This window comes from Parabacteroides sp. AT13 (assembly GCF_002272965.1).
GTDB classification, from domain to species: domain Bacteria; phylum Bacteroidota; class Bacteroidia; order Bacteroidales; family Tannerellaceae; genus Parabacteroides; species Parabacteroides distasonis.
Window position 1 is genome coordinate 2,212,672 of record NZ_NQMH01000001.1, and the last position, 115,343, is coordinate 2,328,014.

The window sequence follows — 115,343 nt, forward strand, 5'->3', positions numbered from 1 at the left end:
TAAAAAGTCATTTTGGATACTAATAGATGTTAAGGTTGGCCTATTTCTCTTGATTCCGGTTGTAGAGACGGGGCATGCCCCGTCTCTACACCGTCTACTTATACTATTTAATCTTATTTATCCCAAGAAGGAAATCAATACGCCGGCAGCTACCGCCGAGCCGATCACTCCCGATATATTACTGGCCATGCAATATTGCAAGACATGGTTCTTCGGATCATATTGCAACGCGATCTCATTCGCCACACGAGAGGCCATTGGCACGGCGCTTAAACCCGTGGCTCCGATAAGCGGATTGATTTTCTTCTTAGTGAACAAATTGAAAATCTTAACGAAGAAGATACCTCCGGCGATAGACAAGGCGAATGCCAAGAAACCGCCGATTACGATACCGATTGTTGTCAGGTTCAAGAACGCTTCCGTGGTCATGGTTGCCCCGACGGATAATCCGAGGAAGATCGTGGCTGCGTTCATGATGCTGTTGGAAGCGGCATCGAACAGACGGAACGTATTGGTTCCGATCTCTTTTACAAGATTACCGAACATCAACATACCGATCAAAGGAACGGAGCTGGGAACAAACAGGGCGACTACGGTAGTTACCACGATCGGGAAGATAATCTTCAATACACGCAAATTCTTGATCTCCATGTTAGAAGGGTGTTTCTTCTCTTGTTCCTTCATGTTGATCTGTAATTCTTTCTTAGAACACAGTAGCTTAACGACCAACGGGATGATAACCGGTACCAAAGCCATGTAAGAATAAGCAGCGATAGCGATCGGGCCTAGCAAATGCGGAGCCAATTTAATGGTCGTGAAGATAGCCGTCGGGCCATCGGCGCCACCGATAATACCTAAAGACGCTGCCTCTTTTGGTGTGAATCCCATCAAGATCGCTACCAAAAGCACCGTGAAGATTCCCAATTGAGCTGCGGCGCCGAAAATGGATAGGCGAAGGTTACGGAGCATCGGTCCGAAGTCGGTCAACGCACCGACACCCATGAAGATAATCGGCGGCAAGAAGCCCGTCTTGATCAACATATAATAGATGAAGTTCATCAAGCCAAGTTCGTGTGCGATATCATGCAGCGGCATTTCCCAGATGTTTCTCATCACGCCGTGTACATTAACCAACCCATTCTCATCCGCTTGAATCACTCCCATATCGCCTCCGGGGAAATTGGCGAGCAATACGCCGAACGCGATAGGCACGAGCAATAGCGGCTCGTATTGTTTCTTGATACCGAGGTAGAGCAATACGAACGCTATGGCATACATGATCAAGAACTGCGGTTCAGCAATGATATTGCTGAACGCAGTCATCTCATATAAGTTTTGAAATATCTCGTTCATTATTGAATCGTCATTAATACATCATCCTCAGATACGGCATCACCGGAAGACAGGCAGATCGCCGTGATCGTTCCCCCGAACTCTGCACGTACGGCATTGTATGTTTTCATGGCCTCCACGTAGCAAAGGACATCTCCTTCTTTCACTACGTCGCCCACCTTCACCGGAGTATCGGAAGCATTCTTTACTAGGAAGAATTTACCTTCCAGCGGAGAAAGCACCTCTTTTCCAGTGCCTGCGGGAGCGTTTGTTGTCTCCGGGGCTGTCGGGGCGGGAGCCGCTGTTGGTTTAACTTCCGGAGTCGCGCTGTTGGTATCACCAAAAGCGACGGTCACACGGTAAGCTTGCCCGTTTACATCTACGGTCATGACTTGCGGAGTAGTCGGCATTGTTAATGTAGCGGCAGGTGCCGGAGCCGGTGCGGCTGGAGTGGCGGGTACCGTCGGTTTACCGGCGTTCGCTTTCTCTGCCTTACGTTTTGCCACGTCTGCCTTAAACTCGACCTTGGCCTTTCCGGAGCGATATGCCTCGTATTGAGCGGGGTGCATGGCGTATTCGAAGAGTTCTTCCTCATCCTCGCCAACTTCCCATTGCTTCTCGTTCATCAACTTTCGATACTTATCCAATGCGTCCGGATAATTGTCTTGAGGATTGCCCTCGAAGAACTGGCGGCCTTCGGCCTTCGCCTTCTCGACGATCTCGGGAGCCAACGGGCCCGGAAGACGTCCGGCCTTTCCGAGGATCATATCCCAAATATCGTCGGCGATCATGCTCCAGCGGGCTTTCCCCTTCTCCATCTGCATGACGTTCATCAAAGCTAGGTTCTTCACGTATTGGCTGAATGGAGTTACCAATGGAGGATAACCGACACGTGGCCATACGTAAGCTACCTCGTCGAACAACTTGATCAATAACTGGTCTTGAGACATCAGCGGTTTGTTGTTCTTTATATTGCTCTTGTTGATCGTCTCTAGGTTCTTCTCAAGGTCTGCCATCAAGCTACCCATCATACCGCCCGGAAGTCCCGGTCCGATTAGCAAGGAATTCATCAACCGGTTCTTCGGGCTGATATACAATCCCAAGAAATCATCCATGAATTCTTGAACCAAGGCACGAACCTTCATATAAGCCTCCATATTGATCTCGGGCACCTTATAACCGGCGTCCTTCAACATAGCCTGTACGGTCAGCAAGTCCGCGTGCCCTGTACCCCAAGAAAGCGGCTCCATACCTACGTCGATATAGTCGCAACCCGCGTTACAAACCTCCATGATGGAAGCTACGTTAAAGCCGGGACCGGCATGGCTATGATATTGGATAGGGATCTCTGGATATTTTTCCTTGATATTGGCTACGATACGGCCTAATGTGTACGGACGTCCGATACCGGCCATATCCTTGATACAAATCTCATCCGCTCCGAGTTCGATCAACTCGAATGCCATCTTGGTATAATACTCAACCGTATGTACCGGAGAATGCGTGATACACAAGGAACATTGTGAGATCATACCGGCCTCTTTTGCGTATTTAATAGATGGGGCGATATTCCGTACGTCGTTCAGGCCGCAGAACGTGCGGGCGATATCCGTTCCTTGCGCTTTCTTTACCTTATAAAATAGCTGACGTACATCGTCGGGTACCGGGCTCATGCGAAGGCCGTTTAACGCACGGTCCAACATATGCGTCTGAATGCCTGCCGCATGGAAAGGTTTTGTCCATTCACGGACCGCTTTATTAGGATTCTCGCCGAATAATAAGTTGACTTGTTCAAATCCTCCGCCATTCGTTTCCACCCGGGCGAAACAGCCCATCTCGATAATTGCCGGAGCGACTCTGGTTAGTTGGTCTACGGTCGGGACATACTTTCCGGCGGATTGCCACATGTCTCTGAAGACCAAACTGAATTTGATTTCTCTTTTCATGATATTAATATGTATTATTTATACTTTCTCAATTTTGATAACTTTCCCCTGTCCACGGGTCACGGCACTGATTGCCGATACGATGGCGGCTGTCTCCTGTCCGGAAAGGCTACCGATCGCGGTGGTTTGCGTTGGAGTGGCCGTTTGTACCCGAACGGCTGCCGCTACTGGTTTCTTCGCTATGATCTCTTCCGGCGCGTATTTATTCACCAAGACGATAAGTCCTTTCCCCAGATAGATAACGATCAAAAGGATAGCAAATACGGTGGTCATTCCAACTACCATTAACAAAAGTCCTGTCTCTATATTCTCCATATTCTATATTTGTGGCTAGCTTAAAAGGTTTCTACAAAGGATTGAGCAACTTTCAGCCAAATTAAAAAACAATCGCAAAATTATAAAATACTGGAAAACGATCTGTTACATTTTAATTAAAAAAATGAAAATAAATAAGCGAAACGGCCTTTTCGGTGAATGATTGTCAGCTTGAAAAAACACGTACGTGTTTTTTCCGATGCTTGTACGGCTGAAAATTCAAATATATTACCGTAACTTTGCGGTGGAACTCTAATAATGTAGAACTATAATAATTAAGGAATAAGACCATGGGAAATTTCTTTACATCTTTATTCTCTTCTTCCAAACCGGCCGAGGCGACGGAGGATAAGGCGAAGAACGAGCAGAAGAACTTTGATATCTTGAAATACGACGGCGTGCGTGCCCAGAAGATGGGAAAACTTGCTTATGCGATCAAATGCTTTACGGAGGCACTGAATATACAGGAGGATTTTGAGACGATGAGCTATCTCGTCTCCGCTTATACGATGGCGAACGATCTAGGGAAAGCCGAGGACGTGTTGAACCGGATGGTTGAGATGGAGCCGGATCATATCGCTACCCGCTTGACTCGTGTTAACTTATTGTTTATGTTGGATAAGGATGCGGAGGTCATAACCGATTGTTTGCACGTGATCGAGCTAGAGCCTTCTAATCATGTCGCTTATTTCATGATGGCAAAAGCGAAGAAAGCGACGAATGACGTATTTGGCGCTATCGCCGACCTAACGAGATCGATTTCCTTGAAGGAGGATTTCGCCGATGCTTATTTATCGCGTGCAGAGATTCTTTTAGGACTGGGACAAGCTAAAGAGGCGCTGCCCGATGTGGAGAAAGCGATCGAGATCGTGCCGGAGGAGGAAAGTTCTTATTTATTGAGAGGACGTATTCATATGGCTTTAGGGGATATCGAGGCTGCGAATTCTGATTTCCAGCAGGTCCTAGATCTAAATCCGTTTAATGAGGATGCTTGTATCTTATCTGGTCAGTTATTGATCGAGCAAAAGAAATATGACGAGGCGATCGCTTTCTTTGACGAGGCGATCGAGACGAATCCGTCTTTTGCCAAGGCTTATAGTGAGCGTGGGCGAGCCAAGAATCTGAAAGGAGATAAGACCGGTGCGTTCGAGGACTTGAAGAAATCTTTGGAACTGAATCCAGAAGGCGAAGAGGCCCAGAAGATGAACGGACAGCATTCGAATTTCGATAATATGTATAAAGGGGGAATCTTTTGATCAAGGTAACCACATTTTCAATCCCATTGGATACCTCTAGTTGTAGAGACGTAGCGTACTACGTCTCATCCCTTCAAAATGGTAACTTAAAGTAAGGACATACTACATTCCAAGACAAATTCCATACAATAAGTATATGAATGACATGGCTCTGTAAGTTATTGGACATTAGTGTCTTAAAAATACGATTGTGTTTTTCGCAAAAGACGTACGTGTTTTTTTGAAAAGTCGTAAATGTTTTTCGAGAAACACGTACGACTTTTTACCGAATCATTCGATAGAGAACAAGAGCATACATAGAAATATACGATAAGCCTCCCTTATCACTGGATCTTCTCGTATGAAACAGTACATCAAAAAATCTCTGGAAACAAGTTTATATTTTTTCTCAGCGTAGGTATCTCTATCGAAATGATAGGATTCTCTATCGTTTATTTCAGCAAGCCTCAAATTGCTAGTTTTACCCCTTAAAGTTGAAAGTTCCGCCTATTCCCTACATTAATGTATCCATCTAATTTTGTCCGTGTAAAAAGTTCACAAGCTTGATTTTGGAAACTTAGTCCCGATAGGACTAATTAATCTAGCCCTATTATTAAATCCTTATATTATAATCTCTTATATAAATCCATCCCCTTTAGAGAAGAACTATGAAAATCATCCTTACCTGTTTTCTTGTAGGGTAAAGAGTTGATACTTTCTTGTATATCCTCTTTACTTAAGCCTGTTTAAAGTATTTAGTCCTATCGGAACTAAAACGATCCTTATATTCTAAACAACGAGGAATAAGTTAAACGAATAAAATATAGGGACATGAAAATAAAGACAATAATCTCAAGTATTTGCTTGATGCTATTAGCAGTCGCTTGCTCGATGGAGGATGACGTGCTGAGGGACATGGAGATAGGAGATTCGGGAAATGTTGAGATAGAGATGGGGGAGGCCGCTTTTGTTCTTAAGACTTCTCTTTCTTCTTTGGAGACAAAATCCTTATCTGATGCTGGAACATTACCTGCTTCTATGGATGAGGCAGAGATTAATAATTGTACGTTGATATTTTTTGAGGGCACACAAGTCAGTTCCATAATGGAAGGGTTGTTTGTGAATAAGGAGAATTATATCGTTAAAACGAAAGACGGAACGAAAGATGATTGGGCTAAAGTGATTTTAAAAGTGAAAAAGCCTAGTCCTTATTCCGTGATGGTAATCGCTAATAGCTCGAAGTCGTTTGCGGGTTGCCAATCGGAAAATAATATAAAGGATATAATACAGGATGATAAGGATGCTTTGGTAAAAGTTGGGAAAATGGATATCAGTTTTGATACTGACTTTGCTGGCTATCCAACAATTGCGGAGGCATTGGGAAAGCCTTTAGAAATAGGCACAATACCTCTTTCTCAACTAACAGCTCGAATAGAACTTGCGGAATTTAATGTTTCAGGTTTTCAAGGAGCATCTGTTAAAGAGAAGGTTACTGTTACAGGAGTGGATCTGTTAAATTTGAATCCTGAGAGTTATACGATAAATGAGCAAACTCATAAAAATGCGACTTATTTGTCTGAGAGTAAAACGTGTAATGTGGAGGTCTATAATGGGGTATCGGATCTTCCGTCAACTTATTCTTTTGTAGATAATAAGAATCTATTGTCTTTTTATTCTTTCCGGAATCTGGCGAAGGCAGAGAGTGATCAAGTAAAAATGCAGGTTCGGTTCAAAATAGGAAATAGCAATGAGGAAAGAACTACGAGGCCGTTTGTGATCAATAAGGAAGGAAATATCTTACATGGCGTTAAATCCGGATATGTTTATCGCTTGGTTGTCAATATGACTATTATTGGAGATAAGGTCGAGACAGAACTGCTTTGCTATACAAGAGATTGGTTGAATAATACCATATCCATTCCTATGGAAGATAATTGTAAACGGGTAAAATAAAAATACAAGATTATGAAAATAAGGAATATATTATCAGTGCTGTTTGTTGGACTGCTTTTCACGAGCTGTAACTCGGAAGAAGAAGTTCAGCGAGGAAATGAGGACGGGCGGGATATCTCATTCTCTATGACTCTTACTTTGGGAGAAGTGACAGCGATGACGAAAGCTGGAGGGGATATCGCTGAAGGGTATACATATTCGACAGAGGATGAGGTAAAAGTGAATAATGTTGTGGTCGCTATATTTAATGAGGCGAATGGAACTGTGGGTGAGTGCTTGGAGTACAAGTCTGTAGCGTTTGACGGGGGAATTCCCAATTCTACCGTAACGATTGATGGAAAAACATTGATTGCTTATAAAATTGATAATATACAAGCAAAGACAGGTAAGGTTCGTATCGTAGCGATTGCGAATTCAACGCATTATGAGGACTTGGCTAGATTGGGAACGACTACTTATGAGAACCTGAAAGGTTTGTCGGAAACCGTTTCAGGTGGAACTTTTGATGCTTCAAATTTGGTAAAGGTCGGGGAGTTGGCTGCGTATGACCTAAATACGGCTGTGACAAGTATACCTGTTCCGATGACACAATTAGCGGCACGCATCGATATGAAGTTTACGGTAGATGAAGAGCCGGAGACTGTGTCTACAACAGATGATACAAAAGTAACCAACCAGTGGTTCTATACTGTAACTAAACTTACGGTCAAGAATATCAATCAGAAATCAGATTTAATATTGCTTGGTCGAGATAATCAATATGATGATACTTACTCTACGGCAAAGGATATTACATTGCAAAATGGCGTTGCGTTACCTTTTTATACCTATGAGAAGTTGAACACGACGTTAACCCCATTGTCTATATATGTAACGGGTGATTTACAAAAGATACAGGTCACGACTACCTTTAATGAGGATATGACTATTCAAAATGTAACGAAGGGAAGTATTATAGAGGAAGAGAAAGATCATTCTTATAAATATGAGGATTTTAATCCTACGACAGCGCTTGAAGGATGTACGACAAATGGTATCATACATGGTAATAGATATGAGCTTACAGGTAAAATATCCATGAAGACACAACGAATCAACTTTACGGTATCTACAACTCCGTGGGAAGGTGTGGAAAAGTTTGTCGTGGATGTGGTTATTGCGGATTTGAAGTATTTGTTCGTGAGGGAGACTAAGGTGGTGATGGCGAATATCACTGAGTATAAGATAGAGTTTGCTTCTAGCTCGAATATTACGATTGATCAACCATCTTATGCGACTTATGAGGAGTATTATTTGTTAAATGGAAAAATAACAAAGAGAGATGGTACGTATTACCCTAATAGTTATTATTACAGTTGGACTAATGATAATAAGCACAAACAAGATCAATATCCTAAGATAAGCGCAGAAGCAGGAAAACAAGGCTCCATTATTATTACGAGTAAATTACCTGTAAATTATTTTCCAAAGCAATTTGTTTTTGGTGTTCATAATGCAGAGGACTTGAAAGTATCAGGAATTATCGTAGATCAATATCCACCTCAATATCTGGAAGGAAAAGTTTCGAAAGATGCTGGTCCAGCAGATTCTCCTGATGGGGATACAAACCCTAATATCTTTACGATAACAGTCAAAGCTGCAGGGAATCTGATAATTGGAGATCCTAGTACTATAAAAAATGGAGTCCGGGTGACTAAAGACGACGCTTTCTCTGCGGAATTAGTATCTCCAAAATTTGTAGTAGCCTCAAGATTTGGTGCTGTAAGTACAGGTACTTATACATATTCCAAAGCGGTAGAACGTTGTAAAAAATATTGGGAGAGGTTAGAGGATGGTACCTATTATGAGGCTGGCACATGGAGGGTTCCTACTTTAGCTGAGTTAGAGTTTATGAATACAGTACAAGACGCTTCTCCTGCGGTAAACTATTTGTTTAATACAAACGGTACTTATTGGTGTGCAATGCCGTATTGGTATTATGACTTTGGGGCAAATAAACGTAATCAGTTTACTAATAATGCCTCTAGTCAAAAAGCTGACGGTATTCGTTGTGTAAGAGATTTATATTAAAGATGTTTATTAATGATTTAAATAGAGATTTTTATGATAAAGAAATTATATAGCCTATTTTCCATATTACTGTTGCTCGCTTCATGTGCGACAGAGGAAATAGAACAAATAGAAATTCAACCGACAGATGGATCAATGGTTTCTCTTTCATTCTCTGTAGATGCTCCGAATGCTCTTGAGATTACGAAAGCGACCGGGGATGTGGAGAAAGGTGTTGAGTCCTTATATCTATATACATTTAATGAGGATGGAGAGTTTATCTCTCCAGTTGTAGAGGCTGTTGTTTCTGGCAATGGATATACGGCTTCTATCTCAAAAGAGACCCGTACCATCCATTTTGTCGCCAATGATGGAACGTTAACCCCTTCCCTAGAAAGCGGAATGGCCTCGTTAGGAACAGATAAGCAAATCTTTTGGGGAAAGAGAACTTTTAGTGAAATTCCTGCGAAAAATATAAGCAATAATCTAGAAGATGCTGGTAACAACAATGTTGAACTACTACGAAACTGGGCCAAAATAACGCTGAATCTCTCATCGGAGGCAGCTGTGAAATTGAAAAATGTTTCTTATCTCATTTATAATGAATCACAGTTGGCATCTATCGGTTATAAAGATGCGGGAAAGTTGAATATTCCAAATCAAGATTTTTATGCGCCCCAGAATGAGCCAGATACTAGTAAATATGCGAAGCCGGGTGAATCTGTGTATACTTTTGAACATTATAATCAAGATAAGAAAGCGACTTTTGTTATTATTAAGGCGCAATTTGATGGTAGCGAGACCTATACATATTATAAGATTGATCTTGCCGTAAAGGATGAGAATGATAAGGTAACTCGTGTTTATGATGTCGTTCGTAATTATGCCTTTAATATAACGGTCAAGAGCGTTTCCAGAAAAGGAGCTACGTGGGCTGAGGTTATAGATGAAAATGTGATAGCGGATAATAATATCACGGCCTCGGCTATTATGGAAAAGTATCCGAATATAACTTATGATGGCGAGGCCTTGAATGTTACAAAGACGACATTCGTTTTTACGGGCTCTTCTAACACATTGTCGATGACTGCGATATATGCGGGAACAGGGCAGTTGAGTGTGGTTCCGGGTGAGGGAATGTCGGATGTCGTAGATGGTAACTTAAGTTATCCTTCTTGGATACCTTCTGGCAATCAGACGATAACGATTACAGCCAATATAAAGCCGGCTCCTGACTCCGGTGAGAAGATAGCGTATTTCTACGTGGTAGGAGGTAATTTGCAGCGTAAGATTAAATTGGTCTTACGTCCCCCTTATGACTTTATGAATCCGAGATTTGAAAACGTGAAGAATGGAACAGGCACAAATGAAATTGCTGCAGGTCAGCAAAAAGATGCTTATCTGAAATTCTCGATACCGGAAGATATTGATGAATCCTTATTCCCCATTGAATATAAGATATATACTAAAAAACTGTATGCGGTAGAACCCGGTGTTCGTTTGGAAACGACCGGAGCGAGCGATTGGTACTACGTCTATACGGATCAGATATTTAGTCCTGAAGAGAAGGTTATTCAATTTAAAACGAATACAGCAAATGATGGTGAAGATGATGTTATTTTAAAGGCTGATTTATTCAATCCTGTTTCTGATTTGAGTTATACTAGACCTGAAAAAGTTAAAGAGACGAAAACTTTCTATTTGCAATGTCGAAGAAATGGAAGCAATGTGGGAAGTAATGTAACGATCACTTATTCCATATCAAGTGGTGGAGGAGCAGCAATTAGAACTAATAGTAGCTCTAGAATAATATTGGATAAAGTATCCGTGTATGCAGATGATGAAATAACGTTTACACACACATATAGGGGAAGTACGTATACTGCGGAAATGTCTGTATCTGATTTGGCGAAAAGTAGTACCAGTAATTATGTGTTTGTGAATATGAGATAATAATAATGGGTTCCCATCCATCATGTGAATGACGGATGCGGGGAGCGTGCAGCATACAATGGATTGAATTTGTTTTACACGTAGACTGCACCTCCTCCCCGGCCCTTTACCTCATATAGCTTTCGTGCTTTATTGATGCCATTCATTCCGTAAGGAGATGGGTGGCATCGCTTTCTTCATTTGCTGATGAAGTTAACTTGCTTTGGTCTGAGATCAAAGGTTCTTGCGTAAAAAATTGCGCAACCCTTTGTTTATTAAAAAAAAGGCTCTATCTTTGCAGCCCGAATAAGTATGCGAATAATAATAAATAATATAGAAAGATGAAAAGAACATTCCAACCTTCCAACAGAAAAAGAAAGAACAAGCATGGCTTCCGTTCTAGAATGGCTACCGCTAATGGCCGTAGAGTATTAGCTTCTCGTCGTGCTAAAGGCAGAGCTAAATTAACGGTATCTGACGAATACAACGGATAATTAGTCACGTTCTAAAGATTTATAAAGAAAGTAGAGGTTTTTTCCTAAAAAGCCTTTACTTTCTTTGTTTTTGTAGTATTGTTCTGGTGGGTATTGGTCTATATGCCGTTTTTTTTCTACTTTTGAACCGCCTACAAATACATACGTGAAATGAGTAACTTTTTTGTAAAACTGATAAAGAATCCGTTTGTCATCAATCTCTTGTTGGTGATAGTCGTGTCGTGCGGCGTTGTTTATGGCGTACTGGCGTGGCTGGATTCTTATACCCGCCATAATCAAGCGGTGGTCGTTCCGGACGTGAAAGGAATGAAGCTAGAGGACGCCGCCGAGTTTTTCGGGAATAATAAGCTACGCTATAACGTGATCGATTCCGTATTCTCGAAAGATGTGGCTCCGGGCTCCATCGTGGAGTTGGTTCCCGGTGTCGGATCGAAGGTGAAAGAGGGGCGGATCGTCTTTGTTACGATTAATGCGTTGACATCCCAGATGGCCGTGATACCGGAGGTGGAAGACTTATCTTTCCGTCAGGCGTATGCCTTGCTGCGGGCCCGTGGCTTCTCATCGGTCGAGATAGAGTATGTGCCGGGCGATTATAAAGATTTGGCGATGGGGGTGGAGTTAAACGGGCGTACCTTGCTCAAAGGGGAACATGTACCGTTGACCGCTCATCTGGTATTGAAAGTAAGCAGTGGCGATCCGAATATGCTTCCCGACTCATTGGCTTTGGATAGTATTCCGGTAGAACCATTGGATAGTGATATAGAAAACTGGTTTTAAGGGAATGGACGAGTTTTTGGACGATATGGATGATGAACAGGTAGACGACCTGTTGATGCCGGAAGAAGACGAAACATCGTCGAGCCAGATGTATGAGCATTTCCGCTTCGTAGCGGACAAGGGGCAATCCCTGCTCCGGGTGGATAAGTTCTTGGTAGACCGTATGATGGGCGCTACCCGTAACCGCATCCAATTGGCGGCTGAGGCGGGTTGCATCTTGGTGAACGATAAGCCGGTGAAAAGTAATTACCGGGTGAAACCTTTGGATGTGGTTTCTATCGTGATGGATCGCCCACGCCGGGAACTGGAGATTATCCCCGAAGATATCCCTTTGAATATAGTATATGAGGACGATGATTTGCTGGTGGTGAATAAGCCGGCAGGCTTGGTCGTACATCCCGGTCACGGTAATTATACTGGTACATTGGTGAATGCCTTGGCTTATTATTTGAAGGATGATCCCTATTATGATCCTTCCGATCCTCGTTTAGGCTTGGTACACCGTATTGATAAGGATACGTCGGGCTTATTGGTGGTGGCTAAACACCCGGAGGCCAAGAGTAACCTGAGCCTGCAGTTCTTCAACAAGACAACCAAACGTAAATACCGTGCCTTGGTATGGGGCATCGTTCAAGAGGATGAGGGGCGTATCGAGGGAAATATCGGTCGTGACCCTCGTGACCGTATGCAAATGACCGTCTTCCCGGAAGGCGATCAAGGCAAGACCGCCGTCACCCATTACACCGTGTTGGAACGCTTGGGCTACGTGAGCTTGGTGGAGTGCCGTCTGGAGACGGGGCGCACGCACCAGATCCGTGTACATATGAAATATATCGGTCATACGCTTTTCAACGATGAGCGGTATGGCGGACATGATATCTTGAAAGGAACAACTTTTACTAAATATAAACAGTTCGTGCAAAACTGTTTCGCTATTTGTCCACGTCAGGCCTTGCATGCTAAGACGTTGGGGTTCGTTCATCCTACTACGGGAGAGGAGATGTTTTTCGATTCTGAGATTCCTTCCGATATGCAGCAGCTGATCGACAGATGGCGTGTATACGCGAACACTAAAGAATTGTAAAAATGAAAAAGAACATCGCTATCGTAGCAGGGGGAGATTCCTCCGAGATCGTTATTTCATTAAAAAGTGCGGACGGAATCTACTCTTTTATTGATAAAGACAAATATAATTTATATATTGCCATCGTTAAGAGGGATGAGTGGGCGGTTATACTTCCTAGCGGGGAACATACACCAATTGATAAGAATGATTTTAGCTTCAAGGAGAATGGCGTGACGAGGCATTTTGACTTCGCTTATATAACGATACATGGTACTCCGGGCGAGGACGGACGTTTGCAAGGATATTTCGATATGATCGGTATGCCTTACTCGTCTTGCGGGATGCTGGTGAGCGCTTTGACATTCAATAAATACGTATGTAATCATTACTTGAAAGACTTTGGTGTAAAAATTGCCGCGTCCATTCATTTATTCAAGGGAGAGACTATTACGGACGAAGAAGTCGTGACTCGTTTGGGTTTGCCTATTTTCGTGAAACCAAACGATGGGGGTAGTAGTTTTGGCGTGACGAAGGTGAAAGAGGTCTCCGCTATCCAGCCCGCTATCGCTAAGGCGTTTGGGGAAGGACGTGAGGTGATTCTCGAGCGCTTTATCGATGGAACGGAAGTGACATGCGGTTGCTATAAGGTGGAGGGTAAAGAGGTTGTCTTCCCTTTGACCGAGGTGGTTACGAATAACGAATTCTTCGATTTCGACGCGAAGTATAACGGACAGGTGGACGAGATCACTCCGGCCCGTATCTCCACCGAGTTGACGGAGTTGATACAGCGCGAGACATCAAGGATCTACGATATATTGGGCGCCAAAGGACTGATTCGTGTGGATTATATTATTCCGGCAGACGGGGAGCCTGTCTTACTGGAAATAAACACGACACCGGGAATGACGGCTACCAGCTTTATCCCACAGCAAGTACGTGCGGCGGGATTGGATATAAAGGATGTCATGACAGACATTATTGAAGACGAACTCAAAAACAGAAAAACAAAATGAATAGATATGGATACAGAAACAGTTTCCCCTAATTTCGACGACATCCGTCCGCTGAACAACAGTGAGGTGAAGGACGCGATTGAAAAATTGGTCGCCAATGAGGATTTCGAGCGGGCTTTACGTTACATAAAGCCGAATTTGAATTGGGAGGAATTCTCAGTTGCCATGCGTGCTTGCAAGACGAAGGAGGAGTTTAAATCTACTCTGGCCTATGACGCTGTAATGACGGTGGCGAAAAATACTACTTTCTCGCTTACTATCTCAGGGCGTAGCCGTCTGCCGAAAGATAAGGCGGCCTGTACGTTTATCTCGAACCATAGGGATATCGTATTGGATGCCTCCTTCTTGAACGTCATGTTATATGATGTGGGGTATGGTATGACGCAGGTCGCTATCGGCGACAATCTTTTAATCCGTCCGTGGATCGAGACGTTGGTGCGCTTGAATAACAGCTTTATCGTGAAGCGTGGCGTTTCTGTTCGTCAGATGTTGGAGGTCAGCAAGACGCTTTCCGCCTATATCCATCATGCGATCAAGAATGTGAACGAGTCTGTATGGATCGCCCAGCGTGAGGGACGTGCTAAGGATTCGGACGATCGTACGCAGGGCAGCGTATTAAAAATGTTGAGTATCGGCGGTGATAAGGATAATCTGTTGTTGAATTTGATGGACTTGAATATCGTACCGGTCGCTATCTCCTACGAGTTTGATCCTTGCGATTTCTTGAAGGCGAAAGAATTCCAGATGAAGCGGGATGATCCGGATTACGTGAAATGTCAGCGGGATGATTTGTTGAGCATGGAAACGGGTATCCTGAATAATAAGGGTCGTGTCCACTTCACGATCACTTCCCCGATCAATGATTCCTTGGCTAAACTAGACAAGGATATGGAGAAGAATGAGCTGGTAAGCGCTATCGCGTCCGTTATCGACCGGGAGATCTATAAGAACTATCGTTTCTATCCTTGTAATTACGTAGCTTATGATTGGCTGAACGGTACTCGCCGTTTCCACGAGCATTACGGACCGAAGGATAAGAAGCAGTTCGAGGAGTATATACAAGGACAGTTGGACAAGATCGTCCTTCCGAATAAGGATGAGGCGTTCTTACGTAAGAAACTATTGGAGATGTACTCCAATCCGTTGAAGAACTATTTGACAACTTTATAAGTTCCAATTGATTTTGATAGAGAGGTGTTGTAAAAGAGCGGAAGAAGCCTTTTACAACACCTTTTTGGTTAACCGACGTATCTACGTTCATAAATACCTGCATGAATGTATGTTTCTTAACATACGCTTTCGGTGACATATTGTAATCCCCTATTTCGTATCTTTGGCATATACGGTAAGAAACGCTTACAGTATGCTAATCATTTAAATCAGTAGCAGTATGAAACCGGAAGATTACATCACCCGTGAGGAGAAGTATGGTGCCCACAACTATCATCCCCTGCCGGTCGTTCTCAGAAGAGGCGAAGGCGTGTTCGTGTGGGACGTGGAAGGAAAACGTTATTTTGATTTCTTGTCCGGATATTCGGCGTTAAGCCAAGGACATTGCCATCCTAAGATCGTAAAGGCCCTGATGGAGCAAGCGGAGAGGCTTACGCTCGTGTCTCGTGCCTTTCATGCTGATATACTTGGTGAATACATGGAATTTACTTGCAAATTCTTCGGCTATGACAAACTTCTGCCGATGAATACGGGAGCCGAGGCGGTAGAGACGGCCTTGAAGCTTTGCCGTCGGTGGGGATATCGTCGGAAAGGGGTTGCCCCGGAACGTGCGAAGATCGTGGTTTGTAGCGAGAATTTCCATGGACGTACGATTACGATTATTTCCATGAGTACGGACCCTAGCTCATACGCCGATTTCGGTCCTTATACACCCGGGTTTATAAAGATACCCTATAATAATGTGGATGCGTTGGCCGAGGCCCTGAAAGATCCTGATGCAGTAGGCTTCTTGGTGGAACCGATCCAAGGTGAGGCTGGGGTAGTGGTGCCCGACGATGGTTATCTGCGGGCTTGCTATGATCTTTGTCATCAAAAGAATGTGTTGTTTATCGCGGACGAGATACAGACGGGTATCGGCCGTACCGGTAAGTTATTGGCTTGCGATTACGAGGGGATTCGTCCGGACATCTTGATCTTGGGAAAGGCGTTGTCCGGTGGGGTCAGTCCGGTCTCGGCGGTATTGGCGGACGATGAGATCATGCTTACGATCGCTCCGGGAGAGCACGGTTCTACGTATGGTGGAAATCCGTTGGCGGCGAAAGTCGCTATCGCAGCCTTGGAGGTGGTACGTGACGAGCATTTGTCGGAGAATGCGTTTAAGATGGGTGAGCTGTTCCGTGGTGAGATGGAGCGGATTAATAATCCTATGATAAAGAAAGTACGGGGTAAGGGCTTGCTGAACGCTGTCGTGACGGAACCTAAAGATGGGAAGACGGCATGGGACATCTGTTTGGCGTTGAAGGAAAACGGTTTGATAGCCAAGCCTACCCACGATCATATCATCCGCTTCACGCCTCCTTTGGTGATTACGGAGGAGCAAATGATGGAAGCGATTGGCATTATACGAGATACGTTCGCTAAATTCTAGTGTATGAAGATAAATGTAATAGGTGTTCCCTTGAATCTGGGATGTGACCGGGCTGGCGTAGAGCGTGCCCCGAACCACCTTCGGGAACGGGGATTGATGGGGGTGATCCGGAAGAACGGGCATAAAGCCTTTGACTTGGGTAATTTGTATGTACCCCCTGTTAGCGAGGCGGATAAGTTCGTACGGGGTAACAGCATGAAATATCTGGATGCGATCGTGGAGGTAAATACGAATCTGGCGGAGTTGGTTTATGATACATTGCGTGGAGGAGCGTTCCCCTTGGTGATTGGCGGGGATCATTCGCTGGGTTTAGGTAGCGCCTCGGGCGTGGGTAAATGTTATGATGATTTCGGTATTATCTGGCTGGACGCTCATGGGGATATCAATACCAGCGAGACTTCTCCCAGTGGTAATATCCACGGGATGCCTTTGAGTGCGTTGATGGGGATGGGAAGCGAGGAACTGGTGAATATCTACGCTCCCGGGAATAAGGTGAATCCGCAGAACGTATTCTTGGTCGGGACCCGCAGTCTGGATGAGGGCGAGTGGGATTTGATCGAGCGGGAGAAGCTGAGTGTCTATACGATGGAGACGATCCATCTGAAAGGCATCGGCTTCGTAGCTGAGGATATCAAGCGGAAATTGAAGGAACGGAAGATCCGCAACGTGCATTTCAGCATAGACGTGGATAGCATAGACCCCCGTTTCGCTCCGGGCACGGGAACCCGTGTGTGTGAGGGACTGATGCCGGATGAGTTTAATAACTTCGTGGATCATATGTTGTCTACGAATCTGGTTAAGTCGATGGATTTGGTAGAGCTGAATCCGGAGCTGGACGTGAACGAGCAGACCACAAACCTTTGTCTGCAGATCATCGATTATATTACCGCCCGTCTATAAGGAATCTAAATTCCATGGTTTATGATAAGAGTGTGAAAAGGAAGTCCCCTTGTTCCGGTTAAGACCGGATACGAGGGGACTTGAAAATACGATATGTCTATTGGTTTATTTCATTCTTCGGATATTGGCGTAATTGAAGCTATCGCTCAAGAAATCGTCCTCGCTGAATTTATAGCCTTGCGGTCCCCAGTTGCCCATAGCGAGCATGGCGATCATCTTCATCGGGTTGAAACCGCTCATATCGCCGCCGGCGGCCGCTAGAGGAACGGACTCCATCAGCTTGCGCATGGAATGTGGATAATTCTCGTTGATCACCATGTTGCGGTATAAGGCAAGGATTCCATCTCCTTGCTCCTTACGGTTCCAAGTCAGTATATATGTACCGTCGTTGGCTTCCGCCTTCGCTTGGAGATCGGGCAGTTTGGCGGAGTTGGCGTCCGCTATGATAAAGGTTACGAAACCTTCCTTGTCCACTTTAGGCATTTCTTTGTCGTAAATAGAGGCATACGAGTAGGTCTCGGCTGACCCGAGGCATATGGACCAGTATCGTACATCGGCGGTGGCGTATTCGCTTACGCTTTTAGGAGCCGTAGGAGGGATGAAACGGAAAGTTGCTACCTCCCCTTCGTTCAGTTTGATGCGGGCGAATAGGTATTCTGCCGGGCTGTTCGGGTACATTAGGCTCAGCGGGGCACGCATGAACGGGAGTTGCGGCAGGTCGGCGGAGAAATCCATCGGCGGCAAGTTCAACGATTCGTGGATGTTGCAGACCTCACGCTTCGGGAAATCTACTTCCTCACCTGTAGTCACGTTGAAAGCTTGGATAGCAGGCATGTCCACGCCGCCATACTCATCGCCGCTATATTGTTTCGCCAAGTAAAGACGCATGAAAATGGAGACCATATTGACATCCTCCGGGAACTCACATACGTTCTTCATCGAGGCACGTGCGCTGGCGGGGGTGTTAGCGGGAATGATGTAAATCGTATAGCCATTTGCTCCGTAGTCATCTGTTTCCTTTACATAAGGGTTGATGGAGCTGTCGTCGGGTTGGATATTTACGTCTTCAATGCTGGATACGTCTATTTGGGTCTCGTCGTTATAAACCGTGAAGTTGAAGAAGCGTGACTTCGGGAACTTTCCAGTCAAACGAAGGCCGATGTTTGGATTATCTTTGTAAGAATAGGTGTATTCCCAATAATCGGCATAGATATCAGGAAAGGCCAGTAGGGTTTGATTGTCGCCTCGAAGCGTCTTGCCCCATTGTTCCTTGGGTTCCGGGTTGTTGATTTGAGGGGTATTCTCATCATCGTCGTCGCAAGCGGTGAACATACCCACAGTAAGGGCTACCAACATTAAGTAAAAAATCTTCTTCATGATTCTGTTCGTTAATTAATCTGTTTGTTATTAAAATGAGAGCACAAAAGTATCTCATTTCCAATTAGGGTTGACCTATTGAAAATGAAATACCTTGGATAAGACCACAGAATCCTAGGAATGGAACAGCTAGAAGGGGTATCCGATAGCGAAGTGGTAACCCATGCCGTCCTTGAATTTCGGGATATTGTAATAGCCTTTCTTTCCGGTATCGTAAGGGAGATGCAGACCGATACCCACGTCGAAACGGATGACGATAAAGGTGAGGTCGTAACGCAGGCCGAAGCCGGTTCCCAAGGCTAGATCCTTGAGGAAGCTACCCCATTTCAGTTGTCCGCCGGGACGATCCGGATCGTTCCGGATCAGCCAGATGTTACCGCTGTCGAGGAAAGTGGCCCCATGCAGGTCGCCAAGGATCGGGAAGCGGTATTCGAGGTTGGCCTCGAATTTAAGATCACCCGTACGGTCGATGTAAGCGTATTTATTGTTATCGCTGTTTTGATAGTAGCGTCCGGGACCGATGCTGCGGATCGTAAAAGCACGGATGCTATTCGCTCCGCCGATGTAGAATTGCTCGTTATAAGGGGAGGTACGGGCGTTGCCGTAGCTATAAATAGCGCCGGCCATTAATCGGCCTACGAGATATTGCTTATGCCCGAGGGCGTAATTATAACGTATCTCGGCGGTTCCCTTGATGAATTGGGCGAAGGGGTTGCCGAGTAATTCCTTATCCTCTTTATTGAATTTCTTCCCGGCTAGCGCATAAATCCCATCCAAGACAAGGCCCGCTTGGGTAACGGATGCCTGCCACCAAAGATGGTTCCGGCGACTGGTAATCGGGGAATCATCATAGGTATAGGTATAGTTCATGGCCGGGATGAATTGATTTTGCAAACTCTTTTTTAGAGCCTTATTCACGTTGGTAATGCTGTCGAACTCGTGCGTGGTATGCTGGAGCAAGTTGAACGTCAGCTTGAAAGGGGTGATGGAATGATGAGACGTGGCAGTAGGCTGGAACTCATACGAGGCGTCACCACCGAATGCCAGCAACTTGAAGAAACGGGCTCGGTTCATCTGGTCCGCATAGAGGCGGAAGGTGGTGCTGGCCGGGAAATTCATGTCCCGTTTGCTGAATGTAGGGAACAATACCCGTGGGAAAGTCAGCGTGGTAGTCAAGCCTAACTCATAACTGTTGATCTTGGAGTTGCTACCATCCAGCTTGTTGCCGGTCTGCCATTCGTAAGAGCCGCGGAGTTTCACGCCGAAGGTCTCGCCCCCTCCGAAGACATTCCGTTTGGTCACGCTGAAAATGGCGCCCGGACCCACTTGGTCGTTGCTCTTGGCGGTAACGTTCAACTCGAGCTCGCCGTCCAATGGAAGATCGTAGACCGTATTGATCCGCAGATCCAGCGTATCTTGACGGCGCATGGTATCACGGGGGGAATATTGCAACTCGGCATAACGGAAGATACCCAAGCGGGACAGGGCGGTTTGCGTCCGTTCCTGCGCCCGCTGGTTGTAAAGTTCCCCCGGCTTGAAATATAAACGGTTGTAAATGACCGAGGGGCGAACCCTTAGCTTGCCCTCATAATGGATCGTAAGGTCCTTATAGCGGATCGAGTCCGTGGGAGTCTCATTCTGGTAACCGTTTAGCCAGACGGATATATCCCCGAGCTTCCAAGGGCGGAGGGCCGAGGGGGGCAGGCTTTCCTTCGGGGCCACCCGTAAGGCCACTTTCCCGGGGTTCAACAAGGTATCCGCTTGATAGGTGATGAAATCGGGACGGAAATAGTAATAGCCGTTGTTACGGAGCAAGGACGAGATGCGTTCCCGCTCGGCTTGCAACTGGACGACATTGAAATTCTCTCCTTTGTGGAGGATACGATCGCCGATCGTGGCATCGATCAATGAGTCGGCACGGTGACGGATATGGACGTATTGGATGCTGTCTAGCGTATACGGATCGTTCATGGTGACGCTATATTCCAGCTTCGCCTTCCGGGGATTCTTGGGATCGGGTACGACCTCGAAAGAGGTCTCTCCATTGAAATAACCGTATTCGTTCAATAGGTTCCGGGCTACCTTGACACGGACTTCCGGGTTCACGGTGGTGATCAGCACCGGTTTCGACGCCAGCTTGTTGAAGATCCACTTGCCGACCTTCCCTTTCTTGTTCACGAAAGCGTTGTAGACCCACAGGCCGAAGGGGAAGGGCACCCGGATCGAGGAGCTTCCCAGCAAGGCGTTGTTGGGGGGATAGGCTAGGGCGGCCTCGACCTCTTCCAAGGCGGCTTCGCCGGGTTTGGTCTTATCCTCGTTCTTCACCTCTATTTTCTTGATACCGGTATATAGGACCGCTCCCTCGGGAAGGTTCTTCGTGGTGGAGCAAGAGGTGAGTAAGAAGGCCAGCAGCCCGAGTAGCGCCAGCGACGATAGGATCGCTCTTTGGGTAGACACCCCCCCTCGCCCTGGGGAAGTATCCTTCCCTGCTTTGGGAAGGCATGTTTCCCTGCTCTGGGAAGGCATGTTTCCCTGCTCTAGGAGGGCATCCTTCCTAAAATATATTAAAACATTTTTCATATTCATTCCTTTTCTGTTTCCTCTTTCACTGGTTTCACTTTCGTTTTCTTGAAGTTGAATAGCTCCCTGAGATGCATCATTTTCTTGCGGAGCACGATACCGGCTCCGGTCTCCGTGATCTCGCCTTCCAGCAGGCTCTCGTAGTTCTTGTCGTGGAAAAGTTTGACGTAACGGGAGCCACTGCTGTCTAACCGATATTCTACGGATACGTTATCGATGAACGGCTGCGCCTGTCCATTGTTAATGTTCTCGCCGGTAGAGATACGGCCGCCTAGAACCACACGGATACGGTCATTATAGAATCGCTTGGCGAAGCGGAAGGAGTAGTCGGTACGGGTACCACCTCCGGCGTCGCCATTATCGTCGTACGTCTCCATGCCGAAGCTGATATCCACGGATTTCAAGGCACTTCCGGCGATGTTGTTGATCTCGCTTTGCAAGAAGCTGGTCAAGGCGTCTCCCATATTTACGTTCACCTTGCCGCCACCACCGCCTCCGCCGAGGTACATACCGGTCACGAGCATGCTGACAGCCAGCTTCGCCCGTTCCTCCGGGCCTTTCGAGGTCAGTTCCTCCTGCATCGCCATGTCTTCCGGGGCGGTGAGGGTAAATTGCAACCCTAGGTTCTCCAGTTGTTGGGTCAGTTCGATGCCTACGTCGAAATTCACCAAGCGGGGCGATGATTGCCCGGTTAGGGTGACGGACGTACGGACTCGCTCGGTAGCCGTAAGGTTCAAGGTCGGGTCCATGGGGTTGCCCGTCCATTGCACGTAGCTACCCTCTTGTACGTTGAACTCCTTCAATGGGATCACCGGGATGGAGTACTTGATGGTTCCCCCGGATAGCGTGTAGCGTCCGTTCAAGAACATATCGCCTTGCGGGGTATACTGGAAGGAAAGATCGCCGCCACCCTCCAGATTGATATGGTTGGACTGGTCGGGACTTAAATCCACGTTCGCTTGTACGGCGGGATCGATGTGGATCGTCATCAGCATGTCCATGCCTCCCATCGGCAACGGGGGTTTACGAGGCATGCGCCGGCGTAAGGTATCCGTGAAAGAGGTGAAGGTTACCATGTCCGACATACGGTCTTGCACGGTCAGCGGGGAGTCTTTCAGCACGTAGGTGATATTCGTCCCGCCCAATAATTGCAAGTCGCCTCGCATGGTCAAGGCATCCAACGGCCCGCGTACGGTAGAATTCAGGTTGACGAACAGCTTTCCGTAGACAAGGCTTTCTTCGTTTTTCTTAACGTTCAGCAGTTGCAAGTTATTCGCCGTTAGTTTAAGATTGGCGGTCATGCGGGATAAATTGTTGAAATCCACTTCTCCGTTGATGATAAACGGATTCTTGTTGTATGCGTAAATACCATATTGGTTGAACAAGATCCGGTTGTTCTTTATTTCTATCTTTTTATCGTCGAAACGGAAGGTAGAACCTGCGGCGCCTACATAAACGGAGGCGGTATCGAGAATCAGATATCCCTCGGCCATGGGTTTATCGCTTTGTCCGCTGATAGCGAGCGTACCATCGAGGTCTCCGCCCATTTTCGCCATATCATCCGGAATGAACGGGTTGGCGATATCCAAGGGGAAGTGCATGAACTCGACAGTACCGCTGATATGGTCGGTCTCGCCCATCTGGTATAAGGCGGTAATGGCACTCACCTCTTTCCGGTCCCGGAAAAGGTGCATATCCACTTGATGGTTCCCCTGCTCTAAAGGTAGATAGACTGCGTTGAACATGAGTTCGCCGACCCGCTCGTTCTCATAATACAGATCATCAATGTTCATATCCGCCACGACCATGAAGGCCGAGTCGGAAGGAGCGTACTGGAAATCGGCGTTCAATATACCTTTCATCGGCGGGATATAGCTGAATGCGTTGGAGATAATCCCAAGGTCGATCTGGTTCAACTCGGCGTGGACTTCCTCCATCTCGTCACTTTCCGCTTGGGAGTGTATCCACAAGGCGGCGTTATTATCTCCGCTGAGTCGCAGGTTCGCCTCGATATCCTTCATGCTGCGTACCACGACGTAATTATCCGGGTTCAGCTTGAAAGGGCGGAACGCTATGATCGGGTCATCGGGGAAGAGATGGAACTTGACCCCGTTCTGTATCTTATCGGCCCGGATTCCGAGCAACAAGCCGGTCTCGCCTTTCCCGTCCTTGAAATAAAGGCGGGCGTCGCCGAAGCCATAACGTATTTGCCCGTCCAGCCCGGCGCTGAAAGGTTGTTGCTGCCTGTATTTATTCTTGATCACTTGGGCGCTATAGAGTAATCCGAGCGAATCTTGGTGCATCTCTGCCCGGATGGTATCGATCTGCATCGTATCCCGTGCCAGATCGTAAATGGAGGCATCCATGCGTATACCCGTTTCCGGTGAGGTATAGGCGTTCATGGCGATGCTCTTGAAATCTACGTAATAGGTTTGGAGATAGTTGTAGATCGGATTGTCCTGTCCTGCCCGTACCTCGAGGTACATATCGGGGAGGAGCGGGCGAAGGATCTCCAGATTGACGGTCGAGTCCCGTTCCAATTGGAGGGTGATATCGTTCGATACCTTTGTCAACTTCTCCGTGATGTGGTGTATGCAATCATTACCCGTGAGGATGATCCCTAAATCCCCGGCGTGGAAAGAGACGCGGGTGGTATCGATATCCGTCCGGGCATGCAAGGTCAGCGTCTTCGGCTTGAAACTTTGTTTCGGGGTGACGACCTCCCAGTTACCCAGCGTAACGTCGATCGTGTTATCTTCATCCAGATTACTTTCCGCCTCGGCGAAGAGCTGGAAGGAGGTGGCGAAGGGATTTGCCATCAGGTGCATGCCGTATAGATCCGCGTTCTCCACGTCCGCTATCAGCATCGCCTTCACCTCGTGCTTGTGGAGGGTCGCGTTTAAGGAGACATCCATTTTCGCCAACGGGTATTTGCTAAGCAGATCCACTTTCAGTAAGTTCTTTTCCAGAGAGCCATCGATGGATACGTCTGATACCGATGAGGCGCCGTAGCGTATATCCGATATCTTACCGTCCAGTTTGGCCCATGTACGTTCAGAGAAAGGGTCTGTGCCCCGGCCTTCCGCCTTAACAGAGGCGGTCAGCCAAAATAGAGAGTCTTTGGGCATGAAATGAGTAGGTTCCAGACTGTCTATCCGTAAATTAGCCTCATAAGCCAGTTGCACCGGATGATAGCGGGCGGTCAGACCTACTTTGCCTTTATCTTGGGTAAGAACAAGCTCGGTGCGGTACTCCTGATTCGCAACTGTAGCTTCCCCCTTCAACTGAATTCCTGCCGGAATGGCAAATTGATCCCGTTGGGAGGCGGGAAGCATCGCCAGCAAAAAGTCCAGATTACCGGATCGAGCCTTTAACTGAATCTCACCGGTTCGCCGGATGCTATCCGTCACGGACTCCATGCTACCCGTGACGTTCATCTGAAACGCTCCCGGCAGCATGATATCGCCTTGTGTGATACGTATACTGGAGAGGTTGCCTTCTACGCCAGCCGTAATGGCGAGAGGCTTGTCCGGGTAGGCTTTCTTGAAATCCTCCGGTAGGGAACCTGCCGCTATCAATAAATCCTCTTTCCCCAACGAGGCGTTTAACAGGGCTTTCATGCTACCTTGCGGATGATCCTCGAGGGAGCTCCAAGGGATAGTCGCTGTCAATCTCACTTCGGAATTTGGTGTCTGGAGAAGTAGGTCCGGTACGTCTATCTGTTCATGGTCACTCCGGACATTTCCTGCCAATGCCGAAACCTTGAGGCCGGAACGTTCTTCCACGAAGAATTCCTTGATGTGGGCGTTTATTTCTTTTCCTTGATAGAAGATGGAATCGATAGAGGTGTTCAGGTTCGTTAAACGGATATGGGAGAAATCGAGTCCTTGCTCGGGTGCCGCGTAATTCCCGTCATAAGCGAATGTGGAATTCGTTATGTCAAAGTTTCTCGCCTTATATTGTTCCGCTCCAAGATCTACGAGGCCGTTATTTAGCCCGGCTTTATTAACGAAAGCCGTAAGGCGTAAGGAATCCGAGGGCATTTGTAGGGCGAAGGCTACCCGGTCCAAACTGATTTTATCCAGCTTGAGTACCCAGTTCAGAGGTGTGGAAGTCGTGTCTTCTTTCGAGGTTGAATCATTTAATAGAAGGGTAATGGCGGTATCGAATAAATCTATGGTATTAAATGTAGCTTTCTCCTCGGACAGGTCTATACGATCGGCGTGCAGGTAAAGCTTTCCCAAGAATCCTTTGATTTCCATACCTTCAATCATAGTCCCGGTGTTAACCTTTACGTTCCGGAGGTCGATCGCCTCTACCAATACTTGCTTCCGCAAAAGAGGAAGGGCACGAACCCGTACCGTCAAGCTCTGTAAACTCAACAAGGTATCGGCGGGAGGATTTACGACCTCGACACCCTTAACCGTAAGGTCTAACGGGAAAGATAGCCTAATCTGCTCGATCCCGATTTGCATACCAGTCGCTTTTCCTGCGTATTCGGTCGCTTTCCGTACCGCGAAGTTTTGGAAAGGAGGTATATATAGTAATATAGAGAGTAACAATACCAATGCGATCGGTATTAGGCATATCACTCCTATCCGTTTAATCCATACTCTCATGTTGATACGTTTCTCTTTTTCTTATTTGTTTATTTGCCTGTTTTTATGACGATCGCTCCGTTTGCGCCTCTTACCCCGTATTCACCGGCGTCTTTCAATACTTTTAATTCCGAGACATCTTCGACGGGAATCGTGTTTAGAACAGATAGGTCCATCGGTATACCGTCTACCACTACTAGCGGGTCACTAGGACTGTTTAGGGAAACACTCGCACGGATGCGTACGGAACCATCGGCGAATGTTATGCCACTCATCCTTCGTAGTAGGCAATAGAGATCCCGGCATCCGGTTTTCTGTATCTCTTCTTTATTCATAACGCTTGAGCTTACTATTTTGTTTCGTTCCCTTTCCATAATTTCTTTCAGGGCCTCATCCGGTTCAAAACTACGCTTTGCGTTGAATGTGCTATTCTCTAAAGTAATGGTTATATAATTGTATCCGTTGACTGGGACTTTGACTACATTTCTTGTTTTCTTAATAGTGACGAACAAGGTATCATTCAGGTTAGCCCCCGGGATGGTGAATACGCCATGTTTGTTCGTTTTCACGGTGATCGGATTCTGACTGCCTAGCGTGACCGGATAGCGTTTGATTATTTTATCGCTGATGTCACGCAATACACCGACTAAAGTATCATTCTGTGCCAAAAGTATTTGACTGCTGAATGATAAGATGATGATTGAAAGATAATGTATTGTTTTCATAGCTCAATCTTTTTAGCTAAACATAACACAAAGATAATATAATATTTCTTAAAGGCAGAGTTTTAGGGCAAATTCGTAATAGGTATTATTTTTACGTTTCTATGTGGTCTCATTTGTCGCTAAAATGAGATTACTATAAATGGAAATCATTACATTTGCCAAAATAAAATGAACGGTATGGAATTAGATTTAGCCTATTTGTGTAAGGAGGTTCGAGAAATAGCTCGTGCTTCTGCGACATTCTTAAAAGAAGAACGCCGAAAGTTTGACCGGAACTTAGTGGAGGAAAAAAGTGCTCATAACTATGTATCTTATGTGGATAAAGAATCGGAACGACAGATCATAGAGGCTTTGTCTACTTTGCTACCCGAGGCCGGTTTTATTGCGGAGGAAGGCTCTGGAAGTTTGACCGATGAGGAATATTGTTGGGTAATTGATCCATTGGACGGTACTTCAAACTATATTCATGATATCGCGCCTTATTGCGTGAGTATCGCTTTAAGAAATCGGAAGGAGTTATTGTTAGGAGTAGTCTATGAGGTGTGTAGGGACGAGTGTTTCTATGCAGTGAAAGGTGGTAAGGCTTACTTGGATGGGAATGAGATACATGTATCGGATGTCTCAGTACTGGATAACGCTTTCATTGCGTTGGGTTTCCCTTATAACTCTGATGCTTATCGTCCGGTAGCCGCTCATTTGGTTGATAGGTTGTATGGTTTTGCGGGAGGTACCCGTTTGATGGGATCTGCCGCCGCTGAACTGTGTTATGTGGCAGCAGGACGTTTTGATGCCCGTATAGAAGCCTATTTAGGCCCTTGGGACGTAGCCGCTGGTGCCTTGATTCTATTGCAGGCCGGAGGAAAAATATCAGATTTCAATGGAGGAGAGAACTGGGCTTCGGGTGAACAGGTAGTTGCCAGCAATGGCAAGGTTCACTCTCTTGTGTTGTCTTTGTTGCCCTAATACTAGAGTAATCCTGCGTATTCTAGTGCTTCTGTGTGTATTTAAAAGGTAAAAGAGTTTAAACTTACTTCTTATTTGCGGGGTGTTTGATCCGTTTTGATTTTCAAAACAGATGGAGGAATACAAATACCCGTAAATCCTTGTATGTGTCTAATTCAGTAAAAATCAAGACTTTTAGGATTAGAGATTTTACTTACATTTGTGGAAAATAAAAATGTTACAGAGTATGAAAAACAATCTATACGTCTTTTTTCTGTTCTTTATTACTGGACTAATGTCATGTAGCCATCACTCAGGTCTATATGAACATGCGGAAAAGATAATGTCCCAACATCCCGATAGCGTTTTAACATTGCTATCAACAATACAAGATGTAAATGATCTTTCAGAAAAGGATCGTGCTATGTACTATCTACTTTTGACAGAAGCTCAAAATAAAACTTATGTCAAACCTACTTCAGATTCATTGATTACAATAGCAGTTGAATTTTTTGATAAAACGGAAGATTGGGAAAGAAAAGCAAAAGCTTGGTATTATAAGGGAAGGGTAAATCAAGACTTAGGTGATGTGCTACATGCGCAAGATTATTATTTAAAAGTATTGCAAGAGGAGGATAAGATTGATGATAATGCTTTGTTAGGGCGTATTAACAATAGCATGGGAATGTTATATACCTACCAAGAGGTTTATGAAAGAGCTATTCCATATCAACAAAAAGCTTTAGAATACTTTGAAATAATGAATGATTCTATTGGACAATCATTTGTGTTAAGGGATATTGGACGTAATTTAACCGCATTAAATAAAATAGATAGTGCCATTATCTATTATGAGAAAGCTCTTTATAAATGTAACTTGAAAAATAAACCTTCAATATATAGGGAATTAGCCAATTTGTATATAGATATTGAAGATTATCCAAGAGGTTTTGATTATATTAAAATGGCATTGAGTTTTCCTCTGAAAAGTCCCTTATTGGAATCTTCTTATTTTGTTTTGGGAAAGTTTTATCAGAAAACGAATCAAATAGATTCTGCATATTACTATTTGAGATGTAGTGCAAAGAGTTCTAGGTTGCAAACACAGGCTGCTTCTTATTATCATTTGGCTCAGTTAGAGTTGTTCAATAGGAATTGGGAACGTTATGCAAGTAATCAAGTGAAATATGAGGCATTACGTGATTCGATAAGTTTAGTGAAGCAAACAGAGTCGATTAGGAGAATGGAAAATCTTTATGACTATCATAAGGCAGAAGCTAAACTTTTACATGCTGATATTTTGTTAAATAGATTAAAAGTTAGGAATTTGTCAATGTATTTGTTTGTGATTGTCTGTATTGTTGCGGTTGTTGTTATATCTATTTTAGGATATGTGCAAATAAAAAGAAAGAAATTACGATTACAAGAACATCGAGATATGTTAATCGCTTTAGAAAAAAAGCATAAAGAGGATCTGACTCGTATTAGTGAAAATGAAAAACTTATTGAGGAATTAGAGCGGTTGCTACAAGAATCATCTGTCGCTTATAATGAAAAAGAAAAAGAACTTATGACTTTGCAAAAACTAAAATTAGAGGTTGAAAATCAAAGTTTGAAATATGTTAAAACTGAAAGCCAATTATTAGTAGATAAGTTTCGGATGTCAGATATCTACTATAAGTTTCATATAAAAGAAGATTGGAGGCCCAAGGATGAAGATTGGAATGAACTGTTTACTGCTTTGGATGAGACTTATGATAAATTTACACGTCGTTTGATGAGTGTGTTTTCAAGGCTGACAACTACAGAATTGCGTGTTTGTTGTTTAGTCAAGGCTAATGTACCTCCTGTTACTATTGCAATGTTGATTGTGACAACCCCAACAAATGTGTCAATGATAAGAAAACGTCTTTATGAGAAAGTATACCCTCAAGAAAAAGGATCTTCTGAAAAGTTTGATCGGTTCATTAGAGAGTATTTATAGCAGTTGTGCATATTTTGTGCAATATGGATGATTGAATTAACGCTGATCTCGTTGTATGTTTGTTGCACAATTAATACACAATGTTATGAGAAATGTGAGTAGATTTACTTTTTGTGCAATTTTATTTGCTTTGTTTTTAATTCAACCAGTGTTGGGCGATATCATTCCAACAGAAGGTGCTTGGGATGATGAATATTATCGTTCCGTTAACACAAACCGTCCTCCAGTTGTATCAATCGAAGGAGACATCCTTTCCTTGAGCTTTGAAGATGCTTTATCAAACTTGACCGTATGTGTCATGAATGATAAAGGAGTGAAAGTCTATGAAGATGTTGTTTCTTCAGAGGCAGGTGGAACTTATTCTTTCTCTTTAGCGGGAGAAGTAAATGGCCAGTATCAGGTTGTGTTGTTACATCGGTTGGGACACTTGACCGGTAACTTTACCTTGGAATAAAAAATTAAGAGGTTTTGTAAGAAGAAAGAGCTGTTAAGTTTCTCGGTAAAATGGGAAGCACAGCTCTTTTTTATTTGGACAACTGTACCATATACGAATCTTTACTTGAATACGTAGCTATGTACATGCTTTACCGCTAAACGTATCATTAATCAGCCGGGAGCCATTCTGTTTATTGTATATTTCTTGAAAATAGGCTTCATTGTAGCCTGCTTTACTATCCATAGAAATAGTGATTAGTATTAATAGAAATTCAAAATACTATGGATACTAATCGGAGCTTGGATAGATACGATTTTATTGTATGTTGATTATTAGGTGTATAGGTAATAGTTTGGAAATATTAGACTTATTGTGCTTTTTAAGAGATCAAATTTGGTGTGGTTGGGCTATTTTTATTTCCAAGTGGTGTTATTTCATGACTATATTATAACTTGAAAAATTCATAGTTATGAAATTCACAACTCATAACTATGTTTTAAAAAAAACATAACTATGAAATTTTATAGGATTTAGCTGTTAAAATCAATATGGATTTCCCCCTTGTCTAAGAAATGACAGGACAATACTATTATATATGCCGTTTATTCTGTATTTTTGCCAGAAAAATTAGCAGACATGGCTGAAAGCAAAGTTGAACACCTATTGGATAGCATTCATTTTCCGGAAGACTTGAGACATTTGTCACAGGATAAGTTGGAGCAGGTATGTGCCGATTTGCGTCAATATATTATCGATGTTTTGTCTGAGAATCCTGGTCACCTAGGTGCAAGCCTTGGTACGGTAGAGCTGACAGTCGCCCTTCATTATGTATTCAATACCCCCTATGACCGTATTGTCTGGGATGTCGGGCATCAAGCTTATGGACATAAAATACTTACAGGAAGGAAAGATATTTTCCATACGCTCCGTAAGTTTAAAGGAATTAGCGGCTTCCCTAATCCGGCGGAAAGCGAGTATGACGCTTTTATCGCCGGACACGCTTCAAATTCAATCTCTGCGGCGATGGGTATGTCGGTAGCCTCGGCCTTGAAGAAGGAACTGGATCGCCATGTGATCGCCGTGATTGGGGATGGCGCTATGACCGGAGGACTCGCCTTCGAGGGGTTGAATAATGCGTCTGCCAACCCTAATAATTTGTTAATTATCCTGAATGATAACGATATGGCGATAGATCATAGCGTAGGTGGTCTTAGCCAGTATTTAGTGGATATAACGACGAGTCAAGCCTATAATAAAATGAGATACGATGTGTATCGAGGCTTAAAGAAGATCAAGCTCATCAATAACGATCGCCGGGAAAACATCTTACGTTTTAACAATAGCCTTAAAGCATTGCTTACCCAGCAACATAATTTATTTGAAGGCTTCAGCATCCGTTACTTTGGTCCGGTGGATGGGCATGATGTAAATTATCTGGTGAAGGTATTGAATGATATAAAAGATATGCAAGGCCCTAAGCTGTTGCACATCAAAACGAAAAAAGGAAAAGGCTTTAAACCTGCGGAAGAGTCCGCTACGGAATGGCATGCTCCCGGAAAGTTCAATAAGGAAACCGGCCAGCGTATTATCGTTCGTAAATTAGATGAGCCTCAATTATATCAAGACGTATTCGGTCATACATTGGTAGAGCTTGCGGAGAATGATGAACGTATTGTAGGCGTAACTCCGGCTATGCCTTCCGGTTGCTCGATGACTTATATGATGAAAGCCTTCCCGGATCGTGCGTTTGACGTGGGAATTGCGGAAGGACATTCCGTAACTTTCTCTGCTGGATTAGCTAAGGAGGGAATGATACCTTTCTGCAACGTGTATTCCTCGTTTATGCAGCGTGCGTATGATATGGTTATCCATGATGTAGCTTTGCAAAAACTACATATGGTGATCTGTCTGGATCGTGCGGGATTAGTGGGAGAGGATGGAGCTACACATCATGGCGTGTTTGATTTAGCATATCTTCGTCCGATACCGAATTTGGTAATCGCTTCCCCATTGAATGAGTTGGATTTACGGAATTTGATGTATACAGGCTATGCCGCTTTTGATGGCCCGTTCGTAATTCGTTACCCTAGAGGTAAGGGGGAGATGAAAGATTGGCGTAACGAGATGCAAGTATTGCCTATAGGAAAAGGGAAAAAGTTGTGTGACGGGGATGATATCGCCGTACTTTCTATCGGACCGATCGGAAACGAGGTGATCAAAGCCATCGAGATGGTGAAAGAAGAGGGGGTATCGATAGCCCATTACGATATGATCTACTTGAAACCGTTGGATGAGGAGCTGTTGCATGAGATCGGGCAGAAATATAACCGTATTATTACGGTAGAGAATGGAGTGATAAAAGGAGGTTTTGGTAGCGCTGTCCTTGAGTTTATGGCAGACAATGGCTATACGCCTCATGTAAAGCGTATCGGAGTGCCGGATGCGTTTATCGAGCATGGTTCTATACCGGAACTGTATCAATTATGTGGTATGGATGCCGAGAGCATCGCGAAACAGTTGAAAAAGGAGAATTGATTATTGTCAATTAATAAAATATGAAAATTGTCATAGCCGGTGCGGGAGAAGTAGGTACACATTTAGCGAAAATGTTATCTCAAGAGAATCAGGACATCATTTTGATGGATCCGAATGAGGAACGGCTGAATTTCTCAAAATCTAGCATGGAGATTCTCCCTATGGTCGGGAATCCGACCTCGCTTAGAGATTTGGAGGAGGCGGGGATCAAGAAAGCGGACTTGTTCGTAAGTGTTACTCCCGAGGAGACTACCAATGTGACGGCTTGTATGTTGGCTCATAATCTAGGAGCGCATCGTACGTTGGCCCGAATCAATAACTACGAATATTTATTACCCAAAAATAAAGAGCTGTTCGAGAAACTGGGAATCAACTCGATGATTTACCCTGAGATGTTGGCGGCTAAGGAGATCGTGACAGCTGTACGCCGTCCGTGGACACGCCAATATTGGGAGCTGTTTGGGGGAGCTTTAATTCTGATAGGTGTTAAAGTTCGGGATAATTCCCGTTTGGTGAACCGGGTATTGGCCGAATTGCTAAATGAGCAGAAGCTATATCATATTGTCGCTATTAAGCGAAAGAACGAGACGATAATCCCCCGTGGTACGGACCGGATAGAGTCTGGTGACATCGTGTTCTTTACGACGACCCGATCTCATATAGAGGATGTACGCTTACTGGCCGGAAAGAAAGATCCGGAAGTAAAGAAGGTTATTATTATGGGAGGAAGCCGTATCGCTATCCGTGCTTGCCAATATTTACCTAATAACATCCGGGTAAAAGTAATTGAGGCTAATAAAGAGAAAAGTCATCGAATCGCTGAGGTTGTTCCTAGTAATGTCTTGATTATAAACGGAGACGGCCGTGATACTGATTTGTTGATGCAAGAAGGCATCAAGGATGCGCAGACTTTTATAGCTTTGACGGAAAATTCCAGCACGAATATATTGGCATGTCTGGCCGCTAAGCGTTTAGGTGTGTTTAAGACAATCGCTAAGATTGAGAATATTGATTATATCCAATTGGCGGAAAGTATGGACATCGGTTCGGTTATCAACAAAAAGCTGATAGCGGCCAGCCATATCTATCAATTTCTTCTGGATGCGGATGTCTCTAACGTGAAATGTTTGACCTTTGCGAATGCGGATGTAGCGGAGTTGGTGGCTCGACCGGATTCAAAGATTACCAAGAAACAAGTCAAGGATCTCCGTCTGCCGAAAGATATGACTCTCGGTGGGTTGATTCGTGACGGTGAACCTATGATGATCAAGGGTGATACTCAGATACAGGCATACGATCATGTTGTCGTATTCTGCTTGGATACGGCTATGCGTAAGCTGGAGGACTACTTTAACTAGTTGATAGTTATGTTGAACGTACGTTTTATAGTGAAGATGCTAGGGGTGATGTTCATCCTTGAGACTTTTTTTATGCTGGCTGCTACTGTCGTAGCCTTCCTTTATCGGGGGAGTGATGTATATCCGCTTCTTATTTCAAGCGGAATCTTATTCGGGACCGGTTTTTTGTTCTACTCTATGGGCTTTAAGGCGAATGAACACTCGGCCGGCCGGCGGGAAGGAATGTTGATCGTGACATTGACATGGATTTTATTCTCTTTATTTGGAATGTTACCATTCTATATAGGAGGATATATAGATAATGTGACCGATGCCTTTTTCGAGACCATGTCCGGATTTACGACTACAGGCTCTACTATTTTAACGAATATAGAAGCGTTGCCTAAAGGTATCTTATTCTGGCGGAGTCTTACACAGTGGCAGGGAGGTATCGGTATGGTCGTATTCACCGTGGCTTTGATGCCTATTTTCGGGGGTGGTGCCTCGCAGATGTTTGATGCCGAAACGCCCGGTATAACCCATGAACGTTTTCGTCCTCGTATTACGCAAGTCGCTAAACGCCTGTGGGGGGTGTATGTTTTTCTGACACTTTTTTTAGTCGGCCTTTTATGGGCTGGTCCGATGAATTTGTATGATGCGGTAAATCATGCGTTCACGGCTATATCTACTGGTGGATATTCAACCAAAAACGCAAGTATCGCTTATTGGAATTCCTCTTATATAGAGTATGTAATAACTATTTTCATGTTTATCGGAGCTACCAATATGACATTGGTTTATTTCTGTTTTAATGGAAATGTGAAGAAATTGATTAAAGATGAGGAGTTTCGCTGGTTTTTCTTTTTTGTTTTAGGCGCTATTATCGTTGTCATGGTGTGGATCTTGTACCTTGGATTCGCCTCGGATGTAGAGAATGCGTTCCGTAAGGCGGCTTTCCAAGTGGTGACCTTGGTTTCTACCTGTGGATTCGCTACGGATGACTATATTCCTTGGGGACCGTTTTTCTGGTTTATCGCATTGATCTTGATGTTTATTTGTGGATGCGCCGGATCTACTTGCGGTGGCTTGAAGATGGGACGCTTCGTTATTTTAACGAAGAATCTCTCCAATGAATTTAAGAAACAGACACATCCCCATGCGGTGATTCCAGTACGAATGAACGGGCATGTCGTATCTGGTGATATCGTACATCGTGTGTTAGCTTTTGTGTTCGCTTATATTACGTTAATCGTGGTGAGCTGTTTGGCTTTATCTTTGGATGGGATGGGATTTTCGGAGGCGATTGGTGCCGCTGTTTCTGCTATAAGTAACGTAGGGCCCGGCTTGGGAACGCTTGGTCCGGTAAGTAATTTTGCGGATGTTCCCACGGTGTCGAAATGGTTTCTGTCTTTTTTGATGTTAACAGGGCGTCTGGAGATATTTACGGTATTAACGATATTAGTCCCCGGTTTTTGGAAACAGTAAAATTATTGAAAATGAAAAGTATACAGGTCATTGCTAGTCTGCTGTGTGGTATTCTGTATTGTGGGATTTCTTTAAATGCCCAGAATGTATTGAAAGCAACAGGTTGGATGCCAGAGCACACATTTACTTCCGGAATAGAAGGTCCGGCTGTAGATAGCGAAGGAAATTTATATGCCGTAAATTATAAGAAAGAAGGGACGATCGGTATTGTACGCCCAGATGGTAGCCATGGCTGTTTTCTCGTTTTGCCGGAAGGATCTACCGGGAATAGTATCCGCTTCGGGAAAGACGGAAATATGTACGTGGCGGATTATACAGGGCATAATATCTTAAAAGTGGATATGAAATCTAAGAAGATCAGCGTATTCGCTCATGAGCCAAAGATGAATCAACCAAACGATATTGTATTTGCCTCCAATGGAAATATCTATGCGAGTGACCCGGATTGGCCGAATCAAAAAGGCCAACTTTGGTTGATTACCCCGGATGCGAAAGTCTCCTTATTGGAGACGAATATGGGAACGACTAATGGCATCGCTGTGAGTGAGGATGGTAAACGCTTGTACATTAATGAATCTGCTCAATTAAAAGTCTGGGTATATGATATATGCCCGGATGGTACTTTAAGGAATAAACGTCTATTTCATACTTTTGAGGGGTACGGTATGGATGGTATGAAGTGTGACGAGAAAGGAAATCTTTATATTTGCCGTTATGATAAGGGTACTATAGCTTTGTTAAATCCGCAAGGAGATTTAGTTGAAGAGATTCAATTGACAGGAAAGCAGCCGTCTAACTTAACATTTGGAGGACCTGATCATCGTCAATGTTATGTGACATTGCAGGATCGGGGTTGTTTTGAAACCTTTAAGGTTCCTTATCCGGGAAAAGAATGGTAACCCGATATACGTTTTTGATTAATTTTGCGTTATAATAGGTACGGAATATTAAAAAGATATATAGATGATAGAATATATAAAGGGTGAAATCGTGGAACTTACACCTACACGTATGATTTTGGAGTGTGGTGGTATAGGCTACGAGCTGAATATATCCTTGAATACATATAGTGCGTTTGGGAGTAAGACTACCGGAAAAATATATATATATGAGGTAATCCGGGAAGATGCTCATTTATTATTTGGCTTTGCCGAGAAAATCGAAAGGGAGTTGTTCCTTTTGCTTACTTCCGTTTCCGGCGTGGGACCGAATACCGCACGCATGATCCTTTCTTCTCTACCGCCATCCGAATTGGTTCAAGTGATCGGTTCGAAGAATGAGGCCGCATTGACTGCCGTGAAAGGGATTGGTTTGAAGACGGCCCAGCGTATCTTGGTAGATTTGAAAAATAAGGTGAAACCTATGGAGAGTATGGCCGGAAACTTGCCGGAGGCATCAGTCTCTAATGGAGCGGTAACCGAGGAGGCCGTAGCCGCATTGGTTATGTTGGGTTTCCAGAAAGCGGCTTCGCAAAAAGCGGTATCCGCTATTTTGAAAGGCTCGCCCACTTTAGCTGTGGAACAAGTAATTAAAACTGCGCTTAGAATGCTTTGATAATTGACAATTGAGGATTAACGATTAACAATTGACAATTAAATGAGAAAATGAGAAAACGAATACTGAAATATTCCATATGGATCGTTGTATTATTGTTTGGTGTCGGCTTGTATTCGCTGAATGCTGATTACCTTGCGTATACATCATCTTTGCCGGAATTGGAGTTGCTGGAAGCTCCGGAGGATACGATTCCTCCCCGTTATCCGGTAGCTAAAACTACACCGGAGGAATATCAAGATATCGTGAAACAATCACCTGCCGATTTGCGTGATCCGGAGAATGTCAAGACTACGATTGAGTATGATTTAAAGACGAATACGTATATTGTCCGTACGAAATTAGGCGATATGGAGATTGGTACGCCGATGAGTTTAACCCCAGCGGAATACCAAGATTATTCTATGCAACAATCACTTCGTTCCTATTTCCGCCAAAAGAACGAGGAAGAATTCCAAAAAGCTACGAATAAACAGTTTAACTTAACCGATATGCAGTTTAATATCGGTGCGGCGGAACGTATTTTCGGCCCCGGTGGAGTACGTGTAAGAACACAAGGTTCGGCCGAGATCACGATGGGATTGAAGACGAATAAGAATAATGATCCTTCTCTTCCGGAGCGTTCCCGTAAACGTACTTTCTTCAATTTTGACGAGAGTGTGCAGTTGAATGTACAAGCCTCGGTGGGTAGCAAGGTGAATTTCGGAATGAATTACAATACCGAGACCTCTTTTGATTTCGATTCCAAAAAATTGAAATTGGCGTATACAGGCGAGGAGGATGAGATTATCAAGTCGTTAGAAGCCGGTAACGTGAGCATGAATACCAGCAATTCCTTGATTAATGGAGGTGCGGCTTTATTTGGTATGAAAGCGGATTTACAATTTGGTAAGTTGCGAGTGAACGCCTTGTTTGCCCAGCAGGAATCTGAATCCAAGACGGTTAGCTCAAAAGGGGGCGTGCAGACGAAGCCCTTTGAGATCAAGGTGGATGAATACGACGAGAACCGTCACTTCTTCTTGGGCCATTATTTCTATGATAACTACGATAAGTTTATGGAGTCTTTGCCTACCGTCACCTCCGGTATCGAGATCTCTAAGATAGAAGTGTGGGTGACCAATAAACGAGGTAATTATGACCAGTCCCGCAATATCGTAGCTTTCACCGATTTGGGAGAAAATGAATCTCGTAATATCGGTAATACTGCGTTGGTGATGCCTTCCGGAACGGACAGACGTCCGAATAATTCCGCAAACAATTTATATACGACTTTAACCACTCAATTTACGGATGCCCGAAAGATAAGTATGGTTAATGATGCGTTGAAAGGCTCCATGGAGGGAGGACGGGATTTTGAAAAAATCGAGAGTGCCCGTTTGCTAGAGTCATCTGAGTATACATTAAACAAGAAATTGGGTTATATTTCTTTGAGGACTCAGTTACAGGCTGATGAGGTATTGGGTGTCGCTTTTAGTTTTATCTATAATGGCAAGACCTATCAAGTCGGTGAGTTCTCTACGGATAATAAAGAGAATACGAGCGACTGTATTTATGTGAAGTTGCTAAAGGGTATCACGATGTCGCCGGATATGATGTTCTGGGACTTGATGATGAAGAACGTATACTCATTGGGTGCTTATTCGGTGCAGAAAGAGAAGTTTAAGTTGAACGTTACCTACCAGAGCGATTCTACCGGTACGTATGTAAACTATCTTCCGGAAGGTAATTGTGCGAATCAAATCTTGATTCGGGTATTAGGGCTGGATCGCTTGGATACCTATGACAATCCGAATCCGGATGGTTTCTTCGATTTTATTGACGGTTATACGATACAGGCGGAGACCGGTAAGATTATATTCCCTTGTGTACAACCTTTCGGCTCGAAATTACGGGAAAAGGTAGGTAATGCCTATGCCAGTAAATATGTATTCCAAGAGTTGTATGACTCGACATTAACCGTTGCCCGCCAGATCGCCGAGAAAAATAAATTTCTTTTAAGTGGTGAGTATAAAGCCTCGTCGGGTTCGGAGATCGACTTGGGAGCTACTAACGTGGCCCGTGGATCCGTACGTGTCACGGCAGGAGGAGCTACACTGACCGAGAATGTGGATTATACGGTAGATTACAGTTTAGGACGTGTGACGATCTTGAATGAGAGCATCATATCGAGTGGGACACCCGTTAGCGTATCTCTGGAGAACCAGTCTACTTTTAATATGCAGCGAAAGACGATGATCGGGTTAGACTTGAATTACCAGTTCAATAAGGACTTCATGGTCGGTGCCACGGTTATGCATATGTCGGAAATGCCTCTTACGGTAAAAACCACTTTGGGAGATGAGTCTATAAAGAATACTTTATGGGGCTTGAATACCTCTTATAAAGCCGAGAGCCAGTGGTTGACAAACGTATTTGATAAGTTACCCTTGTTGACATTGACCAAACCTAGCCAAATCTCATTCAATGCGGAATTCGCTCATTTAATAGCGGGACATTATGAGAATCAATATACGGGTGGTTACTCTTATTTGGATGACTTCGAGTCTACACAAAGTGGTATGGATCTTTTGAACCCGTATGCTTGGAACTTGGCGAGTACCCCCTATGAAGATTCGAATCCTAAATTTCCGGAAGCGGAGAAGGTGAACGATATCGCTTATGGTAAAAACAGAGCTTTGTTGGCTTGGTATACGGTAGACGGAATCTTCACTCGGAAGAGTTCCTCTTCCCGCCCTCGACATCTTACGAATGATGATTTATCGAATCATTACACCCGTGGAGTCAGTTATAAAGAGATCTTCCCGAATAAAGAGTTGGGAACCAATGATAATACGACTTTGCCTGTATTAAACCTCGCTTTTTACCCGAATGAGCGTGGTCCGTATAACCTAGATGCGGAAAATGTAAACTCGGACGGTACGTTGGGTAATCCGGAAAAACGTTGGGGTGGTGTAATGCGCAAGATCGAGCCTAGCGATTTGGAATCTGCCAATTATGAATATATCGAATTCTGGCTTTTAGACCCGTATCTTGAGGACGAGACAGCCGAGGGTGGTGACCTATACTTTAACTTGGGTGAGATTTCCGAGGATATCTTGAAAGATGAGCGGAAATTCTTTGAGAATGGTATGCCCGTGGACGGTGATATGTCGAAAGTTGATACGACTGTTTGGGGTAAGGTGCCTCGCACGCAAAGTACGGGATATGCGTTTGATGCCCAAAATCGTGAGCTGCAAGATGTCGGTTTGAACGGTCTTTCTACGGAGGAAGAGCAAATTTTCCCTACGTATGCGGATTATTTGAATAAATTGAGGGCGAAACTATCCGGCGAGACAATCTCTAAGATGATGGATGATCCGTTTTCTCCTTTTAACGATCCTGCCGGGGATAATTATCACTATTTCCGTGGGGATGATTACGATGCTAAGGAGTTGGATATCCTATCTCGCTATAAACGATATAACGGTACAGAGGGAAACTCACAAGAATCCGATCAAAGATATGCTACAGCCGGAAAGAGTACACCAGATGTGGAAGATATCAATGGCGATAATACGTTGAATGAGACAGAGAAATATTTTGAGTACAAGATCTCTCTCCGTCCAAAAGATTTGCAGGTCGGTGTAAACAACATCGTTGATGAGCGTACTCCGGAAGTAACCTTAATGAATGGTGATAAGGAGAAAGTAAAATGGTATCTATTTAAGATTCCTATTAAAGATTATGAGAAGAGGGTTGGAGCGATCCGGGATTTCAAGACAGTCCGTTTCATGCGTATGTATATGACAGGATTCCGTAAGTCTACGGTTCTGCGTTTCGGTACCTTGGAATTGGTTCGTGGTGATTGGCGTACTTATACGCAGGATTTGTCAAATCCTCTTATTCCGCCAAAGTCTGATGGACAGATCGTCGTATCTTCTGTAAATATAGAGGAGAACGGGCAGCGTCAGCCGGTCAACTATGTGTTGCCTCCGGGTATCAGCCGTATGTTCGATTCCAGTCAGCCTCAGTTGCTTCAACAGAACGAGCAGGCATTGTCTATGAAGATAACGGATTTATCTCCTGCGGATGCACGTGCGGTTTATAAATCTACCGCTTATGACCTTCGCCGGTATAAACGATTACAAATGTTCGCTCATGCGGAAGCGCCGATTGATGAGAGCAAGACTTTGTCGAATGGTGATTTCTCTGTATTTATTCGTTTAGGTTCTGACTATAAGAATAATTATTATGAGTATGAGGTGCCTTTGGATCTGACTCCCCATAGTACTATTCTTTATAATACGAACAATAGTGCGGATCAAGAAAAAGTATGGCCTTTAAATAATACCTTGAATTTTAAACTGGAGACTCTAACCGACTTGAAGTTGGAGCGAAATAAATTGAAACGTCAAGGACAGGGAAATATAAGCTACCAAAAGGTTTATTCGAAAAATGATCCGGATAATACGCGTAATAAAATCAGTATCATCGGTAACCCTAGCTTAGCGGAGGTGAAAGTGATCATGATCGGCGTACGTAATAATACGGGTGATATCAAGAGCGGTGAGGTCTGGGTAAACGAACTTCGTATGACTGATTTCGATGAGAAAGGTGGTTGGGCCGCTAATGCGAATCTGAACGTCGCTTTATCCGATTTGGGTACGGTCAATGTAAGTGGACGAATGGAAACCGCCGGTTTTGGTGCGTTGGATCAGTCGCTGGCCGAACGTCGGATGGATGATTATTCGCAATATAGTGTGGCGACCTCGATTGAGTTGGGTAAGTTGTTCCCTGAGAAAGCAAAGGTTAGCATACCTTTTTACTATGCTTATTCGAAAGAGACTACAACTCCTGAGTATGATCCGTTGAATGAGGATATTAAGCTTTCGGACGCTTTGGATGCGGTAGAGACCCAAGCCGAGAAAGACTCTATCAAGAGTTATTCTTTGGACCAGACCACGATTAAGAGCGTCTCTTTCAATAACGTAAAGGTGGATATCCGTAGTAAGAATCCGATGCCGTATGATCCGGCTAACTTCTCGTTAGGTTACTCTTATAGCCAGAACAGTAAGAAGAATCCGGAGACCGAATATGAGACAACCAAGGATTACCGAGGTAATTTCGCTTATAATTATACGCCTTACGTGAAACCGTTCCGACCCTTCGAGAAGCTGAAGAAGAATAATGGATATACAAAATATATCAAGCAATTCGGACTGAATTACGTCCCGTCGAATATTAGTTTCCAGACGGCGATGATGCGGAATTACTATGAGATTAAGCTAAGGGATTTGACAAGTTCTACGGATGGAGGTAACCAGTTGCTCTCATTCAGTCACAATTTCTTGTGGGACCGTGCCTTCAGTTTGCGTTGGGACTTTACGAATAATCTGAGCATGACGTTTACTTCCGGTACGAATGCCCGCATCGAGGAACCGAATGTTCAAGTGAATAAGAAATTGAATCCGGATGATTATCAGGTATGGAAGGATTCCGTGAAGCAAAGTATCCGTGATTTGGGTACTCCTTTGAAATATGACCAAACGTTTAATGTCACTTGGAATATGCCATTGCAATTCATACCGGCATTGGACTGGGTAAATAGTTCATTGACTTATAATGCCACGTACAACTGGGATCGTGGAGCCAATGTCGCTAGTATTGAGTTGGAACAGGGTAATATAATAAAGAACCAACGTCAATTTGACTGGCAGGGTAGTTTCAATTTGCAGTCATTGTACAATAAGAATAAATATCTGAAGAAGATCAACCAGAAATTTATGGCCTCTTCCCGGGTAAGCGCTCGTCAACCGGAGAAAAAGAAGAAAGAGGTGAAACTAGAGAAAGAGATCCAATTGAGCCCGGATAGTGGAACGATCGTGCAGCATGGAATGTTTACGAAGAAGGTTCGTATCACGGCACGTGGAGCGGACGGGAAGGTCTATTCAATTAAATACAAGCCGATCAATTACGCCCAAGTCATGATCTTGAATAAGGATACGGCCCGTTTGAAGCTGACAATCGTGCCCGGTCCTCAGCCTTTGGAAGGAACCTTGACGAAAGTCGCTGAATATAGTAGCCGTTTCTTGATGATGGTACGTCGGGTAAACATACAATATTCGTTGATAGACGGTATGATGTTGAGTGGTTACGCACCGGAGGTTGGTGATATGTTCGGACAACGGCGTACAGGAACTTTGGCTCCGGGACTCGGTTTTGCTTTTGGAGCGGTAAGAAGGAGCTTTATCGACGAGGCGGACGAGCGGGGCTGGCTGGTAAAGAATGAGAATATGACGACTCCCGCCATGATCAATAGCGCGAAGAATCTTACGATTCGTGCGAATCTAGAACCTATAGCCGGCTTGAAGATTGATTTGAACGCAAACCGGGTAGATACCCGTAGTACCGATATCTATTATATGCAAGACGGTATGCCCGAGCAGATGGGAGGTAGCTTCACGATGACTACGATTGCCTTGGGGAGCGCTTTCGGCGGCAGCGGAAACGCTAATAACGGTTATTCCTCGAAAGCGTTCGATAAATTTATCGCTCATCGTAGCGTGATCGCCCAGCGTTTGATGGATACCTATTCTGGTACGGTTTATCCGAGCTCCGGTTTTATGGCGGGGCATGCTTTAGCGGGAAAACCTTATGATCCAGCCGTAGGGGGAGGCGTAAGCCTGAATTCCATGGAGGTATTGGTACCTGCTTTCTTGGCGGCTTATACGGGTAAGGACCCGAATAAGGTAGGCTTGTCAGCCTTCCCGTCTGTTAAGAGCCTGCTACCGAACTGGCGTGTTACGTATGATGGCTTGATCCGTATACCGGTTATCCGCAAATACTTTAAGAGTATGATGTTAAGTCATCAATATCGTTGTTCCTATAGCGTAGGTGCGTTTTCCTCCTTCTTGGATTGGGTAGATGCCGGGCAGGATGGTTTGGGATATATCCGCGATATCCAGACAGGTAATCCTACGCCGTCGTCTCCTTATGATATAGCGGCCGTGAGTATCACGGAAGGATTCAGCCCGTTGTTTGGTGTGGACGCTACTTTATTGAATAATATAACAGGTAAATTTGAGTTGCGCAAGACTCGTAACTTAAGCTTGAATATTTCCTCTTACCAATTGGTGGAAGCGCTTTCCAACGAATTCGTGATAGGAGTAGGATATAAGTTGACTGAGTTTAACAAGGTGTTGAAAATGAAAAAGACACGCGACTTCAGTAATGATCTTACGATCCGCTTAGATTTCTCTTACCGTAAAATGCAATCGTTGATCCGTAAGATTGAGGATCAGTTTACGCAGGCTACCAGCGGGAATATCGCCAAGACCATCCAGTTCTCTGCGGATTACGGGTTAAGTCGTGCCTTGACATTGAGAGCGTTCTATGATTTACAGATCAATGAGCCGATCGTGTCCACATCTTCTTACCCGACATCGAACTCGAACTATGGTATTAGTTTACGGTTCTCCTTAGCGCAATAAAAAGAGTATAGTCTATTTACAGGACTTCTTGGTCTGTTTTTAAATACCTGTCTAGCGGTATGGAATAAACCTTTATATTTGTGCGAAATATAATTTGGATATGAAGAATACTTACAAATTGATATTATTTCTTCTCTTGATAACCCATGCCTCTTTCGGCCAAGACGTGAAAGGGTATATTAAGGATGCGGAGAGCAAGGAAGCTTTAGCCGGGGTAAACGTTTTTTATAAGGACAAAGGGGGTACGAGAGGAACTGTGTCTGATATAAACGGTTATTATGAGCTGAAAGTGACGGATGGCGACGCTGTATTGACTTTTAGCTATCTGGGATATGAAACGTTGAGCGTTCCCGTGAAAGTAGATCCGGGAGAGTTCTTGACGCATGACGTATCCTTGCGAACAAACTCAAACATGATGGACGAGGTCGTCGTGAGCGTCGGGCGTTATGAGCAAAAGCTAAGCGATATTACCGTCTCTATGGAATTACTGAAAGCGAAAGATATCACTCGTCAGTCTCCGAAAGATTTAACGGACGTATTGAAGAATATCTCCGGTGTGGACGTGACGGACCGGCAACCTTCCGTACGCGGTGGTACGGGATGGACCTATGGCGTGGGTAGCCGTTGCTTGATTCTGGTGGACGGAATGTCGGTGCTAACTCCGGGTTCCGGCGAGATAAACTGGAATATGATCCCGATGGAGAACGTCGATCAAGTAGAGGTACTGAAAGGGGCCTCTTCCGTATTATATGGCTCTTCTGCCTTGAATGGTTTGATTCACGTGAAAACGAAACGCCCCGGATTGGATCCGGTAACACAGGTGAACGTACAAGGAGGATTGTATGGGAAGCCGCGCCAAGACGGGACGCCTTTATATGGAGGCTTGGATCTCTCTCATTCCCGTAGGATCAAGAATTTTGATTTGACAGTGGGGGCTAATACATTCTTGGACGACGGGTATCGGCAGGATAATTACAATCGCCGTGTCCGGGTCGGTGGGAATCTTACGTATCACGATCCCCGGGTACAAGGGTTGAACTATGGCGTGAACGTGAATTATTTGTATAACGATTATACCGGTTTCTTTATCTGGCGTTCTCCGGAGGAGCCCTATATTCAATCTCCGCTGGCGAATATGGGACGCCGTGAGAATACATTTTATATAGATCCCTTCTTGAATTATACGAATTCGGAAAAAGGGACGACTCATCGTTTCAAGGGGCGTTTCTTCCATCGGGGAAGCCGTATCATCACGCATACTACGGATAAGTCTCTTTTTGACATAACGAATAATATGGGTTTTGATATCTCATCCGTCCCGGAGATTATCAATATGGCGCAAAACTGGCAAACCGAGTTATTGCCGACCTTCTTACCGTATTTGCCGGAGGTGATGAACGGGAAGGTGAGCGGATTGATGGGTGAATTGGGCAAGCTGGGAAATCATTTTTTCCCGACAGCTACCTCGGCGGATTATATGGACTTGATTTCTTGGGTGATGGGACGTACTCCGCTACCCGATAAGAATAACGTAGGGGCTTGGTTGGTAGATGCCATGAAACCGATGGAGAAAAAAGCGCCGGAGGCTACGGATCATACCTATTCCTATAATCTGGATTACCAATTCAGCAAGAAGTTCGAACATTCACAACTCACGGTTGGAGGTACTTATGAGCGTATTCATGCGGATTCGAAAGTGACCGGGCAGCATAGTAGCGATAATGTGGCTACCTTCCTGCAATATGATCATAAGTTTATCGATCGTTTGAACGTCTCGGTCGGTGTTCGTCTGGAGTATTACCGGGTCGATGATTTCTACCGGGAAGCGGAGACGAAGATTTTCGGGGCGAAGGTTCCGGTAAAACCTGTTTTCCGTGGAGGCTTGAATTATGAATTGGGTGAGTATAGTTTTATCCGGGCATCTTTCGGACAGGGATACCGTTATCCATCCGTTACGGAGAAGTTTATCCTGAAGGATATCGGAGGTGTGGGAGCTTTCCCGAACGCTGAATTGAAAGCGGAGCAAGGTTATAATGCCGAACTTGGTTTCAAGCAAGGCTATAAGTTCGGCAATTTGAAGGGCTTTATCGATGTGGCCGGCTTTTATACCCGTTACAAGGATATGATCGAGTTCCGTTTCGGCCTGTTTAATAATAAGACCTTCGATTATATCGATGGGCTTTCCAAGTTGTTCAATGCGTTCTCTAGCGGCGACGGCTTAGGAATCGGCGCTCAGTTCACGAACGTAGGCCGGGCGGAGATTTATGGGGTAGACTTGTCTACCTCGGGTGTGTATGAGTTTAACCGTGATACTCGTCTGGCATATACTTTGGGGTATGTTTATACGAATCCGATCGATATGGACGTGGATTCACGGAACGCGGAGGAGGAAGCGAATGATGACTTAATGGCGATGCGTTCGAAATCGAATGACAGCAAGTATTTAAAATATCGCCAGAAACATTCCGTAAAGGGGGTATTTGATCTGGAATGGAAACAGTTTAATATCGGAACGAATATGTCATGGAAAAGCAAGACATTGGCGGTCGATTATTTTATGGTCGATGAGCGTACGAAAGCGGAGCCTAACCTGATGGATTATATGCGCTCGATGCTATTCGGAAACTTACATGATTATTGGGCAGAGAACAATAAAGGATATTTCGTCATGGATATGCGTGTCGGGATGAAAGTGACGAAGAATATCCATGTACAAGGACTGGTGAACAACCTCTTAAACAAGCGCTATAGCGCCCGCCCGATGGATGTCGGCGCACCCCGGACTTTCATTCTGCAAGTAGGAGCCAATTTCTAACAAATTACCTAGTTGTAGAGACGGAGCGTGCTCTGTCTCTACAACATGTGATAGTTTTTCAATTCGCTTCGTAAACGAATCGCTTGATTGTCCGTCACCTTATCCATCAGTTTCCAGAATCTTTCGCTATGGTTCATCTCTATCGTATGGCAAAGCTCATGCAATAATACATAATCCACCAAATGCCAAGGAAGAAGCATTAATGATTGCGAGAGGTTAATGCTCTTCTTCATTGTACAACTTCCCCAATGCGTTTTGCTATTATTGATTTTCACCCCGGTCAACATAAATCCATGTTGTCTAGCCAATAGCGTGATACGTTCCGGCAACAACCGTTTCGCCTCGTGGCGGAGCGCCTTCTCCAGCATGGATTTCAATAAGGATTGCACCTCTTCCTCCTCGAAACGAGTCTCATTCGGACAAGCGATATGCAGTACTCCATCCTCCAATCTCATGTAGAAATTACTTCGCTCGGTGCGGAAGATATGCAAGCGGAATGTCGTAGCCTGTAACTCCGATCTTTCGTCGAGCAGGGGCCGGGCCGGATGCTTCTGGAGCGCTTTTACCAGCCGGGCCTTGTTCTCCATGATAAAAGCGATCATACGTTTCTCGTCTCCCCCGGGTGGCATCGTGGCGGTTATCTTTCCTTTTGATATCTTGAGCGTGTATCGAGTGGCCCGGGGAGTGGTACGGAGCGTTATGACTCCCAAATCCTTGTCTTGTATATTCTTTTCCATTCCTGCCACAAAAGTAATACATTGAGAAAAACAATAATACGATGGAATTGATTATCTTCGCGATCGTAAAGGTTAAAAACATAATCAATATAATAAATTAGCAATCATGAGCAAAAAAGCACTTTTAATTATCTGTGATGGTTGGGGAATTGGTGACAAAGGTAAAGACGACGTGATCTTTAACACGCCGACTCCATATTGGGACGAGTTATTGAAAACTTATCCAGCCTCACAGTTACAGGCTTCTGGCGAGAACGTTGGTTTGCCTGACGGACAAATGGGTAACTCTGAGGTGGGCCACTTGAACATCGGTGCTGGCCGTATCGTTTACCAAGATTTGGTGAAGATCAACATCGCTTGCCGCGAGAATACGATCATGGAGAACCCGGAGATCAAACGTGCTTATAGCTACGCGAAAGAGAATAATAAGCAGATCCACTTCATGGGCTTGGTTTCCGATGGTGGTGTACATAGCTCTTTGGAGCATCTTTTGAAGTTGACGGATATCGCCAAGGAATACGGAATCAGCAAGGCTTATGTACATTGCTTCATGGATGGCCGTGATACGGACCCGAAGAGTGGTAAAGGTTTTATCGAGACGTTGGAGAATCATCTGAAGACTACCGGCGGTAAGATCGCTTCTATCATCGGACGTTATTACGCTATGGACCGCGACAAACGTTGGGAACGTGTGAAAGAGGCTTACGACTTATTGGTCGAAGGTAAGGGTAAGCAAGCCGAGTGCATGGTAAAAGCGATGGAAGAGTCGTACGCCGAGGGTGTAACGGACGAGTTCATCAAGCCGATCGTTCACGTTGAGAACGGAAAGCCGGTTGCTGTTATCGAGGAAGGCGATGTCGTGATCTTCTTCAACTACCGTAACGACCGTGCGAAAGAGCTTACAGTTGTATTGACTCAGCAAGATATGCCGGAGGCCGGTATGCATACGATCCCTGGCTTGCAATATTTCTGTATGACTCCGTATGACGCTAGCTTCAAGGGTGTTCATATCTTGTTCGACAAAGAGAACGTAAATAATACGCTGGGTGAGTTCTTGGCAAACGTAGGTAAGACTCAGTTGCATATCGCCGAGACAGAGAAATACGCTCACGTGACTTTCTTCTTCAACGGTGGCCGTGAGACTCCGTTCGATAGCGAGGAGCGTATCTTGGTCCCTTCTCCTAAAGTGGCTACTTACGACTTAAAACCGGAAATGAGCGCTTTCGAGGTGAAAGATAAATTGGTGGACGCTATCAATACGAAGAAATTCGATTTTATCGTAGTGAACTACGCCAACGGTGATATGGTAGGCCATACGGGTGTCTACAAAGCGATCGAGAAAGCGGTCGTAACGATCGACGCTTGCTTGCACGATACGGTTGAGGCCGCTAAAGCCAACGACTATGAGGTAATCATCATCGCTGACCATGGTAACGCGGATCACGCCTTGAACGAGGATGGCACTCCGAATACGGCTCACTCCTTGAACCCTGTTCCATTCGTTTATGTGACAGCCAACAAGGACGCTAAAGTAGAGGATGGTATTTTGGCCGATGTGGCTCCTTCAATCCTTCACATCTTGGGCTTGAAACAGCCGAAGGAGATGACTGGCAAGTCATTGATTAAATAAGAGCTAGGCGCATCTTATGATCCAGATAGATGACACTTTAGTAAGTCTTGACGTTATCGAGCGTTATTTTTTATGTGATCTTTCCAAATGTAAGGGGGAATGCTGCGTGGAAGGAGATTCCGGCGCTCCATTAGAGGATTCGGAGTTGGCGAAGCTCCAGAAAGTATTGCCCATTATCTGGGATGATTTATCCCCGAAAGCTCAAGAGGTCATTCATAAGCAAGGCGTAGCTTATATCGATGAGGAAGGCGATACGGTTACCTCTATCGTGAACGGCAAAGATTGTGTCTTTACCTGTTACGACGCCGATGGTACTTGTAAATGCGCTATTGAGAAAGCATACCGGGAAGGTAAGACGGATTTCTATAAGCCTGTTTCTTGCCATCTTTACCCGATACGTGTCACTCAGTATCGGGATTTCAAGGCCGTGAACTATCATCGCTGGAGCGTTTGTAAGGCAGCGGAGATCTTAGGAAAGAAAGAGCAATTGCCGGTTTATAAGTTCCTCAAGGAGCCCTTGATCCGTAAGTTCGGCCAGGCTTGGTATAAGGCCTTGGAAGAGTGTGCGGAGGAATGGAAGAAGCAGCGTGAGGAGTAGCTTTTAGATCGTTTATAAATATAAAAAATCCCTTCAGTCTCTCCCTTTGATAACTATACGTTAAAAACGGATGGAGGCTGAAGGGATTTTGTTTTATAGTCGCTCTATTTCCTCAAGGGAAAGGCCGGTGCATTTTTGGATGATAAGAGGGGTTATTCCCTCGGCTTTCATATTACGTGCCGTAGATTCTTTCCCTTTTTGCAGTCCTTCTTGCAATCCTTCTTGTAATCCTTTTTGCAATCCTTTTTCCATGCCTTCTTCCATCCCTTTTTTCATGCCTTTCTCAACGGCGAAGTCCAAGGTGTTATAATAATCATTATACATCTTCCACTCCGCCTCGTACTGCGCTCGTTGTTTGGGGGTGAGGTTCGCCATGGATCCGATGCGTTCCAACCGCTCGAATATGGCCTTGCGTGCCTTGAAAGGCATTCTGTCTAATGTATCCATATGCTTTAGTACATAAATCCAACGTTCAAAATCTGTCTCGCATTCTTCCTCCTCTTTGTTGAATCGAGGAAGCTCAATATAGATCTGGCGGAACTTGGGGTTGAATACCTGTCCGTTCTCCCGATCCGCCAGCACGATGTCCCTTCGGAACTTTCCTTCGTTCCTGTTATTGTTTGGCCTGTTCTCCTCGTCTAGCGTGAAGTTCAAGAAAAAAACACCGTACACAGCCGCCAGCTCATAGTCCCATGTTCCCTTTATCCCCTGTTCCACCACCGAGTGCGAGAGGTAGTATAAGGCCCTGTCCTTGAAGTGGGGCTGTTCCCTGTTCTGCATCTCGATTATGATCCGTTCGCCCTTGTCGGTCTCGCAATGGATATCGAAGATGACCTTCCTTCCTTGCTCTGTCTCGGGCAATCGCTCATTGTTCATGATCCTCAGGTCCATGATAGTATGCTCCCCTTCGAGGAGGTCATTCAGGAACTCGATTAAAATGTCCTTGTCCATTTCCCTGCCGAATATGTGCTTGAAGCCGAAATCGGTGAAGGGGTTGATAAATTTTCCCATAGTGTTTATAGGTTTTAGTGATTAATAGGATATAGATGGCTCTTTTCCATCTTTGGCGATAAAGATACGATTTTTATTATATGGGGCATTCATTTAGGCTTTAAAAAAACACGTACGTCTTTTTTTCGGAAATATCTTGTGTAGTTTGAGTGAAGACGAGATATAGTGAACGCATAAAGGATACAGCCTTAAAGCTAAAGGTGGGTTAATGAGGCTTTCCGCGTCAAATGTAAGCCATAGCTTATTTTAAATGCGGGAAACATGTGCCTGTACAGGCCCTGATAACCAAGAAACGGGCCCTCTCATTGGCTGTTGAAGTGAATAACTGACGGCTTGGGAAGTGAATAACTAATCACTTGGAAAGCCTTTTTATACCGGAACCAACAAGGTCTTCTCAGTGACTTTGGGATGCGGTTCAGTTATCCTGCGGGGCTTTTCTATGTCGATTATTCTGTTGTAGCCCTTGCGGATGGATGGTAAGCGAAGCGGCGATAATCATGACAGTTTGTGCAAAACAAGGCTGTTTGTTTGACATACCTCTTCTTTGGAGAAGTCTAACCAGAGAGAAGAAATAGGTGAAAAGGGCCTTTTTGTCTCTTATTTATAGGTAAAAGGTCGCTTTTCCGGTGAGAAAGGTGGTGTTTGCCCATGCGAATATATGCGTTAGCCGACGCAACCGTATGTTTTAGCCGACGTAACCGTATGTATTAGGTGATACATACGGTAGTAATCCCCATCGCATACGATAGAAATAGCCTTCACATACGGATGAATTACAGGTTTTAGCCTTAAGAATATGAATTAGGATGAATAATTTTCGCCAGAATGAAAGGGCATATTCCGTTATCTTGTTATGGAATAACTACTTGCGAATATTTTTTCTCGTTTTACGGGACTATATGTATAATCTCCCGGAAAATTCGATTCTCAAGGGCTTTAATTTACAAAGTGTCACAATGACAATCCGTAAATTCCGGATGACTTGTTTAATATAATATTAATGTACGCCTGTACATTAATTAATGCTATACTATAAAAGTTGATGAATAATAGATTGAAATGATATCTGGAGTATGGAAACGACTAGTTTAAACGAACGATTCTTTTAGTCATTTGCAAAGGTACGCATTTCTTCGATACTTGCAACCCTTCCGGGCTATTTTTTTACAGCTTATTCTCTTTCTTATCAATAGGATAGGTTATCCTCTACGAAACAAGCGATTCCTTCAACAAACCTTTCTATTTACCCCTTATAAAACGCAAGATTAAAACCTTCGTTTAGACTAGTCGTTTTACAACGGAAAAGCCTACGATACGATGACGTAATGAGCTGATTATCTTAATAAACACTAGTATTAATATTAATTTTAGAATTATGAACAAAAAGTTTTCTACTCTTTTGGCTGGTGCTGCGCTTCTGGGTGCGGTGACGGCTAATGGTGCTGTTAAGCTGAATCAAGGAGCGAATAACGGTCTTTATCAGCTTAAGGCAGGTTCTGCTTTCTTGAGTATTACCGAAAATTCCACGACTCACGAAGATGAAATCAAAATGGTTTCTCACTCTTCCGCAAATTTAGGAGGTACAATGTGGTGTGTAACGGTTGATGCCGAGAATCAAGGACAGAATCCTAAGTATGATTTCACGAACAAGATCGGAAAGTTTTTAGGTCTTGAGATCAGCACGATCAAAGGTAAGGCGGCGGCTCCGTTAGCTGCTGTACCTGCTGTTGTCGGTGGTGATCTTTCCGGTTGGAAATTCTCTCCTGTATTTAAGAATGGTGTGGAGAAATCCGTTCTCTATTCTTATTTCACGAATGACTCTGTAATCGGTTTGAAGGTGAATACTAGTGGCGATGTAGAAATGGTTAAAACTATAGCTACTACAGCTGGTATTACTGCCGCTGGTTTCACTGAATTTGAGTTGGTAGAGGCCGCTTCGATCGTTGTCTCAGGTGCTGATGAATTGAATACGATCTTTGGTACCCAAGATAAGAAAGCTGGTATCACATTGAAGTTTACTCCGGATGTATTAGGAGATGGAGCGGTAAACTACTTTACCGAGAAGAAGTTCACGGTTGAAGCTTCTGGAACTGCTAATTATTTCCATGTATTGAGAGCCGACTCTTCTTACTTGTACGTAGATACTGCTTATACGAATGCTGTGGGTGGAGCTAAGTTCTTGGCTTATAACTGGAGCAACTTAAAGGATACTTATAAGACTGGTACTAAGAATCATGCTACTCCGAAAGATTCTATCAATGCTACAGATTTATCAGACCAATATAAATTTATGTTTACATATTGGCCTTCAAATGACAGCTTGGAGATTCAGGTTAAACAATCTTTGTTAAAAACAAGTGAGACGTATTGGAAAGATGTTACTGCTACTACAGCTATGCAAAATCAGCATATCTCTTTGCAAGAGTTGCTGAAAGACAAGGTTCGTATCTTGACGGTAGATGCGGCTCAAAATACTAAGATTGAGTTAGGTTTCGCAGGTTGCAAAGTTTTGCCTACTACAAAGACAACTGTTGATGATGGTGTTTATGTAATCAGAAATGCTAAGACTGGTAAGTACTATGCTGCTCCGCTTTATAATGAATCTGCATCTAGTAAATACGAGTGGGTGACTTTGGATATTCAAGATGCTACTCATATGCCTGCTTATCAATGGGTTGTGTTGAAGAAGAACGTAACAGATAAGAATAAGGTTTCTGCTGTAGATTTGTATAACCGTGAGTATAATGACGGTACGGCTGCTGATGCGACTCTCCAATTGAATAAAAATGCGGGGGCTACTTATATGTATGCTGCTAGTTTTGGTGACTCTTTGGAATTTATCCCAGTCGCTAAAGAAATCTATACTGATAAGTATGTGGGTTATAAGCATCTGACTAATGATGAGTTGATCACGAACAAATATACTTTCAACTACTGGCATCCGTACGCATCTGATAAATTTATCGGTGTTAAGGATTCTACGATGAATGTGTTAGAGGGTAAGAAAGCGTTCACTCTTAAGTCTTCTTACAAAGAACATGCTTATGGCTATAATCCTTCTGAGGAGGTTTCCGGTAATGCGGACAAGAAGATCACGGGTCGTATCCCTGGCTTGGTGAGACCGGTAAGAACGATGTATATCATTACTAATGGTGAGACTACTTTCCGTAATCATAACGTAGCGGTAGAGTCTAAGTATAAATTGAGTAAGTATTATCCTAATACTACGAATGACTCTGTTTACTTCAAGGAGAACAACCATATTGAGGGTAACCATTACTATGCTATCCTTGAGGCTACTTCCGCAGGTGCTATCAGCACTCATAAAGCAGGTGTTTCCGATTATGATGCTTCCGCTACTTTGAAAGCTCAGGTAATGGGTGAGACTCGTACTTCCGCATTCGCTATCGCTCCGGACGAGACTCCGTTGTATCGTCAATTCAATAATGAACTTCTTGGTGAGAACGTTGATAATTCAGCTGATAGCTTGATGTTCAAGGAAACTATCCGTGGTGAATATTTGATGGATGAGCATAATGGTGCCTTGTTGAACAAGGATGTTGATTACGCTGGTATCTGGAGTGAGGGTAAGGCTGATGGTAAGTTGGCTTTCCGTATTGACACAGCATGGTTAACTCGTGGCGCAGGTAAGGTTAAACCTCAATACTTGGTATCCGCTTATCGTGAGTTGATCGAGGGTGAGAAGATCATTCCTTGTACTGAGACAGGCAAGCATATCACTGCTGATGGTCAAGTTACAGAAGATCCATATCAATGTGTACATGCTGTTCATGTGAAGACTCCGGCATTCATCTATGGTAAGTATTTGGTTAACTACTCAGACTCTGCTGCCGCTGTTGCTGCTCGCAAGGAAGCTCTTAACCCGTACTTGTTCAATACGAAAGCAGTTTCAAACAGTAGCTATACTCGTGTAGGTTTCGTTCCTGCCGTTCAATATGGTGATACCTTGATCGTTTTGACAGGTAAGTACAAAGCTATGACTGCTGATCAATTGAAGAATGAGGGAATCGAGTCTATTATGGCTGTTTATAAGAAAGATTATCCGAAATTCATCAACGTATTGTCTGGAGACAAGCATAAGAACGTAACTTGGTCATTCCGTTATGTAAATCCGGATAAGGCTGCTTTAGCTTATGTAGATGGAAAAGAGGGTGAGAACAACTCATTCTTGATCGAGTCTAACGTATATGCAACAGGAACAGATGGTGATAATCAATATCAGACTATCAAGGGTGATTTGGCAAAAGCTATCGCTCCTAATGAAGCTGCCGCATGGTTGAAGATGCACAATGGCTGCTTGGTATTGACAGATGCTAGCTCTACATTTGGTGCCGCTAAGACTGGTGGTGATGGAGCATTGGTATTCAACGCATATTCTAAGACTGAAGATGATGATATGGTAACATCTAACGATAACATCAACAATGTTGAAGGAGTATCTGTAATCGCTGGTAACGGTACTGTAACTATCCAAGGCGCAGCTGGCAAGTCTGTAGTTATCACTAACATCTTAGGTAAGGTTGTCGCTGAGACAGTTCTTACTTCTGACAACGCTACAATCGCTGTACCGGCTGGTATCGTAGCTGTAGCTGTTGATGGTGAAGAGGCTGTTAAGGTAGTCGTAAAATAAGACTAACCGATGGACTAAACGAATAGAGGCGGGGAGACCCGCCTTTATGTAATATATAATTAAATAACTATGCCGCAATAAAGAAGTATCCCGTGACGGGTGAACACGTGGCATATTAATACTAAAGTAATTAAAAGTTCTTCCGCAGGTATCCTCGTGAGAAGAGAGAGCGGATCAAAAAACAAGCCCCGTGGGATTTATCCTATGGGGCTTTTATTTATCGTATCGCCACCTTGCGTACCGTATCGCCAATGCGGATGATATAATATCCCTTTGCGATATCTACGACATATTCGGCGGTGGACTGCTTGACTTCGATTTCTTTCACCTTGATGCCTACGACACTGTAGATTTCCAAGATACTCCCGACAGGAGCGTTCTCTACCTTGATGCGATTCTCGTAGGCCGTGATTTCGATAGGAGAGGGATCTTCTTGCCTAGAAGCAAATGTCTTGACTCCCGATTTATTAGCTTGCGCGTAAACCGGATAACTTGCGGAGAATGCAAGTGCCAAAGCGATGATATGTATAAGCTTCATTTACTTGTCCCTAAATTCGTACAAATGTAGAAAGTTTTCCGCATATTAGAAAGTAATTAGCTTTATTTCGTAAAACGGATGTATGATTATACGCTAAGCCTCATACCTTCCTCTCCTAAGATCGTGCCGGGAAATATCTTGTCTGCTTCTTTCTTTAACGGTGCCATATCCTCGTAACGAGCCGAGTAATGACCGATAACCAATCGCTTCACTTGGGCTTTATAAGCAATCTCGGCCGCTTGGCGGGCGGTAGAGTGGAAGGTCTCTTTCGCACGTGCGGCGTCACATTCAGCGAAAGTCGCCTCGTGGTATAATAAATCCACCCCTTCAATGATGGGGATTATAGATGGGTGAAAAGCTGTATCCGAGCAATAAGCATACCGTTTGGGAGCGACGGCAGGGCGGGTTAAGCGGGCATTCGGGATTACCTCTCCTTCCGGGGTGACGAAATCAGCGCCCCTTTTGATCTCTTGCATCATACGGACGGGAACTTGATAGAAATCTGTCATCTCCCGGATGATATGCGCTTCTTTGGCTTTCTCGGCGAATAAATAGCCACAACAGGGTATACGGTGCTTTAACGGAATGGAATAAACGCTTAAGGAGCGATCTTCCATAACCAACGAATGAGTTGTCGGGTCGATTAAGTTAAAACGGATCTCATAAGGCAACCCTTTGCAAAAGATATCAAGTACCGGACGCATATAGCTCTCGATCTCTTTCGGCCCATGAATAACAAGTTCTCCATTACGTCCCAGCATACCTAATGTAGAGATCAATCCCGGTAGCCCGAAGCAATGATCTCCGTGTAGGTGGGAGATGAAGATATGATTTAAACGGCTGAATTTTATACGCATACGACGCATTTGCACTTGCGTGCCTTCCCCGCAGTCGATCATGTATAGTTTATCTCGTAAATCTACTATTTGAGAGGTCGCCAGATGGCGTGTCGTGGGCAATGCGGAACCGCATCCCAATATGTTTATATCAAAATCAGCCATTTGTTGTCTATGGGAATAATTGAGTGCAAAGATAATACAAAAGCATTTCTGTTCTGTGAAAAATAACAAAAAAACAAAGTGTAATGTATGCAGGATGAGGTGGATTCCATATATTTGTTTGCTGTCCTTCGGGAAAGCGAATATACAGTCGGTAAATAGACTTAAGATATTTTTTTCTAAGCCTTAACTAACTTTTTCTTTTTGTTTAAAACGGTTAAATGTAGAAACGGCCAAGCGTGAGCTTCGCCGTTTCCTTTTTTTATTGTTAATTTGAAATCTAAATACCTATATCTAATAAATTATGTCATTTAACAATCTACGATTATGAACAAGAATTTTATCTCTGTTTTTCTTCTGATGCTCGCTATGGGCGTATCTGTTATGGCCCAGAGTTATGAGGAAGATTTGGCTTTTTTCAAGGAACGAGTAAAGACTTTAGGCTCGGATGAGTTCGGAGGGCGTAAGCCTTTGACCGAGTATGAGACGAAAACAATCCATTACATTGCTGATGAATTTAAGAAACTAGGTCTTCAGCCTGCTAATGGCGATAGTTATTTCCAGCCGGTGAAGGAAATATCTACTTTTACCCGTCCGGTAAAGAATAAGATCACGGTGAAATGCGCGAAAGGCTCTATGGATTTGAAGTTCTCGGATGATATTGTCGTTTGGACGAACCGGGGGACTGAAAAGGTAGTTATTCCTACTACGGATTATGTGTTCTGTGGGTTTGGTATTAATGCGCCGGAATATGGATGGAACGATTATGCGAATGTAGACGTGAAGGGGAAAATCGTTATCGCTATGGTGAATGATCCCGGTTTTTATGACGCGTCTTTGTTTCGCGGAAAGAACATGACCTATTATGGTCGTTGGACTTATAAGTTCGAGGAGGCGCAACGCCAAGGTGCCGCAGGTTTATTGGTCCTTCATAACGAGGCGGCCGCTTCGTATGGTTGGAAGGTCTGTCAGGCTTCTCACGTGCAAACAAATATCGCTCTTTGCTCGGAGACAATGAATGCGGAAGCTTTGGGCATGAAGGGATGGCTCTCGGAGGAGGCTTGCAAGAAAATGTTCGCCCTTAGCGGATTGAATTTTGATGAGACGATTGCCGCGGCGAAGAAACCGGGTTTCAAGAGTTTTACGATGAAGGCGAAGAGTAAGGTTATATTAAATGTAAAGATGACCGTAGGCGAGTCTCATAACGTGGCGGCTGTTTTACCGGGCACGGACCTGAAAGACGAATACTTGGTTTTTACCGCTCACTGGGATCATTTTGGGATCGGCACGCCGATAGATGGGGACAGTATCTATAATGGCGCTAGCGATAATGCTTCGGGCGTGGCAACCTTAATGTTATTAGCTAAGAAATATCAATCATTGCCTGTTCATCCCCGTCGTTCCATCGTATTCGTGGCGGTGACTTCCGAGGAATGTGGCTTATTAGGTTCTCAGTACTATTGTGAGCATCCTTTGTTCCCTTTATCTAAAACGGCTATTAACTTGAACTTTGACGGCACGGCTCCGCGTGAGCGTACCCATGATATTTCTCTCCGGGCTGCGGGTAAGACGGATACGGATGCCTTGGTGATCGCTATGGCCTCGGCACAAGGACGGACCGTGAAGGTTATTACCGAAGATCCTGCGGGTGGTTATTTCCGTTCCGATCATTTTAATTTCGTGAAAAAAGGCGTACCTACGATTTTAGTTGGTGGCGGTAAGGATTACGTGGATAAAGCACGCCATGAGGCTAAACCGAAAGTTTACCGGTATCACCAACCGAATGATGAGTATGATGAATCTTGGTGGGATTTTGATGGGGCTATGGAAGATATGAACTTAATGTTTAGTATCGGTTTAGTTATCGCCAACAATGATGAGATGCCTAAGTGGACAAAAGAGGCGGACTTCCAAAGGCAATAAATTAATGTGCCAATGTAGCAATATGCCAATATGCTAATCTGTCAATTAAGATACTATCACTTGTATTCTCACTGGACATTGACATATTGGCACATTGGCATATTATTTAATTTGCACATTATTTAATAGGTATGACCTCCTTCTTGCATTTCCTTACTATTGATCTTATGTAGATCAAGCGCTCTCCAAGTATAGAAAATGTAGGCTAATACGAATGGAACGAGAATAGATACATAGCTCATTACTTTCAACGTGAATGGGCTTGAGCAACTATTCTGGATCGTCAATGAACTTTGTAGATCCGCCAAAGATGGGTAGTAAGCCGTATTATTCCATCCTGCGCAAAGTAATAAAGCTAATACGGTCAAGACAGTCCCTGTTCCCGCGAACCAGATGCCTTTTCTCCAAGTCTTCGAGAATATCGTTTTCCCTATGCCGAATAGCACGCCAACCACGCCAATCAATAATACGGCTAACACGATTGGCATCTCGATCAGGTTCATAAAATACTTATACGGTTGCATAAATACTTCTCCGGTATCCGGATTTACGGCAAAACCGTCCACCAACAATAAACGGATCAAGAATGTCAAGAAAAAGACGAGGAACAAGATTGTCTCCGGTATCAATTGTTTCCGGCTTTTAGCGACAATCTCCGGATCATCGATATTGTTGATAAAATAGAGTAGGGCCAGAGCTCGTGCCAAGAAGAAAACTGCCAGTCCTAGGCACAAATTCCAAAATACCAAAGCCGCCTCTAATCCATGCCAAGGATTGGCCCACGTGGAAATGACGGGCATGGCTACATCAGTCAACTGTTCTTTGTTAACAATAAATTCAGCGCCGTTAAAGAAGGTCGCTACAGCGGTTCCGAGTAAGATCGGACCTGCTATACCATTGATCATAAGAAATACTTGATACGTCTTTTTCCCGAGTAGGTTGCCTTTTTTCGCTTGATACTCGTAAGATACAGCTTGTATCACGAAGCAAAGCAAGATCAGCATCCATACCCAATAGGCTCCGCCGAAGCTTGTGGAATAAAATAAAGGGAAAGAGGCGAAGAAAGCACCTCCGAAAGTGACCAACGTAGTGAAAGTAAACTCCCACTTACGCCCGGTCGAGTTCAATAACATTTTTTGCTGTATCTCCGTCTTGCCGATAGTGAAGAGTAGAGATTGGCCTCCTTGTACAAAAAGAAGGAATACTAATAGCGCTCCGAGTAGAGATACCAGAAACCACCAGTAATGTTGTAACAATATATATGTACTATCCATAGGACTTTCTATTTAAGAATTGATATTTGAAAATTGAAAATTAGTGGGCGGCAGCTTCCGGCCCTTTCTTGATGGCCTTAACCATGATTCCAATCTCTGCGATCAGCAGGATCGTAAATAAGATAAGGAACAGGTAGAAAGTGGTCTGTACCGAGGATGGGTTTAACTTGGATATCGAAGCGCTGGTCGGCAAGATATCCTGTATAGCCCAAGGTTGACGTCCTACCTCCGCTACGATCCAACCGGCTTGTCCCGCTATATATCCTAAAGGTATAGACCATAGGCCCACGTATTGCAACCAACGTGTATTAGCGATTTTCCCTTTTTTATCCCATATCAACGTAATAATGAATAGTAAGATGAAGAAACAACCAAGGATCACCATCACACGGAAAGAATAGAATGTCAATCCTACATGCGGGATTAACTCTGCCGGATCCTTAATATAACCATATCCGAAATAGGGGAAATTCTCTTCCAAGGTTACCCTGTATTGTGCGGCTGCTGCGGTATCTTTATCTTTAACCGCTTTGCGATAATCAGCTAACGCTTTGATGGCGGTTTTACCTTTCTCTATTTTTTCTTTGGCGGAGAGCGCTACCGTTCCTTTATTGGTCGTATAACCTCCCTCTATTAAGTTTACGATTCCCGGAACGTATGCGTTCATGTCACGTTCTGCTAAGAAGGAGAGGAGTTTGGGGAACTTAATGTCAAAAATAAATGCGTTCTGGTTATCCAGATAACTCGTCTTTGCCGGATTTAAGATGCCGATACCTACGAGTCCTACTCCGTTGCCACCCTCATAAAGACCTTCCATGGCGGCTAGTTTCATCGGCTGCTTTTGAGCGACTTGGTAAGCGGAGCCATCACCCGTCCAGATAATAAGGATGGAGGCTACCAACCCGAATATAGCGCTGACCTTGATACTTGACAAAGCGAATTCGGTATTCCGTTTCTTTAATAAATACCAGCAGCTGATTCCTAGTACGAACAAGGCGCCTACGATCCAACCGGACAATACCGTATGGAAAAACTTATTAATGGCGACAGGCGATAAGGCTACGGCCCAGAAATCGAACATCTCGTTACGGACCGTATCCGGATTGAAATGCATACCGACCGGATATTGCATCCATGCGTTAGCGATCAAGATCCAGAGAGCGGAAAGAGTAGCGCCGATAATCGTCAGCCAAGTGGAGGCGAGATGGAAGCGTTTGCTAACCTTGTCCCAACCAAAAAACATAACAGCGATAAAGGTAGCTTCCATAAAGAAGGCGAGAATTCCCTCGATAGCCAAAGGTGCCCCGAAGATATCCCCGACAAACCAACTATAGTTAGACCAGTTGGTTCCGAACTCGAACTCGAGGATCAATCCCGTAGCGACACCGATAGCGAAATTGATACCGAATAATTTCATCCAAAATTGGGCGGTCTTTTTCCATGCCTCATTACCTGTCCGATAATAAATCGTCTCCATAATAGCTTGGATAACGCCAAGTCCTAGTGTTAGTGGCACGAAGAGCCAATGATACATGGCAGTAAGGGCAAATTGAGCCCTCGACCAATCGATCAATGAAGTGTCAATGTTTTCAATCATATTTATTAATGTTTTAAGGATTTATTGCCCGTTGTATGAGTTCGTTCGATACGTGGTTCTCCTTCTCACTATCGCTATCGAATTGCCCGAGATAATTAGGAAAGAAGAATAATCTCAGGATAAAAAACATGATAAACAATTTGACTAGAATGATTAGCCAAAGAGTCTTGCCCAGCTTCATCTCCCGGAATCCTTCCAGATAAAAGCGATATATTCGTATGAATGCAGATTCTTTTTTCATATAGTTGTTCTCATTTAAGATAACAGTTGTTAATATGAATATGTTTTCATGTTTTTACAAATATATCCAAACTGCGTTAATAAAATACCCCCAATCCTATAGATAATATTTATGAAATTATAAATAAGATCTATCCTGTCTGTTAAAAAAAACTATTTTAAATAAGAAAGCGGTCTTTTGATCTTGTCAATAATACAGCATTGGCTATATTTGCGACAATTTGTTGCCTGTAAAGGTGTAAAGACACATGAAATATCATTGTTAAGTGCTAATCTATAAAAAATTATTACTATGTCTAACATTTCTAGAAGATCTTTTCTTCAAAAAGGTACGGCTGCCGCAGCAGCTTTGACTATTGTTCCGAGTGCGGTCCTAGGTAAAACCCATGGTCATATCGCTCCAACTGATAAATTGAATATTGCCGGTGTTGGTATCGGAGGTATGGGTAACGCTAACTTAAAGAACATGGAGACTACCGAGAATATCGTAGCTCTTTGTGACATCGACTGGAAGTACTCAAAACCTGTATTCGACCGTCATCCTCAAGCTAAAAAATACTGGGACTATCGTAAGATGTATGATGAGATGGGTAAATCTATTGACGCTGTGTTGGTAGCTACCGCTGACCATACTCATGCGATGATCACAGCTGACGCTATGACGCTTGGCAAACACGTATACACTCAGAAACCGTTGACTCACTCTGTTTATGAGTCCCGTTTGCTTACGAACTTGGCTAAGAAGTATGACGTAGCTACTCAGATGGGTAACCAAGGTTCTTCATTGGCTGAAGGTGTAGATTTGATCTGTGAATGGATTTGGAATGGTGAGATCGGTGAGGTTACTAAAGTAGAATGCGCTACCAACCGTCCTATCTGGCCGCAAGGTTTGAACGCTCCTGAGAAAGTTGATAAGATTCCTTCTACATTGAATTGGGATTTGTTTACGGGTCCTGCTAAATTGAGACCGTTTAATAAGACATATCATCCTTGGAACTGGCGCGGATGGTGGGATTATGGTACAGGTGCGTTGGGTGATATGGCTTGCCACATCTTACATCCGGTATTCAAAGGCTTGAATTTAGGCTATCCGACAAGAGTTCAAGGTTCTTCTACATTGTTATTACAAGACTGTGCTCCTAACGCTCAGCATGTTAAGTTGGTATTCCCGGCTCGTGATAATATGCCAAAGGTAGCTATGCCGGAGGTTGAAGTTCACTGGTATGATGGTGGTATGATGCCGGATCGTCCAGAAGGATTCCCTCAAGGTAAGGAATTGATGGGTGAAGGTGGTGGATTGTGTATCTTCCATGGTACGAAAGATACATTGATCTGTGGTTGCTACGGTGTTAACCCATGGTTGTTATCTGGTCGTAAACCGAACGTTCCTCAAACATTGCGCCGCGTGAAAGACGCTATGAAGGGTGGTCACGAACAAGACTGGATTCGTGCTTGTAAGGAAAGCGCAGGCAGCCGTGTTCAGACGAAGTCTAACTTCTTGGAGGCTGGTCCGTTCAATGAAATGGTTGTAATGGGTGTATTGGCTGTTCGTTTGCAAAGATTGAATAAAGAATTGTTGTGGGATGGCCCTAACATGAGATTTACGAATATCGATCCGAATGAGACAATCAAGATCATCAAGAAAGATACATTCGAGGTTATCGATGGTGACCCGAAATTCAAGACAGAGTGGACGGATCCAATTAATGCTCAAGAATTTGCCGCAGGCTTGATCAAGCACAACTACCGTGAAGGCTGGAAGTTGGTAGATATGCCGAGATAATAGTTTTAACTCAATAAATAAAATGAAAAAGTCAGTATTATTAGCAAGTGCTGCTATCATGATGTGTTATTTCACATCTTGTGGTGGTGGAAAGAAAACAGAAGAAGCTCCTGCAGCTGCTGAGACTACAACAGAAGCCGCAACTCCTGAGTACAAGCTCATGACAGATCTTCCTACTGTAGATATCACGACTTTCCCGAAAGATAAAGAGGGTAGATATGTGATCTTCGATGGTAAGACATTCAATGGCTGGAGAGGTTATGACCGTGCTGACGTTCCGGGTGCTTGGACAATCGAGGACGGAGCGATCAAAATCAATGGCTCTGGTGCTGGTGAGGCTGGTGCTTCCAACGGTGGGGACTTGATCTTCGCTCATAAGTTGGGTAACTTCGAGCTTGAGTTCGAATGGAAAGTAGGTAAAGGATCTAACTCTGGTGTATTCATCATGATTCAAGAGGTAGAGGGACAACCTTCTTACATCTCTGCTCCTGAGTACCAAGTATTGGATAACGAGAACCACCCCGACGCTAAGTTAGGTAAGGATGGCAACCGTAAATCTTCTTCTTTGTATGACATGATTCCTGCTAAACCGCAGAACGCAAAACCGTTCGGTGAGTGGAACAAGGGTAAGATCATGTGCTATAAGGGTACAGTTGTTCACTATTTGAATAGCGATGAACCTGTTGTTGAGTATCACTTGTGGACTCCGCAATGGAAAGAAATGTTGGATAATAGCAAATTTAGCAAAGACAAATGGCCGTTGGCTTATGAGTTGTTGTTGAATTGCGGTGGCGCTAACAAAGAAGGTTTCATCGGATTTCAAGACCACGGGGATGATGTTTGGTTCCGTAACATTACTGTTAAAGTTTTGGATTAATCGTATCAAGCACATTTTAGCATAAATAACGCCCGAGGCCTAAATCTATGATTTTAGCTTCGGGTGTTGTGTTTTTAATAATCGACTTTTTCTAAACCAATTTTTTAGGACCAAGAAATGAAAATAGAACAAGGTTACACGAAAGCGCAGATGACTTGGCTGATGATGCTGCGTCTTTTTATAGGTTGGCACTTTATGTATGAAGGCCTAGTAAAAATCATGAACCCAAAATGGACATCTCTACCCTATCTACTCGATTCAAAGGGTCCCGCTGCTTCATTTTTTATCAAATTGACTCAAGACGACAGTTTGATGACAACCATCAACTTCTTGAATGAGTGGGCTCTGTTATTGATCGGCCTAGGCTTGACTTTAGGCTGTTTGTATCGTTTATCTTCTGTTGGAGGTATGATTCTTCTCGCTCTGTACACGTTATCCCACCCCTCTTTCGTGGGAGCGAGCTATATGATGCCGTTTGAAGGCTCTTATTTATGGATTGACAAGAACCTTGTGGAGTTCGCCGCTTTAGGCTTGATGTGCGTATTCCCTACATCACAAATCATAGGATTCGATCGTGTGTTAGGACGTGTGTGTCCGATATTGCATAAACTTAAATTTATTTGATACCCATGGCAACAGAAGATGCAAAGAATACTCCTTCTCAGGAGCAAATGCCCGATAAAGGACGTCGGGACACATTGAAGACATTGGCTACAGTGCCTATCTTAGGTGCTTTGGCATATGGCGTTTACCAAAAAAGGAAAGACGCTTTAAGAGGCCGTAACATATCAGATGTATTTCAGGTAAGTAACAGACAGGCCTCCTATTTAGAGCCGCAAGGCGATGGCAAGAAGATCCGTATCGGTTTGATAGGCTTCGGTATTCGTGGAAAGCAATTGATGCGTGCCGCAGGTTTCGCTGAGCCTTCTTGGATCGATAAGATGAAAGAGGCTAATAAGTTGAATAAGAAAGACACGCGTTATCAACAATATATGGAGCAAGATGATCTGAATATCGAGATAACCGCTGTTTGTGATATATTTGATGTATATGGTGAAGCCGCAGTGTTGACCGGCTCCAATATCCATCGTGAGGGTAGCGACGGTAAGTTCGGGCCTGCTCCGAAGCGTTACCGGACTTATCAAGAGCTGGTAACGGCTCCGGATGTGGATGCCGTTATTATCGCTGGTCCGGACCACTGGCATAGCACGATCGCTATGGCTGCGGCACGTGCCGGAAAGCATGTATATTGCGAGAAACCGTTATCATGGACGGTTCCTGAGACGTATATGGTTCGCCAAGTGATCAAAGAGACCGGCGTTGTATTTCAGTTAGGTCACCAAGGACGTCAGACCGATTGCTATCAGAAGGCCGAGGAGATTATCGGTAACGGATTATTAGGCCCTGTTAACTTGATCGAGGTTTGTACGAACCGTAACTCTCCAAATGGTGCTTGGGTATATGATATTATCGAAGGCTCTAATCCGAATACGATTGATTGGAAGCAGTTCGAGGGTGATCCTGAGCGTATTAAGGAATATATGGATTATATGACATCCAATAAGCTTGAAAGATATATCGGTCCGGACGAGCGTAGCAAGTTTAGTCTGGAACGTTTCTTCCGCTGGCGTTGCTGGTGGGATTATAGTACAGGTCTTTCCGGTGACTTGTTGACACATGAGTACGACGCTGTCAACCAGATCATGCATGTAGGTATACCTCATTCTGCTACTTCATCCGGTGGTGTTTATTTCTTCAAGGACGGACGTACGGTACCTGATGTATTGCAGACTACTTTCGAGTGGCCGGATCGTGACTTGACGATGTTGTATAGCGCTACATTGGCAAGTAGCCGTAACCGTGGCAAGGTGTTCATGGGGCATGATGCTTCTATGGAGGTTTCCAATATCTTGGCTATTACGGTTGACCAAGATTCCACTCGTTATGCGGATAAGATCAAGGAAGGTATTATTCCTACAGATACCCCGTTCTATACCTATGTACCGGGACAAAATAGCTCGGATTCCGTTACATCTCCTACGGAGTTGTATTTTGCTAAACGTGGTTTGCTGTATACGTATGTAAATGGTAAACGTTATGATACGACTCACTTGCATATCCGTGAGTGGCTAGAATGTATCCGTCAAGGCAAGACTCCTAGTTGTAATATCGACGCCGCTTTTCAAGAGGCTATGACCGCTCATATGGGTACTCGCGCTTATCTGGAAGGACGTACGATGTATTGGGATAAGGACAAAGAAGAGATCGTAAGAGGTGAACTTGCGTAAGTATCTAAAAAGACGATAAATAACTTTCCCAAGAAGCGAACTTCATAAATGGATGGAGTTCGCTTCTTTTATTTGTGCATGTATAAAATTTCTTCTCTTTTTTGTAACCGATTTGTGATTGCTCATGTCTTATTGATAAAAGCGAATAATTTATTAAACCTTTAAAGAATAAAAGATATGAACGAGTTGTGGATTCCTATTTTAGGTGTTATTTGTGCGGTAGGTATGCCGGTATTGTTAGGTATTATCGCTAGTTACATGACCATTAAAAGTAAGCATGAGGAAAAGATGGCGATGATTGAGAAAGGAATTGTGTTGGAAGAGGCTATGCGGCCCGAGAGAAGGCCTAATCGTTATAATACCCTGCGTAACGGTATTTTTATGATCGGTTTGTCATTGGGTGTGATTGTCGGTATGATGGTCGACTCTGCTTTCACTTACGATAGCGATTGGTTCTTTTTGTTAGTTCCGGCTATTACGATTATGTTCGGTGGAGTAGCTTTTATAATTTATTTCTTTCTTTCCCGTTCTTTAATGGAGAAGGAGAGATTGGAGGACGAGAAGAAAATGCGTCTGGAAGAATAAACGATACCGGATGGATGAGCGAAAGTGGATAGAACGTATTTTGGCAGGGGACACGCAAAGTTTCTCCTGCCTTGTCGCGAAGTATGAGAAGATGGCTTATACCATCGCTCTTCGTATCTTGGAAAATCGCGAGGAGGCAGAAGAGGCTGTACAGGATGCGTTCGTGAAGATGTATCGTGCTCTTTCCGATTTTCATTTCGATAGTAAGTTCTCAACATGGTTTTATAGGATCGTGTATCGTACGGCGTTGACGGCCTTGAGACAACAGCGTATGTTCGTGAGTTATGAGGAGGCGGGCCCTGTAGACCTTTCGAATGACGAAGTTGAATCGGCTACGGCTTTATTAGAGCGTGAGGACCGGAAAGAGATGATCGCACGTACGCTGAAAAAGCTTCCGGCTGATGAGGCCTTGTTGCTTACTCTTTATTATTTGGAGGAATGCTCGGTGGAAGAGATCTGTCAGATCACTGAATTGAGCGCTTCTAATGTGAAAGTAAAACTATTCCGTGGGCGGAAACGGTTTTATGAAGTGTTGCAAGATAAAATGAAATTAGAGACAGCTGATTTGTTATGAATATGAATGAGAAAGATATTGATCATTTGACACGTAAGTTGATGAGAGGGACGGCGGAACAACCTTCGGCCTCATTAAACTCCCGTATTATGGCATTGATTATACAAGAGAAGAAGCGGGTATATAAGTACTATATCAAGAAACGGTTTACACCTGTAGGCATTTTTAGCATGTTTGTCGCTTATATGCTTGTGTTAGTAGGCATCTTGTATTTGGTTAAGCTTTCTCCGGGCGGGGCGGAAACGGTTTTAGGTTCTTTGCGAGCCTATTTCCCGATTGTTTTAACGATTGCTTCCGGGATCTCTTGTTTCTTCCTGTTTACACAACTCGATAACTGGTTGAAGAGAGAAGAGATACGCCGGCAAAACACCTCAAAATAAAAATATCCGGTTGTAGAGACGGGGCACGCCCCGTCTCTACAACTGATTAATTGGCCTTGACTTTTAGATTTCCGTAACGATTTCCTTCGAAGTGAATCGTCGGTTGCTTTCCACCATTAATCTCATAGGTGTAATTCTTGTCACGATCCTCATCGTCAAAATGCTTGCGGGTGATATTGAAACCGTTCACGTCGCAGCTTGAATACTTCATGTTCTCCGCTACTATCCGGAAAGAAGTTTTTGCGGGAAGCGCTACCTCTAAATTCCCATAATGGGATTCTACGTTCACCTTCGAGAAAGAGGGAGACAAGTTCCGTATCTTTAAGTTACTATAGCTAAGGCTACTTACATTCAATGCATCCTTAAGGGTCCCGATTTTAGCGTCGCTGTACTTAATCTCCATGTCTAGTCTGCTTACGCTTTCAATGGTGAGATTACCATATTTAATCTCCATGCGTAAAGATTGTATATCCTGTATATCCAGATTGGAATATTTGCTGTCTATCGTTAAATCTTTAGCGTTGCGAATCTTGGCGGTTCCTACGTAGCCCAGATCCAGTTGGGCGTCCTGCAGATTTCCTACCTCGATGTTACCATATTTGGCCTCTATCATTGCGTTGGCTGTGAAATTACCCGCATTCAGGTTGCCGTATTTTACATGGATATCCATGTTGCCGTTATTATCGCTTGGCAAGTTGATGTTTCCGTATTTCTGGTTCAAGTCTGCGGCGAGCTTAGGAGGCATCTGGATATAATAATTGATCGTCATGGACTCATTATTCGAATTGCTATTCATCTCCTTCTTTATCGTAGTGACCGCTGAGACAATACCACCTATCTTCTTGGTCTCGATTTGGATACGGTCCAAGTTCTCTTGAGCACGTTCCTCGCTGCGAGCCTTACATTCTACCTCAACCCGTATAGCTACCGTATTCTGATTCCAGTGGGTAACGGTGATGTTTCCATAACGGTTTTCTACTTGGAGACGATCACCGGCGCTTACGCTGTAGGATTGGGATATCTCTTTTTTCTTGATCTTCTCTTGTGGCCTAGCTATTGCCGATAGATTGCATAGCAGCAATACGAAAGTCAGCAATACGGCGGGACTCAATTTTACGTGTGTCGTGTTCATGATTGATATGTATTAATTGTTATTACTATTTCTGGTTATCCGTGACTTGTTCCATTTGCTTAAGCATCAGCGTGAGGCCCTCCAAGCTATTGCTGTAATGTTGGGTCATGGCGAAAAGACCGTCGTTGGAACAAGGCAAGGTAGGGAGTATCGTTTCCTCGAACATATAATTATCCGTGAGGATCCGTTTGCTCTCTTGCAATAACTCCTCCGCTCCCGGTGTCCGGTCCTGTTTATACAACTTCTTCATTTGCGCCAATACGTCGTTCATTTGCATATTGTAATATAGGCGTAGTTCCTCGATCTCCTCTTGGGTCTCGCAGGTCTGGGCCGTGGTCTTTTGCGCGGGTTCCGGCAGACCGGTCCCTCCCGGCAAGCGGAATAAGAGCAACAAAGCGATAGAGGCAGCTATGGCAAAGACCGAAAGGCTGTATAAGGCCGCACGGTTCTTCCGTGGCTTCGGCAGCTTTTGCTCGAAACGTTCGAAGTGGCCTTCGGGAAGTATCTCATCTTCCTCGAATGCGTCACGGTTCGCGTCTATGAAATTCTTTAGTTTATCCATGTTTAATTGGCTGCTATAATGTCTAACAATTTCCGCTTGGCGCGTAGGTACTGGCTACGGACGCTTGGCGGTTGAATTTTCAGGATAGAGGCGATCTCTTCCATATCATATCCCTCAAAGAGGTAAAGCGAGAGGATTATGCGGTAGCCTGCCGGCAACTTCTTGGTAGCTTCCTTTATCTGTGCCACGGAATATTGGATTTCTTTCTCGTCCGGTCCGTCCGTTTCCGGTTCGGCCAGATTGTCGGAAAGCTCCTCTTGGTCCGGTGCTTGGCGGCGTACATAATCGATGGCCGTATGGATGGCGATGCGATGCATCCATGCCTCAAAGCATTGCCCGTCATGATATTGGTCCAAGCGTGTGAAGATCTTGAGGAACGAGTCCTGCATGGCTTCTTCCGCCTCGGATGAGTTGCCTACGATACGCAAGCAGGCTATATACAATCGCTGTGCGTATTGTTTGTACAACTTCAGTTGCGAGCTCCGGTCTCCCCGGCGGCAACCCTCGATCAGATGTTCGGTTACTTTGTCCATTTGTTTATATAAACGAGAGTGATGCCTTGACCGTTGCATCTTGTAGCGTAAAAATACAAAAAAAAGAAAGGCATCATCTCGACGCCTCTCCTCCTGAACTAAATGATAAAAATAAAAGTTATGTGGGAAGGTTTATTTCATGTCTGTTATATTGGAGATACTATCGTTCGTATAGCCTTGCGAAGTATCCTCCATTTTGGTCTTATCCGAATTATATTTTAATTTATAAGCCTGTTTTCCTTCGGAAGTCCAATAGTTTACGACAAGATCGACCGTCTCTCCTTTGGTATCCGGCAAGGAAGACAAATTGAACGCCACACGTCCGGCCCCGATCGTATATTGGGGATCATCGTAAGCGTTATGCCTAAACTCCAGCGTATAAGGATCATTCTCGGCATCCGGTTGGATCAGGTTGATAAAGTGGGCGGTCTTGCCTCCCCAGAGTGTCTCGAAATAGATATTCAAATATCCGTCTCCGATCCACATATTATTGTTATAAATACTTACCGGGTCCGTACCATAGATAGAATCATTAGCCGCTCCCTCGTTCTTAGCGATGGATTTCGTAAGGATGTTATGGATCGCGTTCACCTTGATATAGTGGGAGAAACCTCCTAGGTTACTTTGGGTGGAATCCGCCAATATCGTGAAGTTAACCAAGGCACGTTGGTTAGGCTTCGGCTGATAGTTCGGATAGTTCGTGGCGGCGGGCCATAGCTTATCCCCGTCATCCAGCCGTAAGTAATATACGTTATTGCCTTCCGGTACTACGGTAGCGACCGCTATCCAGATATCACCTAAAGAATACGAGTTATCGTCATCTAAGCAAGAGGGTAGGGTGAGGGATACTAAAGCGATCCCGATAACCAATAAAAAAGCTCTCAACGTCTTCATTCCTTTTGTTTCTTAAAAAGTTCACATTTCATCGTTCTATGAAGAAAGATGTAAGTTCGGGGTGAAATGCTGCAAAAGACGTTAATAAAAGATGTTAAGAACCAAGGGATTCAACGATTAGCCGTGCCGTACGCTTTGAAGCCCCGGGCATTCCTAGCGTATGGATAATCTTGTCGTATCCGTCTAGCATTCGTTTTCGATAGGCTGGATCTTGTAGGATGCGTCCTAGCTCGTCTTGTATTTGCGATTCGGAGAAGCGGGCTCCGAATAGTTCTTGTACGATCTCCCGTCCCCCGATCAGGTTCACGAGGGATATGTATTTCGTATGGAAGAAATGCTTGAAAATAAAGCTGGCCAACTGTCCGGCTACGACGTAGTAGCAAACGACTTGCGGAACCCGGAACAGGGCGGTTTCCAAGGTTGCCGTGCCGGAGGTTACCAAGGCGGCGGCACTATGTTGTAGCAAGGGATAGGTTTTACCAAACACGATCTTGGCAGGATAAGAGCCTATGTATTCTTGATAGTAGGCAGGATCGATGCCTGGTGCTCCGGCTATTACCGGCTGGTAGTCGGGATATGCGGAGGCTACTTTCAGCATGGTCGGTAAATTATCCTTGATCTCTTGTTTGCGGCTACCGGATAGCAAGGCGAGGATAGGCTTGTTGGCCAATCCTTCCTCTTTGATAAATGTATCTTTGGGGATCGCTTGATGCTCCTTGTAATAGGCTACGGAGTCTACAGAAGGATTTCCTACGTAATCTACCGAATAATTAAGCTTCCGGAAAAACTCGGTCTCGAACGGCAGGATGCAGAACATACGATCTACATAACGCCGGAAGTCCCTGATGCGGTATTGTTTCCAGGCCCATATCTTGGGGGATATATAGTAATATACCGGGAGACCCAATTGGGTTTTCACATATTTGGCGATCTTCAGGTTGAATCCCGGGTAGTCAATTAAGATGACGACATCTGGTTGATAGCGGCGGATATCCTCTTGGCACGTCTTCATGTTATTTAAGATGGTGCGCAAGTTCAGCAATACCGGGATAAAGCCCATGAACGCCATTTCCCGGTAATGTTTGACAAGGGTTCCTCCGACGGCTCTCATCAGATCGCCGCCCAGAAAGCGGAACTCGGCCTTCGGGTCATTCTCTTTCAGGGCTGCCATCAAATTCGAGGCGTGCAGGTCTCCGGAGGCTTCTCCGGCTATCAGGTAATACTTCATGAATTGAAAATTGAGAATTGAGAATTAAAGGATCCAGTTGTTTAGGGTGGCCATGAAGTCGTAGTCCGTAACGTCAATCTTGCAGGGGACTAGGGAGGCGTATCCGCTGTCCAGCGCAAGCATATCATTGTCCGGGTGGATGGGTTTGGCGCTTTCGAAAGCTCCTGTCAACCAGAATACGGGCTCTCCGCTGGCGTTCTCGGAACGCTTGAATTCACGTACCCAACGGCCATCCGCTTGGCGACAAACTTTCAACCCTTTCACTTGCGGTAGCTTCGGCACGTTGAGGTTTAAGTAGGTTCCGTGCGGTAAGCCTTCTTTTAATACCCGGCGTGCCAGCATACGTCCAAGACGGCAGCATTCGGAGAAGTCGGCATCGGCCGCATGGTCCAGTAAGGATACACCCATGGAAGGGACGTTGAAAATACATCCCTCGGCGGCGGCACCCATCGTTCCGGAATAATTTACGCAGATAGCCATATTCCCCCCGTGGTTGATACCGGAGACTAACAGATCGGGCTTGCGCTCCAAAACCTCATTAATCGCTAATTTAACGCAATCAACCGGTGTCCCGGTGCAACTATAGATGGTAAGTCCTTCCTCCTTTTTCAACAAGGTATACTTGATAGGAACTAAAGATGTAATGGCACTACCCATCCCGGAACGAGGTCCATCGGGAGCGAATACCACCAAATCGCCTAGATCTTTCAGGCACTCAATCAATTCGTTAATACCTTTGGCCCATACGCCATCATCATTCGTGATCAGAATCAACGGTCTCTCGTTTGTCATATCGTTTTATCCTTATAGTTGTCGTACAAAGGTAACAATAATTTGCGAACAATGGTTGGGGTGTGAGGGATGGGAGTTGTCCTTTCGCCTAATCAGTTGTTGATCAAGCGAAAGGTCTCAGATTATTATAGTTTCTCTATTTCTTCTATGGAGAGGCCGGTGGCAAAGGCGATTTGCTCTATACTAACTCCTAATTTCTTAAGATTAAGTGCTATGGAGTGTTTCTCTTCCTGTCGTCCTTCTGCTTTTCCTTCTGCTTTTCCTTTTTGCAAACCTTCTTGCAATCCTTTTTCCATCCCTTTTTTCATGCCTTTCTCGACGGCGAAGTCCAAGGTGTTGTAATAATCATTATACATCTTCCACTCCGCCTCGTACTGCGCCCGTTGTTTGGGGGTGAGGTTCGCCATGGATCCGATGCGTTCCAACCGCTCGAATATGGCCTTGCGTGCCTTGAATGGCATTCTGTCTAATGTGTCCATATGCTTTAGTACATAAATCCAACGTTCAAAATCGGTCTCGCATTCTTCCTCCTCTTTGTTGAATCGGGGAAGCTCAATATAGATCTGGCGGAACTTGGGGTTGAATACCTGTCCGTTCTCTCGGTCCGCTAGCACGATGTCCCTTCGGAACTTTCCTTCGTTCCTGTTATTGTTTGGCCTGTTCTCCTCGTCTAGCGGGAAGTTCAAGAAAAAAACACCGTACACGGCCGCCAGCTCATAGTCCCATGTTCCCTTTATCCCCTGTTCCACCACCGAGTGCGAGAGGTAATACAAGGCCCTGTCCTTGAAGTGGGGCTGTTCCCTGTTCTGCATCTCGATTATGATCCGTTCGCCCTTGTCGGTCTCGCAATGAATGTCAAAGATGACTTTCCTTCCTTGCTCTGTCTCGGGCAATCGCTCATTGTTCATGATTCTCAAGTCCATGATCGTATGCTCCCCTTCGAGGAGGTCGTTCAGGAACTCGATTAGTATGTCCTTGTCCATTTCCCTACCGAATATGTGCTTGAAGCCGAAATCGGTGAAGGGATTGATAAATTTTCCCATAGTGTTTATAGGTTTTAGTGATTAATAATGAATAATAGTATAATGAGACGGGGCATCCTGTCTTCCGGTTGTAAAGATACTACTTTTTTAATAGGATAGGCATCGTTTTAGCTTTTAAGAAAACACGTACGAGTTTTTTCGGAAACACGTACATGTTTTTCGAAAAACTCGTACGTGTTTTTTGAGAGGCATAATGTAACTACTTCAAATACCGGATCAGCCGATAAATCGTGGGGATAATTTTCCTGAATGTATATTCCACCAAGGGATAGTATGGCCAGGCACTACATGATCTGATCATTTCACATTCGTGAAGAGATCTTTTCACCTACGTGATACAATCGTTTCGCATAGGTGAAAAGATTGTATCACAACCGTGAAACGATTTCATGGGCAGATAGAGCAAGCTACTGCCGATAATGTTTGTATTAAATAGAAAGGCTCAACGGTAACAACTCTTCGTAGGCATCTCTGCGCTCCCTTTCACATCCTTCACAACATATCACTGACATAAAGCAAGTTGACCGACGTGAAACGTGTGATAAACAAATTAAAGTGTAGATAAAAGTACATTGCGAGATTATCCCCACTATTTATCGGGGGAGCCTGAAAAAGTCGATTCTCCGGGAGTTAAGAATACAAAATGTCAAAGTGTTACTTTGATATAGATATACAATGTACGCATGTACATTAGTATATGATAGTAAAGTTTGTATGATTAGTAAATATTTTTCTAGTATAGAAACGACTAGTTTAAACGATCGATTCTTTTAGTCATTTGCAAAGGTACGCGTTTCTTCGATACTTGCAACCCTTCCAGACGATTTTTTTATCGCTTATTCTCTTTCTTATCAATAGGATAGGTTATCCTTCACGAAACAAGCGATTCCTTCAACGAACCTCCCGTTTCGATGCTCAAAAAACGCAAGATTTAGACGATCGTTTAGACTAGTCGTTTTTAATGGCAAACGACGATTTTCAATTAGTCTAACAGGTTGATTATCTTAATAAACACTAGTATTAATATTAATTTATTTATTATGAACAAAAAGTTTTCTACTCTTTTGGCAGGTGCTGCGCTTGTTGCTGCGGTATCTGCTAATGCGCAGAATCTTGCTGATGTTAAGGACGGAGTGGCTCTTGACATTAACAAAAGTGCACAAGCTTTGCCTACGTATGACAAAGATACCAAGGGCGGCCTTTATCAATTGAGAGATGCGAATGATCAGATCTTGATGATGAAGGAAGTGAATGGCGAATATTCATTGGTCGCAATGAGTGCCAATGATAAGGATTTCGTTTTGAAAAATACGTTATGGTGTGTGACTACTCAGCCGTATAGTCAAGGTCAAGCGGTAAAATTCGATTTCATGAACAAGGGTACTGGCATGATGTTGGATATCGCTATGGGTGATGATCTGAAAAGTGCGGATGGTAAGAAGGGCTATTGGTGGAAGCCTATAATCGGTGGTGAGATCTCTGGTTGGGCCTTCTCTTCTGTATTGAATAAGTTGGAGAAGAATGTTCCTTTGTATTCTCACTTTAGCACAGACTCTGTTATTGGTTTGTTGAACGATAACGGAACTATCAAGGTCGCTAAATATGCCTTGAATGATGTAAAGGTAGATCCTACAGCTGCTACAGACGTTACAGATCTTTCAAACCTTTCAGCTGAAGCGAAGAATACGTTCTCTGGCTTTACTTTGTATCAAGCAGAAGATATCGTATTAGATGCGGATCAATTGAATAAGATTTTCGATTTGCAGGATGCTGATGCGGGTGTTAAATTGAATTTCTCTCCGGATGTTAAGGGTACCAGCTTAAAGAATCCGTTCAACGAGAAGGAATTTATCGCTGAATCTACAGGTGATAACAAGTATTACGATGTGAATGCTAACAGTACTGCGACTTTGACAAATGGCGAATGGCGAATGGCTTTATGTGACACGTAAGAACGATGATAATAAGGACACTTATTTGAAGGTCGATACAGCTTATACAAATGAGACCGGTGCCAAGTTCTTGGCTTATGGCTGGACTGGTCCTAGCAAAACACAAGAGGCTATTGATCGCTTAGGGGATTTACAAGATCAACATAAGTTCTTATTTGTTTATTCTCCTAGCAAAGATGAATTGAAGATCTATGTAAAAAAGATCACTTGGAGAGGTGATGATGATAAGGTAAAATATTGGAAAGAGATTTATCAAAAGACAGACAACCAAAGAAATAACTGGCGTGTGTCTTTGCAAGATTTGATCAAGGATGAGACTCGTATCTTGACCGTTGATTATTCCAAACAGAATACAACCATCAAATTAGGTTATGGTGGTTGCGAGGCTGATCAATCAAAGACCTCTGTTAAGGATGGTGTTTACTACATCATGAACAAGAAGGGTGAGTACTTAGCTTCTCCGATCTATGAGAATGGCGTGATTCGTTGGACTACCGTGAATGCTGATGAGCAAAATGTAGCTCATATGCCAGCCTATCAATGGGTTGTTTTGAAGACAAACGCTAAAGATCAGAATAATCTGTCTTCAGTAATAGCTACTAACCGTGAGTTTGATGATGCGAAAGGAACATTTAGTTTGTATAAGAATGCTGATACGGAATATGTATATACAAAAAGCAATGTAGAATTAACACAAGATGGTGTTTCTTCTAAATTTACAGTAGCAGCGAAGAGTGACTTACGTTTTGTAGAGGTTCCGGCCGAGGCTGTATCTGATTCTTTGTTAGGTTATAAGAACTTAACGAACGATGAGTTGAAGGTTAATAAATATACATTTAATTACTGGCATCCGTATGCGACGGATAAATACATCGCTAAGTCTTCTAAAGACTCAACTTTGACAGTTAATGTTGGTGTATCTGCCTTTAATGTAGATACTGCTAAGAGAAGTGCAAACAGCTCTGTATATGCGGTAGAGAAGTTTGGTTTCAAGGTAGAGAAAGAACATCAAGATCGTATCAAAGGCTTGAAACAACTTTATAGAACGGCTTATGTAGTGAAATTAAATGGTATTGGCTTAGCTATCAATAAAGAGGATAAGTTCAATGTACCTACTCATAACGATTATCGGACTACAGGCGAGAATAAGGTGGTTACTCCGTTCTTCTTCAAGGAGAATAATGAGATCAAAGAAACGGGTAAGTGTTATTATGCGATCTTGTCTACTGAAAAAGACACTAAAGATGTAAACGATGTACATTATTCAATTTCAGATGACAACAAGGCTGGTGTATCTGACTATGATGGCTCTGCTACATTGAAATCTCAAGTATTGAAAGAATCCAGAACATCCGCATTCGCTATCGAACCGGATGAGACTCCACTGTACCGTCGTTTCAATTCTCTTGAGCTTGAAGGTAATGAAGGTGACAAGGCTGATACATTACGTTTCATCGAGAAATATCGTAAAGAGTACTTGCAAGTTGAGAACAACAAGAATTTCATGAATGGTGATATCGATTTCTTAGGTATCTACACTCCGGATAAGACGGAAGATGGCTTGTCATTCATCGTTGATACGGCATGGGTAAATCGTGGCGCTGGTAATATCAAACCTCAGTATTTGATCTCAATCGATCGTAACGACTTCGAGGGTACACCGGGTGTTGCTTGTACATATACTCATAATCACTATGACAATGAAGGTAACAAGGTAGACGCAGCGCACTGTTCACATGCTACTCCGGCTATCCCCGGTTTCGAGAGAGGTAAGTATTTGATCAACTTCCATGATTTCGCTTTGAAACATGATAAGGCTAATACTTCCGATGCGAAGAAAGACGCCGCTTATATGTGGAAGAAATATGATCGTGCCGGTTTCGTAGAGGCTGTTCGTGTAGCTGATACATTGTTCATCTTGAGAGACGAATTCAAGAACTTGAAGAATGAGGAGATCACGATTGAGGCTTTAAATAAGGCTGAGGAAGCAGCTTGGGCTGCCGCTAAGAAGGCTGGTGTAAGCAAGGATAACTTCGTATCTTACAAATATGTTTTATCTGGTGACAACCACAAGTATGTGACTTGGTCAATGCGTTTCGTTAACAGAAATGCTGCCGCTAATGAGGTTGAGGCTGATAGATCATTCTTGTTCGAATCAATGCAGGCAGATGGTCTTGACATCGCTCCTACAAAAGCTGCTTGGTTGAAAATGCAGAATGGTTGCTTGGTATTGTCTGATAAAGATGATTCTAAGTTTGACGAAACTGCTACCGGTGGTGATGACGCTTTAATCTTCAACGTAGAGCAAGGTGACGATATCGCTACAGATAACGAGACAATCGATGCTGTAGAAGGTGTTTCCATCACAACTGATAATGGTACTGTAACTATCCAAGGCGCTGCTGGTAAATCAGTAGTTATCTCTAACATCTTAGGTAAGGTAGTCGCTGAGACAGTTCTTACATCTGATAACGCAACAATTGCCGTACCTGCCGGTATCGTAGCTGTAGCTGTTGATGGTGAGGAAGCTGTTAAAGTGGTTGTTAAATAATTAAACAAATAGATAGGTCAAGAGATGGGAGAATCCCCCATCTCTTCCTTTAAGAAGATATTTATAATTCTGAAATTCCCGTGTGGAGATAGATTCTTCAAGTACACCGCGATGGTAGAACATGCGGGAGTATTAATACTAAAGTAATAAATTAAAAGCTCAGGTCACGAGAACTTCTGTGAAGAAATGTCGTGACCTTTTTTTGTACTCTTAAATCTCGTGCTATGCTTATATCTACTCAAGAAACATTGATCTATAAATCAATTAGTCCGGAAGACATTTATTGTTATACTCCCGGAATCACCGTGACTTCGACGGGACGCTTGGTCGTGACTTTCGACTTGGGCGGCAAGGGGGTAAAAGAAATCTATGCTTCTTCGCAGCTGTATACGGAAAGGACAAGACGGTTAGGTATCGGTAAGATTTTTGTATCGGACGACCAAGGCGCTAGTTGGTGTTTTATCTCGGATTTTAATTTTTGGCATGCCCGCCCTTTTTGTATAGGGGAAAAGATATATATCATAGGAAACGCAGGCGATTTATGTATTATATGCTCGGAAGATGATGGGAATACGTGGAGCGTTCCCTCGTTTCTCTCCCAAGGTGAGAAATGGCATTCTTCTGCCTGTAATGTTCTTTTCGCTAACGAGCGGGTTTACTTGGCGATGGAACAGCGTTTTTATAACTCGGAGATAGAAGGCTGGAATGTGGCGGGTTTGAGCCCTACCTTGCTATCTTGCTCTATTCACGATGATTTACTGGATGCGTCTTCTTGGCGACGTTCCGATCCTTTTGTTTTCAGGGATAAAGTACATTTCCCGGAAGGGGTTGGCATTCCTTTTTACGAGTCATTGACCAATAAGCCGCTAGAATTGGCTCCCGGTCGTTTTAATGCGCCCACTGGATGGCTGGAGGCTCAAGTGGTTCAAATAAAGGATAAACATCATATTTGGTATGATCCGGAGGGGAAAACGTTCCATATGTTTCTTCGTGCGCATACCGGAGGGATTGGATACGCTTGTTTATTAAAAGTGAGGGAAGATAAGAACGGCCAGATGGTAACCGGCTTTCAAGAGACTCCTTCCGGACAGACCTTGCTTTTCTTGCCCTTTCCCGGTGGTCATTTGAAATTCTTTATAGTGTATGATGAGATATCCCGGTTGTATTGGATGGCATCCAATCAATCTTTCGATTCTATGCGGACGATAAGCTCATTACCTGAGACTTCCCGGTATGGACTCCCGAATAATGAGAGGCATCGTTTACAATTATTATTCTCGAAGAATTGTGTGGACTGGTGTATGGCTGGGATGATCGCTTGCCAAGGGAATGAATTATATTCAAGAAATTATCCTTCGTTATGTATCGTAGGTGAGGATATGCACGTGGTTTGCCGTGCGGCGGATGATCATACAAAGGACCCTCAATACTCTGATTGTATTACATATTATAAAATTAAACGGTTTAGAATGTTAATCTATTAAATGAAGTGATTATGGAAAAAGTACTGATTGTAATACCGGCTCGATATGGTTCAAGCCGGTTGCCGGGTAAGCCTTTGGTTAAGATTAAAGGTATAGAGATGATAAAACGGGTCTCGGATATAGCGGATTTTGTATGTCGCAAAAATGAGTCTTGTTCTTATTTGGTAGCTACGGATGATGAGCGCATCGTCTCGTTTTGCGAATCCCGGGAGATTCCGGTGATGATGACTTCCACGAATTGTAAAAGTGGTACGGAACGTTGCTATGAGGCGGCAAGGAAACAGGACACCAATCCCGGACTGATAATAAATCTGCAAGGCGATAATCCCACGTGTCCTCCTTGGATCTTGCAAGATCTGATCGATACATGGAGAAAGGAGAAGGCGGATGTCCTTACCGCCTCGGTCTTGTTGGGATGGAGCGAATACGATCAATTACTGGCGATGAAAAAGGAAACCCCTTATTCTGGCACGACGGTATTGGTGGATCGGCTGGGATATGCCTTAGCTTTCTCGAAACAAACCATACCCGCTATCCGTAAGGAGGATCAGGCTAGGGATCTTTTGCCTAAAAGCCCTGTCAGGCGGCATGTGGGTTTATATGCGTATAGCGGTCGAGCCCTTGAGTCTTATTTCTCATTACCTCCGTCTGTGTATGAACGCTCTTATATAGAAGGATTGGAACAGATGCGTTTCTTAGAGAATGGTATCAAAATGAGGGTCGTAGACGTTGATTATCGGGGACGTGAGACAACAAGCGGGGTTGATTCCCCGGAAGATGTTAAACGGGTTGAGGAAATACTTGAGAAATATGGAGAGTTCGATCTTTCGTGACTTAGATGGAATCGTAGATTCTATTTTATTTCCTTACCATACTTTGGAGGAAGTTCTACCTCCTGGCTGTGAGGCTGGTCCGGTATGGATGGAATTTGCCTGTTGGGTAGACAGCCAAAAGGTGGATATACGGGCATCGGAATCACCCTTATTCTTGAATATATGTGGTATACCCGCATCCGGTAAATCGTATTGGGCGGTGAAATGGCTATCAGAGAATGGACCTTGTTTGCATATCGCTTTCGACGCTATCATGGAGGCATTATCCGGGTATCAAGCGGATTACTCGCTAGATAGGGAGAAAGCGTTCTTACGTTGGGAACTTCCTGCTCGTTTTTTAGGTTACCGTCTTCTTTTGTTGGGATTGAGGAATGGGTGGCCTATTTTATTTGAACATAGTAATGCGTTGAGAGAACATGTGGATTTGTATAAGAAGATAAAGAGTCTTGGATATCGGATTCATATGGTGTGCATCGATGCGACACCAGAAATGGTTATCAAAAGATTGGCTCGGAGGAATCGTTTTTTCCCGGAGGAGCAAGTAAAAAAACGTTGGGATTGCTTGATAGATTTGTTACCTGAATATCAAAAAATAGTAGATGACTTTAAATTAATACAACCATGGAAAAATGTAGAAAACTTGTGATCGTACGGCATGGTAATACGTTTCGTGCGGGAGAGACTCCGACTCGGGTTGGAGCTAGAACTGATTTGCCTCTGGTAGAGGAGGAACGAGCTAGATCTGCGGGACGTTATTTACGTGAAAAGGGGATTGTGATCGACAAGGTGATTTCGGCCCCCTTAAAACGCACATTGGAGACCGCTAACTATATCTTGGAGGAAATGAATGTGGATTTGCCTATCATTCAAGACTTACGTCTTAAAGAGATTGATTATGGGCCGGATGAGAATATGGTAGAAGATCATGTAATAAAACGTTTGGGATCTCTCTATTTAGAAAAGGAGGGAATGGACCGGAAAGACCTAACGGAAGATCGGATCGTGGAGAGTGGACTTTCCGTGATCGCCCAATGGAATGAGAAGGCCGTGGTACCGTTAGGATGGAACGTAGATGTAGAGAAACTGATAAGCGGTTGGCAGGATTTGGCGGCTAGTATACCTGATGGTGAGACTTGGCTGCTAGTATCTTCCAATGGAGTGATGCGTTTCTCCCCCTATATTCTGGGGAATTATGAGGATTTCTGTGCGACTCATGATATTAAGGTTCCGACAGGTGGGGTTTGTATATTCGATTGTGTGGGTGATCATTGGAGGTGTACGGATTGGGGAATAAAGGCTTATAAACTTTTTAAATGATAAATCATGGAAGATATATGGAATATAACAGCTTTGGTAGTTAGTGTATTAAGTGTGCTTTTGTCTCTTTATGCTTTAAGACAGGCTACCACTAAAAATACCTCGGATATGTATCTGTTCTTTATCTCGCAATATGCGAAGGAGGACATGAAATTGGCTTTACGTAAATTGAAAGATATAAAGCGGGGGGTATATCGGTTGGAACAATGGGAGAGTGATATGAAAAATAATTTGCCGAAAGCCTTTGAGTATGACGAGGCGAGACGTTTGGTGAAATATTTTTATGATACTTTAGCCTATATGAAGTTGGAGAAACTAATAGAGGCTCGTTTCGTAAGATTGATTTGCTTGAAGAAAGGGGCATGGCTTTATCTGGACACAGTCGAAGCCATGGAAAAATTTTTTGACAGTGGCTATGATAAAAAGCCATATGCGGTTATTCGGGATGTATGCGAAAATTTACGAAAGGAAGGGTGTTGTCCTCCTTAGTTCATTATTTTCGGCTTTTGGTGATTTAATAAAGCCTTGATCGAAGAAACGATCGGGGCTTTTATATTTATTTCTTAATTTGCCATGACAATATTCCGCAAGTCGAAACCGAATTGAATATACTCATCCTCAGTGATTTGCCTCTCTGTTGTCAGGATGATTAACGCATGCCCTCGATAGTTGTTTCTGTAAGGGGGATGGAAATGGTTGTAACGGTTTTCGAAGAAGCCGCATTTTTTATAGAACTTTAATCGCTTGGAGGAAATTTCATCCGTAATAGGATCGATCTCTAATAAGATGATCTTATTCAGGCGTTTATTAAAATCCTCCAGCAATAAACCGCCGTATCCTTGTCCCCTAAAGTTCTCATGAATGGCGAAATGTTCGATATATACATAGGTGCTAAAATCCCAGTATGAGATAAAGCCGATAAAGAGGTTATCTTTCAGATAAACCACTAGATGATAGTTGGGAGATTGGAAGGCCTGTTCTTGTTGTTCTTCTGTTCGTTGCTCAAATAGAGGGAAACTTGCCGTATATATTTGCTCAAAGGTAGGATAGAGAGGATCTTGCTTTCGCATTATTTCTAGTATGTCCATATGACTTCGCTTTATTTTGATGCGAAGATAATAATCTAAAAACATTGTCATGTCATATTAAAGCTTTATTTTTGGATGATCTTATAATTAAGATATTGTATACGATGATAGCGTGGTTTCGTTATATATGTTTAATTGTTAGCCTTATAATCACTATGCCGGAATTACTTTCGGCACAACGTCTGGTTTCTCAACGTCAAGAGGATGTAGAGGCCGGTCTTTTATATAACGAGAGCGTCTACATCCTATCTAATTATTCTTGTCTATCCTCCAATTCCCCGGAAAAACTTTCTTTGGACGAGTTGTTGCGGAAGCAGATCGAAGGCTTTTATTTCTATTTGAAGCGGGATACGGAGACAAATGTATTGTTACTAAGGAAACCTGATGGTACGTTTACCCCTTTTAGTGAGTCATTGGAAGCCATTAAGACGGCCTTGGATGCGGACTCCACTAAGGTTATGACGCTTTTCCTTGATTTCTATGTAGAGACGGAGCTGGAATCCTCTTTTAAGGAAATAGGCTTGATGGAGTATGTACTTGAGTATGATACGAAAAACGGATGGCCATCCCTGAAGGATATGTTGAGTTCCGGAAAGCGACTGGTCGTTTTCGAGGTTCAGAAACATTTGAACAGTCCTTCATGGTTGCATAATATGAGGGATTTCGTGGAGCATACGGACGCTGATTGGGGCAACCAACCGGAAGGGGTTGAGAGTTTTGATGAGCGGCTGAAAAAAAATTTGTCTTTATTTACCGGATATAAGTTCTTGGAGACTTCCCGGGGGAATAGCAATGATATCTCGGCTTTAGCCCGGCAGACGCCCTATTTAATTGAATCGTTTAAAAGAGCGTGGATCCGGGATGGAAGGGTTCCCAATTTTATCTTGGTAGATAAGTATTACGCGTGGTTGGATGTCTCGTTGGTTACTTTTCGGAATTTCGATATCATCTACGGCGCGGTTACGAATAACAATGAGCTGCTTAACTACGTGAATTGGGATGGGATGTCTAATTATACGACGGGTAAATATTGCTTTCCGCTAGAGCCCGGGGCCGAGTTGATGCTTTCCCCGATCTCTCCGGGCTATAGGATAGAGCCGGCTACGGTTTATGTCTCCGGTACCCAAAGGAAGGCTTTCGCTAGCGATTTTAAGGCTAGACCTTTGCGGATTGACGAGGATATAGAGATTTATTTACCGTTTGAGGGCGATGAGAAAGATGGTTCGTCCAATCATAATCTCACGGTATCTAGGAATGTCGAGTTTATTCAGGACCCTATACGGGGACAGGTCGCTTCCTTGGAGAATCAGGCCCGTGTGGATTTACCGACCGCTTCGGAACTTCATATGCGGGATCATGATTTCACTGTCGGCGTTTGGTTGAAAATACCTAAGTACCTGCCGGAGAAGGAGGATTATTGTATTCTGGGAGCTAAGAACAGTACTTATCAACAAGCGTTGCATCTGTTGATACGGAACCGGAAATCGTATATGGGATTCTTTAACAACGATCTGGTTGGTAACACGGAGATCGAGCCGGGCAAATGGTACAATGTCGTATGGCGGTATAATAAAAGGAATGGGGAGCAGGCTATATTCGTGAATGGAAAACTGGACGCGATCTCTTTTGATCGTCCGGCTTATCTGGGTAGTGATAGCTTATATGTCGGTTTCGTGAATTTCAGCCAGTCCTCGAATTTCGTGGGTGTGCTGGATAATCTTTGTATTTGGTCTCGTGTGTTGAGCGATAAGGAGATATTGGGATTGAGCAACCAGTTATTAGATTTACATATATCGAATGCGATTACTTGGTTGGATATCCTTGGAATTGGGTTGATTTTGATGGCTTTGGTCTCGATAGCTTATCTAGGCTATCGGAAGGTGAAAGAAAAACCAAGGCAGGATGAGGCTGATGCGGGAACGGTCGCGGAGGAGGGAATCGAGGAAGGAATCGAGGAGCCGGATCGTTCTTCGCGAGAGATGCCGGAGGAGATTGAGGAGGTTCCGGTTCTGCGCAATTATATCCGATTGTTTGGAGAGTTCTATGTGTTGGACCGGGATGGAAATGATATAACCTCTCTATTTACTCCCAAGTTGAAACAGCTGTTCCTCTTGATTATGCTTCACTCTTCCCGCGGACGTTTCGGGATATCGAGCAAGGACTTGACACGGATGATTTGGGGGAATGACAACCCCTCGAAAAGTACGAAGAGCCTTCGAAGCGTATCTATATTGAAACTCCGGAAGATATTGGAACGTATCGATACGGTTGAGGTTCTATTTAACGCGAATCGATATATTCTCCAGCTTTCGGAAGATGTCTATTGCGATTATTTGGCTTGTTTGGATTGGCTGAAAGATAAACGGGTACGGACTCAGCCGGACTTTGAATATTTCTATGATATTATCAGCAAAGGAGAAGTGTTCAAAGGGGAATCGTTTGATTGGATGGATGATTTTAAAAGTTATATCTGTAATAGTACGGTGGATGTCTTGTCTCGCTTTATCGACACTTACTCGATCGAGGATGAGGCGGATCGGGTGATCCAGATAGCAGACCAGATCCTTCTGAACGATCCTTGCAACGAGGAGGCTTTGCTCTATAAGATCAAAGCCTTGATTTACCAGAACAACTTTAAATTGGCCCGTTATGTGTACGACCGCTTTTGCGCTTTATACCAAGAGATGTATGGCGAGGCTTTCCCCTCTTCTTTTGAGCAGGTCGTACCGTCTCCGCTGATGAGTCAGCAATCTCCCCAGTAAGTATTATAGTGTGCCTGCTCATTGGCAGGACTGTGCCATTGCTATTGTCACACCTGTGCCATCGTTGTGGCAAGACCGTGCCACCGTTATGGCATGCCTGTGCCATCCGTGTGGCACTCCTCTGCCATTACAGTGGCAAATGTATGCGCCCCACTGATAGCGATCCTTTCGAATAGAGAGGCAGGTGCTATGCCTCTGACTTATCGAAGATTTTTATAAATATTTCTTGATTTATTTATGTCGCTGTTATTGCGTGAATTATGCTTTGTGAGGATATGAAATTTGCCTTAAATTAGCCCTAGGTTAATGCCTTGTTTAGCGTTCGTTAACTCATGGTTTACTGCTCCTCCCTATATTCGCTCTCGTTGTTTCGCACGAGGAAGCGAAGTTGTGTTTTACTATATATATTTTTTTTTCGACTTTAAATTTAATACTATGAGTAACACTATGTCTGACAAGAATTCGGTGAACTTCACACGTAGGGAGTTCTTAGGTACAGTAGCTGCAGCGGCGGCGTTTACAATCGTACCTCGTTCCGTTTTGGGTGGACCGGGCTATACGGCACCTAGCGATATGGTCAATTTGGCCGGTATCGGTGTGGGTAGCCAAGGTGGTGGCGATATACAGAATATCGCTACTCCGGATGTACCAATTAAAAGGAGACCTTTTGGTGGAGGCGGTATGCTGATGCAACCTTATGCGGGCATCCAGCCACCCAGACGGGAACGAAGAGCGTCGGATAATCCTGTGCAAATGGGAGATGCGGAGAAACAATCGTTTAAGCATGCGAATATTTATGCGCTATGTGATGTAGACCACGATTACTCCGGACATATCTTAGCGGGATACCCGAAAGCGAAGAAGTATACCGATTTCCGGGAAATGATCGACAAGGAGAAAGAGATCGATGCGGTATTGATCGGTACTCCGGACCACACCCATGCGGTTATTGCCGCTTATGCGATGAAAGCTGGTAAGCATGTATTTGTAGAGAAGCCGATGGCTAAGACGATTTATGAGACCCGTTTTTTGAGGGATCTGGCAAAGCAAACCGGTGTTGTTACCCAGATGGGTAACCAAGGGCATAATATTGAAGGAACTATGCAGACGGTCGAATGGATCCAAGGTGGCGTGATCGGAGACGTAAGGGAAGTTCATTTGTGGACAAACCGTCCGATGTGGCGCCAAGGTTATTTTGATCGTCCGGCGGGAGTGGATATACCGTCTAATCTTAACTATGACGTGTGGTTGGGACCGGCTCCTGATAAACCTTATAATCCGGAGATGCTTCATTTCGCTTGGCGTGGATTATGGGATTACGGTACAGGCGCTATGGGGGATATGGGAGCCCATACCTTCGACGCTCCGATTTGGGCGCTTAATTTGGGTATGCCCACAAAAATACAAGCTACTTCCACCCCTTACAATAAGGACTATCTGCCACAATCGGAATGCGTGACGTATGAGTTCCCGGCTCGTGGGAATATGCCTCCGGTAAAGGTAACTTGGAGTGATGGGGGTATAAAACCGGCTCGTCCGGCGGAGTTGGAAGCGAACCGCCAGTTAAGGGAAGCGCTTTATATAGGCGATAAAGGCCTGATCATGCATGGTACCCATGGAGCGGAGCCGCAACTGATACCGGAAAGACCGGGGTTCGTAGCTCCGGAGAAGACATTAAAGCGACCGAGTAATATTTATGTGGACTTTATCGAGGCGATAAAGGAAGGTCGCAAAGCCGCTAATGATTTTGAGGTATCCGCTAAATTGACGGAGATTATGTTGCTGACGAATATCGCTGTCGCCGCGCAACGGTTGGATCTTACGTTGGAATATGACGCAGAGAATATGAGAATCACGAATTGTCCGGAAGCGAACGATTATTTCCACTATGAGTATCGTAAAGGTTGGAGCCTGTAAGGGACTTTCTTCTAAGGGTTAAGATTAATTTATAAATTGAATGGTTATGAATAAAGATGTGAACAATGGTCAGTCCAGACGTGAGTTTCTAGGAAGATCGGTCGCTGCTTTGGCGGCCGCGTCTTTCCTTCCGAGTGCTTTCTCTTGTACGGGGAAGAGTGTGGCGGCTCCCGCTCCGGTTGATACGGCGGCGGAGGCAGGCAAGGTTAACTCGAAGTTCGGTGGCGTGCAAATCGGCACGATCACTTATAGTTGGCGTTCCATGCCGGGTGGATTGGAGAATATCATCAAGTATTGCCAAGAAGCGAATATCAGTTCCATTGAGTTGATGGGAGGTGATCTGGAAGCTTATTTAGGAGCTCCGGAGAATCCGATGATGAAATTCTTCCGTCGGCAAGCTTCTCAACCTGCGGCGAAACCGGGTGAGAAACCTGCGGCTCCTCGTCGGATGGGTCCCCCGAAGTTTACTCCGGAGCAGCAGGCTGAGATCGATAAATATAAGGAAGAGGTGAAAGCGTGGCGTCTCGGGCTGGATCTATCGAAGGTGGAAGGTGCCCGTAAGTTGTTGAGCGACGCTGGGATATCTGTGCATATCGTGAAAATGCAACCTTCCGGCATGGGATCGGACGAAGAGGTCGATTATGCCTTCAAGGTGGCCAAGGCCATGGGCGCTAAAGCCGTGACGGACGAGATTAATTTGGAGACGGCGAAAAGAGTCGCTCCATTTGCCGAGAAGCATGGGATGTATATGGCTTTCCATAATCATATGCAATATGCCGAAGAAGGCTTTAGTTGCGATCCGATCTTAGCGATCTCTCCTTCTATTATGTTGAATTTTGATGCGGGCCACTTCTTTGGCTCTACAGGTATCCATCCGAATGAGATGATCAAGAAATATCATGATCGGATCTATAGTATCCACTTGAAAGATAAGACGGGGCCTACGACAGGGGACCAGCCGAATACGAATCAAGTATGGGGACAAGGGGAGATGCCGTTGGAAGACGTGCTCTTGTTGATCAAACAAGAGAAATGGCCTATCTATTGCGATATAGAACTGGAATATGATATCAAGCCTTGGTCTGACTCCGTGAAAGAGGTAGGCACTTGCGTGAAATATGCTCGACAGATATTGATGTAGATTATAGAATGTTGTCTTTGGTATGTCATTAATGGGATGACGAAAAGGTCGGTTCCCGGTGGAGCCGACCCTTTATTTTTTATTTATTGATCTCTTTCAGCAAATTTGGTGCGCACTTAAAATGGACAATGGTTCTAGGGATCAACATTAAAGTCTCTCCGCTTTTCGGGTTTCTAGCCAACCTGCTTGTCTGTAAGCGGGGAGTATAAACACCGAAACCCTGTATACATACCTTTTCTCCGGCTCTCGTTTTCTCTAAGATGATGTTATTCAGTTCTTCCAATATGTACCGGATTTCTTCTTTGTCATTACCGACTCTTTTCGATAATTCCTCGATTAGCTGACTTTTATTCATATCGTATTATTTTTTGAGAAGTTTGTTCTTTGCTCTGTTGTTAAATATTTTTTCCTGTATTGCAAAGGCGATAAGCCCGTGTGCCTCCGAAAGAAGCGTCCCAACGAGGATTGGTTCGAGAACTGCGTCTTCTCAACAATCTCTTGGATATTCAAGGTGGAGTTGGTGAGTAATCCTTTTAATTCTAGGATCATATATTCCGTAATCCAATCTTTGGCGGATTTGCCGCTTACCTCCTTAACAACCATGGTCAAGTATTTAGGGGTGATGCATAGAGAGTTCGCGTAGAACGTCACGCTTCTGTTCACTTTGTAATTACTCATGACCAATTGAAAGAATTTGTGGGTCAGTTCTTTCTTGTGTACATCTATCGTTGCCGTACTGTCTAAAGAATTGACTTTATAATGGTTATATATATCAAGGAATAATATGCGAAGTAAGAGTATAACCGACTCTCTTCGATACTGGTTTTCCGGATCGACGGCTTTTCTTATAAGTAATTCAAAGAAGTCTACAAAGGAAAGAGTTTCCACGTCTTCCATCTTGAAATAGTAATGTTGCCTCATATAGAAAAAGAAATGTGGCGAGAAACGACTGATACCGCTTAATATATCAGAATAAAAGGATTCCGTGATCGTGAAATATCTGATTTGGAAATCTACGCTAACGTCCGTTAATGCGACCAATTGCCCCGGCAAGATGATGATGAGCTCTTTGGGGGTTATAATGTGCTTGTTGGAATAGATATCAATTTTAGCGTTTCCTTTTACACAATAGATGACAATCCCTAATCTTATATAAGAAGGGTAAGTGGTAATAGGAAGTTCTTTGGAAAGTGTAAAGATATTGAAGTCCTTCTCCAAAGAATAATCAATACCACTATTCGGCTCAACTATTTTTTTAATATTTCCCGACATTCTTTTTGTCTATGTTTCTTATGTAAAATTATAACTTCGTCTTTTACTATATTTATCTAGTGGTTGTTTGGTATAATATTACAGAAATATAGGTCTCGTTTTGGCGTTTTTTAAAGTTTGGCTTAAATGATACCTTGAAAAATAACCGCTATTGGATGTTTTTGTTTGTAGGTCTAATACTTTTTTGCAAATACGGTTGAGGTGATGTTAGGGATAACTTGTATTCTAAGGGCTGTGCGAGCTGGATGGAATATGTGTTAGGAAATATTAGTAATTAAGGTTAAGGACAAGCGTGCGAGACAAGAACGGGAAGGATTGCCTCGCACGACAGGCTTAGATCGTCTTTTAGATAAACTTGAGTATATCTTCTGCCTTTTCCGCTATATGATCGGGTGCGTATTTCTCTAATTCCGTACGAGGGCGAAAGCCCCATGTTACCCCACAGGAGGTCACTTCGCTGTTGATGGCGGTTTGCATGTCTACGTCCGAATCACCGACATAAAGAGTGCTCTCTTTGGATATGCTCGCTCGTTCTACGATCTCATTGACAATACTGGGATCTGGCTTCGCCTTTACTCCTTCACGCTGTCCGAGAACCTCCGTAAATTGTATGGAAGGAAAGAAATGGGCGATGAGCTTACGGGTAGCGGCTTGATATTTATTAGAAGCGACCGCCAGTTTTATCCCTCTTTCCTGCAACAAGGCTAATAACTCAGGGACACCGGGGTATGGAACGCTGCGATCCGTGTTATGCAGATCGTAATGCTTCAAGAACTCTTCCCTTACCTTTAGTATATTCTCTGCCGTCTTTTCACCTTCGGGTAACGCGCGTTCGAATAATTTGTTGATGCCGTTTCCTACGAAGAAGTTATACTCCTTTACGTCGTGCGTCGGAAAACCGTTTTGCCGCAACGCATGGTTCGTGCTATGGGCTAAATCGGCGATCGTATTTAATAATGTTCCGTCAAGATCGAATATTACTAACTTTTTCATTTTAGTTTTCTGGCAAAATTAATGGAATGTAGAGACATACTTTACCTTTCGACTGATAAAATAGATGAACCGATTTAAAAATAGATAAAAGTATTAGGTCATATATAAGATATTTGTATCTTTAGGACAGGAATAGAAATCCTTTGTAATATATTGTATAACCTAAAATTGGAACATCATGGGAAAGAATCAATTAATTCACGGGAATGAATTTCATTTGCTGAAACAAGCAGAGATTCATAAAGCTACAGGCAAATTAGTCGAGTCACTAAACTTGGCAGCCGGTTCTACGGGAGGTTTTGATATTTATAAAGTTGTAGAGGCTTATTTTACGGATTTAGAGAAAAGAAAGGAGATCAATGATTTGTTGGGTATTTCCGAGCCATGTGAGACACGTGTCACGGAAGAATGCTTTTCTTAAATAAGCCGCAGTAGGAATAACATAGAAAAAGGAGATACCTGAATCAGATATCTCCTTTTATTATATCTCAAAGAAGGATCAATTACTTACCAGAAAGTTTTTCTTTCAAAGCTGCCAATTCCTCGATGTCACCTAATGTAGTCTTTTCAACCGGACCGGTTACCATTCCAGATTCCTCTTCTTTTTTACCGCCACGTTTTGAGGATGCCTTCTTTTCAGAAGTTGCCTTAGCGCCTTTTTGCTCATCTTCAAAGATGCGGCTGTGAGAAAGGATGATACGTTTAGCTTCCTTGTTGAACTCGATTACCTTGAATGAAAGTTTCTCATCTACTTGAGCTTGAGAACCATCTTCTTTTACAAGATGCTTCGGAGTAGCGAAACCTTCTACGCCGTAAGGCAAAGAGATAACGGCACCCTTATCCAATACTTCGATGATTGTACCTTCGTGGATAGAACCAACCGTGAAGATTGTCTCGAATACATCCCAAGGATTCTCTTCCAATTGCTTGTGGCCTAAGCTTAAGCGACGGTTTTCCTTATCGATTTCCAATACTTGAACCTCGATCTCAGCGCCGATCTGAGTGAATTCAGACGGATGTTTGATCTTCTTCGTCCAAGACAAGTCAGAGATGTGGATCAAGCCGTCAACACCTTCCTCGATTTCTACGAATACACCGAAGTTAGTGAAGTTACGAACCTTAGCCGCATGACGAGAACCTACCGGGAAGCGCTCCTCGATGTTTTCCCAAGGATCAGCCTTCAATTGCTTGATACCAAGAGACATCTTACGCTCGTCACGGTCCAAAGTCAAGATTACGGCTTCGATCTCGTCGCCAACCTTCATGAAGTCTTGAGCGGAACGCAAGTGCTGTGTCCAAGACATCTCTGAAACGTGGATCAAACCTTCTACGCCCGGAGCGATCTCGATGAACGCACCGTAGTCAGCCATAACGACAACTTTACCCTTAACCTTGTCACCAACCTTCAAGTTCGTATCCAAAGCATCCCATGGGTGCGGAGTCAATTGCTTCAAGCCAAGAGCGATACGTTTCTTCTCGTCGTCGAAGTCCAAGATAACAACATTGATCTTCTGATCAAGCTGAACGATTTCTTCCGGATGAGAAACACGTCCCCAAGAAAGGTCTGTGATGTGGATCAAACCGTCTACGCCACCCAAGTCGATGAATACACCGTAAGAAGTGATGTTCTTGACAGTTCCTTCCAATACCTGTCCTTTCTCCAATTTGGAGATGATATCTTTCTTCTGTTGTTCCAACTCAGCCTCGATAAGAGCCTTGTGAGATACAACAACATTCTTGAATTCTTGATTGATCTTAACAATCTTGAATTCCATAGTCTTACCTACAAATACATCGTAGTCGCGGATCGGCTTCACATCGATCTGAGAACCCGGCAAGAACGCTTCGATACCGAATACGTCAACGATCATACCGCCCTTCGTACGACATTTGATGTAACCTTTGATAATTTCGTCTTTTTCAAGAGCCTCGTTAACACGATCCCAAGAACGTGTAGCGCGTGCTTTCTTGTGTGAAAGGATCAATTGTCCTTTTTTGTCTTCTTGGCTCTCGATGTAAACCTCTACCTCGTCACCAATCTTTAAATCCGGGTTATAACGGAACTCGGACATAGGAACAACACCGTCAGATTTGAAACCGATGTTTACAACAACCTCACGTTTGTTCATAGAAGTAACGGTACCCATAACCACTTCTTTGTCTTTTACCGTGTTCAGGGTCTCGTCATACGTTTTTACAAGATCGTCCTTGCTTACTTCGGTGTAAGTCTCGCCTTGCTCGAAAGCGTCCCAGTTGAAATCTTCAACTGGCTGGATGTTTTTTAAATTTTCCATTCTTTAATTGTTAATACTAAGTTTGTTTTAATTAGTAAGTTAGACTTTATGTTGTCATCTCTCAAAAATCGGGGCAAAGGTAATGCTTTTTTTCTGATTGACAAGAGTTTTGAGGGGTAAAAACATTCATTTGGGTCGTGTTGGCTGTAATTACGGAAAACTGTTGATTTTTATTGATATTTATTTTGTAAGTTTGCGAATTGTAAGCGATAAATCAATGAGTAGAGGATTTTTAAGAAAGTCCAGCGTCAATACTTTTATAGGAATAGTGTGGATTTTGTTTGCGGTGGGCACAAGTGCGCAGAATGCCGTGAGTAAATTTCGTGCGGATAGCATACGCCAATCTTTATCACGTATCCAAAAACCTCAGGATAAGATACCCCTTCTTAAAGAATTAATCGGCTTGTACTGGCAATTGCCGGAGGAGGTACTAGCGTTGAAAGAGATAATCGATATCGCGATGCCTTTGGATTCCATCGGGATCGTATACGATGCGATGGCTGGCTTGAGTCGTTATTACCCTGCTATTAGGACGTTTGTCCGAGTCGGGGGCGCTCTTGAAACAGTATGATCATTTATTGGATTCCTTGGAAAGGAAGTATAATGGGGAGGGAAAGATTTTTCCGGTAAAACGTCATCGTTGCTTGATGAGTTGCTATTATTGCGAGCTGTATACCATGAAAGGGAATTCGGGAAAGGCACAGGCGTATTTGGATCAGGCGACCGCTTATTTGGATAGTTCTTTTGGGGATAGGGTGGAGGCTCAATATCTGCGGACAAAATCATTTTATTATTGGAAGGAGAAAGATTATAGGCATGCGTTGTCCGCCGTCAATCTGGCTTTAAAGATCAATCGTGATCTGGATAAGTTGGAGATGAAGAAAGCGATATTGCAATCATCCGGCCAATTGCAAGAGGCGGTCACTATCTATGAGGAGATCATCAATAAGACGGAGACGATCAACACGGATGCCTTCGACCGGCAAATCGAGCAACTCCGTGTATTGAATGACTTGAATGACCTGGAAAAGCAAGATCGGGAGTTGAAGCTGAAATCGGAGCAAGAAGCTTTGAAGCAGAAGCAGATTGTCGTATCTATCGGTCTTCTATTGGTCTTGATGGGCCTACTCTATATGTTGTGGCGTATTTATATGCATACTAAGCGGTTGAGAAATGAGTTGCTTCAGGAGAAAGACTCCTTGACCGCTTCGGAGAAGCAACTGCGGGTCGTGACGAAAGAGGCGGAGGCGGCGAACAAGAAAAAAAGCGCCTTTATCGCCAATATCAGCCATGAGGTGCGTACGCCGTTGAACGCCATTGTCGGGTTCTCGGAATTATTGGCGAGTAGCGAGTATAGCGAGGAGGAGAAGATCCGGTTTGCCGGGGAGGTGAACCATAGTTCCGAGTTGCTATTGAATCTGGTGAACGATGTCCTGGATTTATCCCGTTTGGAATCCGGCAAGATCAAGTTCAGCGTGAAGCCAAACGATCTGGTCGCCTGTTGCCAGAGGGCGTTGGATTCGATTCGCCATCGGGTGAAGCCCGGGGTCCGATTGACGTTTACTCCCTCGATTGAATCTTATACCTTGAATACGGATGCCTTGCGTTTACAGCAGTTGCTGACTAACTTGTTGTCGAATGCCGCTAAATTCACCTCCGAGGGAGAGATCAATCTCTCGTTTACCGTGGATGAGGGCAAGGAGGAGGTCCGTTTCTCCGTTACGGATACGGGCTGCGGGATCCCGGAGGATAAGTGCGAAAAGATATTCGAGCGTTTTGAGAAACTGGACGACTTTATTCAAGGTACCGGCCTAGGACTATCTGTTTGCCAGATCATCTCGGAGCAGCTTAATGGCTCTTTATCGGTGGACATCTCTTATAAGGATGGAGCCCGGTTTGTCTTTATACATCCAACGAATTTAATTGAGACCCCCATATGAGACTGAAGAATCGACTCAATAACTGGATATCCATACGTATGGGGATGGTCATCGTGATCTTCCTAGGCGTATCTTGCGGTTCGATGAGATCTTCCACACCTCCTCCCGCCAAGGATCGTTTAACGGAGATCGACAGCTTGGAGAGGTTATTGCCGGACTGCCCGACAATAGCGTCTACCTTGCCCTTATTGCGGCGGTTGGCATTCCTGTACCAGCAGCAATCCGAGATGAAGGTTTATAATGAACGTCTTTATGAAAATGCGATGGCGGTGGATTCTATATCTGTCGCATACTTGGGATTGAAGAACTTAGCCGAATATTATTACGATCAGTCTGTACGTGATAGTTTGGAATATTATTGTTCTCTCGTAGACTCCATAGCCAAGGCCCGGCATGAATACCCGAATGTGTTGTTTGACGTGAAGAGCCTTTCCAGCCAAGATCTCCTTTGGCTTGGGAATTATGAGCTGGCGATGAGCGAAGCTATGGATCTGTATCGGTTGGCGAGCAACTTGGATCATAGATATGGCTTGCTCCGTTGCTCGGAGACATTAGGATTGATTTACCAACGAATCCGGAGGGATAGCGACGCTGTTGTCTCTTTTCAGGAAAGCCTTGATTTATTGAAGGATATAAAGGATGTGCCGGATATCATGGATACTAAGGTCCGGTTAACTTCTTATCAATTGGAGAGTAGCGTACGGACGAAGCAATATGCGTCGACGGAACGGATCTTAGGGCAATATAAGGCTTTGCTCGATGAGCAGTATAAGATCTACCAAGAGAAAAACGATCTTTTGTCTATTAAAAGAGAATATTGGTTACTTTATTCTTTTTACACGAGTTTTTATCTTTCGCAAGGAGACTTGGAGAATGCCAAGCGTTCGTTGGATCAAGCCTCTTCTTATGCGGATAGTAATTGGGTTGAGGGAGATTATGCGATCAATACCTACCTGACGGTTAAGGCCCGTTATCATAAGGCGGCAGGAGACATTCCGCTGGCGCTTCATTGTATAAATGAAGTGCTGGAGACCGAGCGGCTGCCCGAGGATATCCAGTTCAAGGCGGATATCTTGAAGGAACAGGGACAACTTGGGGAGGTCATGGCTCTATATGACGAACTTTATAGTACGCTGACGAAAAGGCGGGGAACTTCTTTTCTCCGGCAGGTAAACCAATTGCGTACCTTGCATGAGCTGCATGAAAAGGAGTTGAAAGAAACGGAATTGAAGGAGGCCGGGCAACGCATCGCCCGGAAACAGGATCTGCTGATCTTTATCCTATCCATATCGGTCGTGCTGTTGATCCTTCTCTATGTCCTGTTTTTGTACTACCGTCATCTACGATCCTTGAAGAACCAGTTGCAGCGGGAGAAAGAGTTGCTTTTGGAATCTCAAAGACAGTTGATAAAGGAAAAGACCCGTGCGGAAGAGGCTAGCTTGATGAAAAGCGCTTTCCTTGCGAATATGAGCCACGAGGTCCGGACTCCGTTAAATGCTATCGTGGGGTTCTCCGGTTTATTGGTGGAACCTTCTACCGATGAGGAGGAGCGGAAGGAATATTCGTCTATCATCCGGAACAACACGGATCTGATGTTGAATCTGGTAAACGACGTATTGGACTTATCCCGGATGGAGACCGGAGACCTTCATTTTGACATCAAGGATCATCTGCTTTTAGTATGTTGCCAAATGGCTTTGGAGAGTGTACGCCATCGGATACCGGATGGGGTTAAATTGACTTTTTCTCCCGCCGGGGAACCAATCGTGGTACATGTAGATAATCTGCGCCTGCAACAACTGTTGACAAACCTGTTGACAAACGCCGCTAAATTTACGGAGAAAGGCGAGATTAATCTATCGTTTCAACTTGAGCCGGACCGGAAGAAGGTATGTATAGCCGTTACGGATACGGGCGCCGGAATCCCCCTTGAAAAACAGGCTACCATATTCAACCGCTTTGAGAAGCTGGACGATTACAAGCCCGGCGTGGGTTTGGGGCTCTCTATCTGTCTCCTGATCGCCGAGCGGCTGGACGGCGCCTTGTTTATCGACTCTTCGTATACAGACGGGGCTCGCTTCGTGCTTATCCTTTCTTGTGAAATAGATTCCTCAATTTATAATCCGCCAATAGAAGTATGAGCGTGATGGCCCCTATGTATAAATAGAAAGCCAAGGCCGATGTGCTTATCGTGGGGATGGCTATCTTGGGTATCTCCATATATACGAAAGATACGATCGCGAGGGAAATCATGATAAGCGAGGCCACGATCGCCGCTAACAGGCTGAACCGTTCGTCACGTTTCTTCGCCTTTGCGGACTCAAGCATGATTTGTCGCATTACGTTCGAACGGAACGAGGCGGGAAGCTCCTCCTCCGGTATGCGTTTGAATAAATCCCCCAATAAATCGGGTTGTTCCTTATTTGTGTTTATCTTACTCATGATCCATTCCATTTAATAATACAAACAATTTTTTTCGGATGCGATGTAGCTTGACTTTAATATTCGAGGCGGTCAAGCCGGTGATAGAGACCAGTTCTTCTATTGTTTTTTCTTTCCAATAAAAGAGCAAGATCAAGGCCCGTTCGTCCGGTAGAAGTTGTTCAAGGGCGACTTCCAATCTTTGAACCTGTTCCGTGGATTCGGTTTGTCCGAACAGGTTCGTAATTTCCTCCTCCGATACGTTTTCAAGTGTAGTCTCCTCAATCGCTAGAAACTCATATCTCTTCTTCCGGACCGACGAGATCGCCGTGTTGTAAGCGATCCGGTAAATCCATGTGGAGAAACTGCAATCCCCTTTGAATGAGGCGAGGTTTTTGAATACCTTCATAAACGTATCTTGCGCCAACTCCTCAGCCTCCTCTTGGCTTCGTACCACTTTGAGGATCAACGAGTTAATCGGACGGCTATACTTGTCCAAAAGGCAAGCGAAACATGCCACGTCCCCCGCTTGTATCCTTTGTATGTAATATGTATCGGTATACAATTCCATTGTACTTAATGGACGCAAGCCGGGTAAATAGGTTACAACTTGCGGTAACAAAAATAAAAAATATTTTTCAGCCCGGAGGTGTAACCTATGGGAAACTGTTGCGTCAAATTAGCAAACAATATGAATGAATCAATTAAAATTATACAGTTATGATGGATTTTATTTCTGTTCCGCTAGTTGTCGGAATCGTTTGTGCAGGTATTTACGGATTATTTGAGTTGTTTGTTCGCAAGAGGGAACGTTTGGCGATTATCGAGAAGATCGGTGATAAACTGGATGCCTCTGCTTTCGATGGTAAATTGGGACTGCCTAACTACATGCGAAACTTCTCGTTCAGTAGCTTAAAGGCCGGGTGCCTTTTGGCGGGAATCGGATTAGGTTTGTTGGTAGGCTTTATTATTAATATGTGTATGGCGACAAATTCTTATTATGATGATGGTTGGTACAGGCATGAGGTAGCGGGTACGGCTTATGGGGCTTCGGTTCTTTTGTTCGGGGGAATCGGCTTGATAATAGCGTTCGTCATTGAGCTGAAACTAGGTAAGAATAATAAATAGCCATAGGCTTGCCTGTATAGACGTAGCGTGCTGCATGCAGCACGCTACGTCTATACTACAGGTAGATCTCCCCGAAGAATTCAGGACAATGGAAATTAGGCTCGGGAAGGTCGATCGGACTCCAACTAACGAAATGCGGATTCATTGTTTCATCGGCGCATTTATAGAAGTTCCCTAGTATTTTCTCCGGCAGATTACTAGGATCTAACCCCATCAACTTGAGTGGTATGACTACGATCAAGTTCCATGTATGAATACCTTTAATCTCCTCGAATGCCCTTCTTCTCACGGATGGGAGTCTTATGATGCTTTTATACTCTTCTTGCGAAAGCGACGTCTTGATATCCCGTGAGGTACGGCGGGCGGCATCGCAAGTCCCGATACAATTAAACTCGAAATTCATATAATGCGAGTCACCTTCCTTTTTCATGAAGAATTCCACGCAACTATCCTTATGGACCGAGGAATTGTCCATCTCATAAGACGCCTTTAGCGAATTACCCTGCACGCTATATCGTATATATAGATTTTTCTCTGTCCGGGCTATATTAAAAGCGGTGATCGGCTTATATGGATACTCATGCCAATTGGCATGGGTGAGGAACTCACGTTGGGATTGCACCTCAAGAATCGGTTCTATGGATGTTATATCGAGTACATCCAGAACGGGGATAACAGGAACTTTCAGTCTTTTCATTTTAACTATAGATTTGAAGTAAAGGCCATTGTAAGTAGGAGGTCAATAAAACCGATAGGGCACCGATAATAGACAATACGATAATGACAGAGCCCACGATCCGGTTCAGTAACCAAATACCTCTAACGTTGAACCATTTTCTCAGTTTTCCAATAATATATGTTATGCCGAACCACCAAAGAACGGCCCCTAACCCTATGCAAACAATGCCCAATACCAGCAGCCAAAACGAATGTTCAGGCAGCACGAAACCAAACCGGGCGAATAATCCTATATAGAGCAAGACGATTAACACGTTGCTAAAGGTAAGTAGAAAAGCTGTAATAAAGTCTTGGGTGAACGATAATTTTTTTTCTCGGTGTTTCTTTAGGTTCCTAGTCGGGTTGCTTTGGAAGATATAATACCCGAAAATGCCGAGAACGATACTTCCGATCAATTGCAGGGGCGCTTGGTTCGCCTCCACGAAGTTGACCACAACTCCCATGCCCAGACAAGTCAGTGCCGCATAAATCACGTCGGATAGAGCGGCCCCTAATCCGGTGACGAACCCGTGCCAACGTCCTTTATTTAGTGTTCTTTGTATACAGAGCATACCGATGGGGCCCATGGGGGCCGAAACCAATACACCTATAATGATTCCTTTACTAACGATTCCTAGCATTAAGTTGAGTCTCTTCTAGTTTCTCGGGCAAAGATACATCCATTCCGCGATAAAAAAAAGGTAAAAAACGTAAGATACTGTAGGGACGAGGCTCGCTCGTCCCTTATTTCGGGAAATTGGGACTGTACAATAGGGTCGTATCGAGAGTCATCAATTTACCGTCTTTCACGAATGAATCTCCTCGCTCGGACAGATGCTCTACCATCATCTTGCGTAATTCGGACAACTTATTCTGATAGGCTGCGTCCTCACTAAGGTTATGTGTCTCTCCCGGGTCTTCCCGTAAATCGAACAACTGCTCGCTTCCGTTGTGGAAATTCCAGATATACTTAATCTTTCCATCGGTAAGGGCTGCCCAGTAATTATCGTCGCTATAGCAAGTGGCATGCTCCATGTCTATATAGGGGCGCCATTGTTCCTGCTGGCCTTGGATCAGCTTGAGTAAAGACCGCCCGTCCATATCGGGAGGAACCGACCCGCCGGCGATATCGATAAAGGTAGGCAAGAAGTCTCTCAGTTCTACAGGTTGTTCTATGCTGCTTCCGTCCGGTATGGATTTGGATATACCGGCGGGCCATTTTACGATATAAGGAATATGGGCCGAACCCTCGTATGGATAGGTTTTCCGCCAATGATAATGATCGCCCAACATATCGCCATGATCCGCCGTGAAACAAATCAGGGCATTGTCGTACATACCTTTGTCTTTTAGGGTCTGGATGATTTGCCCTACTTGATCGTCGATAAAGGTGATATTGGCGTAATAATGGCGACGGGAGTTTATGGCATACGCATCCCCGAAATTACCGAATGGGGCATCCGATGCTCCTTGGAGAGGATCTTTTGGCTCGGCGTATTGTCCGCACCAATCTCCTATATGGGGTTTCGGGATATCCGTGTCCTTATACATATCCAGATAACGTAGAGGCGGATCATAAGGACTATGCGGGCGGGCGAATGATACCTTAAGGAATAAGGGCTTGTCGTTGTCGTAGTTCCGGATCAACTCGCAAGCGGTCTGTCCGGTCCAAGCCGTAGGATGAAGCCGTTCGTCTAACTTATAGACACCGGCGGCATGGTCGTTCCAGCCGATACCCGTAAGATCCGGGTCTTTGCCGGGTGCCTGCAATTGAAACCATTCCCGGTAATCGCTGATGAAATCGGGACTTTCCACCCGGCCACTCTCGTCGATCAAGGTCGCGTGGAATCCGTGAAGTGCTTTCTGCGGAAACCAATGCATCTTACCGATCCCGAAGGTATAATACCCCAGATTCCGCATCATCTGAGGCATCTCGTAACGATACTTCAAGGCCATGCGTCCGTATCCCAGCATACCATGATGCCAAGGAGACATCCCGGTCAATAAACCGGCCCGTCCCGGAGTGCTACTTGGAGCGGAGGAATATCCGCTCACGAACAACGAGCCTTCTTGCGCCAGCCGGTCGATATTCGGTGAGATCACCGCCTTGTTTCCCATGCAGCCGAGGGCGTCGCCACGTTGTTGATCGGTCATGATCAGGATGATATGCGGCTTACCGCTCTTTACGGGCATGGCGGGAGAGACGGCGGTCTCTGCCTCTTTCCCGCTTTTGCTATGCGTCATCCCCGGAAGTGTCGCGCCCAGCCCGATTCCGAGGGATGACTTAATGAAGTTTCTCCTTTCCATTATTTAGCCTTGATTGTGTGATCCCGAACTCCTTTTAAAATTCCCTGCAATTGGAAAACGATCTCCGGATGTTGCAAGGCCTTGTTTCCTTCCTCGTAGACCTTCGTCATGTCGTATAACTGAGGCTCGGGGGAATATCCGGTCTCAATCTTCTCATATTCCATGATAGCGGAACCTACGCTCGGCTCGATATATTTCCAATCTTTCGTACGGACGGAGAGTGCCTTATTAAGCGCTTGCTCGATTACCCACGGGCGGTCTTCCTTGCTTTTCCCGATCCAAGTATCCAGATAATCATAGCTATCCGGCGCGCTTCCTTCCGGAAGACGGGAATTCGTCAGTGAGGCAAGGGAGGCGAACCAGTCGATCTGGCTCACTAGCGCATCTGATACGGCGGCTTGCTTGATCTCCTTTGGCCAATGTACGATAGCCGGGATACGGGTTCCCCCTTCGAAGGCACTGTATTTATTACCTCTAAGCGGTCCGGCGGGTTTATGATCGCCTAATAGCTCCACGGCCCGGTCCGCGTAACCATCGTCTACGACAGGTCCGTTGTCGCTTGACAAGATGATCAAGGTGTTTTCCGTCAATCCCATCTCATCCAATGTTTTCATCAATTGGCCTACGCTCCAGTCGAATTGCTCGATAGCGTCGCCCCTCACGCCCATCGGGTTCTTTCCCCGGAAACGGTCGTGCGGGAAGCGGGGTACATGCACGTCGTTCGTGGCGAAATACATGAAGAAAGGCTTCTCTTTATTCTCTTTGATAAAATCGATGGCGTGTGTCACGATAGAATCGGCGATATTCTCGTCTTTCCAAAGCGCCTTGCCGCCACCTTTCATGTAACCGATACGGCTGATTCCGTTTACGATGGATTGGTCGTGCCCGAAACTAGGCTTCTGGTTGTATAATAATTCCGGATTATCTTTTCCGGTCGGCTCTCCGGGAAAGTTCTTCTGGTAACTGACATAGATCGGGGCATCCGGATCGTAGTTCGCCACCTGCCCGTTCTCGATGAATACGCAGGGGACGCGGTCTGCCGTCGCCGCCATGATATAGGAATAATCAAATCCCAGATCGCCAAGGGCGGTGGGGAGTGGGGCGTTCCAGTCTTGCTCGCCCGCTTTGTCTCCTAGGCCAAGATGCCATTTGCCGATAGCGGCCGTGGCGTATCCCGCGTTCTTGAACATATCGGCTATCGTATAACGCTCCGGTCGTATGATCATTCCGGCGTTTCCTGCGGCGATGTCCGTTCCCGGGCGGCGCCATGCGTACTCTCCGGTTAGCATGGAATATCGGGAGGGCGTACTGGTAGAGGCGGTTGCGTGAGCGTTGGTGAAGCGGATACCGTTCTTGGCGAGCCGGTTGATATTCGGGGTTTTCACTTGCGTGCCGTCGTAGCATTCCAAGTCTCCATATCCCAAGTCATCCGCATAGATGAACAATACGTTTGGCGTTCTAGGTGTAATGTCTTGTCTCTGTTGGGCTTTTGCGATACCGGCTGTAAGAAGCGAGGCACCGATCCCTACGATAAGTGTTGATTTCATGTTGTTTATTATTTAGATGTTCTATAAAGAGTTTGTATTATGACTCTATTTCGTTATCAAAATCAAGAAGGTTATCTGTCTGGTATTTATCAAAATCGGATTGGAATAGACGGTCTTGAATGATACGGTATTTCTCAAATCTTTTCTTATCAACGACATAGCCGCGAATGGCAAACTTGTAATATTTAGTTGCGTAGCTTTTGCCATCGGAAGCAGTTCGTCGGAATTTCCGACAGACTGAGTCTTCTTGTAATTCTTGGCTTTGAAATATATTTTGTAGATGTTCCGTGATAGTGGAACGGCTTTTATCGAACAATACGGCAATAGCATCCTGCGTCAGCCAAAGGCTTTCGTCTTGATATAAGACTTCTATACCTTCTTCTTTATTTTCTATTTGGAAAATAAAGAATTCAGCCGTGCTGTTGTGTATCTGCAATTTCTTATTCATGGCATGTTCTATGGACATTAATTATATACAAAAATAACCAAATTATTTCAGAATCAGGGTAACTACACCAAAATATCTATGAGATGGAGCTTAGGAAGAAATGCTTTTTGGCTCTGGTTAAAAGGGGGGCTTATCGTATATTTTCATGTACGCTCTTGCTCCTTATCGAATGATGCTGTAAAAAGTCGTACGTGTTTCCCGAAAAACATGTACGACTTTTTACAGAAACACGTACGTGTTTTTCAAAAATCACAATCGTGTTTTTTAAGGTGTTGATATTAAACAATTTATATATTTGTGCCATTTGTATACCTTATTGTATATTATTATTACCAAGACGGAACACGCACTGCCTATACAAGAGTGGGTAATATTGATATTGAAGGGTATGCACATGACATGGGATTCACTTCCTACCCAAGTGGATGCCAGCAAACATTCTTGTAAATGAAGAAAAGTTCGGAGAGTGAGTTCGGAGACACTGCGGATAAGCCTAAAAATATAGGTAGAACAGCACAGAAGATCATCGACCTTGTCATTTCCGACCTTTCTATGTCAGCCGAAGCTATGGCTTATAAAATTAGGTATAAGTTCCCGTGCTGTAGAAAAACAAATCGCAAAATTGCGTTCTATGGGTATATTGTCTCGTGAAGGCGCAGACTTTGGTGGTTATTGGCGTATTATTTTAAGTTACCATTTTGAGGGGATGAGACGCAGCACGCTGCGTCTCTACAACTGGAGACAAAATTGGGCGAAAAAAGTAAGTTAGCTTGCTTTGGAAGTGAGGTATTGGAGTTTGAAAATCAAATAAAATATTATACATTTGCATGACTGGATAAGTCAAAGCGAATAATTGGTATCAAACAATGATAAACTAAAAAACATATGGATTATCTTAGGTTGAAATATTATTAATACGTATATTTGCGACAAGAAAAGGCTTTTTAATTAAGAGCCTCGTGTTGCGTGTGATATTTGTGCTGTAGGACGAAAATCGGCTAATTTTCTTAAATCTCCCTATGCACGAAGAAGGCCCCGCAACCCTTTACTGGATATACGTGTTATCTATGCTAATATAGTATGGATATATTTTGTATACAGATAAAGGGGGCGTGTGGCTGACTTTATTGGGAGTTGGGTCTTAGCCGAACCTTCGTCTACATAAATGTTCAGTCCTCGCCCTTCCTTTATTTTATAAGAAAGGACCACTACTTAACAAAAGCCATATAGCGCTCGTCTTTACGAAGGACATCTTTTCTAAAACATGTCTGGATCTTGTAAATCTAATAATTAATCATGTAAAGTGAATGGCTTATGGACGCTTGTAATATTGATGAGATCCAGAATCTCTTTATTTACTACTCCGCTTGTTTCAGCAAGTATTTTCCAGAGTTAGGGTTTTATTGTAATGAGAGGGAATTCCAGATACATGGTATCGTGCGGAGATATAGTGACATTACGGGAGTGTCCCATGATGGCTCTTATTTCTTAATTGAGATGCGAAAAGAATACCTGATCTACTTACCGTTATTGGTCGGTTCCAAATTCCGCATTTTAACTAAACAAAAACAACTTTATTCGTAATACAATCTTATGCTTATGCCAGAACTCATATCCATAGAAGAAGCCGCCCGTATTACCGGTTTCCCGTACGAGGAGATTGAAGATTGGGTAAAATCCCGAAAGATAACCTCTTTCCATACGAGAACCGGTACACGTATGGTAGATCCTGAGAACCTACGTGATTTCATTGCCCATATCGAACATCTAGGGATTCAAAAACTATACTTGCAACTGGTCATTCAAGACAAGGAGGAGGAAGCCGACGAGATTATCGCCCAGTACGACGATTACCTTTTCTGCCTACAATCCTTAAAGAACATCTCTCCCCTACTTAAACAAATCATCGCCGAACTATCCACATTTATAGATGATAAGCAAGATCGGTATATATTCACGGAAATAACCTCTGGGGCAAAAATACTGGACGTAGCCAAACGCTGCGATATATCTTACGATAGGATGTGCTACCGATATAAGAACATAGTACTCCGCTTGCAGGAAAACACCGGATTCTTAGCCGAATATAAGAAAACGATCAGCTGTCAAGACCTAGAGATAGAGCGCCTGCGGCTTGAGAAGCGAAACATGGAATATGAGCTGAGAACGCTCTATAAAGCAGTCCTCAAAAGTGGCTTGAGTCTCGATGCTCCGAAATCGTCGTTCGACATCCCCACGGATGCGGCCAGACGGATCTCCCTACCGGTCACAAGCCTAACCCTGTCTCCCTACATCCGTAAATGCCTCCAAAAATTGGAGCAGGAAACTATGGAGGACCTATTGCGCTACGCTAGGAAGAAAGGGCTCGATTCTTTGTTGAAGATCCCGGGATTCGGCCCTCTCGGTTTAGACCAGTTAAAATTTCAGCTGGAAAAGCATAAGATCATGAATAAGGCCGGAGACTCGGATCTCTATCAATACATCATCAATGAACCGGATAGCTGAACACAAAAAGAGCCTCTCTTCACAGGGAGGCCCTTTTTATGTGATGCCGGAAATAACCAATAAAAACTTCCCGACACTACGGTGTTAATCATCTTATATGCTTACATAAAATTAGCAGAAGGCTTTGGTTTGCGATATACTAATAGTGTTACATTCTTTTTGACATTGCAAAGATACGTCGGCCTATAAGGGTGCGCAATACCTATATATATGTAAAAAAGGAGAGCTCATACCTATTAATTGTTATATATCTTTTCATGGAGATCGATTTTTAGAACTAATGATCTTCTCGCTTGTAATAACTAACGCTTACCTCTGAAATAATACAAAACCGTATTTTCCAAAATTAACTATCAAGTTGTCTTGCGGGTCAATAATGGGGCCTATTCGGTATGACGTCTTGAAAATATTCTTCCGGGATACCTATGAGTAGGTAATTAGGGTCTCATTTTACCTACTTCGGGCGATTGTAGCAAATTCTCAGCCCCTGTAATTTTGCCAAAAATTATAAAACGCAATGAGAACGTTAACAAATTTATTAGCGATTGGATTACTTTCCTTTACCGCTCTACATGCTCAAGAGAGTAATATGAGCTCTACCGTAAAGGCATCGGAGATGTATGCCGACGGTTTTTCTAAATTCCGTTTTGGAGGATATGGTGAGATGGCTGCCAGTTATATGGATTATGACTGGAATTGGGTGACACCTCAAGGTACATCACATATGAATCGGGCTACTGTCTCTATCCCTCGTTTTATTTTAGCTTTTGATTATAAGTTCTCTCCCAAATGGGTACTGAGTTCCGAGATTGAGTTTGAGTATGGAGGAACAGGCGCCGCACGGGAAGTGGAGTGGTACGAGGAGAATGGAGAATATGAGACCGAGATCGAGAAAGGTGGCGAGGTCGCCTTGGAGCAGTTCCATATCTCTTATCTGATGAACAAGCATTTAAACTTCCGTTTTGGACATATGATCGTACCGGTAGGCTTGACCAACGCACATCATGAACCCTTGAACTTTTTTGGTGTATATCGTCCGGAAGGAGAGACTACCATATTACCTTCTACTTGGCATGAGACGGGTGTGGCTCTATTTGGTGATTTAGGAAATTTCGATTACGAGTTACAAGTCGTTTCCGGTTTGGACCCACAAGGTTTCCGTATGGAGAACTGGGTTGGCAAAGGTACGCAAGGCGCTTTCGAGGAAACTCAATTTACGCATCCTGCCTTTGTGGCTCGTGTCAACTATAATGGAGTGAAGAAATTTAAAGGCTTACGTGTGGGCGCTTCTTTTTATTATAACCAACCCTCTAAGAATAGTAGCAAACCGCTGCGTAACCAAGGTGAGAAATATCCGCTTACCATCGTGACGGCGGACGCTCAATATAAAAGTCCGAACAATAATTTGATCGCCAGAGGTAATATCGTTTACGGCCATCTGGGCAACAGCAACGCTCTGACGAAGGTAAACAATAACTCATCTTCAGCTTCCGGATATCCTAATTCAACCGTGGCGGAGACCGCTGTCAGTTATGCGGCTGAGGTTGGCTATAATGTAGGTTCCTTCTTTAGTCGGAAAGCCCCTAGAATTTATCCTTTCGTTCGCTACGAATATTATAATCCGATGCAATCCGTAGAAAAAGGCAGTAATAAACTGGCGGATAGACGTCTTCAAAAGAGCGTGATTACGGCTGGCCTTAACTATTACGCATTGCCTAATCTGGTCGTAAAGGCGGATTATGCGCACCGTATTGTAGGTAAGGGTGATTATAATAGCCAGAATATGGTTTCTGTCGGTATCGCTTATATCGGCTGGTTCTTATCAAGATAATAGACTATTAACAAATATATATGTAAGAATATGAAAAAAGTACTTTTATTACCCATGATGTTGATGGGTGTGGCTTTGAGCTTCACTTCTTGTGGAGACAACGATGATCCGGGCAAGGACCCCGATGTTGTAACTTATGACTTTAAGAATCTTCCTGCGGATTCGGGTGCAAAACCAACAGAAGATCAGATGAGTGCGGTTGTCGCTACTTTCGTTGATGAGGTAGCTTTGCCTACCTATAAGGATATGTTGACAAAGATGACTGCCTATAAAAATGCGGTAGACAAGTTCATCGCGTCTGGTTCTAAGAATGATTTAGCGGATGCCTGCGACGCTTGGCGTGCGGTTCGTGTACCTTGGGAACAAAGTGAGGCATTCTTGTTCGGTGTGGCGGATTTGGCACAGCTCGACCCGAGTTTGGATAGCTGGCCTTTGGATAAGAACGGTATAGAGGAGATTATAGCTACAGGAGAATTCAGCAAGATTTCAGGAGCTGTAGACGAAGACGCGGAAGATGGTCCTCAAAATTTACGTGGATTCCATACGGCGGAAAAGATGTTATTCTTAGACGGCGAGCCTCGTGATCTGGAAACAAGCCCGTTCGCAAAGAATGAATTGGAGTATTTGAAGTTAGTGTCCGAACGTATGTTATCTGATACTCAAGACTTATACAATGGTTGGTTGAAAGGCTTAGGAACTTCGGATGTTCCTTCTTCTTATGCGGAGGCTATGAAGAAACATGACGGTTCTGCCTATTCCATTGGTAATGTTTATCAGGCGATTGAGCTTATGCTGAATGGAAATAATGGTATGGCCGGAATCTCCAATGAAGTAGGTTCCGCTAAGATAACTGACCCGGTGACCGCATGGAATGGAAGTAATAAAGACGCTACTGACCCGAATAACCCCGGTGTCTTGGCTGTAGAGTCTTGGTATAGCTGGAATTCCTTGGACGACTATAAGAACAATATCGTAAGTATCAAGAACGCTTATTTCGGCGGTCGTGATTTGGATGAGGAATCCGCTTCCGAGAGTAGCTTGCATGCGTTGACTAAAATGATTAATCCTACGTTGGATAGTTTGATGGTAGTTCAAATTGATAAGACAATCGACGCTATCAATGCGATCGGCTATCCTTTCCGTAACAATCTAGGGGATACGGAGCATATCAATACGGCTACAGAAGCTTGCGCTGATTTAACGACAGGTTTGGGCGTTGTTAAGTCTAAGTTCACGAACTAATCGGACAAGCCGATACGATGAAACGAAGATTACTTCTATTATTCGCTTTATCCGGTAGTCTGCTGTGTAGTTGCGAATCCGAGGACTTGGAAAATTGGCAGGTTAAGAAACCCAATGGGCAGGTAGCTTCCGAGAAGGAGTTGTCCGCGGGTATCTCAACCATTTTCTCCAATGCCCCGGATGCGTACGATACGCAGGCAAACTGGGTTACGGGCGAATTAGAGACGCGATTTAATCGTGGTGATGGATTGTACGACGATGCTCGCGGTGTTGAGAATGTGGATGGTGGAGGACTAGGGCCGCTTTATGCCGGATATTCTTGCGGTTCCTGTCATAAAAGTACCGGGCGGACCCGTCCGGCTATAGCTGATGGAGGTTCCGGCCCCGGCTTCTCATCCATGCTTATTTATATATCACGTAAAAGTGGCGGCTATTTTCAAGATTACGGCCGGGTACTACATGATCAAGCGATATACGGAACGAAACCGGAGGGAAGGGTTAAGATTACTACTACTTCCCAAAAATATACGTTTCCCGATGGGGAGGAATATGAGTTGGTCACTCCTCATTATGAGATAAAAGAATGGTATGCCGATAGTATCCCGATGTCGGATTTACGGATTTCCGTACGTCAACCCTTACGGCATGTCGGAATGGGGCAGATGATGGCGCTCGACTTGGATATGCTAAAGCAGATCGCCGCTAAAAGCAATTATCCGGAATATGGTATTAGTGGACGTATAAACTATGTGACGGAAAAGGGAAAGAAACAGATCGGTATCTCTGGTAATAAGGCGAATCATGCCGACTTAACGGTGGAATTGGGATTCTCTTCCGACCTCGGTGTAACGAACGATCGTTTCCCGCATGAGGTAGGAGAAGGACAGGGTAATATGATGGGTTTTGCCATGACCGGGGCGCAGGTCTCTACGGAAGATATGGAAGATGTGGATTTATACCTCCAGACCTTGGGGGTACCCGCCCGTCGGAATGTGGATGATCCTACGGTTCTTCAAGGAGAGCAACTTTTCTATCAAGCGAAATGTCATTTATGCCATGTGACTTCCTTGAAGACACGCCCTCGCGGATCTGTCCTTTTGAATAATACGGAATTGCCTCAATTAGGTAATCAGGTGATCCATCCTTATTCGGACTTTTTATTGCATGATATGGGTGTTGAGCTAGGGGATGATTATCCCAGTGGCTTGGCCAACGGTAATGAATGGAGGACTACCCCGTTATGGGGATTGGGATTACAAGAGGTCGTAAACGGCCATACCTATTATTTACATGATGGCCGTGCCCGGAACCTGACGGAGGCTATTATGTGGCATGGTGGGGAAGGAGCTGCGTCGCGTACCCTATTCTCTCGCATGACAAAAGACGAGCGGGCCGCTCTGATTAAATTCCTACAAAGTTTATAAATAAATAACGCATAGAATCGAAATGAAAAAAATATATAGGACGTTGCTTGTGGTGCTTCTATCAGCAGGTGTTTTCTCCGTGAAAGCTCAAGATACAAAGAAAGAGATGGATGATAAATATGTAGAGAACGATGTGGTTTCACTAGCGGGAAAGAAGGGCTTTTCTTTTTCTACCAAGGCCGGTGATTTTTTGTTTAAGCCCTATGCGTTGGTACAGGCAAGCGCTTGCTACAACCGATATGACGACCAAGGGCTGGAAAGCCATTATGCCAAGAGCGTAGCGAACTCCGGTTTCGCGATCCCTAACGCTATTCTCGGTTTTACGGGTAAGGCTTTTGGACGGGTTACTTTCAATTTATCGCTGAATGCCGCTAAGAGTGGAGGTGCTTTATTGCAACAGGCTTGGTTCGACGTAGCGATCAAGGAGTCGTTTCGTATCCGTGTCGGTAAGTTCAAGACACCGTTTATGCATGGCTATTTAAGTACTTTGGGGGAGACGTTGTTTCCGGTACTGCCTTATTCCGCTTCCCAATCCGTATTGCTTCCTTACGACGTGAATTATGTCATACCGAATATGTCCACGGGATTCGACTTGGGTGTACAGGTACATGGTTTGATCCATGATAAATGGAATTATCAAGTCGGTATTTTTAATGGTACGGGTATCGACGTGAATTTGGCGACTAAGACAAACTGCGATGATCATAAATGGTTGCCTTCGCTGTTATATGCGGGTCGTCTGGCCTTTATGCCGAAGGGGGAGATGCCAACGTCTCAAGGCTCACCGGAGAATCTGAACGACGATAAGATGTCTATCGCCGTATCTGCCTCTTATAATGCGGAGGCCGAGTTCTTGACCAGTAGCGACACCCGTGTGGGCGTTGAGTTCGCATGGATCAAGAACCGCTGGTATGTGGCTGCCGAAGGTTACTATATGAATATGCATTTTACCAAGATCATGCAAAAGCCGGATAAGAATTTCTGGGGAGCTTACGCTCAATTGGGCTATTTCATCACTCCGAAATTGCAGGGTGCTTTGCGATATGATTTCTATGATCGTAACGCTACGGATGAGGGTGGTTTGTTGAATATGCCCGCCGCTGGTTTGAATTATTATTTCTTTAATAATAATTTGAAGCTACAGGTTATGTATCAATATCTAGGTCGTAGCGGTCATGCTACGCAGAATGACCGGGATGAGGACGCTATTGGATTGGCTCGTCACTCCGCTACGGCTATGTTGCAGTTCACGTTCTAATCTTTGGGTATGAAACGATATAGTCAATATATAATGTATGCCTTATTCCTGTTATTCGGGCTGGGTTGTGATGAGGGTAAGATTTATCCGGATGAGACGGTTGATTCCGGGCGAACCGCTACCGTGTCACTTTCTTTCACTGGCCTGAAAGCTTGGCCGAAGGAGAATATGCTCTCGTTATGTGCTTTTGGCGAGGATAAGTCGAAACCTTTGCAAACCCAGCGTATCAGTAAGCCGGCGGAAGACGGCAAAAGACTAAAACTCCGATTGAATAATGTCACTCCGGATACGAGGAGTATAGAGGTCGCTGTGATTAGTAGGGGATTGCGGTTGGTTTACTCCTATTATACGTCTCCGGTGGATGATTCGGACGAACCGCTTGATTTGTCTGTCGGCGAATTGGATTTAGCGAGCTTCAAACGTATACAAGCGCAGGTGTTCGACTTGAATTGCTTGTCATGTCATGGAGGAGGATCGGGATTGGCCGGTCAGCTGGATCTTAGGGACGATGTGGCTTATAAATCTTTAGTGAACGTAAAGGCGCCCCTTTCGGAAGAGGGTAAGAACTACGTGACCCCGGGTAATATAAACAATAGTTTCTTGCTGGATATATTGGAGAATAATCCGGTACATAAGGATATGTTCAATAGTTCCGGGAAACAGGAGGTCCTTGCTTTGATCCAAGGTTGGATCTTAGGAGGGGCATTGGATAATTGATAAGAAAGAAAATGATGAATTATACGAGGAGGATAGATACGGATAAAGCGGTAGAAATGCAAATCTCTTCATTCACGGGTAAAGGTGGAACAACGGAATATCAGGTGATGGTATCTATCACGGACCCTTGTTTGTCTTTCGTGGAGCAATTGCAAAACCTTTTGCGGGTTTATGTGACTGTCGTGAAGGAAGAGCTATCGAATGACGCTACCGCCGTTTTCCGCCGTTATTTTTTAAGTGACGCAGCTAATCAGACGGATAGCGTGATGGAGTGGGAGTGCGAGAGCGCCTTTTGCCCGCTCTCTATCGTTCAGCAGCCGCCTTTGAATGGAACAAAGATCGCTATGTGGACCTATTTGCAAACGGGGATGTCGGTACAAACGTACGATTCCGGTTTACTGGAAGCGTCGCATAACGGTTATAGGCACCTCTGGGGGGGAGGTGCCTTCAATAAGGCGGCCAATTCGGAATACCAGACCCGGCTTTTATTGAATGACTATGTGATGCAATTGATGGGGCAGCGTTGTACGTTGGCCTCTCATTGTGTCCGTACTTGGTTCTTTGTGCAAAACGTAGACGTGAATTACGCCGGTGTGGTGAAAGCCCGGAAAGAAGTTTTTATCACGCAGAATCTTACGGAGAAGACGCATTATATTGCTAGCACGGGTATTGAGGGACGTCATGCCGATCCCTCGGTGTTGGTACAGATGGACAGTTATGCGGTGGATGGATTGGAGCCGGGACAGATTCAGTTCCTTTACGCTCCCACGCACTTGAATCCTACTTATGAATATGGAGTAACTTTCGAGCGGGGTACGGCTGTTACGTATGGGGATCGTAAACAGGTCTTTATCTCGGGTACGGCGAGTATCGATAACCGGGGAGAGATTGTCTATCCGGGCGATATCGTAAAACAAACCGAGCGGATGATGGAAAAT

The 115,343-nt window shown here is 44.2% G+C and carries 86 protein-coding genes and 2 pseudogenes (1 of these 88 running past the window's edge); 55 read left to right on the top strand and 33 right to left on the bottom strand.

What is annotated here, in order from left to right:
* Positions 1 to 117: 117 nt before the first annotated feature.
* The 3 genes from CI959_RS09180 to CI959_RS09190 are packed head-to-tail and all read right to left on the bottom strand — an operon-like array spanning position 118 to position 3,593.
* Complete coding sequence (locus CI959_RS09180; RefSeq protein ID WP_036643617.1) at positions 118 to 1,353, bottom strand: sodium ion-translocating decarboxylase subunit beta; 1,236 nt, start codon at positions 1,351 to 1,353, stop codon at positions 118 to 120.
* Positions 1,353 to 3,278: a biotin/lipoyl-containing protein gene (locus CI959_RS09185; RefSeq protein ID WP_036643616.1), complete on the bottom strand. Its 1,926-nt coding sequence runs from the start codon at positions 3,276 to 3,278 to the stop codon at positions 1,353 to 1,355. Before CI959_RS09185 ends, CI959_RS09180 begins: the two co-directional genes overlap by 1 nt.
* Before the next feature lie 18 nt (positions 3,279 to 3,296).
* Entirely contained in the window at positions 3,297 to 3,593 is a 297-nt protein-coding gene (locus CI959_RS09190; protein ID WP_010185308.1) for an OadG family protein, read from the bottom strand.
* Between the two features lie 290 nt (positions 3,594 to 3,883).
* On the opposite strand from CI959_RS09190, the gene CI959_RS09195 reads away from it, so the two are divergent.
* The 11 genes from CI959_RS09195 (at position 3,884) to rocF (ending at position 17,611) form a co-directional block, all read left to right on the top strand.
* Positions 3,884 to 4,849, top strand: a complete 966-nt coding sequence (locus CI959_RS09195; protein WP_036632821.1) for a tetratricopeptide repeat protein — start codon at positions 3,884 to 3,886, stop codon at positions 4,847 to 4,849.
* Between the two features lie 810 nt (positions 4,850 to 5,659).
* Complete coding sequence (locus CI959_RS09200; RefSeq protein WP_009276417.1) at positions 5,660 to 6,781, top strand: hypothetical protein; 1,122 nt, start codon at positions 5,660 to 5,662, stop codon at positions 6,779 to 6,781.
* Between the two features lie 12 nt (positions 6,782 to 6,793).
* Positions 6,794 to 8,851, top strand: coding sequence for a fimbrial protein (locus CI959_RS09205; protein WP_057316886.1), 2,058 nt, complete (start codon positions 6,794 to 6,796; stop codon positions 8,849 to 8,851).
* Between the two features lie 33 nt (positions 8,852 to 8,884).
* On the top strand, positions 8,885 to 10,783 hold the full coding sequence (locus CI959_RS09210; RefSeq protein WP_057316884.1) for a hypothetical protein: 1,899 nt from the start codon (positions 8,885 to 8,887) through the stop codon (positions 10,781 to 10,783).
* Positions 10,784 to 11,103: 320 nt separating this feature from the next.
* Positions 11,104 to 11,256, top strand: coding sequence for a 50S ribosomal protein L34 (gene rpmH, locus CI959_RS09215; RefSeq protein ID WP_005633099.1), 153 nt, complete (start codon positions 11,104 to 11,106; stop codon positions 11,254 to 11,256).
* Positions 11,257 to 11,406: 150 nt separating this feature from the next.
* Positions 11,407 to 12,033, top strand: a complete 627-nt coding sequence (locus tag CI959_RS09220) for a PASTA domain-containing protein (RefSeq protein WP_005861027.1) — start codon at positions 11,407 to 11,409, stop codon at positions 12,031 to 12,033.
* 4 nt (positions 12,034 to 12,037) lie between these two features.
* Positions 12,038 to 13,117 (top strand): RluA family pseudouridine synthase, encoded by a 1,080-nt coding sequence (locus tag CI959_RS09225; RefSeq protein ID WP_022191920.1) that lies wholly within the window; start codon positions 12,038 to 12,040, stop codon positions 13,115 to 13,117.
* 2 nt (positions 13,118 to 13,119) lie between these two features.
* The gene (locus tag CI959_RS09230) at positions 13,120 to 14,112 is read left to right on the top strand and encodes a D-alanine--D-alanine ligase (RefSeq protein WP_009276420.1); all 993 of its coding nucleotides are present in this window, start codon (positions 13,120 to 13,122) and stop codon (positions 14,110 to 14,112) included.
* Between the two features lie 6 nt (positions 14,113 to 14,118).
* Positions 14,119 to 15,282: a 1-acyl-sn-glycerol-3-phosphate acyltransferase gene (locus tag CI959_RS09235; RefSeq protein ID WP_005861032.1), complete on the top strand. Its 1,164-nt coding sequence runs from the start codon at positions 14,119 to 14,121 to the stop codon at positions 15,280 to 15,282.
* A 220-nt stretch (positions 15,283 to 15,502) separates the two neighbouring features.
* Positions 15,503 to 16,711: an ornithine--oxo-acid transaminase gene (gene rocD, locus CI959_RS09240; protein ID WP_005861033.1), complete on the top strand. Its 1,209-nt coding sequence runs from the start codon at positions 15,503 to 15,505 to the stop codon at positions 16,709 to 16,711.
* 3 nt (positions 16,712 to 16,714) lie between these two features.
* Positions 16,715 to 17,611 carry an arginase gene (rocF, locus tag CI959_RS09245; RefSeq protein ID WP_005861034.1) on the top strand — a complete coding sequence of 299 codons (897 nt, stop codon included), beginning with the start codon at positions 16,715 to 16,717 and terminating at the stop codon, positions 17,609 to 17,611.
* A 105-nt stretch (positions 17,612 to 17,716) separates the two neighbouring features.
* On the opposite strand, the gene CI959_RS09250 is transcribed toward rocF, so the two are convergent.
* From CI959_RS09250 to CI959_RS09265, 4 genes are all read right to left on the bottom strand, one after another.
* Positions 17,717 to 18,988, bottom strand: a complete 1,272-nt coding sequence (locus tag CI959_RS09250) for a hypothetical protein (protein WP_005861035.1) — start codon at positions 18,986 to 18,988, stop codon at positions 17,717 to 17,719.
* Between the two features lie 129 nt (positions 18,989 to 19,117).
* Positions 19,118 to 21,568 carry a BamA/TamA family outer membrane protein gene (locus CI959_RS09255; protein WP_005861036.1) on the bottom strand — a complete coding sequence of 817 codons (2,451 nt, stop codon included), beginning with the start codon at positions 21,566 to 21,568 and terminating at the stop codon, positions 19,118 to 19,120.
* Positions 21,569 to 21,570: 2 nt separating this feature from the next.
* Complete coding sequence (locus CI959_RS09260) at positions 21,571 to 26,187, bottom strand: translocation/assembly module TamB domain-containing protein (protein WP_095231437.1); 4,617 nt, start codon at positions 26,185 to 26,187, stop codon at positions 21,571 to 21,573.
* A gap of 29 nt (positions 26,188 to 26,216) precedes the next feature.
* Entirely contained in the window at positions 26,217 to 26,891 is a 675-nt protein-coding gene (locus CI959_RS09265; RefSeq protein ID WP_008780639.1) for a TonB-dependent receptor, read from the bottom strand.
* Positions 26,892 to 27,068: 177 nt separating this feature from the next.
* Here CI959_RS09265 and CI959_RS09270 point away from each other — a divergent pair, with 177 nt between their 5' ends.
* The 10 genes from CI959_RS09270 (at position 27,069) to CI959_RS09315 (ending at position 47,448) form a co-directional block, all read left to right on the top strand.
* Positions 27,069 to 27,854, top strand: a complete 786-nt coding sequence (locus CI959_RS09270; RefSeq protein ID WP_009276425.1) for an inositol monophosphatase family protein — start codon at positions 27,069 to 27,071, stop codon at positions 27,852 to 27,854.
* A 226-nt stretch (positions 27,855 to 28,080) separates the two neighbouring features.
* A complete protein-coding gene (locus tag CI959_RS09275) occupies positions 28,081 to 29,817 on the top strand; it encodes a tetratricopeptide repeat protein (protein WP_057316912.1) in 1,737 nt (578 codons plus the stop codon).
* An 85-nt stretch (positions 29,818 to 29,902) separates the two neighbouring features.
* A complete protein-coding gene (locus CI959_RS09280) occupies positions 29,903 to 30,271 on the top strand; it encodes a DUF3244 domain-containing protein (protein WP_057316881.1) in 369 nt (122 codons plus the stop codon).
* A 618-nt stretch (positions 30,272 to 30,889) separates the two neighbouring features.
* Entirely contained in the window at positions 30,890 to 32,788 is a 1,899-nt protein-coding gene (gene dxs / locus CI959_RS09285) for a 1-deoxy-D-xylulose-5-phosphate synthase (RefSeq protein WP_009276429.1), read from the top strand.
* Between the two features lie 20 nt (positions 32,789 to 32,808).
* The gene (gene trkA, locus CI959_RS09290; RefSeq protein WP_005861043.1) at positions 32,809 to 34,146 is read left to right on the top strand and encodes a Trk system potassium transporter TrkA; all 1,338 of its coding nucleotides are present in this window, start codon (positions 32,809 to 32,811) and stop codon (positions 34,144 to 34,146) included.
* A 9-nt stretch (positions 34,147 to 34,155) separates the two neighbouring features.
* Complete coding sequence (locus CI959_RS09295; RefSeq protein WP_008780644.1) at positions 34,156 to 35,610, top strand: TrkH family potassium uptake protein; 1,455 nt, start codon at positions 34,156 to 34,158, stop codon at positions 35,608 to 35,610.
* A gap of 11 nt (positions 35,611 to 35,621) precedes the next feature.
* Positions 35,622 to 36,509, top strand: coding sequence for an SMP-30/gluconolactonase/LRE family protein (locus CI959_RS09300; protein ID WP_005861047.1), 888 nt, complete (start codon positions 35,622 to 35,624; stop codon positions 36,507 to 36,509).
* Positions 36,510 to 36,573: 64 nt separating this feature from the next.
* Positions 36,574 to 37,164 (top strand): Holliday junction branch migration protein RuvA, encoded by a 591-nt coding sequence (ruvA, locus tag CI959_RS09305; RefSeq protein ID WP_005861049.1) that lies wholly within the window; start codon positions 36,574 to 36,576, stop codon positions 37,162 to 37,164.
* Positions 37,165 to 37,214: 50 nt separating this feature from the next.
* Positions 37,215 to 44,633, top strand: a complete 7,419-nt coding sequence (sprA, locus tag CI959_RS09310; RefSeq protein WP_009018390.1) for a cell surface protein SprA — start codon at positions 37,215 to 37,217, stop codon at positions 44,631 to 44,633.
* A 100-nt stretch (positions 44,634 to 44,733) separates the two neighbouring features.
* On the top strand, positions 44,734 to 47,448 hold the full coding sequence (locus CI959_RS09315; RefSeq protein WP_005861053.1) for a TonB-dependent receptor: 2,715 nt from the start codon (positions 44,734 to 44,736) through the stop codon (positions 47,446 to 47,448).
* A gap of 38 nt (positions 47,449 to 47,486) precedes the next feature.
* Here CI959_RS09315 and CI959_RS09320 read toward each other — a convergent pair whose 3' ends face one another.
* Complete coding sequence (locus tag CI959_RS09320; protein WP_005861055.1) at positions 47,487 to 48,185, bottom strand: M48 family metallopeptidase; 699 nt, start codon at positions 48,183 to 48,185, stop codon at positions 47,487 to 47,489.
* A 106-nt stretch (positions 48,186 to 48,291) separates the two neighbouring features.
* Here CI959_RS09320 and gpmI point away from each other — a divergent pair, with 106 nt between their 5' ends.
* Both gpmI and CI959_RS09330 read left to right on the top strand, forming a co-directional pair.
* Positions 48,292 to 49,815: a 2,3-bisphosphoglycerate-independent phosphoglycerate mutase gene (gene gpmI / locus CI959_RS09325; RefSeq protein WP_057316879.1), complete on the top strand. Its 1,524-nt coding sequence runs from the start codon at positions 48,292 to 48,294 to the stop codon at positions 49,813 to 49,815.
* 16 nt (positions 49,816 to 49,831) lie between these two features.
* Entirely contained in the window at positions 49,832 to 50,413 is a 582-nt protein-coding gene (locus CI959_RS09330; protein WP_005861059.1) for a DUF3109 family protein, read from the top strand.
* A gap of 93 nt (positions 50,414 to 50,506) precedes the next feature.
* On the opposite strand, the gene CI959_RS09335 is transcribed toward CI959_RS09330, so the two are convergent.
* The gene (locus CI959_RS09335) at positions 50,507 to 51,424 is read right to left on the bottom strand and encodes an Rpn family recombination-promoting nuclease/putative transposase (protein ID WP_057316878.1); all 918 of its coding nucleotides are present in this window, start codon (positions 51,422 to 51,424) and stop codon (positions 50,507 to 50,509) included.
* 1,375 nt (positions 51,425 to 52,799) lie between these two features.
* Between CI959_RS09335 and CI959_RS09345 the strand changes: the two genes are divergently transcribed.
* Positions 52,800 to 56,075: a DUF6383 domain-containing protein gene (locus CI959_RS09345; protein WP_057316877.1), complete on the top strand. Its 3,276-nt coding sequence runs from the start codon at positions 52,800 to 52,802 to the stop codon at positions 56,073 to 56,075.
* Between the two features lie 217 nt (positions 56,076 to 56,292).
* Here the strand turns inward: CI959_RS09345 and CI959_RS09350 are convergent, their stop codons facing one another.
* Together CI959_RS09350 and CI959_RS09355 are read right to left on the bottom strand one after the other, a co-directional pair.
* Positions 56,293 to 56,613 (bottom strand): T9SS type A sorting domain-containing protein, encoded by a 321-nt coding sequence (locus CI959_RS09350; protein WP_005861068.1) that lies wholly within the window; start codon positions 56,611 to 56,613, stop codon positions 56,293 to 56,295.
* An 86-nt stretch (positions 56,614 to 56,699) separates the two neighbouring features.
* Positions 56,700 to 57,614 (bottom strand): ribonuclease Z, encoded by a 915-nt coding sequence (locus CI959_RS09355; protein WP_008780650.1) that lies wholly within the window; start codon positions 57,612 to 57,614, stop codon positions 56,700 to 56,702.
* A 324-nt stretch (positions 57,615 to 57,938) separates the two neighbouring features.
* Between CI959_RS09355 and CI959_RS09360 the strand changes: the two genes are divergently transcribed.
* Positions 57,939 to 59,534: a M28 family peptidase gene (locus CI959_RS09360; RefSeq protein WP_008780651.1), complete on the top strand. Its 1,596-nt coding sequence runs from the start codon at positions 57,939 to 57,941 to the stop codon at positions 59,532 to 59,534.
* Between the two features lie 122 nt (positions 59,535 to 59,656).
* On the opposite strand, the gene CI959_RS09365 is transcribed toward CI959_RS09360, so the two are convergent.
* From CI959_RS09365 to CI959_RS09375, 3 genes are read right to left on the bottom strand one after another with little or no spacing between them, the layout of a single operon-like run.
* Positions 59,657 to 60,808: a cytochrome d ubiquinol oxidase subunit II gene (locus CI959_RS09365; RefSeq protein WP_057316875.1), complete on the bottom strand. Its 1,152-nt coding sequence runs from the start codon at positions 60,806 to 60,808 to the stop codon at positions 59,657 to 59,659.
* 40 nt (positions 60,809 to 60,848) lie between these two features.
* On the bottom strand, positions 60,849 to 62,405 hold the full coding sequence (locus tag CI959_RS09370; RefSeq protein ID WP_005861076.1) for a cytochrome ubiquinol oxidase subunit I: 1,557 nt from the start codon (positions 62,403 to 62,405) through the stop codon (positions 60,849 to 60,851).
* Positions 62,406 to 62,418: 13 nt separating this feature from the next.
* Complete coding sequence (locus CI959_RS09375) at positions 62,419 to 62,646, bottom strand: DUF4492 domain-containing protein (RefSeq protein WP_005861078.1); 228 nt, start codon at positions 62,644 to 62,646, stop codon at positions 62,419 to 62,421.
* Between the two features lie 291 nt (positions 62,647 to 62,937).
* Here CI959_RS09375 and CI959_RS09380 point away from each other — a divergent pair, with 291 nt between their 5' ends.
* The 7 genes from CI959_RS09380 (at position 62,938) to CI959_RS09410 (ending at position 69,132) form a co-directional block, all read left to right on the top strand.
* A complete protein-coding gene (locus CI959_RS09380) occupies positions 62,938 to 64,428 on the top strand; it encodes a Gfo/Idh/MocA family oxidoreductase (protein WP_005861079.1) in 1,491 nt (496 codons plus the stop codon).
* 22 nt (positions 64,429 to 64,450) lie between these two features.
* Positions 64,451 to 65,305, top strand: coding sequence for a DUF1080 domain-containing protein (locus CI959_RS09385; protein ID WP_008780652.1), 855 nt, complete (start codon positions 64,451 to 64,453; stop codon positions 65,303 to 65,305).
* Between the two features lie 117 nt (positions 65,306 to 65,422).
* Positions 65,423 to 65,929 carry a DoxX family membrane protein gene (locus CI959_RS09390; RefSeq protein ID WP_011966929.1) on the top strand — a complete coding sequence of 169 codons (507 nt, stop codon included), beginning with the start codon at positions 65,423 to 65,425 and terminating at the stop codon, positions 65,927 to 65,929.
* Positions 65,930 to 65,934: 5 nt separating this feature from the next.
* The gene (locus CI959_RS09395; protein ID WP_011966928.1) at positions 65,935 to 67,593 is read left to right on the top strand and encodes a Gfo/Idh/MocA family protein; all 1,659 of its coding nucleotides are present in this window, start codon (positions 65,935 to 65,937) and stop codon (positions 67,591 to 67,593) included.
* Between the two features lie 177 nt (positions 67,594 to 67,770).
* Complete coding sequence (locus CI959_RS09400) at positions 67,771 to 68,178, top strand: DUF6249 domain-containing protein (protein ID WP_008773927.1); 408 nt, start codon at positions 67,771 to 67,773, stop codon at positions 68,176 to 68,178.
* A 10-nt stretch (positions 68,179 to 68,188) separates the two neighbouring features.
* Positions 68,189 to 68,752 (top strand): RNA polymerase sigma factor, encoded by a 564-nt coding sequence (locus tag CI959_RS09405; protein ID WP_008773926.1) that lies wholly within the window; start codon positions 68,189 to 68,191, stop codon positions 68,750 to 68,752.
* A gap of 2 nt (positions 68,753 to 68,754) precedes the next feature.
* A complete protein-coding gene (locus CI959_RS09410; protein ID WP_227742501.1) occupies positions 68,755 to 69,132 on the top strand; it encodes a hypothetical protein in 378 nt (125 codons plus the stop codon).
* A 46-nt stretch (positions 69,133 to 69,178) separates the two neighbouring features.
* Here the strand turns inward: CI959_RS09410 and CI959_RS09415 are convergent, their stop codons facing one another.
* The 7 genes from CI959_RS09415 to CI959_RS09445 form a co-directional block, all read right to left on the bottom strand.
* Complete coding sequence (locus tag CI959_RS09415) at positions 69,179 to 70,264, bottom strand: hypothetical protein (RefSeq protein WP_005861094.1); 1,086 nt, start codon at positions 70,262 to 70,264, stop codon at positions 69,179 to 69,181.
* Between the two features lie 25 nt (positions 70,265 to 70,289).
* Complete coding sequence (locus CI959_RS09420; RefSeq protein ID WP_008773924.1) at positions 70,290 to 70,826, bottom strand: hypothetical protein; 537 nt, start codon at positions 70,824 to 70,826, stop codon at positions 70,290 to 70,292.
* 2 nt (positions 70,827 to 70,828) lie between these two features.
* Complete coding sequence (locus tag CI959_RS09425; protein WP_011966926.1) at positions 70,829 to 71,359, bottom strand: RNA polymerase sigma factor; 531 nt, start codon at positions 71,357 to 71,359, stop codon at positions 70,829 to 70,831.
* A 132-nt stretch (positions 71,360 to 71,491) separates the two neighbouring features.
* Entirely contained in the window at positions 71,492 to 72,253 is a 762-nt protein-coding gene (locus tag CI959_RS09430) for a NigD-like protein (protein WP_005861100.1), read from the bottom strand.
* 94 nt (positions 72,254 to 72,347) lie between these two features.
* Positions 72,348 to 73,481: a lipid-A-disaccharide synthase gene (gene lpxB / locus CI959_RS09435; RefSeq protein WP_005861102.1), complete on the bottom strand. Its 1,134-nt coding sequence runs from the start codon at positions 73,479 to 73,481 to the stop codon at positions 72,348 to 72,350.
* A 24-nt stretch (positions 73,482 to 73,505) separates the two neighbouring features.
* On the bottom strand, positions 73,506 to 74,273 hold the full coding sequence (gene surE / locus CI959_RS09440; RefSeq protein ID WP_011966925.1) for a 5'/3'-nucleotidase SurE: 768 nt from the start codon (positions 74,271 to 74,273) through the stop codon (positions 73,506 to 73,508).
* A 125-nt stretch (positions 74,274 to 74,398) separates the two neighbouring features.
* Complete coding sequence (locus CI959_RS09445) at positions 74,399 to 75,316, bottom strand: Rpn family recombination-promoting nuclease/putative transposase (protein WP_011966924.1); 918 nt, start codon at positions 75,314 to 75,316, stop codon at positions 74,399 to 74,401.
* Positions 75,317 to 76,356: 1,040 nt separating this feature from the next.
* Here CI959_RS09445 and CI959_RS09450 point away from each other — a divergent pair.
* From CI959_RS09450 to CI959_RS09475, 6 genes and pseudogenes are all read left to right on the top strand, one after another.
* Positions 76,357 to 79,819: pseudogene (locus CI959_RS09450) on the top strand (DUF6383 domain-containing protein).
* A 224-nt stretch (positions 79,820 to 80,043) separates the two neighbouring features.
* Positions 80,044 to 81,303 (top strand): sialidase family protein, encoded by a 1,260-nt coding sequence (locus tag CI959_RS09455; protein ID WP_008780660.1) that lies wholly within the window; start codon positions 80,044 to 80,046, stop codon positions 81,301 to 81,303.
* Positions 81,304 to 81,314: 11 nt separating this feature from the next.
* Entirely contained in the window at positions 81,315 to 82,136 is an 822-nt protein-coding gene (locus CI959_RS09460) for a manno-octulosonate cytidylyltransferase (protein WP_011966922.1), read from the top strand.
* Entirely contained in the window at positions 82,114 to 82,782 is a 669-nt protein-coding gene (locus CI959_RS09465) for an AAA family ATPase (protein ID WP_041525587.1), read from the top strand. Before CI959_RS09460 ends, CI959_RS09465 begins: the two co-directional genes overlap by 23 nt.
* On the top strand, positions 82,758 to 83,453 hold the full coding sequence (locus CI959_RS09470; RefSeq protein WP_011966920.1) for a histidine phosphatase family protein: 696 nt from the start codon (positions 82,758 to 82,760) through the stop codon (positions 83,451 to 83,453). Before CI959_RS09465 ends, CI959_RS09470 begins: the two co-directional genes overlap by 25 nt.
* A 6-nt stretch (positions 83,454 to 83,459) precedes the next feature.
* Complete coding sequence (locus tag CI959_RS09475) at positions 83,460 to 83,942, top strand: hypothetical protein (protein ID WP_005861117.1); 483 nt, start codon at positions 83,460 to 83,462, stop codon at positions 83,940 to 83,942.
* Positions 83,943 to 84,016: 74 nt separating this feature from the next.
* On the opposite strand, the gene CI959_RS09480 is transcribed toward CI959_RS09475, so the two are convergent.
* Complete coding sequence (locus CI959_RS09480; RefSeq protein WP_034527732.1) at positions 84,017 to 84,541, bottom strand: GNAT family N-acetyltransferase; 525 nt, start codon at positions 84,539 to 84,541, stop codon at positions 84,017 to 84,019.
* Positions 84,542 to 84,612: 71 nt separating this feature from the next.
* Here CI959_RS09480 and CI959_RS09485 point away from each other — a divergent pair, with 71 nt between their 5' ends.
* The 3 genes from CI959_RS09485 (at position 84,613) to CI959_RS09495 (ending at position 90,361) form a co-directional block, all read left to right on the top strand.
* Positions 84,613 to 87,303 carry a LamG-like jellyroll fold domain-containing protein gene (locus CI959_RS09485; protein ID WP_057316910.1) on the top strand — a complete coding sequence of 897 codons (2,691 nt, stop codon included), beginning with the start codon at positions 84,613 to 84,615 and terminating at the stop codon, positions 87,301 to 87,303.
* Positions 87,304 to 87,738: 435 nt separating this feature from the next.
* A complete protein-coding gene (locus CI959_RS09490) occupies positions 87,739 to 89,220 on the top strand; it encodes a Gfo/Idh/MocA family protein (RefSeq protein WP_011966917.1) in 1,482 nt (493 codons plus the stop codon).
* A 46-nt stretch (positions 89,221 to 89,266) separates the two neighbouring features.
* The gene (locus CI959_RS09495; RefSeq protein ID WP_005861126.1) at positions 89,267 to 90,361 is read left to right on the top strand and encodes a sugar phosphate isomerase/epimerase; all 1,095 of its coding nucleotides are present in this window, start codon (positions 89,267 to 89,269) and stop codon (positions 90,359 to 90,361) included.
* 79 nt (positions 90,362 to 90,440) lie between these two features.
* Here CI959_RS09495 and CI959_RS09500 read toward each other — a convergent pair whose 3' ends face one another.
* The 3 genes from CI959_RS09500 to CI959_RS09510 form a co-directional block, all read right to left on the bottom strand.
* Positions 90,441 to 90,716, bottom strand: a complete 276-nt coding sequence (locus CI959_RS09500) for an HU family DNA-binding protein (RefSeq protein ID WP_005861129.1) — start codon at positions 90,714 to 90,716, stop codon at positions 90,441 to 90,443.
* Positions 90,713 to 91,633, bottom strand: coding sequence for a helix-turn-helix domain-containing protein (locus CI959_RS09505; protein WP_057316869.1), 921 nt, complete (start codon positions 91,631 to 91,633; stop codon positions 90,713 to 90,715). Before CI959_RS09505 ends, CI959_RS09500 begins: the two co-directional genes overlap by 4 nt.
* Positions 91,634 to 91,978: 345 nt before the next feature.
* Positions 91,979 to 92,626: an HAD family hydrolase gene (locus CI959_RS09510; RefSeq protein ID WP_011966915.1), complete on the bottom strand. Its 648-nt coding sequence runs from the start codon at positions 92,624 to 92,626 to the stop codon at positions 91,979 to 91,981.
* Positions 92,627 to 92,804: 178 nt separating this feature from the next.
* Between CI959_RS09510 and CI959_RS09515 the strand changes: the two genes are divergently transcribed.
* Positions 92,805 to 93,047 (top strand): hypothetical protein, encoded by a 243-nt coding sequence (locus CI959_RS09515; RefSeq protein WP_005861135.1) that lies wholly within the window; start codon positions 92,805 to 92,807, stop codon positions 93,045 to 93,047.
* An 82-nt stretch (positions 93,048 to 93,129) separates the two neighbouring features.
* Here CI959_RS09515 and rpsA read toward each other — a convergent pair whose 3' ends face one another.
* Positions 93,130 to 94,920, bottom strand: a complete 1,791-nt coding sequence (gene rpsA, locus CI959_RS09520) for a 30S ribosomal protein S1 (protein ID WP_005861137.1) — start codon at positions 94,918 to 94,920, stop codon at positions 93,130 to 93,132.
* 130 nt (positions 94,921 to 95,050) lie between these two features.
* Here rpsA and CI959_RS09525 point away from each other — a divergent pair, with 130 nt between their 5' ends.
* The 3 genes from CI959_RS09525 (at position 95,051) to CI959_RS09535 (ending at position 99,001) form a co-directional block, all read left to right on the top strand.
* Positions 95,051 to 95,491, top strand: coding sequence for a hypothetical protein (locus tag CI959_RS09525; RefSeq protein ID WP_227742499.1), 441 nt, complete (start codon positions 95,051 to 95,053; stop codon positions 95,489 to 95,491).
* A 76-nt stretch (positions 95,492 to 95,567) separates the two neighbouring features.
* Positions 95,568 to 96,860 (top strand): HAMP domain-containing sensor histidine kinase, encoded by a 1,293-nt coding sequence (locus CI959_RS09530; RefSeq protein WP_211738489.1) that lies wholly within the window; start codon positions 95,568 to 95,570, stop codon positions 96,858 to 96,860.
* Positions 96,857 to 99,001: a sensor histidine kinase KdpD gene (locus tag CI959_RS09535; protein WP_034527666.1), complete on the top strand. Its 2,145-nt coding sequence runs from the start codon at positions 96,857 to 96,859 to the stop codon at positions 98,999 to 99,001. Before CI959_RS09530 ends, CI959_RS09535 begins: the two co-directional genes overlap by 4 nt.
* On the opposite strand, the gene CI959_RS09540 is transcribed toward CI959_RS09535, so the two are convergent.
* Positions 98,946 to 99,302 carry a hypothetical protein gene (locus CI959_RS09540; RefSeq protein WP_005861145.1) on the bottom strand — a complete coding sequence of 119 codons (357 nt, stop codon included), beginning with the start codon at positions 99,300 to 99,302 and terminating at the stop codon, positions 98,946 to 98,948. The two genes, CI959_RS09535 and CI959_RS09540, sit on opposite strands and share 56 nt — an antisense overlap.
* Positions 99,295 to 99,852, bottom strand: coding sequence for an RNA polymerase sigma factor (locus tag CI959_RS09545; protein WP_008780671.1), 558 nt, complete (start codon positions 99,850 to 99,852; stop codon positions 99,295 to 99,297). The genes CI959_RS09540 and CI959_RS09545 overlap by 8 nt, the downstream gene beginning before the upstream one ends.
* Positions 99,853 to 100,001: 149 nt before the next feature.
* Between CI959_RS09545 and CI959_RS09550 the strand changes: the two genes are divergently transcribed.
* Positions 100,002 to 100,409, top strand: coding sequence for a DUF6249 domain-containing protein (locus tag CI959_RS09550; protein ID WP_008780672.1), 408 nt, complete (start codon positions 100,002 to 100,004; stop codon positions 100,407 to 100,409).
* 55 nt (positions 100,410 to 100,464) lie between these two features.
* Here CI959_RS09550 and CI959_RS09555 read toward each other — a convergent pair whose 3' ends face one another.
* From CI959_RS09555 to CI959_RS09575, 5 genes are all read right to left on the bottom strand, one after another.
* Positions 100,465 to 101,106, bottom strand: a complete 642-nt coding sequence (locus tag CI959_RS09555; RefSeq protein WP_005861151.1) for a carbohydrate-binding family 9-like protein — start codon at positions 101,104 to 101,106, stop codon at positions 100,465 to 100,467.
* 1 nt (position 101,107) lies between these two features.
* The gene (locus CI959_RS09560; protein ID WP_005861153.1) at positions 101,108 to 101,767 is read right to left on the bottom strand and encodes a LysE family translocator; all 660 of its coding nucleotides are present in this window, start codon (positions 101,765 to 101,767) and stop codon (positions 101,108 to 101,110) included.
* Between the two features lie 103 nt (positions 101,768 to 101,870).
* On the bottom strand, positions 101,871 to 103,433 hold the full coding sequence (locus tag CI959_RS09565; protein ID WP_008780674.1) for an arylsulfatase: 1,563 nt from the start codon (positions 103,431 to 103,433) through the stop codon (positions 101,871 to 101,873).
* A complete protein-coding gene (locus CI959_RS09570; RefSeq protein ID WP_009018363.1) occupies positions 103,433 to 104,980 on the bottom strand; it encodes an arylsulfatase in 1,548 nt (515 codons plus the stop codon). The genes CI959_RS09565 and CI959_RS09570 overlap by 1 nt, the downstream gene beginning before the upstream one ends.
* A gap of 37 nt (positions 104,981 to 105,017) precedes the next feature.
* Positions 105,018 to 105,428 (bottom strand): phosphoribosylaminoimidazolesuccinocarboxamide synthase, encoded by a 411-nt coding sequence (locus CI959_RS09575; protein WP_011966909.1) that lies wholly within the window; start codon positions 105,426 to 105,428, stop codon positions 105,018 to 105,020.
* A 453-nt stretch (positions 105,429 to 105,881) separates the two neighbouring features.
* On the opposite strand from CI959_RS09575, the pseudogene CI959_RS21785 reads away from it, so the two are divergent.
* The 9 genes and pseudogenes from CI959_RS21785 to CI959_RS09630 all read left to right on the top strand — a co-directional run.
* Positions 105,882 to 106,116 (top strand): annotated as a pseudogene (locus tag CI959_RS21785) (HTH domain-containing protein); the annotation flags it as partial.
* Between the two features lie 626 nt (positions 106,117 to 106,742).
* Positions 106,743 to 107,012, top strand: a complete 270-nt coding sequence (locus tag CI959_RS09595) for a hypothetical protein (RefSeq protein ID WP_005861164.1) — start codon at positions 106,743 to 106,745, stop codon at positions 107,010 to 107,012.
* 15 nt (positions 107,013 to 107,027) lie between these two features.
* On the top strand, positions 107,028 to 107,933 hold the full coding sequence (locus CI959_RS09600; protein ID WP_057316867.1) for a hypothetical protein: 906 nt from the start codon (positions 107,028 to 107,030) through the stop codon (positions 107,931 to 107,933).
* A 517-nt stretch (positions 107,934 to 108,450) separates the two neighbouring features.
* Positions 108,451 to 109,764, top strand: coding sequence for a porin (locus CI959_RS09605; RefSeq protein WP_005861166.1), 1,314 nt, complete (start codon positions 108,451 to 108,453; stop codon positions 109,762 to 109,764).
* Positions 109,765 to 109,794: 30 nt separating this feature from the next.
* Positions 109,795 to 111,006: an imelysin family protein gene (locus CI959_RS09610; RefSeq protein ID WP_008780678.1), complete on the top strand. Its 1,212-nt coding sequence runs from the start codon at positions 109,795 to 109,797 to the stop codon at positions 111,004 to 111,006.
* A 17-nt stretch (positions 111,007 to 111,023) separates the two neighbouring features.
* Complete coding sequence (locus CI959_RS09615; protein ID WP_005861168.1) at positions 111,024 to 112,430, top strand: di-heme oxidoredictase family protein; 1,407 nt, start codon at positions 111,024 to 111,026, stop codon at positions 112,428 to 112,430.
* A gap of 22 nt (positions 112,431 to 112,452) precedes the next feature.
* Entirely contained in the window at positions 112,453 to 113,688 is a 1,236-nt protein-coding gene (locus CI959_RS09620; protein ID WP_005866751.1) for a porin, read from the top strand.
* A 9-nt stretch (positions 113,689 to 113,697) separates the two neighbouring features.
* Positions 113,698 to 114,405, top strand: coding sequence for a hypothetical protein (locus CI959_RS09625; RefSeq protein ID WP_005861178.1), 708 nt, complete (start codon positions 113,698 to 113,700; stop codon positions 114,403 to 114,405).
* Between the two features lie 11 nt (positions 114,406 to 114,416).
* A protein-coding gene (locus CI959_RS09630; RefSeq protein ID WP_008780679.1) for a Rid family hydrolase crosses the window boundary here: on the top strand, positions 114,417 to 115,343 show its 5' portion. 228 nt of this gene lie beyond the right edge of the window; only the first 927 of its 1,155 coding nucleotides appear in the window; it begins with the start codon at positions 114,417 to 114,419; its stop codon lies beyond the right edge, outside the window.

Bases quoted from the DNA above. Each gene is read 5' to 3' on its own strand.
- CI959_RS09180 (WP_036643617.1), bottom strand. From the start codon at position 1,353: ATGAACGAGATATTTCAAAACTTATATGAGATGACTGCGTTCAGCAAT.
- CI959_RS09185 (WP_036643616.1), bottom strand. From the start codon at position 3,278: ATGAAAAGAGAAATCAAATTCAGTTTGGTCTTCAGAGACATGTGGCAA.
- CI959_RS09190 (WP_010185308.1), bottom strand. From the start codon at position 3,593: ATGGAGAATATAGAGACAGGACTTTTGTTAATGGTAGTTGGAATGACC.
- CI959_RS09195 (WP_036632821.1), top strand. From the start codon at position 3,884: ATGGGAAATTTCTTTACATCTTTATTCTCTTCTTCCAAACCGGCCGAG.
- CI959_RS09200 (WP_009276417.1), top strand. From the start codon at position 5,660: ATGAAAATAAAGACAATAATCTCAAGTATTTGCTTGATGCTATTAGCA.
- CI959_RS09205 (WP_057316886.1), top strand. From the start codon at position 6,794: ATGAAAATAAGGAATATATTATCAGTGCTGTTTGTTGGACTGCTTTTC.
- CI959_RS09210 (WP_057316884.1), top strand. From the start codon at position 8,885: ATGATAAAGAAATTATATAGCCTATTTTCCATATTACTGTTGCTCGCT.
- rpmH (WP_005633099.1), top strand. From the start codon at position 11,104: ATGAAAAGAACATTCCAACCTTCCAACAGAAAAAGAAAGAACAAGCAT.
- CI959_RS09220 (WP_005861027.1), top strand. From the start codon at position 11,407: ATGAGTAACTTTTTTGTAAAACTGATAAAGAATCCGTTTGTCATCAAT.
- CI959_RS09225 (WP_022191920.1), top strand. From the start codon at position 12,038: ATGGACGAGTTTTTGGACGATATGGATGATGAACAGGTAGACGACCTG.
- CI959_RS09230 (WP_009276420.1), top strand. From the start codon at position 13,120: ATGAAAAAGAACATCGCTATCGTAGCAGGGGGAGATTCCTCCGAGATC.
- CI959_RS09235 (WP_005861032.1), top strand. From the start codon at position 14,119: ATGGATACAGAAACAGTTTCCCCTAATTTCGACGACATCCGTCCGCTG.
- rocD (WP_005861033.1), top strand. From the start codon at position 15,503: ATGAAACCGGAAGATTACATCACCCGTGAGGAGAAGTATGGTGCCCAC.
- rocF (WP_005861034.1), top strand. From the start codon at position 16,715: ATGAAGATAAATGTAATAGGTGTTCCCTTGAATCTGGGATGTGACCGG.
- CI959_RS09250 (WP_005861035.1), bottom strand. From the start codon at position 18,988: ATGAAGAAGATTTTTTACTTAATGTTGGTAGCCCTTACTGTGGGTATG.
- CI959_RS09255 (WP_005861036.1), bottom strand. From the start codon at position 21,568: ATGAAAAATGTTTTAATATATTTTAGGAAGGATGCCCTCCTAGAGCAG.
- CI959_RS09260 (WP_095231437.1), bottom strand. From the start codon at position 26,187: ATGAGAGTATGGATTAAACGGATAGGAGTGATATGCCTAATACCGATC.
- CI959_RS09265 (WP_008780639.1), bottom strand. From the start codon at position 26,891: ATGAAAACAATACATTATCTTTCAATCATCATCTTATCATTCAGCAGT.
- CI959_RS09270 (WP_009276425.1), top strand. From the start codon at position 27,069: ATGGAATTAGATTTAGCCTATTTGTGTAAGGAGGTTCGAGAAATAGCT.
- CI959_RS09275 (WP_057316912.1), top strand. From the start codon at position 28,081: ATGAAAAACAATCTATACGTCTTTTTTCTGTTCTTTATTACTGGACTA.
- CI959_RS09280 (WP_057316881.1), top strand. From the start codon at position 29,903: ATGAGAAATGTGAGTAGATTTACTTTTTGTGCAATTTTATTTGCTTTG.
- dxs (WP_009276429.1), top strand. From the start codon at position 30,890: ATGGCTGAAAGCAAAGTTGAACACCTATTGGATAGCATTCATTTTCCG.
- trkA (WP_005861043.1), top strand. From the start codon at position 32,809: ATGAAAATTGTCATAGCCGGTGCGGGAGAAGTAGGTACACATTTAGCG.
- CI959_RS09295 (WP_008780644.1), top strand. From the start codon at position 34,156: ATGTTGAACGTACGTTTTATAGTGAAGATGCTAGGGGTGATGTTCATC.
- CI959_RS09300 (WP_005861047.1), top strand. From the start codon at position 35,622: ATGAAAAGTATACAGGTCATTGCTAGTCTGCTGTGTGGTATTCTGTAT.
- ruvA (WP_005861049.1), top strand. From the start codon at position 36,574: ATGATAGAATATATAAAGGGTGAAATCGTGGAACTTACACCTACACGT.
- sprA (WP_009018390.1), top strand. From the start codon at position 37,215: ATGAGAAAACGAATACTGAAATATTCCATATGGATCGTTGTATTATTG.
- CI959_RS09315 (WP_005861053.1), top strand. From the start codon at position 44,734: ATGAAGAATACTTACAAATTGATATTATTTCTTCTCTTGATAACCCAT.
- CI959_RS09320 (WP_005861055.1), bottom strand. From the start codon at position 48,185: ATGGAAAAGAATATACAAGACAAGGATTTGGGAGTCATAACGCTCCGT.
- gpmI (WP_057316879.1), top strand. From the start codon at position 48,292: ATGAGCAAAAAAGCACTTTTAATTATCTGTGATGGTTGGGGAATTGGT.
- CI959_RS09330 (WP_005861059.1), top strand. From the start codon at position 49,832: ATGATCCAGATAGATGACACTTTAGTAAGTCTTGACGTTATCGAGCGT.
- CI959_RS09335 (WP_057316878.1), bottom strand. From the start codon at position 51,424: ATGGGAAAATTTATCAACCCCTTCACCGATTTCGGCTTCAAGCACATA.
- CI959_RS09345 (WP_057316877.1), top strand. From the start codon at position 52,800: ATGAACAAAAAGTTTTCTACTCTTTTGGCTGGTGCTGCGCTTCTGGGT.
- CI959_RS09350 (WP_005861068.1), bottom strand. From the start codon at position 56,613: ATGAAGCTTATACATATCATCGCTTTGGCACTTGCATTCTCCGCAAGT.
- CI959_RS09355 (WP_008780650.1), bottom strand. From the start codon at position 57,614: ATGGCTGATTTTGATATAAACATATTGGGATGCGGTTCCGCATTGCCC.
- CI959_RS09360 (WP_008780651.1), top strand. From the start codon at position 57,939: ATGAACAAGAATTTTATCTCTGTTTTTCTTCTGATGCTCGCTATGGGC.
- CI959_RS09365 (WP_057316875.1), bottom strand. From the start codon at position 60,808: ATGGATAGTACATATATATTGTTACAACATTACTGGTGGTTTCTGGTA.
- CI959_RS09370 (WP_005861076.1), bottom strand. From the start codon at position 62,405: ATGATTGAAAACATTGACACTTCATTGATCGATTGGTCGAGGGCTCAA.
- CI959_RS09375 (WP_005861078.1), bottom strand. From the start codon at position 62,646: ATGAAAAAAGAATCTGCATTCATACGAATATATCGCTTTTATCTGGAA.
- CI959_RS09380 (WP_005861079.1), top strand. From the start codon at position 62,938: ATGTCTAACATTTCTAGAAGATCTTTTCTTCAAAAAGGTACGGCTGCC.
- CI959_RS09385 (WP_008780652.1), top strand. From the start codon at position 64,451: ATGAAAAAGTCAGTATTATTAGCAAGTGCTGCTATCATGATGTGTTAT.
- CI959_RS09390 (WP_011966929.1), top strand. From the start codon at position 65,423: ATGAAAATAGAACAAGGTTACACGAAAGCGCAGATGACTTGGCTGATG.
- CI959_RS09395 (WP_011966928.1), top strand. From the start codon at position 65,935: ATGGCAACAGAAGATGCAAAGAATACTCCTTCTCAGGAGCAAATGCCC.
- CI959_RS09400 (WP_008773927.1), top strand. From the start codon at position 67,771: ATGAACGAGTTGTGGATTCCTATTTTAGGTGTTATTTGTGCGGTAGGT.
- CI959_RS09405 (WP_008773926.1), top strand. From the start codon at position 68,189: ATGGATGAGCGAAAGTGGATAGAACGTATTTTGGCAGGGGACACGCAA.
- CI959_RS09410 (WP_227742501.1), top strand. From the start codon at position 68,755: ATGAATGAGAAAGATATTGATCATTTGACACGTAAGTTGATGAGAGGG.
- CI959_RS09415 (WP_005861094.1), bottom strand. From the start codon at position 70,264: ATGAACACGACACACGTAAAATTGAGTCCCGCCGTATTGCTGACTTTC.
- CI959_RS09420 (WP_008773924.1), bottom strand. From the start codon at position 70,826: ATGGATAAACTAAAGAATTTCATAGACGCGAACCGTGACGCATTCGAG.
- CI959_RS09425 (WP_011966926.1), bottom strand. From the start codon at position 71,359: ATGGACAAAGTAACCGAACATCTGATCGAGGGTTGCCGCCGGGGAGAC.
- CI959_RS09430 (WP_005861100.1), bottom strand. From the start codon at position 72,253: ATGAAGACGTTGAGAGCTTTTTTATTGGTTATCGGGATCGCTTTAGTA.
- lpxB (WP_005861102.1), bottom strand. From the start codon at position 73,481: ATGAAGTATTACCTGATAGCCGGAGAAGCCTCCGGAGACCTGCACGCC.
- surE (WP_011966925.1), bottom strand. From the start codon at position 74,273: ATGACAAACGAGAGACCGTTGATTCTGATCACGAATGATGATGGCGTA.
- CI959_RS09445 (WP_011966924.1), bottom strand. From the start codon at position 75,316: ATGGGAAAATTTATCAATCCCTTCACCGATTTCGGCTTCAAGCACATA.
- CI959_RS09455 (WP_008780660.1), top strand. From the start codon at position 80,044: ATGCTTATATCTACTCAAGAAACATTGATCTATAAATCAATTAGTCCG.
- CI959_RS09460 (WP_011966922.1), top strand. From the start codon at position 81,315: ATGGAAAAAGTACTGATTGTAATACCGGCTCGATATGGTTCAAGCCGG.
- CI959_RS09465 (WP_041525587.1), top strand. From the start codon at position 82,114: ATGGAGAGTTCGATCTTTCGTGACTTAGATGGAATCGTAGATTCTATT.
- CI959_RS09470 (WP_011966920.1), top strand. From the start codon at position 82,758: ATGGAAAAATGTAGAAAACTTGTGATCGTACGGCATGGTAATACGTTT.
- CI959_RS09475 (WP_005861117.1), top strand. From the start codon at position 83,460: ATGGAAGATATATGGAATATAACAGCTTTGGTAGTTAGTGTATTAAGT.
- CI959_RS09480 (WP_034527732.1), bottom strand. From the start codon at position 84,541: ATGGACATACTAGAAATAATGCGAAAGCAAGATCCTCTCTATCCTACC.
- CI959_RS09490 (WP_011966917.1), top strand. From the start codon at position 87,739: ATGAGTAACACTATGTCTGACAAGAATTCGGTGAACTTCACACGTAGG.
- CI959_RS09495 (WP_005861126.1), top strand. From the start codon at position 89,267: ATGAATAAAGATGTGAACAATGGTCAGTCCAGACGTGAGTTTCTAGGA.
- CI959_RS09500 (WP_005861129.1), bottom strand. From the start codon at position 90,716: ATGAATAAAAGTCAGCTAATCGAGGAATTATCGAAAAGAGTCGGTAAT.
- CI959_RS09505 (WP_057316869.1), bottom strand. From the start codon at position 91,633: ATGTCGGGAAATATTAAAAAAATAGTTGAGCCGAATAGTGGTATTGAT.
- CI959_RS09510 (WP_011966915.1), bottom strand. From the start codon at position 92,626: ATGAAAAAGTTAGTAATATTCGATCTTGACGGAACATTATTAAATACG.
- CI959_RS09515 (WP_005861135.1), top strand. From the start codon at position 92,805: ATGGGAAAGAATCAATTAATTCACGGGAATGAATTTCATTTGCTGAAA.
- rpsA (WP_005861137.1), bottom strand. From the start codon at position 94,920: ATGGAAAATTTAAAAAACATCCAGCCAGTTGAAGATTTCAACTGGGAC.
- CI959_RS09530 (WP_211738489.1), top strand. From the start codon at position 95,568: ATGAGTTGCTATTATTGCGAGCTGTATACCATGAAAGGGAATTCGGGA.
- CI959_RS09535 (WP_034527666.1), top strand. From the start codon at position 96,857: ATGAGACTGAAGAATCGACTCAATAACTGGATATCCATACGTATGGGG.
- CI959_RS09540 (WP_005861145.1), bottom strand. From the start codon at position 99,302: ATGAGTAAGATAAACACAAATAAGGAACAACCCGATTTATTGGGGGAT.
- CI959_RS09545 (WP_008780671.1), bottom strand. From the start codon at position 99,852: ATGGAATTGTATACCGATACATATTACATACAAAGGATACAAGCGGGG.
- CI959_RS09550 (WP_008780672.1), top strand. From the start codon at position 100,002: ATGATGGATTTTATTTCTGTTCCGCTAGTTGTCGGAATCGTTTGTGCA.
- CI959_RS09555 (WP_005861151.1), bottom strand. From the start codon at position 101,106: ATGAAAAGACTGAAAGTTCCTGTTATCCCCGTTCTGGATGTACTCGAT.
- CI959_RS09560 (WP_005861153.1), bottom strand. From the start codon at position 101,767: ATGCTAGGAATCGTTAGTAAAGGAATCATTATAGGTGTATTGGTTTCG.
- CI959_RS09565 (WP_008780674.1), bottom strand. From the start codon at position 103,433: ATGGAAAGGAGAAACTTCATTAAGTCATCCCTCGGAATCGGGCTGGGC.
- CI959_RS09570 (WP_009018363.1), bottom strand. From the start codon at position 104,980: ATGAAATCAACACTTATCGTAGGGATCGGTGCCTCGCTTCTTACAGCC.
- CI959_RS09575 (WP_011966909.1), bottom strand. From the start codon at position 105,428: ATGAATAAGAAATTGCAGATACACAACAGCACGGCTGAATTCTTTATT.
- CI959_RS09595 (WP_005861164.1), top strand. From the start codon at position 106,743: ATGGACGCTTGTAATATTGATGAGATCCAGAATCTCTTTATTTACTAC.
- CI959_RS09600 (WP_057316867.1), top strand. From the start codon at position 107,028: ATGCCAGAACTCATATCCATAGAAGAAGCCGCCCGTATTACCGGTTTC.
- CI959_RS09605 (WP_005861166.1), top strand. From the start codon at position 108,451: ATGAGAACGTTAACAAATTTATTAGCGATTGGATTACTTTCCTTTACC.
- CI959_RS09610 (WP_008780678.1), top strand. From the start codon at position 109,795: ATGAAAAAAGTACTTTTATTACCCATGATGTTGATGGGTGTGGCTTTG.
- CI959_RS09615 (WP_005861168.1), top strand. From the start codon at position 111,024: ATGAAACGAAGATTACTTCTATTATTCGCTTTATCCGGTAGTCTGCTG.
- CI959_RS09620 (WP_005866751.1), top strand. From the start codon at position 112,453: ATGAAAAAAATATATAGGACGTTGCTTGTGGTGCTTCTATCAGCAGGT.
- CI959_RS09625 (WP_005861178.1), top strand. From the start codon at position 113,698: ATGAAACGATATAGTCAATATATAATGTATGCCTTATTCCTGTTATTC.